This window comes from Sphingomonas taxi (assembly GCF_000764535.1).
GTDB lineage: Bacteria > Pseudomonadota > Alphaproteobacteria > Sphingomonadales > Sphingomonadaceae > Sphingomonas > Sphingomonas taxi.
Window position 1 is genome coordinate 2592118 of record NZ_CP009571.1, and the last position, 111988, is coordinate 2704105.

114 protein-coding genes, 1 tRNA gene and 1 riboswitch (2 of these 116 running past the window's edge) are annotated in these 111988 nt (G+C 67.9%); of the genes, 50 read left to right on the forward strand and 65 right to left on the reverse strand.

Translation table 11 applies throughout. The features are described 5' to 3' along the window. From rplN to MC45_RS11885, 17 genes are all read right to left on the reverse strand, one after another. Positions 1-329: the 5' portion of a 50S ribosomal protein L14 gene (gene rplN, locus MC45_RS11805; RefSeq protein ID WP_037534160.1), read on the reverse strand. 40 nt of this gene lie to the left of the window's left edge; the window shows 329 of its 369 coding nt (coding positions 1-329); the start codon lies at positions 327-329; its stop codon lies off the left edge, out of view. A gap of 162 nt (positions 330-491) precedes the next feature. Next, positions 492-764: a 30S ribosomal protein S17 gene (rpsQ, locus tag MC45_RS11810; RefSeq protein ID WP_037534161.1), complete on the reverse strand. Its 273-nt coding sequence runs from the start codon at positions 762-764 to the stop codon at positions 492-494. 10 nt (positions 765-774) lie between these two features. Continuing rightward, entirely contained in the window at positions 775-978 is a 204-nt protein-coding gene (gene rpmC, locus MC45_RS11815; protein ID WP_038663387.1) for a 50S ribosomal protein L29, read from the reverse strand. Positions 979-980: 2 nt separating this feature from the next. Beyond that, on the reverse strand, positions 981-1415 hold the full coding sequence (gene rplP, locus MC45_RS11820; RefSeq protein ID WP_037534163.1) for a 50S ribosomal protein L16: 435 nt from the start codon (positions 1413-1415) through the stop codon (positions 981-983). A 13-nt stretch (positions 1416-1428) separates the two neighbouring features. Then, entirely contained in the window at positions 1429-2136 is a 708-nt protein-coding gene (gene rpsC / locus MC45_RS11825) for a 30S ribosomal protein S3 (RefSeq protein ID WP_037534164.1), read from the reverse strand. Further along, positions 2136-2513: a 50S ribosomal protein L22 gene (gene rplV, locus MC45_RS11830; RefSeq protein ID WP_038663392.1), complete on the reverse strand. Its 378-nt coding sequence runs from the start codon at positions 2511-2513 to the stop codon at positions 2136-2138. Before rplV ends, rpsC begins: the two co-directional genes overlap by 1 nt. Next, on the reverse strand, positions 2513-2788 hold the full coding sequence (gene rpsS, locus MC45_RS11835; protein WP_017979490.1) for a 30S ribosomal protein S19: 276 nt from the start codon (positions 2786-2788) through the stop codon (positions 2513-2515). The genes rplV and rpsS overlap by 1 nt, the downstream gene beginning before the upstream one ends. A 2-nt stretch (positions 2789-2790) precedes the next feature. Continuing rightward, complete coding sequence (rplB, locus tag MC45_RS11840; protein WP_037534170.1) at positions 2791-3630, reverse strand: 50S ribosomal protein L2; 840 nt, start codon at positions 3628-3630, stop codon at positions 2791-2793. A 5-nt stretch (positions 3631-3635) separates the two neighbouring features. Then, positions 3636-3947 carry a 50S ribosomal protein L23 gene (locus MC45_RS11845; protein ID WP_038663397.1) on the reverse strand — a complete coding sequence of 104 codons (312 nt, stop codon included), beginning with the start codon at positions 3945-3947 and terminating at the stop codon, positions 3636-3638. Beyond that, complete coding sequence (gene rplD, locus MC45_RS11850) at positions 3940-4566, reverse strand: 50S ribosomal protein L4 (RefSeq protein WP_038663400.1); 627 nt, start codon at positions 4564-4566, stop codon at positions 3940-3942. The genes MC45_RS11845 and rplD overlap by 8 nt, the downstream gene beginning before the upstream one ends. Before the next feature lie 2 nt (positions 4567-4568). Next, complete coding sequence (gene rplC, locus MC45_RS11855) at positions 4569-5318, reverse strand: 50S ribosomal protein L3 (protein ID WP_038663403.1); 750 nt, start codon at positions 5316-5318, stop codon at positions 4569-4571. 287 nt (positions 5319-5605) lie between these two features. Continuing rightward, positions 5606-5914 (reverse strand): 30S ribosomal protein S10, encoded by a 309-nt coding sequence (rpsJ, locus tag MC45_RS11860; RefSeq protein WP_007406109.1) that lies wholly within the window; start codon positions 5912-5914, stop codon positions 5606-5608. Positions 5915-6185: 271 nt separating this feature from the next. After that, positions 6186-7379: an elongation factor Tu gene (gene tuf, locus MC45_RS11865; RefSeq protein WP_038663408.1), complete on the reverse strand. Its 1194-nt coding sequence runs from the start codon at positions 7377-7379 to the stop codon at positions 6186-6188. Between the two features lie 179 nt (positions 7380-7558). Next, on the reverse strand, positions 7559-9655 hold the full coding sequence (fusA, locus tag MC45_RS11870) for an elongation factor G (RefSeq protein ID WP_038663410.1): 2097 nt from the start codon (positions 9653-9655) through the stop codon (positions 7559-7561). An 84-nt stretch (positions 9656-9739) separates the two neighbouring features. After that, positions 9740-10210: a 30S ribosomal protein S7 gene (gene rpsG, locus MC45_RS11875; protein ID WP_037534182.1), complete on the reverse strand. Its 471-nt coding sequence runs from the start codon at positions 10208-10210 to the stop codon at positions 9740-9742. 57 nt (positions 10211-10267) lie between these two features. Further along, positions 10268-10639, reverse strand: a complete 372-nt coding sequence (gene rpsL / locus MC45_RS11880) for a 30S ribosomal protein S12 (RefSeq protein WP_010185487.1) — start codon at positions 10637-10639, stop codon at positions 10268-10270. Between the two features lie 219 nt (positions 10640-10858). Continuing rightward, a complete protein-coding gene (locus MC45_RS11885; protein WP_245640716.1) occupies positions 10859-11878 on the reverse strand; it encodes an alpha/beta fold hydrolase in 1020 nt (339 codons plus the stop codon). A 130-nt stretch (positions 11879-12008) separates the two neighbouring features. Between MC45_RS11885 and MC45_RS11890 the strand changes: the two genes are divergently transcribed. From MC45_RS11890 to nusG, 4 genes are all read left to right on the forward strand, one after another. Further along, positions 12009-12084 (forward strand) — tRNA-Trp (locus MC45_RS11890). Between the two features lie 98 nt (positions 12085-12182). Then, complete coding sequence (locus MC45_RS19325; protein ID WP_137898699.1) at positions 12183-12326, forward strand: LPXTG cell wall anchor domain-containing protein; 144 nt, start codon at positions 12183-12185, stop codon at positions 12324-12326. Positions 12327-12517: 191 nt separating this feature from the next. After that, positions 12518-12715, forward strand: a complete 198-nt coding sequence (secE, locus tag MC45_RS11895) for a preprotein translocase subunit SecE (RefSeq protein WP_017979500.1) — start codon at positions 12518-12520, stop codon at positions 12713-12715. Positions 12716-12725: 10 nt separating this feature from the next. Next, complete coding sequence (gene nusG / locus MC45_RS11900) at positions 12726-13262, forward strand: transcription termination/antitermination protein NusG (protein WP_037534189.1); 537 nt, start codon at positions 12726-12728, stop codon at positions 13260-13262. A gap of 64 nt (positions 13263-13326) precedes the next feature. Here the strand turns inward: nusG and MC45_RS11905 are convergent, their stop codons facing one another. Continuing rightward, on the reverse strand, positions 13327-14394 hold the full coding sequence (locus MC45_RS11905; RefSeq protein WP_038663415.1) for a threonine aldolase family protein: 1068 nt from the start codon (positions 14392-14394) through the stop codon (positions 13327-13329). Positions 14395-14444: 50 nt separating this feature from the next. Then, positions 14445-14554: riboswitch (SAM-I-IV-variant riboswitch) on the reverse strand. 138 nt (positions 14555-14692) lie between these two features. On the opposite strand from MC45_RS11905, the gene MC45_RS11910 reads away from it, so the two are divergent. Then, positions 14693-16657 (forward strand): glycoside hydrolase family 84 protein, encoded by a 1965-nt coding sequence (locus MC45_RS11910; protein ID WP_038663418.1) that lies wholly within the window; start codon positions 14693-14695, stop codon positions 16655-16657. A 60-nt stretch (positions 16658-16717) separates the two neighbouring features. Next, on the forward strand, positions 16718-17035 hold the full coding sequence (locus MC45_RS11915; RefSeq protein WP_156143829.1) for a hypothetical protein: 318 nt from the start codon (positions 16718-16720) through the stop codon (positions 17033-17035). Here the strand turns inward: MC45_RS11915 and MC45_RS11920 are convergent. The 10 genes from MC45_RS11920 to glmU form a co-directional block, all read right to left on the reverse strand. Continuing rightward, positions 17032-18288 (reverse strand): histidine-type phosphatase, encoded by a 1257-nt coding sequence (locus MC45_RS11920; protein ID WP_038663421.1) that lies wholly within the window; start codon positions 18286-18288, stop codon positions 17032-17034. The two genes, MC45_RS11915 and MC45_RS11920, sit on opposite strands and share 4 nt — an antisense overlap. Positions 18289-18361: 73 nt before the next feature. After that, complete coding sequence (locus MC45_RS11925) at positions 18362-20944, reverse strand: TonB-dependent receptor (RefSeq protein ID WP_081974425.1); 2583 nt, start codon at positions 20942-20944, stop codon at positions 18362-18364. 167 nt (positions 20945-21111) lie between these two features. Then, entirely contained in the window at positions 21112-22989 is a 1878-nt protein-coding gene (locus tag MC45_RS11930) for an ATP-binding protein (RefSeq protein ID WP_038663423.1), read from the reverse strand. Beyond that, positions 22989-24899, reverse strand: a complete 1911-nt coding sequence (locus MC45_RS11935; RefSeq protein ID WP_052075641.1) for a putative bifunctional diguanylate cyclase/phosphodiesterase — start codon at positions 24897-24899, stop codon at positions 22989-22991. The genes MC45_RS11930 and MC45_RS11935 overlap by 1 nt, the downstream gene beginning before the upstream one ends. Positions 24900-24947: 48 nt before the next feature. Further along, positions 24948-25862 (reverse strand): ROK family protein, encoded by a 915-nt coding sequence (locus tag MC45_RS11940; RefSeq protein WP_081974426.1) that lies wholly within the window; start codon positions 25860-25862, stop codon positions 24948-24950. A 44-nt stretch (positions 25863-25906) separates the two neighbouring features. After that, the gene (locus MC45_RS11945; protein WP_342667027.1) at positions 25907-27118 is read right to left on the reverse strand and encodes an FAD-dependent oxidoreductase; all 1212 of its coding nucleotides are present in this window, start codon (positions 27116-27118) and stop codon (positions 25907-25909) included. Next, positions 27100-28923, reverse strand: a complete 1824-nt coding sequence (glmS, locus tag MC45_RS11950) for a glutamine--fructose-6-phosphate transaminase (isomerizing) (RefSeq protein WP_038663427.1) — start codon at positions 28921-28923, stop codon at positions 27100-27102. The genes MC45_RS11945 and glmS overlap by 19 nt, the downstream gene beginning before the upstream one ends. Positions 28924-28938: 15 nt before the next feature. Then, on the reverse strand, positions 28939-29316 hold the full coding sequence (locus tag MC45_RS11955; protein WP_038663430.1) for a PIN domain-containing protein: 378 nt from the start codon (positions 29314-29316) through the stop codon (positions 28939-28941). Then, positions 29313-29690, reverse strand: a complete 378-nt coding sequence (locus MC45_RS11960; protein WP_038663433.1) for a ribbon-helix-helix protein, CopG family — start codon at positions 29688-29690, stop codon at positions 29313-29315. Before MC45_RS11960 ends, MC45_RS11955 begins: the two co-directional genes overlap by 4 nt. 25 nt (positions 29691-29715) lie before the next feature. Further along, the gene (gene glmU / locus MC45_RS11965) at positions 29716-31068 is read right to left on the reverse strand and encodes a bifunctional UDP-N-acetylglucosamine diphosphorylase/glucosamine-1-phosphate N-acetyltransferase GlmU (protein WP_038663436.1); all 1353 of its coding nucleotides are present in this window, start codon (positions 31066-31068) and stop codon (positions 29716-29718) included. A gap of 61 nt (positions 31069-31129) precedes the next feature. On the opposite strand from glmU, the gene MC45_RS11970 reads away from it, so the two are divergent. After that, on the forward strand, positions 31130-31831 hold the full coding sequence (locus tag MC45_RS11970; protein ID WP_038663439.1) for an HAD-IA family hydrolase: 702 nt from the start codon (positions 31130-31132) through the stop codon (positions 31829-31831). A gap of 6 nt (positions 31832-31837) precedes the next feature. Here MC45_RS11970 and MC45_RS11975 read toward each other — a convergent pair whose 3' ends face one another. Genes MC45_RS11975 through MC45_RS11990 form a run of 4 tightly spaced genes read right to left on the reverse strand, consistent with a single transcriptional unit; the run spans position 31838 to position 34371 of the window. Next, the gene (locus MC45_RS11975) at positions 31838-32827 is read right to left on the reverse strand and encodes a nucleotidyltransferase domain-containing protein (RefSeq protein WP_038663443.1); all 990 of its coding nucleotides are present in this window, start codon (positions 32825-32827) and stop codon (positions 31838-31840) included. Further along, positions 32812-33666, reverse strand: a complete 855-nt coding sequence (locus MC45_RS11980) for an HprK-related kinase A (RefSeq protein WP_038663445.1) — start codon at positions 33664-33666, stop codon at positions 32812-32814. Before MC45_RS11980 ends, MC45_RS11975 begins: the two co-directional genes overlap by 16 nt. Continuing rightward, positions 33663-33929 carry an HPr-rel-A system PqqD family peptide chaperone gene (locus MC45_RS11985; RefSeq protein WP_038663447.1) on the reverse strand — a complete coding sequence of 89 codons (267 nt, stop codon included), beginning with the start codon at positions 33927-33929 and terminating at the stop codon, positions 33663-33665. The genes MC45_RS11980 and MC45_RS11985 overlap by 4 nt, the downstream gene beginning before the upstream one ends. A 4-nt stretch (positions 33930-33933) precedes the next feature. Next, complete coding sequence (locus MC45_RS11990) at positions 33934-34371, reverse strand: hypothetical protein (RefSeq protein ID WP_038663450.1); 438 nt, start codon at positions 34369-34371, stop codon at positions 33934-33936. A 507-nt stretch (positions 34372-34878) separates the two neighbouring features. Between MC45_RS11990 and MC45_RS11995 the strand changes: the two genes are divergently transcribed. From MC45_RS11995 to MC45_RS12035, 9 genes are all read left to right on the forward strand, one after another. After that, entirely contained in the window at positions 34879-36105 is a 1227-nt protein-coding gene (locus MC45_RS11995) for a sensor histidine kinase (protein WP_038663453.1), read from the forward strand. A gap of 51 nt (positions 36106-36156) precedes the next feature. Next, positions 36157-37227 carry a substrate-binding domain-containing protein gene (locus tag MC45_RS12000; protein WP_038663456.1) on the forward strand — a complete coding sequence of 357 codons (1071 nt, stop codon included), beginning with the start codon at positions 36157-36159 and terminating at the stop codon, positions 37225-37227. Between the two features lie 238 nt (positions 37228-37465). Then, positions 37466-38842, forward strand: a complete 1377-nt coding sequence (gene pstC / locus MC45_RS12005; RefSeq protein ID WP_038663459.1) for a phosphate ABC transporter permease subunit PstC — start codon at positions 37466-37468, stop codon at positions 38840-38842. Beyond that, positions 38835-40091 carry a phosphate ABC transporter permease PstA gene (gene pstA, locus MC45_RS12010; protein WP_052075642.1) on the forward strand — a complete coding sequence of 419 codons (1257 nt, stop codon included), beginning with the start codon at positions 38835-38837 and terminating at the stop codon, positions 40089-40091. Before pstC ends, pstA begins: the two co-directional genes overlap by 8 nt. Next, complete coding sequence (pstB, locus tag MC45_RS12015; protein ID WP_425424003.1) at positions 40073-40846, forward strand: phosphate ABC transporter ATP-binding protein PstB; 774 nt, start codon at positions 40073-40075, stop codon at positions 40844-40846. Before pstA ends, pstB begins: the two co-directional genes overlap by 19 nt. Positions 40847-40856: 10 nt before the next feature. Beyond that, complete coding sequence (gene phoU, locus MC45_RS12020; protein WP_038663466.1) at positions 40857-41567, forward strand: phosphate signaling complex protein PhoU; 711 nt, start codon at positions 40857-40859, stop codon at positions 41565-41567. Beyond that, a complete protein-coding gene (phoB, locus tag MC45_RS12025; protein WP_038663469.1) occupies positions 41567-42259 on the forward strand; it encodes a phosphate regulon transcriptional regulator PhoB in 693 nt (230 codons plus the stop codon). Before phoU ends, phoB begins: the two co-directional genes overlap by 1 nt. Before the next feature lie 347 nt (positions 42260-42606). After that, positions 42607-43035, forward strand: a complete 429-nt coding sequence (locus tag MC45_RS12030; RefSeq protein WP_038663472.1) for a hypothetical protein — start codon at positions 42607-42609, stop codon at positions 43033-43035. A gap of 88 nt (positions 43036-43123) precedes the next feature. Next, a complete protein-coding gene (locus MC45_RS12035; RefSeq protein WP_038663475.1) occupies positions 43124-44026 on the forward strand; it encodes an SDR family NAD(P)-dependent oxidoreductase in 903 nt (300 codons plus the stop codon). 90 nt (positions 44027-44116) lie between these two features. Here the strand turns inward: MC45_RS12035 and MC45_RS12040 are convergent, their stop codons facing one another. Then, the gene (locus MC45_RS12040; RefSeq protein WP_038663478.1) at positions 44117-44455 is read right to left on the reverse strand and encodes a DUF2794 domain-containing protein; all 339 of its coding nucleotides are present in this window, start codon (positions 44453-44455) and stop codon (positions 44117-44119) included. Next, positions 44455-45147, reverse strand: a complete 693-nt coding sequence (gene epsC, locus MC45_RS12045; protein WP_038663481.1) for a serine O-acetyltransferase EpsC — start codon at positions 45145-45147, stop codon at positions 44455-44457. Before epsC ends, MC45_RS12040 begins: the two co-directional genes overlap by 1 nt. A gap of 183 nt (positions 45148-45330) precedes the next feature. Here epsC and MC45_RS12050 point away from each other — a divergent pair, with 183 nt between their 5' ends. The 5 genes from MC45_RS12050 to MC45_RS12070 all read left to right on the forward strand — a co-directional run bounded on the left by MC45_RS12050 (position 45331) and on the right by MC45_RS12070 (position 50230). Continuing rightward, complete coding sequence (locus tag MC45_RS12050; RefSeq protein WP_038663484.1) at positions 45331-46104, forward strand: sulfite exporter TauE/SafE family protein; 774 nt, start codon at positions 45331-45333, stop codon at positions 46102-46104. Positions 46105-46256: 152 nt separating this feature from the next. Continuing rightward, positions 46257-46820, forward strand: a complete 564-nt coding sequence (ahpC, locus tag MC45_RS12055) for an alkyl hydroperoxide reductase subunit C (RefSeq protein ID WP_038667238.1) — start codon at positions 46257-46259, stop codon at positions 46818-46820. A gap of 105 nt (positions 46821-46925) precedes the next feature. Next, the gene (gene ahpF, locus MC45_RS12060; RefSeq protein ID WP_038663486.1) at positions 46926-48512 is read left to right on the forward strand and encodes an alkyl hydroperoxide reductase subunit F; all 1587 of its coding nucleotides are present in this window, start codon (positions 46926-46928) and stop codon (positions 48510-48512) included. A 185-nt stretch (positions 48513-48697) separates the two neighbouring features. Further along, a complete protein-coding gene (locus tag MC45_RS12065; protein WP_038663489.1) occupies positions 48698-49600 on the forward strand; it encodes a hydrogen peroxide-inducible genes activator in 903 nt (300 codons plus the stop codon). Positions 49601-49615: 15 nt separating this feature from the next. Further along, entirely contained in the window at positions 49616-50230 is a 615-nt protein-coding gene (locus MC45_RS12070; RefSeq protein WP_052075643.1) for a fasciclin domain-containing protein, read from the forward strand. A gap of 120 nt (positions 50231-50350) precedes the next feature. Here MC45_RS12070 and MC45_RS12075 read toward each other — a convergent pair whose 3' ends face one another. Genes MC45_RS12075 through pgsA form a run of 3 tightly spaced genes read right to left on the reverse strand, consistent with a single transcriptional unit; the run spans position 50351 to position 51630 of the window. Continuing rightward, a complete protein-coding gene (locus MC45_RS12075) occupies positions 50351-50806 on the reverse strand; it encodes a molybdenum cofactor biosynthesis protein MoaE (RefSeq protein WP_038663492.1) in 456 nt (151 codons plus the stop codon). Continuing rightward, positions 50803-51060 (reverse strand): molybdopterin converting factor subunit 1, encoded by a 258-nt coding sequence (moaD, locus tag MC45_RS12080; protein ID WP_038663495.1) that lies wholly within the window; start codon positions 51058-51060, stop codon positions 50803-50805. The genes MC45_RS12075 and moaD overlap by 4 nt, the downstream gene beginning before the upstream one ends. 3 nt (positions 51061-51063) lie before the next feature. Beyond that, a complete protein-coding gene (gene pgsA / locus MC45_RS12085; RefSeq protein WP_038663498.1) occupies positions 51064-51630 on the reverse strand; it encodes a CDP-diacylglycerol--glycerol-3-phosphate 3-phosphatidyltransferase in 567 nt (188 codons plus the stop codon). Positions 51631-51982: 352 nt separating this feature from the next. Here pgsA and MC45_RS12090 point away from each other — a divergent pair, with 352 nt between their 5' ends. Continuing rightward, the gene (locus tag MC45_RS12090) at positions 51983-53272 is read left to right on the forward strand and encodes an MFS transporter (protein WP_038663501.1); all 1290 of its coding nucleotides are present in this window, start codon (positions 51983-51985) and stop codon (positions 53270-53272) included. 7 nt (positions 53273-53279) lie between these two features. On the opposite strand, the gene MC45_RS19580 is transcribed toward MC45_RS12090, so the two are convergent. After that, on the reverse strand, positions 53280-53447 hold the full coding sequence (locus MC45_RS19580; protein WP_169742550.1) for a hypothetical protein: 168 nt from the start codon (positions 53445-53447) through the stop codon (positions 53280-53282). 99 nt (positions 53448-53546) lie between these two features. Between MC45_RS19580 and MC45_RS12095 the strand changes: the two genes are divergently transcribed. Beyond that, positions 53547-54020, forward strand: a complete 474-nt coding sequence (locus tag MC45_RS12095) for a GreA/GreB family elongation factor (protein ID WP_038663504.1) — start codon at positions 53547-53549, stop codon at positions 54018-54020. A 208-nt stretch (positions 54021-54228) separates the two neighbouring features. Then, positions 54229-54396 (forward strand): hypothetical protein, encoded by a 168-nt coding sequence (locus MC45_RS19330; RefSeq protein WP_156143830.1) that lies wholly within the window; start codon positions 54229-54231, stop codon positions 54394-54396. A gap of 25 nt (positions 54397-54421) precedes the next feature. Here MC45_RS19330 and MC45_RS12100 read toward each other — a convergent pair whose 3' ends face one another. Next, complete coding sequence (locus tag MC45_RS12100) at positions 54422-55768, reverse strand: sensor histidine kinase (RefSeq protein ID WP_052075644.1); 1347 nt, start codon at positions 55766-55768, stop codon at positions 54422-54424. Further along, positions 55765-56499 (reverse strand): response regulator, encoded by a 735-nt coding sequence (locus MC45_RS12105; RefSeq protein ID WP_052075645.1) that lies wholly within the window; start codon positions 56497-56499, stop codon positions 55765-55767. Before MC45_RS12105 ends, MC45_RS12100 begins: the two co-directional genes overlap by 4 nt. Positions 56500-56621: 122 nt before the next feature. Between MC45_RS12105 and MC45_RS19335 the strand changes: the two genes are divergently transcribed. After that, a complete protein-coding gene (locus tag MC45_RS19335) occupies positions 56622-57362 on the forward strand; it encodes an EF-hand domain-containing protein (RefSeq protein WP_052075646.1) in 741 nt (246 codons plus the stop codon). Positions 57363-57568: 206 nt separating this feature from the next. Here the strand turns inward: MC45_RS19335 and MC45_RS12115 are convergent, their stop codons facing one another. Further along, the gene (locus tag MC45_RS12115; protein ID WP_038663507.1) at positions 57569-58897 is read right to left on the reverse strand and encodes an MFS transporter; all 1329 of its coding nucleotides are present in this window, start codon (positions 58895-58897) and stop codon (positions 57569-57571) included. Between the two features lie 216 nt (positions 58898-59113). Here MC45_RS12115 and cyoA point away from each other — a divergent pair, with 216 nt between their 5' ends. From cyoA to MC45_RS12140, 5 genes are read left to right on the forward strand one after another with little or no spacing between them, the layout of a single operon-like run. Beyond that, positions 59114-60247: a ubiquinol oxidase subunit II gene (gene cyoA / locus MC45_RS12120; RefSeq protein ID WP_038663509.1), complete on the forward strand. Its 1134-nt coding sequence runs from the start codon at positions 59114-59116 to the stop codon at positions 60245-60247. A 10-nt stretch (positions 60248-60257) separates the two neighbouring features. Next, the gene (gene cyoB, locus MC45_RS12125) at positions 60258-62270 is read left to right on the forward strand and encodes a cytochrome o ubiquinol oxidase subunit I (protein WP_137899090.1); all 2013 of its coding nucleotides are present in this window, start codon (positions 60258-60260) and stop codon (positions 62268-62270) included. 5 nt (positions 62271-62275) lie between these two features. Further along, complete coding sequence (cyoC, locus tag MC45_RS12130; RefSeq protein ID WP_038663515.1) at positions 62276-62905, forward strand: cytochrome o ubiquinol oxidase subunit III; 630 nt, start codon at positions 62276-62278, stop codon at positions 62903-62905. Continuing rightward, a complete protein-coding gene (gene cyoD, locus MC45_RS12135) occupies positions 62902-63294 on the forward strand; it encodes a cytochrome o ubiquinol oxidase subunit IV (RefSeq protein ID WP_038663518.1) in 393 nt (130 codons plus the stop codon). The genes cyoC and cyoD overlap by 4 nt, the downstream gene beginning before the upstream one ends. Positions 63295-63332: 38 nt before the next feature. Further along, positions 63333-63977, forward strand: coding sequence for an SURF1 family protein (locus tag MC45_RS12140; protein ID WP_038663521.1), 645 nt, complete (start codon positions 63333-63335; stop codon positions 63975-63977). Between the two features lie 6 nt (positions 63978-63983). Here MC45_RS12140 and MC45_RS18945 read toward each other — a convergent pair whose 3' ends face one another. The 3 genes from MC45_RS18945 to MC45_RS12150 all read right to left on the reverse strand — a co-directional run bounded on the left by MC45_RS18945 (position 63984) and on the right by MC45_RS12150 (position 65997). Further along, entirely contained in the window at positions 63984-64160 is a 177-nt protein-coding gene (locus MC45_RS18945; protein WP_081974428.1) for a DUF4169 family protein, read from the reverse strand. A 166-nt stretch (positions 64161-64326) separates the two neighbouring features. Then, a complete protein-coding gene (locus tag MC45_RS12145; RefSeq protein WP_038663523.1) occupies positions 64327-64872 on the reverse strand; it encodes a 3'-5' exonuclease in 546 nt (181 codons plus the stop codon). 36 nt (positions 64873-64908) lie between these two features. Further along, a complete protein-coding gene (locus MC45_RS12150; protein WP_245640717.1) occupies positions 64909-65997 on the reverse strand; it encodes a GNAT family N-acetyltransferase in 1089 nt (362 codons plus the stop codon). A gap of 95 nt (positions 65998-66092) precedes the next feature. On the opposite strand from MC45_RS12150, the gene MC45_RS12155 reads away from it, so the two are divergent. Both MC45_RS12155 and MC45_RS12160 read left to right on the forward strand, forming a co-directional pair. Next, positions 66093-66545 carry a DUF2721 domain-containing protein gene (locus tag MC45_RS12155; RefSeq protein WP_038663526.1) on the forward strand — a complete coding sequence of 151 codons (453 nt, stop codon included), beginning with the start codon at positions 66093-66095 and terminating at the stop codon, positions 66543-66545. Further along, positions 66542-66949 carry a DUF4345 domain-containing protein gene (locus tag MC45_RS12160; protein WP_038663529.1) on the forward strand — a complete coding sequence of 136 codons (408 nt, stop codon included), beginning with the start codon at positions 66542-66544 and terminating at the stop codon, positions 66947-66949. The genes MC45_RS12155 and MC45_RS12160 overlap by 4 nt, the downstream gene beginning before the upstream one ends. A 15-nt stretch (positions 66950-66964) precedes the next feature. Here MC45_RS12160 and argB read toward each other — a convergent pair whose 3' ends face one another. Together argB and MC45_RS12170 are read right to left on the reverse strand one after the other, a co-directional pair. Further along, positions 66965-67864 carry an acetylglutamate kinase gene (gene argB, locus MC45_RS12165; RefSeq protein WP_038663532.1) on the reverse strand — a complete coding sequence of 300 codons (900 nt, stop codon included), beginning with the start codon at positions 67862-67864 and terminating at the stop codon, positions 66965-66967. 259 nt (positions 67865-68123) lie between these two features. Further along, positions 68124-69686: an amidase gene (locus MC45_RS12170; RefSeq protein WP_425423970.1), complete on the reverse strand. Its 1563-nt coding sequence runs from the start codon at positions 69684-69686 to the stop codon at positions 68124-68126. A 129-nt stretch (positions 69687-69815) separates the two neighbouring features. Here MC45_RS12170 and MC45_RS12175 point away from each other — a divergent pair, with 129 nt between their 5' ends. After that, positions 69816-71054 (forward strand): MBL fold metallo-hydrolase, encoded by a 1239-nt coding sequence (locus MC45_RS12175; RefSeq protein WP_038663539.1) that lies wholly within the window; start codon positions 69816-69818, stop codon positions 71052-71054. A gap of 79 nt (positions 71055-71133) precedes the next feature. Here MC45_RS12175 and MC45_RS12180 read toward each other — a convergent pair whose 3' ends face one another. Further along, the gene (locus MC45_RS12180) at positions 71134-71955 is read right to left on the reverse strand and encodes a ferredoxin--NADP reductase (protein ID WP_038663541.1); all 822 of its coding nucleotides are present in this window, start codon (positions 71953-71955) and stop codon (positions 71134-71136) included. A 136-nt stretch (positions 71956-72091) separates the two neighbouring features. On the opposite strand from MC45_RS12180, the gene uvrB reads away from it, so the two are divergent. From uvrB to MC45_RS12195, 3 genes are all read left to right on the forward strand, one after another. Further along, positions 72092-74290: an excinuclease ABC subunit UvrB gene (gene uvrB / locus MC45_RS12185; RefSeq protein WP_038663545.1), complete on the forward strand. Its 2199-nt coding sequence runs from the start codon at positions 72092-72094 to the stop codon at positions 74288-74290. Positions 74291-74355: 65 nt separating this feature from the next. After that, a complete protein-coding gene (locus MC45_RS12190) occupies positions 74356-74640 on the forward strand; it encodes a type II toxin-antitoxin system RelE/ParE family toxin (RefSeq protein WP_038663548.1) in 285 nt (94 codons plus the stop codon). Then, positions 74612-74932: a HigA family addiction module antitoxin gene (locus MC45_RS12195; RefSeq protein ID WP_038663550.1), complete on the forward strand. Its 321-nt coding sequence runs from the start codon at positions 74612-74614 to the stop codon at positions 74930-74932. The genes MC45_RS12190 and MC45_RS12195 overlap by 29 nt, the downstream gene beginning before the upstream one ends. Here the strand turns inward: MC45_RS12195 and MC45_RS12200 are convergent. Next, positions 74929-75309 (reverse strand): PRC-barrel domain-containing protein, encoded by a 381-nt coding sequence (locus MC45_RS12200; RefSeq protein ID WP_038663553.1) that lies wholly within the window; start codon positions 75307-75309, stop codon positions 74929-74931. The genes MC45_RS12195 and MC45_RS12200 overlap by 4 nt on opposite strands. A gap of 101 nt (positions 75310-75410) precedes the next feature. On the opposite strand from MC45_RS12200, the gene MC45_RS12205 reads away from it, so the two are divergent. The 3 genes from MC45_RS12205 (at position 75411) to MC45_RS12215 (ending at position 77591) form a co-directional block, all read left to right on the forward strand. Further along, the gene (locus MC45_RS12205; RefSeq protein WP_038663556.1) at positions 75411-75935 is read left to right on the forward strand and encodes a hypothetical protein; all 525 of its coding nucleotides are present in this window, start codon (positions 75411-75413) and stop codon (positions 75933-75935) included. A gap of 456 nt (positions 75936-76391) precedes the next feature. Beyond that, positions 76392-76988, forward strand: a complete 597-nt coding sequence (locus MC45_RS12210; RefSeq protein ID WP_038663559.1) for a hypothetical protein — start codon at positions 76392-76394, stop codon at positions 76986-76988. Positions 76989-77042: 54 nt separating this feature from the next. Then, positions 77043-77591, forward strand: a complete 549-nt coding sequence (locus tag MC45_RS12215; RefSeq protein WP_052075647.1) for a GNAT family N-acetyltransferase — start codon at positions 77043-77045, stop codon at positions 77589-77591. Here the strand turns inward: MC45_RS12215 and MC45_RS12220 are convergent. After that, positions 77566-78015, reverse strand: a complete 450-nt coding sequence (locus tag MC45_RS12220; protein ID WP_038663562.1) for a DUF2501 domain-containing protein — start codon at positions 78013-78015, stop codon at positions 77566-77568. The two genes, MC45_RS12215 and MC45_RS12220, sit on opposite strands and share 26 nt — an antisense overlap. Positions 78016-78121: 106 nt before the next feature. Continuing rightward, on the reverse strand, positions 78122-79642 hold the full coding sequence (locus MC45_RS12225; RefSeq protein ID WP_038663565.1) for a fumarate hydratase: 1521 nt from the start codon (positions 79640-79642) through the stop codon (positions 78122-78124). A 971-nt stretch (positions 79643-80613) separates the two neighbouring features. Between MC45_RS12225 and MC45_RS12230 the strand changes: the two genes are divergently transcribed. The 3 genes from MC45_RS12230 (at position 80614) to MC45_RS12240 (ending at position 86480) form a co-directional block, all read left to right on the forward strand. Beyond that, positions 80614-83265 carry an EAL domain-containing protein gene (locus MC45_RS12230; RefSeq protein WP_156143831.1) on the forward strand — a complete coding sequence of 884 codons (2652 nt, stop codon included), beginning with the start codon at positions 80614-80616 and terminating at the stop codon, positions 83263-83265. A 705-nt stretch (positions 83266-83970) separates the two neighbouring features. After that, positions 83971-85917, forward strand: coding sequence for a ribonucleoside-diphosphate reductase subunit alpha (locus tag MC45_RS12235; protein ID WP_038663568.1), 1947 nt, complete (start codon positions 83971-83973; stop codon positions 85915-85917). Positions 85918-86060: 143 nt separating this feature from the next. Next, positions 86061-86480 (forward strand): endonuclease domain-containing protein, encoded by a 420-nt coding sequence (locus MC45_RS12240; RefSeq protein ID WP_038663572.1) that lies wholly within the window; start codon positions 86061-86063, stop codon positions 86478-86480. 74 nt (positions 86481-86554) lie between these two features. On the opposite strand, the gene MC45_RS12245 is transcribed toward MC45_RS12240, so the two are convergent. Continuing rightward, on the reverse strand, positions 86555-86806 hold the full coding sequence (locus tag MC45_RS12245) for a DUF2171 domain-containing protein (protein WP_037531986.1): 252 nt from the start codon (positions 86804-86806) through the stop codon (positions 86555-86557). 86 nt (positions 86807-86892) lie between these two features. Here MC45_RS12245 and MC45_RS12250 point away from each other — a divergent pair, with 86 nt between their 5' ends. The 4 genes from MC45_RS12250 (at position 86893) to MC45_RS12260 (ending at position 89482) form a co-directional block, all read left to right on the forward strand. Continuing rightward, complete coding sequence (locus MC45_RS12250; protein ID WP_038663575.1) at positions 86893-87093, forward strand: hypothetical protein; 201 nt, start codon at positions 86893-86895, stop codon at positions 87091-87093. A gap of 49 nt (positions 87094-87142) precedes the next feature. Continuing rightward, the gene (locus MC45_RS12255) at positions 87143-88201 is read left to right on the forward strand and encodes a ribonucleotide-diphosphate reductase subunit beta (RefSeq protein WP_038663577.1); all 1059 of its coding nucleotides are present in this window, start codon (positions 87143-87145) and stop codon (positions 88199-88201) included. A gap of 17 nt (positions 88202-88218) precedes the next feature. Beyond that, complete coding sequence (locus tag MC45_RS19340) at positions 88219-89184, forward strand: BstA C-terminal domain-containing protein (RefSeq protein ID WP_156143832.1); 966 nt, start codon at positions 88219-88221, stop codon at positions 89182-89184. A 103-nt stretch (positions 89185-89287) separates the two neighbouring features. Continuing rightward, on the forward strand, positions 89288-89482 hold the full coding sequence (locus MC45_RS12260) for a hypothetical protein (protein WP_038667262.1): 195 nt from the start codon (positions 89288-89290) through the stop codon (positions 89480-89482). Between the two features lie 297 nt (positions 89483-89779). Here the strand turns inward: MC45_RS12260 and MC45_RS12265 are convergent, their stop codons facing one another. The 5 genes from MC45_RS12265 to MC45_RS12285 form a co-directional block, all read right to left on the reverse strand. After that, positions 89780-90115: an HNH endonuclease family protein gene (locus MC45_RS12265; RefSeq protein ID WP_038663580.1), complete on the reverse strand. Its 336-nt coding sequence runs from the start codon at positions 90113-90115 to the stop codon at positions 89780-89782. 105 nt (positions 90116-90220) lie between these two features. Further along, positions 90221-90874, reverse strand: coding sequence for an outer membrane protein (locus tag MC45_RS12270; RefSeq protein WP_038663583.1), 654 nt, complete (start codon positions 90872-90874; stop codon positions 90221-90223). A gap of 255 nt (positions 90875-91129) precedes the next feature. Beyond that, complete coding sequence (locus MC45_RS12275) at positions 91130-91360, reverse strand: hypothetical protein (RefSeq protein ID WP_038663586.1); 231 nt, start codon at positions 91358-91360, stop codon at positions 91130-91132. Between the two features lie 87 nt (positions 91361-91447). Next, a complete protein-coding gene (locus tag MC45_RS12280; protein WP_038663589.1) occupies positions 91448-91795 on the reverse strand; it encodes a hypothetical protein in 348 nt (115 codons plus the stop codon). 60 nt (positions 91796-91855) lie between these two features. After that, complete coding sequence (locus MC45_RS12285) at positions 91856-93136, reverse strand: multidrug effflux MFS transporter (RefSeq protein WP_038663591.1); 1281 nt, start codon at positions 93134-93136, stop codon at positions 91856-91858. 103 nt (positions 93137-93239) lie between these two features. Here MC45_RS12285 and MC45_RS12290 point away from each other — a divergent pair, with 103 nt between their 5' ends. Next, complete coding sequence (locus tag MC45_RS12290) at positions 93240-93725, forward strand: hypothetical protein (protein WP_038663593.1); 486 nt, start codon at positions 93240-93242, stop codon at positions 93723-93725. Positions 93726-93961: 236 nt separating this feature from the next. Here the strand turns inward: MC45_RS12290 and MC45_RS12295 are convergent, their stop codons facing one another. Together MC45_RS12295 and MC45_RS12300 are read right to left on the reverse strand one after the other, a co-directional pair. After that, complete coding sequence (locus MC45_RS12295; RefSeq protein ID WP_038663596.1) at positions 93962-94417, reverse strand: peroxiredoxin; 456 nt, start codon at positions 94415-94417, stop codon at positions 93962-93964. After that, entirely contained in the window at positions 94410-97079 is a 2670-nt protein-coding gene (locus MC45_RS12300) for a bifunctional [glutamine synthetase] adenylyltransferase/[glutamine synthetase]-adenylyl-L-tyrosine phosphorylase (protein WP_038663599.1), read from the reverse strand. The genes MC45_RS12295 and MC45_RS12300 overlap by 8 nt, the downstream gene beginning before the upstream one ends. Before the next feature lie 11 nt (positions 97080-97090). Here MC45_RS12300 and MC45_RS19585 point away from each other — a divergent pair, with 11 nt between their 5' ends. Further along, entirely contained in the window at positions 97091-97300 is a 210-nt protein-coding gene (locus MC45_RS19585; protein WP_169742501.1) for a hypothetical protein, read from the forward strand. Here MC45_RS19585 and MC45_RS12305 read toward each other — a convergent pair. From MC45_RS12305 to MC45_RS12330, 6 genes are all read right to left on the reverse strand, one after another. Continuing rightward, positions 97290-98534 carry a S1 family peptidase gene (locus MC45_RS12305; RefSeq protein ID WP_245640718.1) on the reverse strand — a complete coding sequence of 415 codons (1245 nt, stop codon included), beginning with the start codon at positions 98532-98534 and terminating at the stop codon, positions 97290-97292. The two genes, MC45_RS19585 and MC45_RS12305, sit on opposite strands and share 11 nt — an antisense overlap. A gap of 85 nt (positions 98535-98619) precedes the next feature. Next, positions 98620-100443, reverse strand: coding sequence for a glycoside hydrolase family 15 protein (locus MC45_RS12310; protein WP_038663602.1), 1824 nt, complete (start codon positions 100441-100443; stop codon positions 98620-98622). After that, a complete protein-coding gene (locus MC45_RS12315; protein ID WP_038663604.1) occupies positions 100436-101236 on the reverse strand; it encodes a glucose 1-dehydrogenase in 801 nt (266 codons plus the stop codon). Before MC45_RS12315 ends, MC45_RS12310 begins: the two co-directional genes overlap by 8 nt. A gap of 61 nt (positions 101237-101297) precedes the next feature. Next, complete coding sequence (locus tag MC45_RS12320; RefSeq protein WP_081974430.1) at positions 101298-103460, reverse strand: WD40/YVTN/BNR-like repeat-containing protein; 2163 nt, start codon at positions 103458-103460, stop codon at positions 101298-101300. A gap of 113 nt (positions 103461-103573) precedes the next feature. Continuing rightward, positions 103574-105154 carry a GH39 family glycosyl hydrolase gene (locus MC45_RS12325; RefSeq protein ID WP_038663607.1) on the reverse strand — a complete coding sequence of 527 codons (1581 nt, stop codon included), beginning with the start codon at positions 105152-105154 and terminating at the stop codon, positions 103574-103576. A gap of 66 nt (positions 105155-105220) precedes the next feature. Then, complete coding sequence (locus tag MC45_RS12330; RefSeq protein WP_169742551.1) at positions 105221-108247, reverse strand: TonB-dependent receptor; 3027 nt, start codon at positions 108245-108247, stop codon at positions 105221-105223. A gap of 323 nt (positions 108248-108570) precedes the next feature. On the opposite strand from MC45_RS12330, the gene MC45_RS12335 reads away from it, so the two are divergent. Together MC45_RS12335 and MC45_RS12340 are read left to right on the forward strand one after the other, a co-directional pair. Then, positions 108571-110727 (forward strand): TonB-dependent siderophore receptor, encoded by a 2157-nt coding sequence (locus tag MC45_RS12335; protein ID WP_052075648.1) that lies wholly within the window; start codon positions 108571-108573, stop codon positions 110725-110727. 77 nt (positions 110728-110804) lie between these two features. Continuing rightward, a complete protein-coding gene (locus MC45_RS12340) occupies positions 110805-111011 on the forward strand; it encodes a hypothetical protein (RefSeq protein ID WP_038663613.1) in 207 nt (68 codons plus the stop codon). 17 nt (positions 111012-111028) lie between these two features. On the opposite strand, the gene nhaA is transcribed toward MC45_RS12340, so the two are convergent. Next, positions 111029-111988: the 3' portion of a Na+/H+ antiporter NhaA gene (gene nhaA, locus MC45_RS12345; protein ID WP_038663616.1), read on the reverse strand. The gene runs 204 nt beyond the window's last position; the window shows 960 of its 1164 coding nt (coding positions 205-1164); its start codon lies beyond the right edge, outside the window; the stop codon is at positions 111029-111031.

Below are 111988 nucleotides of genomic sequence, written 5' to 3' on the forward strand. Positions count from 1 at the left end.
TTCTTGCCACGCAGCTCGCGCACGACCGGGCCGAAGATACGGGTGCCGATCGGCTCCTCGTTCTTGTTGACCAGGACGGCGGCGTTGCCGTCGAAGCGGATGGTCGAGCCATCGGCACGGTGGATGTCCTTGGCGGTGCGGACGATGACCGCGCGATGCACGTCACCCTTCTTCACCTTGCCGCGGGGCTGTGCTTCCTTGATGCTGACGACGATGATGTCGCCGACGGTGGCGGTACGACGCTTCGAGCCGCCCAGCACCTTGATGCACTGCACCCGCTTCGCGCCACTGTTGTCAGCGACGTCGAGATTGGATTGCATCTGGATCATCGATCCATTTCCTTCTCGTCTATGGGGTGGATACCGACCCAACCCCGCCTAAAATAACGACCCCGGCGCAGCGGACTGCACCGGGGGAGCGGCCCTGTACCCACTCCGCTGGCAGGACGCAAGCCCTGCCCTGTTCATCCGCCGGCCGAAGCCGGCGGTGAGTTATGCGTCGACGTCGACCCGCTCGGGCGTCGCATGGGTGTTGACCCGATCGACGACCTTCCAGGTCTTCAGCTTGGAGATCGGTGCGGTCTCTTCGATCCGCACGGTTTCACCCTGCTTGTACTCGTTCGCCTCGTCATGGGCGTGGTACTTCTTCGAGCGACGGATGATCTTGCCGTAGAGCGGGTGCTTGACCTTGCGCTCCACGTTCACGACCACCGTCTTGTCGCCCTTGTCGGACACGATCAGTCCGGTCAGCACGCGCTTCGGCATCTGATGTTCCTTACTTGGCAGCCGCGGCGCTGGTGCGCTGCGCCTGGAGGGTCTTGATCCGCGCGATGTCGCGACGGACTTCCTTGACGCGGCTCGGCTTCTCGAGCTGGTTCGTCGCCGCCTGGAAGCGGAGGTTGAACTGCTCGCGCTTCAGCTGGCCGAGGCTCTCGGACAGCTGATCGTCGCTCTGGCTAAGAAAATCGGACTTGGCCATTATCACTCGCCTCCGAGGTGGCTGGTGTCACCCAGGCGGGCGACGACCTTGACTTTGATCGGGAGCTTCATCGCGGCACGCTCGAACGCCTCAGCGGCGATCTTGCCTTCGACGCCGTCGAGCTCGAACAGGATCCGGCCCGGCTTGACGCGGGCGGCCCAGAATTCGGGCGAACCCTTGCCCGAGCCCATGCGGACTTCGGCCGGCTTCGACGAGACGGGGACGTCCGGGAAGATGCGGATCCACAAACGCCCCTGGCGCTTGATGTGACGCGTGATCGCGCGGCGGGCCGCCTCGATCTGGCGTGCGGTGATCCGGTCCGGCTCCATCGCCTTCAGGCCGTACGACCCGAAGTTGAGGCTGGTGCCACCCTTGGCGTCGCCATGGATGCGGCCCTTGAAGGCCTTGCGGAATTTGGTGCGCTTTGGCTGCAACATGTCGTGTCAGTCCTTAACGACGGTCGTCGCGGGCCGGGCGGACGCCGGAGGTCTGAGCCTCCATCATCAGCCGGTCCTGCGCCATCGGGTCATGGCCGAGGATCTCGCCCTTGAAGACCCAGACCTTCACGCCGCACACGCCGTAGGACGTATGGGCCTGGGCCTCGGCATAATCGATGTTCGCGCGCAGCGTGTGCAGCGGAACCCGACCTTCGCGATAGCTCTCCGACCGTGCGATCTCGGCGCCGCCGAGACGGCCGCCGCAAGCGACGCGGATGCCGTCGGCACCCAGGCGCATCGCCGACTGCACCGCACGCTTCATGGCGCGGCGGAAGGCGATACGACGCTCGAGCTGGTCGGCGATACCCTGTGCGACGAGCTTGGCGTCGATCTCCGGCTTGCGGATCTCGACGATGTTCAGCGACACGTCGGACTTGGTCATCGCGCCGATCGTCTTGCGCAGCTTCTCGATGTCCGAGCCCTTCTTGCCGATGATCACACCGGGACGGGCAGCGAAGATCGAGATGCGGCACAGCTTGGCCGGACGCTCGATGACGACCTTGGAGATGGCGGCCTGCGGCAGCGTCTTCATGATGAAGGCGCGGATCTTAAGATCCTCCAGCAGCAGCTGGCCATAATCATGGCCTTCGGCGAACCAGCGGCTGTCCCAGGTCCGGTTGATCTGGAGCCGCATGCCGATGGGGTTGCTCTTGTGACCCATTATGCTTCTTCCTGCTCGCGCACGACGATGCGCAGACGGCTGAACGGCTTCAGGATGCGGGTGGACTTGCCACGGCCGCGGGTCGCGAAGCGCTTCATGGTGATCGACTTGCCGACCGAGGCCTCGGCGACGACGAGCGCGTCGACGTCGAGGTTGTGGTTGTTCTCGGCGTTGGCGATGGCCGAGGCCAGCACCTTGCGCGCGTCGATCGCCATCGCCTTGGTCGAGAACTGAAGGATGCTCATCGCATCGCCGACCGGCTTGTTGCGGATCAGCGCCGCGACCAGGTTCAGCTTCTGCGCCGAACCACGGATCTGCGTCGCGACGGCAAGCGCTTCCTTCTCGCCGACCTTGCGGGGGGATACAGGCTTGCTCATCAGCGCTTGCCCTTCTTGTCAGCGGCGTGACCCGGGAAGTAGCGCGTCGGCGCGAACTCACCCAGCTTCATGCCGACCATGTCTTCATTGACCGACACCGGCACGAACTTGCGGCCGTTGTAGACGTTGAACGTGAGGCCGACGAACGACGGCAGGATGGTGGAACGACGCGACCAGGTCTTGATCGGCGCGCGGCCACCGGCATCCTGCGCGGTTTCCGCCTTCTTCAGAAGGCTCAGTTCGACGAACGGGCCCTTCCAGACTGAACGAGCCATGGTTAGCCCTTCCTCTTAGTCGAATGACGCGACCGGATGATCATCTTGTCGGTCGACTTATTGTGACGGGTGCGAGCACCCTTGGTCGGCTTGCCCCAGGGCGTAACCGGATGACGGCCGCCCGAGGTCCGGCCTTCGCCACCGCCGTGCGGATGGTCGACCGGGTTCTTGGCGACGCCGCGGGTCAGCGGACGCTTGCCCATCCAGCGAGAACGCCCGGCCTTGCCGAGGTTCTGGTTCTGGTTGTCCGGGTTCGACACCGCACCGACCGTCGCCATGCACTCGCCACGGATGTAGCGCTGCTCGCCCGAGTTGAGGCGGACGATGACCATGCCGCGGTCACGACCGACGACCTGCACGTAGGTGCCGGCCGAACGGGCGATCTGACCACCCTTGCCCGGCTTCATCTCCACGTTGTGGACGATGGTGCCGACGGGCACCTGGCCCAGCTCCATGGCGTTGCCCGGCTTGGTGTCGGTCTTCTTGGCCGCGAGGACCTTGTCGCCCGGCGCCAGCCGCTGCGGCGCGATGATGTAGGCCAGCTCTTCGTCGGCATACTTCACCAGCGCGATGAACGCGGTGCGGTTGGGGTCATATTCCAGACGCTCGACCGTGCCCTCGACGTCCCACTTGCGACGCTTGAAGTCGACGTAGCGATACTTTTGCTTGTGACCGCCGGCGATGCCGCGCGACGTCACATGACCCTTGTTGTTGCGACCACCGGTCTTGCGCTTGCCTTCGGTAAGCGCCTTGACCGGCTTGCCCTTGTAGAGCGCGGATTTGTCGACGAGGATCAGGCCGCGGCGGGCCGGGCTCGTCGGGTTGTAATGCTTGAGTGCCATGACCCTTAGATCCCCGTCGTCACGTCGATGGACTGGCCGTCCTTCAGGGTGACAATGGCCTTCTTCATGTCCGAGCGCTGGTAAGGAGCGCCCTTCCACTTCTTGGTCTTGCCCTTCTGGACGATCGTGTTCACGCCGGTCACGGTGACGTCGAAGAGAGCCTCGACGGCAGCCTTGATCTCGGGCTTGGTCGCGTCGTTCGCGACCTTGAACACGACGGCGTTATGCTCGGAGAGCAAGGTCGCCTTTTCGGTGATGTGCGGCGCGACGATCACGTCATAGTGACGGTTGTCGACGGCCTTCTGCTGCTTAGCCATTGAAGCGAGCCTCCAGCTTCTCGACCGCCGCGCGGGTCAGCACCAGCGTGTCAGCCTTCAGGATGTCATAGACGTTGGCACCGGCGGACGGCAGCACGTTGATGCCGTGCAGGTTGCCCGCGGCGAGCGCGAAGCTCGTCTCGACGGCGTCGCCGTCGATGACCAGCGCCGACTTGCCGAAGCCGAGCTTGGCGAGATCGCCGACCAGCGTCTTGGTCTTGTTGTTCTCGACCGCGATGCTGTCCATGACGATCAGCGAGCCGGCCTTGGCGTGGCTCGAGAGGGCCATCTTCAGACCGAGGGCGCGAATCTTTTTGTTCAGACCGGGGTTGAAGTCACGGACGCGGGCGCCGTGAGCCTTACCACCGCCGATGAAGACGGGAGCGCGGCGATCGCCGTGACGGGCGGTACCGCCGCCCTTCTGGCGACCGAACTTCTTGCCGGTGCGCGCGACGTCCGCACGCTCGCGGGTGCCACGAGCCGTCTCGCGACGCTTCTCGAGCTGCCAGGTGACCACGCGGTGCAGGATGTCGGCGCGCGGATCGAGGCCGAAGACCTCGTCGTTGAGCTCGACGTCCGCCGCAGCGGTGCCGGCGAAGGATTGAACCTTGACCTTCACGTTCAGCCCTCCTGGCCGTCGGTAGCTTCCGGCGCGCTCGTCTCTGCGGGCGTGTCGGCTGCGGTGTTGCTGTTGGCAGCCTGCTTCAGGCTGGCGGGATAGGGAGCCTCGGCATGCGCCTTGACCTTGACCGCGTCCTTCACGAACAGCCAGCCGCCCTTCGAACCGGGCACCGAGCCCTTGACGAAGATGAGGCCGCGCTCGGCGTCGGTACCGACGATCTCGAGGTTCTGCTGCGTGCGGTTGCGGTCGCCCATGTGGCCGGCCATCTTCTTGTTCTTGAAGACCTTGCCCGGATCCTGGCGCTGACCGGTCGAACCGAGCGAACGGTGCGAGACCGAAACGCCGTGCGTCGCGCGCAGACCCTTGAAGTTCCAGCGCTTCATGCCGCCGGCGAAGCCCTTACCCTGGGTACGACCCTGGATATCGACCAGCTGACCGGCGACGAAATGCTCGGCCGAGATTTCCGCACCGACGTCGAGGAGATTGTCCTCGCTGACGCGGAATTCGGCGACGACCGCCTTGGGCTCGACCTCGGCCTTGCCGAAGTGGCCGCGCTGCGGCTTGGCGACATTCTTGGCTTTTGCGACGCCAGCACCGAGCTGAACGGCAGTGTAGCCATCACGATCTTGTTCGCGACGGGCAATGACCTGGAGGCCTTCGAGCTGCAGGACGGTGACCGGCACGTGGCGGCCATCATCCTGGAACAGGCGGGTCATACCCATTTTCTTCGCGATCACGCCAGTGCGCATGATCCATTACTCCATTACAGAGGCACGCCCGGGACCATTCCCGTACGTGCGTGCGGCACCTCGCTAAAGGTGCCATCCAGCCCGATTGTATGTACGTCGCCCCGTCCCGGGCTGGTCGCCCCCGTTGCCGGGAACATGACGGGAGACGCTGGCCCGGCAACCGAAGCGGCCGGCGGTATCTCGTGTCTGTCAGGTACTCCGCCGTGGCGAAGGTCCCGAACCGCTGCTCCGCCTGGGCGGAAAACAGCAAACCCGCGGGACTCACGTCGACCGCGGGATGCGGGCCATTACGCCAGCTTGATCTCGACGTCAACGCCTGCGGCGAGGTCGAGCTTCATCAGCGCGTCCACGGTCTGCGGGGTCGGCTGCACGATGTCGAGCATGCGCTTGTAGGTGCGGACCTCGAACTGCTCGCGCGACTTCTTGTCGATGTGCGGGCCGCGGTTGACGGTGAACTTCTCGATGCGGGTCGGCAGCGGAATCGGACCGCGGATGAGCGCGCCGGTGCGGCGCGCGGTGTCGGCGATGTCGCCGGTCGCCTGGTCGAGCACACGATGATCGAACGCCTTGAGGCGAATGCGGATATTGCTGTCCATGATCCCTACCGATGCGAAGGAGCACGACCCCGGCCGTCTCCACCGCCGGTTGGCGGAGGACTCGTGCCGCTGGTGCTGGACCGGCGGGATGAGATCGGCTGCCCGTTATGACGGATGCAGCGCGACGACGAGAAAGAGCCGTAACTCAGTAAAACTTGGAGGAGCGCCCTTAAAGGAGCCCTCATTAAATAGCAACAGCCCGACACTCCTTTTTGGGAGTGCCGGGCCGCTGTTTTTCGATCGGGCCGGCGCCGTGACGCCGGTCCGGATCTTACTTGGCGATTTCGCTCACGACGCCCGCGCCGACGGTACGACCGCCCTCACGGATGGTGAAGCGCTGGCCGACGTCCATGGCGATCGGCGCGATCAGCTTGATGCCGAGCGAAATGTTGTCGCCGGGCATGACCATCTCGGTGCCCTCGGGCAGCTCGACGGTGCCGGTCACGTCCGTCGTGCGGAAGTAGAACTGCGGACGATAGTTGGCGAAGAACGGCGTGTGACGGCCACCCTCTTCCTTCGACAGCACGTACACTTCCGACTGGAAGTCGGTGTGCGGCTTGATCGAGCCGGGCTTGCAGAGCACCTGGCCACGCTCGACTTCGTCGCGCGCAACACCGCGGATCAGCGCACCGACGTTGTCGCCCGCCTGGCCCTGGTCGAGCAGCTTGCGGAACATCTCGACGCCGGTGACGGTGGTCTTGCGGACGGTCGGGTGGATACCGACGATCTCGACTTCCTCACCGACCTTGACGATGCCGGTCTCGACGCGGCCCGTGACGACCGTACCGCGACCCGAGATCGAGAACACGTCCTCGATCGGCATCATGAACGGCTTGTCGAGCGGACGCTCCGGCTGCGGGATGTACTCGTCGACCTGCTTCATCAGCTCGAGCACGGCGTCCTTGCCGAACGTGTCGTTCGAACCCGACAGCGCGCAGGTCGCCGAACCCTTGATGATGGGGATATCGTCGCCCGGGAATTCGTACGAGCTGAGCAGCTCGCGGATTTCCAGCTCGACCAGCTCGAGGATTTCCTCGTCGTCGACCAGATCGACCTTGTTCATGAACACGACCATCGCCGGCACGCCGACCTGACGGGCGAGCAGGATGTGCTCGCGGGTCTGCGGCATCGGGCCGTCGGTGGCCGACACGACCAGGATCGCGCCGTCCATCTGCGCGGCGCCAGTGATCATGTTCTTCACATAGTCGGCGTGGCCCGGGCAATCGACGTGCGCATAGTGGCGGTTCGGCGTCTCATACTCGACGTGCGCGGTCGAGATGGTGATGCCGCGCTCGCGCTCTTCCGGCGCCTTGTCGATGTTCGCGAAGTCGACGGCGGTGCCGCCGGTCGTCTCTGCCAGCACCTTGGTGATCGCGGCGGTCAGCGACGTCTTGCCATGGTCGACGTGGCCGATGGTACCGATGTTGAGATGCGGCTTGTTCCGCTCGAATTTTGCCTTAGCCATTTTCCTACCTTCTGATTCGAATTCGGTGCCGCCGGGGCCACGCGAACGCGGCCCTTTAGCGGTAGATGATTGGTAACGCCAGCCCCTGCCCGCAGCCTAAGTCCGGCGACCGCCGGCATCAGGCGCGGGTGGCAGGCCTTTCGGCATCCCGGGGCCAGGTCACCCTGGCCCCGTGCGCCTTAGGCCATCTTCGCCTTGATCTCGTCGGCGACGTTGGTCGGAACCTCGTCGTAGTGCGAGAACTGCATGCTGTACTGCGCGCGGCCCTGAGTGAACGAGCGGAGCTGGTTCACGTAGCCGAACATGTTGGCCAGCGGCACCATCGCCTCGACCGTCTGCGCGTTGCCGCGGCTGTCGGTGCCCTGGATCTGGCCACGACGGCTGTTCATGTCGCCGATGACGTCGCCGAGATAATCCTCGGGGGTGACGACCTCGACCTTCATGATCGGCTCGAGCAACTTGATGCCGGCCTTCTGGGCCGCTTCGCGCATCGCGCCACGCGCGCAGATCTCGAACGCCAGCGCCGACGAGTCGACGTCATGGTAGGCGCCGTCGTACAGATGGACCTCGAAGTCGATGATCGGGAAGCCGATCAGCGAACCCGTCTCGGCGGTCTCGCGCATGCCCTTCTCGACGGAGGGGATATACTCCTTCGGGATGTTGCCGCCCTTGACCTCGTCGAAGAACTGGAAGCCCGAGCCACGCTCGCCGGGGACGACCGTCAGCTTGACGCGACCGAACTGACCCGAACCACCCGACTGCTTCTTGTGGGTGTAGTCGATGTCGACCTTCTTCGCGAGATATTCGCGATAGGCCACCTGCGGCGCGCCGACGTTGGCCTCGACCTTGAACTCGCGCTTCATGCGGTCGACGAGGATCTCGAGGTGGAGCTCGCCCATCCCCTTGATGATCGTCTGGCCCGATTCGGCGTCCGACGAGACGCGGAACGACGGGTCCTCGCGCGCGAGACGATTGAGCGCGACGCCCATCTTCTCCTGGTCGGCCTTGGTCTTCGGCTCCACCGACAGCTCGATCACGGGCTCGGGGAATTCCATCCGCTCAAGGATGATCGGGGCGTTGATCGCGCAGAGCGTGTCACCGGTCGTGGTATCCTTGAGACCCGCCAGCGCGACGATGTCGCCGGCATAGGCCACCTGGATGTCCTCGCGGTCGTTCGCATGCATCAGCAGCATGCGGCCGACCTTTTCCTTCTTGTCCTTGACCGAGTTGGTCACCTGCGACGCCGCCTCGAGCTTGCCCGAATAGATGCGCGCAAAGGTCAGCGTGCCGACGAACGGATCGTTCATGATCTTGAACGCCAGCGCCGAGAACGGCGCGGTGTCGTCCGACGGACGCTCGTCCGGCGTCTCGCCGTCGAGCTTCACGCCCTTGATCGCCGGAACGTCGAGCGGCGACGGCAGATAGTCGACGACCGCATCGAGCAGCGGCTGCACGCCCTTGTTCTTGAACGCCGAGCCGCAGACGACCGGCACGAATGCCATGCCGAGCGTGCCCTTGCGGATCAGCATCTTGAGGTCGGCGACCGACGGCTCGTTGCCCTCGAGATACGCCTCCATCAGCGCATCGTCCTGCTCGACCGCCATCTCGATCAGCTCGCTGCGATACTTGGCGGCCTTCTCGGCCATGTCCGCAGGGATGTCCTGATATTCGAACTTCGCGCCCAGGCTCTCTTCGAGCCAGATGATCGCGCGGTTGTTCACGAGGTCGACGAGGCCCTTGAAGCCGCCTTCCATGCCGATCGGCAGGTACAGGACGGCCGGACGCGCACCGAGACGCTCGATGATCGAATCGACGCAGAAATAGAAATCGGCACCGGTGCGGTCGAGCTTGTTGACGAAGCACATGCGCGGCACGCCGTACTTGTCGGCCTGACGCCACACGGTCTCGGACTGCGGCTCGACGCCGGCGACGCCGTCGAAGCAGGCGACCGCACCGTCGAGCACGCGCAGCGAACGCTCGACCTCGATCGTGAAGTCGACGTGGCCCGGGGTATCGATGATGTTGATGCGGTGTTCCGCACCCTTGCCCTCGTCAGCCGACCAGAAGCACGTGGTCGCGGCGGACGTGATCGTGATCCCGCGCTCCTGCTCCTGCTCCATCCAGTCCATCGTCGCGGTGCCTTCGTGCACTTCGCCGATCTTGTAGGACTTGCCGGTGTAATAGAGGATGCGCTCGGTCGTGGTCGTCTTGCCGGCGTCGATGTGCGCCATGATGCCGATGTTGCGATAGCGATCGAGCGGATGGCTGCGGGCCATGATCGTGGTTTCCTTAGAGATGTGGGGAGCGCAGCTTCCGCCGGCTCCCCACGATATAGGTTAGAAGGTCGAGGCTTCCAAGCCTTACCAGCGGTAGTGGCTGAAGGCGCGGTTGGCTTCGGCCATACGGTGCGTGTCTTCGCGCTTCTTCACCGCGTTGCCGCGGTTGTTGGCGGCATCCATCAGCTCGCCCGACAGGCGCGCCGACATGGTGTTCTCGCTGCGCGCACGGGCGGCGGCGATCAGCCAGCGGATGGCCAGCGCCTGGGCGCGCTCCGGACGGACCTCGACGGGGACCTGATAGGTCGCACCGCCGACGCGGCGCGAACGCACCTCGATGCCCGGCTTGATGTTGTTGAGCGCGTCGTGGAACACGCCGATCGGCTCGCGCTTGGCGCGGCTTTCGACGGTTTCGAGCGCACCGTAGACGATCAGTTCCGCGACGGACTTCTTGCCGTCGAGCATGACCGAATTCATGAACTTCGAGAGAACCTCATCCCCGAACTTGGGATCAGGCAGGATGACCCGCTTTTCGGGACGACGACGACGTGCCATTTCAAAAACCTTTCTAACTTCAGCCTGGTGGATGATCCCCCAGAGGGGACATCCGGCTTACTTCGGACGCTTGGCGCCGTACTTGGAGCGGGACTGACGGCGATCCTTGACGCCCTGCGTATCGAGCACGCCGCGCAGGACGTGGTAGCGGACGCCGGGAAGATCGCGCACACGGCCGCCGCGGATCAGGACCACCGAGTGCTCCTGAAGGTTGTGGCCTTCGCCCGGAATGTAGCTGATGACTTCGCGGCTGTTGGTCAGGCGGACCTTGGCCACCTTGCGCAGCGCCGAGTTCGGCTTCTTCGGGGTCGTCGTGTAGACGCGGGTGCAGACGCCGCGCTTCTGCGGGTTCTGCTCCATCGCAGGGACCTTCGACTTGGCCTTCTGCGGGTCGCGGCCCTTGCGGACCAGCTGGTTGATCGTCGGCATGAAGCCTTCACCTCGTATGTGGGTTACTTTGCTGGAGCCTTCACAGCACTTCGGAATACAAAAAGGGACGGATGGCGGCGCATGCACCACCCCGGCCCCACAACTTTGCATCCAGCAATGTTCAAGCATGTCCGACGGATCGCTCCGACGGACGGGGCGGGCCTATACGCAGAGTCGCGCCGCGGGTCAACGGGGGCGCCCGTCCCCCGAGCGGGCGGACTAGCGCCGCGCGGCGAGCGTCGCCAGCAACACCTTTTCGAATCGCGCCGGATCCTCGACCTGCGGGGAATGGCCGAGCCCGTCGAGCGGGACGAGCGTCGCATTGGGCATCTGCGTCACCGCTTTCTTGGCGACGATCGGGATCGCCTCGAGGAACTGGCGCAGGTTGGGCGGCGTCTGCGCCCGGCCGAAGGCGGTCCGGTCGAGCGTGCCGATGAGCAGCGTCGTCGGCGGCTTCAGACGGTACAGCTCGTGCGCGACCGGCTGCGTCTTGATCATCTCGCTGGTCTTGGCCTGGGCGAGCGCCACCGCGTCGCGCCCCGCCCCCTGATACATGCCCGCCAGCATCCACACCCAGCGATCATAGGCCGGCTTCCAGGTGCCGTGATAGTAATTCTGCTGCTGATAGGCCTTGATCGACGCATAGCTCGCCTTGCGCTCGCCCGCCCACAGCGTGTCGACGTCGACGTACGGCAGCCCCTCCTCCGACCGGTCCTTGAGGCCGAGCGGATTGACCAGCACCAGCCGCTCGACCGCCTCCGGATACAGGATGGCGAAGCGCATCGCGAGCATGCCGCCGAAGGAATGACCGACGATCGCCGCACGGCCGATGCCGCGCGCCTCCATCAGCCGGCGGGTGAAGGACGCCAGCATCTCGAAACTATATTGGGCGGCGCGCGGCTTGGCCGATTTGCAGAAGCCGATCTGGTCGGGAACGAGGACGCGATAGCCGGCATTGGCGAGCGCCCGCGCGCTGCTTTCCCACGTCGCGCCGCAGAAGTTCTTGCCGTGCAGCAGCACCACGCTGCGGCCGTTCGGCCGCGCCGGGGCGATGTCCATGAAGGCCATCGTCGCGGGCTGACCGACGATGTCGAAGGTCATCGTCTGCACCGGCCAGGGATAAGTGAAGCGTTCGAGATTGGGGCCAAGCTCGGGCACCGCGACCGGATCTGCGGCGATTCCGACCGCAGGCAGACATGCGAGCGCCAGTGCCGCGCCCGTCGCCATGATCTTCGCCAACCGTCGTCTCCCGTACCAGTTTCGTTACTGCCCCATAATGAGATCGCTACCGGCCGTCACCCGTGCGATGACGATCGCACAGGACCGTCTTGCCCTTTTTTTCGCAAGGCGGTAGAGGCCGCGGCGCTGCAGGAGTGTAGCTCAGTTGGTAGAGCATCGGTCTCCAAAACCGAGGGCCCACGGTTCGAGTCCGTGCACTCCTGCCAGTCCCGCCCGCGACGCGCCGGCCGGACCTTGACCGAACGCAATGAATTTTTTGTCATATTGGCGGTGACGCCGACATTCGGCCTGCTATAAAGCGGGCATGGATGAGGCTACTCGATTTACGCTGGTTTATGCCATTATCGGCGTGTTGCTGCTGATCGGCATACCGACGCTGATCGTATATTTGCGCAAGCGCAAGCGCGAGAAGCTGCGCCGGCGCGGGATCAAGACCTACGGTCATTGAGTTGCGCCGCGGGCGCGCCGGCGCGGCGCCTCCCGGCGGACTTGCCTTTACCGGCCCGCGCGGCTATCTGCGCAGGCCATCCGAAAGCTGAGGACGGGCCACGCCGGTTCCCCACATGAGGGAAGCGGCAGCGGCCTTATGTCTTCAGCGACACGGATTTTCGTGATTCCAGCGGGTTTTGAGAAAAAACAGTGGCGAAGACGACCCCCATCGAATTCATCCGTCAGGTGCAGGCCGAGACCAAGAAGGTCGTCTGGCCGACCCGGCGCGAGACGATCATGACGGGCGTGATGGTGGTCATCATGACCACGATCCTCGCGCTGTTCTTCCTGGGCGTCGACACGTTCTTCAACGCGGTCGTCCAGGCGCTGCTCAAGCTCGCGAAGTAAGGGTTTTCCAATGGCGCGCTGGTACATCATTCACGCCTATTCGGGCTTCGAGGGCAAGGTCCGCGACGCGATCATGGCCGAAGCGACGCGGCTCGGCCTCGAGCAGCTCGTCGAGCAGATCGAGGTGCCGACCGAGACGGTGACCGAGGCCCGCCGCGGCAAGAAGATCGCGGTCGAGCGCAAGTTCATGCCCGGCTACGTCCTCGCCAAGCTCAACATGAACGACGACGTCTACCACCTCGTCAAGAACACGCCCAAGGTGACCGGCTTCCTCGGCAGCATGGGCAAGCCGCAGGCGATCAGCGAGGCCGAGGCCGCGCGCATGCTCAACAGCAAGGAAGAGGCCGCCGCGGCGCCGAAGACCAAGGTCAAGGTCGATTACGAGATCGGCGACGCGGTCAAGGTGCTCGAAGGGCCGTTCGCGAGCTTCAACGGCATCGTCGAGGAACTCGATTTCGACAAGTCGAAGGTCAAGGTGTCGGTGTCGATCTTCGGTCGCGCCACCCCGGTCGAACTCGACTTCGAACAGGTTGAACGCTCGAAGTAATCGCGACCAGTGTCGCGGTACGAAGGGCCGGAGCGGCGACGCTCCGGCCCTTGTCGTATCCGGCTCAGGCAGCCGCGCAGGCGAAAGCGTCCGCGCCCGCATCCCCCGCGACGGCGCGCAGGTCGGCGATCAGGGCGTCGACGCGCGCCGGATCGGCATCCCAGGCGAACATGAACCGCGCGCCGCCGCCGATGAAGGTGTAGAAGCGCCACCCCCGCGCGCGCAGGCCGTCGAGCACCGTGTCGGGCGCGGTGAGGAAAACGGCATTCGCTTCGACCGGGAACATCAGGTCGACGCCGGGCAAATCGGCAACCGCCGCCGCGAGCCGGTCGGCGCAGGCGTTGCCGTGTTCGGCGTTGCTCAGCCAGGCGCCGCTTTCCAGCAGGCCGACCCAGGGCGCCGACAGGAAGCGCATCTTCGAGGCGAGCTGCCCCGCCTGTTTGCAGCGATAGTCGAAATCCTGCGCGAGCGCGGGATCGAAGAACAGCACCGCCTCGCCGACCGCCATGCCGTTCTTGGTGCCGCCGAAGCACAATACGTCGACGCCGGCGCGCCAGGTGATGTCCGCCGGGCGGCATCCCAAGGTCGCGCAGGCATGCGCGAAGCGGGCGCCGTCCATGTGCAGCCGCAGGCCGAGTTCGCGGCACACCGCCGACAGCGCCTGCACCTCGGCAACGGTATAGACCTGCCCCGTCTCGGTCGGCTGGGTGATCGTCACAACGCGCGGCTTGGGGAAATGGATATCGGCGCGCCCCGTGGCGAGCTTGCGGATCGCCTGCGGATCGAGCTTGCCGCTCTCGGTCGGCGCGACGAGCAGTTTCGAGCCGTTCGAGAAGAATTCAGGCGCGCCGCATTCGTCGGTTTCGACATGCGCCTGCGCCGAGCAGATCACGCTGTGATAGGATTGGCAGAGCGAGGCGAGCGCGAGCGAATTGGCGGCGGTGCCGTTGAAGGCGAAGAACACCTCGCATTCGGTCTCGAACAGGTCGCGGAAGGCGTCGGAGGCGCGCTGCGTCCAGTCGTCGTCGCCGTAGGCGCTGGCCGAGCCGCGATTCGCACGGTCCATCGCCTGCCACGCCTCGGGGCAGATTCCGGCATAATTGTCGCTGGCGAATTGCTGGGCGTCGGTCACGTCGCTGTCCTTGTTCCGGTTCGATGCACCAGAGACGAAGCGACGTGTGGCGTGATCCCGTTGGTTGCCGGTCCGGCCACATCCCTCCATCTGCATGGAGGCACCACCTTGCTCGGGAGCAGGTTGGTGTCGGGCGTCGTCCCGACTCTTGATGCTGCCGCCCCCTTAGCGGCCATGACGTATACGATCAAGAGGGTGACGAAGCGTGTCTCGACTGGGCCGGTATGGCGTCCGGCTTGCCGCGGGTGAGACATCTGCCTAAGCCTGCGTAATACCAATTGGATACCGGAGGCACAGGATGACGCGGCGCAAGGGCGGAATCGGCGTATATACGGCAGTGGCGACCACGCTGGCGGGGTTCGCCGCCGCGGCGGGCGCGGCCGAACCGGCGACGCTGCCGGCGATCTTCCCCGCGCCCGCGTCGACCACGCTCGGCGATGGCGCGGTGACGCTCGGTGATTCGGTGGTGCTGGTGGTCGCACCCGGGACGCAGAGCGAGACGGTCGCGCTGGTCCGCGGCATCCTGACTGCCGCCGGGGTGACGACGATCGCCAGCGCGCGCGCGGTGCCGAAGACGCTCGACCGGACCTATGTCGTGCTCGGCACCGGCGACGCCGGCGTGATCCGCGACGCGCTCGCGCGCAGCGGCACGACGCTCGACGGCCATGCCGAAGGCTATACGATCGCCAGTCTCGCTCGCGATAAGGGCAGCCTGATCGCGCTCGCCGGCCAGGACGCCGACGGCCTGTTCCACGCCGCCCAGACCTTCCGCCAGCTCGCGCGGCGGCAGACGCTGCCCGCGCTGGTGATCCGGGATCATCCGGCGATGCCGATCCGCGGCACGATCGAGGGCTTCTACGGCGCGCCGTGGACGATGGCGGACCGCACCAAGCATCTCGCCTTCCTCGCCAGCGTCAAGGCGAACACCTATGTCTACAGCCCCAAGGACGATCCGTTCGCGCGGGCGCGCTGGCGTGAGCCCTATCCCGCCGCGACGCTGAACGAGCTCGGTACGCTGGCGGCGACGGCGCGGCACAACCACGTCGATTTCGTCTATGCGATCTCGCCCGGCCCCACCGTCTGCTTCTCCGATCCCGCCGACGCCAGGGCGCTGGAGCGCAAGTTCGACGCATTGCGTGCGATCGGCATCGACAGTTTTTACGTCGCGCTCGACGACATCGAATATACCAAGTGGAATTGCGAACGCGACACCGCCGCCTTCGGGCCCTCCGGCGCGCAGGCGGCGGGCGTCGCCCAGTCGCAATTGCTCAACACGGTGCAGAAGGACCTGACCGCCAAGGACCCCAAGGCGCGGCCGCTGATCATGGTGCCGACCGAATATTACGACGCCAAGGAAACGCCGTACAAGGCGGCGCTGCGCCAGCACCTCGATCCGCGCATCGTCGTGCAATGGACCGGCACCGACGTGGTGCCGCCCGCGATCTCGATCCCCGACGCCAAGGCGGCGACCAAGGCGTTCGGCCGCAAGACGCTGCTGTGGGACAATTATCCGGTCAACGATTACGCCCAGACCACCGGCCGCCTGCTGCTCGCGCCCTATGACCGGCGCGAGGCGGGGCTGTCCGGCGAGCTGACCGGCATCCTGTCCAACCCGATGAACCAGGAGGCGCCGAGTCGCGTCGCGGTGACCGGCGTCGCCGCCTTTGCGTGGAACGATCGGGACTACGACCCGACGCTGACCTGGCATGCCGCGGCGCGTGAACTGGCCGGCGGCGACGCGCAGGCGACCGCCGCGCTGCTGCTGTTCTTCGACACGCAGCATATGGCGCCGACCTTCGGCAGCCAGCCGTGGCAGCCGCAGGCGCCGCAGCTCAAGGCGCTGCTCGACGACGTGCGCGAGACGCTGGCCGAGGGCGACGCGGCGGCGCGGCAGGCGGCGATCGCCGAACTCGCGCAGCGCGCCGATGCACTGGCGGGGGCGTCGGACATCATCCGCTCGGGCACGGTCGATCCCGCCTTCGCCGCGCAGGCGCGGCCGTGGCTCGACGCCTTGCAGCGCTGGGGCCGCGCGTTGCAGCTGACCGCCGCGGGGCTCGATGCGGCGAATCGCGGCAGCGGCGCCGCGATGCGCTATTTCGCCGATGCCAAGCGGCTGGCGGCCGAGGCGGCAGCGATCCCGTCGATCCCCGGCGCGACCCGGTTCGACGGCCCGATCAAGATTGCCGACGGCGTGCTCGACCGGTTCGTCGCGGACGCGCCGGCGCTGATCGCGACGCCGTCGCCGAACGCCGCCGCCGACTGACCTGTTCGCCGCCCCGGATCGTGCTATCGTAACGGTCCGGGAGCGAACATGGAGGCTGACATGGCTGTGCTATGGTCCCTGTTGCTTGCGGGCTCGGCGATGCCGGCGGTGCCCGCGCGATTCACCGCATTGCCCGCGGGCGAGCGGTTGCAGCGGCTCGACGATTTCCGCGATTCGCTGCCCGCCGGCGCGCGGCGACGACTCGACCGCGCCTTGCCGCGATCGGCGGGCGGCGGCATCGCGCGCTGCGACCATATCGACCGCAGTCGCGCGTCCTGCGAATCGGCGGCCTATCTGCCGGCGCTGCGCACGACCGGTCTGCTGCCGCGCTTCCTGGCGACGCTGCGAAAGCCGGGCGACAGGGCGTCCGGGCGCTAGCGCAGCAACGCCGCGCGGAACTCAGCGAGCGTGCACAGGCCGGCGACGCCACGCGCCTTGCAGCCGGGGATCGGCAGCACCGCGACATAGGGCGCCGCAAGCGGTGCGGCGCTGCGGATCTGATCGAGCGTCTGCGATCGGAAGAGTGCGCGCACGTATCGGTCCCCGGCGACATCGCGCAGCCGTTCGAAGATGATCGCGCCGCCCGGCGACGGATCGTCGGCGGCGAGGCCCGGGACGCGCCAATGCAGGTCGAGCAGCCCGCCGAGGCTGGCGATATTGGTGTCGTGGCCGGAGATCATCGTCACCGCCGCGGCCCCGTCGTCGCCAAGCGAATCGGCGATCAGCGGCGCGAGCAGCGCGAGATTGGCCCTGGCGACGTAGCGCGGACGCGCAAGCAGCCGGAATTCTGCGCTGTGCAGCTCGGACAGCCGGCCGATGTCGGCCGGCGTGGCGCGGCCCCAGCCGACGTCGGTCATGGCTTTGCCGTCGGCATATTCGAGCAGGAGAATTTGGGCCGCGGTCGAGGCGCGATCGAGCGCACCGGTAAGCTTGGGGCGCTTGCCGGGTCGTGCGGGGGCGAGGCCGGTCGGCGTGGCGGCGATGCCGCACCCGGGCGTGGGCTTGCCGCAGAGGATGACGTCGAGCCGCGTCAAGAGCGGGGCGAGGCGGCGTTCCTCGGCGGCGATTCCGGCAGGGCCGGCAGGGCCGGCAGGGCCGGCAGGGCCGGCAGGGCCGGCGGGGCCGGCGGGACCGGCGGCGGCGAGCACCGCGGCCCGCGCCTCCTCCGCATCGAAGGGCACTGTGCCTTCGTCGATCGGTGAGAACAGCGGGTCGGCGACGTCCTGTGGCTTGTGCTCGGGCGCCGACGGACAACCGGGAGCCAGTTCGGCGGCGTAGGTGCGTGCGGTCTCGATCGTCCGTTGGTCGCTGTCGGCGACGATGCGGAGGCGCGCGCAGCCACGGCGCGGCAGCAGACCGGCGGCGGTCCAGGTGGTGCGGTCGTAGCGGGCGATTTGGACCAGCGCGGCGCGGCCGTGCGGCGTGAGATAGCCGGGTGCGACCGGCCATTGCGGCCATGCGTCGCGCGCACTGCGCGCGGGCAGTGGCGGCGACTTGGTCGGCGGGCGGACGCCGTGGCGCATCAGCAGCACGACGCGGTCGAGCGTAAGGCCCGCCGGAGCGGCAGGCTCGCGTGCCGCGACGGGAGTGGCCATACCGGCGACCAGCGTGGCGATGAGCAGGCGTTTCATGTCTTGTCCTCTCCTGAGGCGGCGATCGCCACCCGTCGGGTGCTGCACCTGTCGCAGCACCTTCCCTCGTCGCCTAGAAGTGCAGCTGGGCGCCCCAGCGGAAGCTGTAGCCATAGCGTTCGCGCTCGACCAATTGCGGCTTCGATCCGATATAGCGACGCCACGCCGCATCGGTGAGGTTGAGCGCCTGACCGAAGAAGGTGAGCTGCGGCGTCACTTCATAGCTGAGGTTGACGTCGAGCTGGCCGTTGCTGTCGGTATATTGGTCGGTCGCCGCACTGGTGCCGATCGTATCGAGGTAGGGCGAGCGATAGGAGTAAGCGGCGCGAATCGCGACGCCGTATTTCTCGTAGAAGACCTGTGCGGTGCCGACGTCGCGCGACTGGAGGAACAACGGCAGGTCGCCGGTGCGCGGCGGCTGGCCGGGAACGGTGCCGCTGCCATGACCGGTGATATGCGCGTAATTGACCGCGAAGCCGAAGCCGTCGAGCGCACCCGGCAGGAAGGTGAAGCGGACCTGCGCGTTCGCCTCGATGCCCTGCACCTCGGCCTTGTCGAGATTGAGCGGCTGGACGACGTTGACGCCGGTCAACGCCTGGCCGGCATAGGTGCCCGACTGGCTGATCCGCGTGCCCGTGTAGATCGGATCGTCGATATGTTTGTAGAAATAGCCGACCGACAGAAGCCCCTGCCCCGGCAAATAATATTCGACCGCGCCGTCGAGATTGACCGCCTTGTAGGGCTTGAGGTCGGGATTGCCGAGCGTGACCGTCGTCGGCGAGGTGGTCGTGTCGACCGCGACATAGGGCGACAGATCGGGGTAGTTCGGGCGGCCGATCGCGGTGGTCGCGGCACCGCGGACGATCAGGCCGTTCGCCACCTCCCATTTGGCGTTGAGGCCCGGAAAGACGTCGGTGTAGCTCTTGCGGCCGAAGGCGTTGTAATCGGCGTTCAGCGCCGAGGCGGCGGTGATGAGCTTGCCCTTGGTCCGGTCGCGGGTGTTCTCGACGCGGACGCCGGGCACCAGTGTCAGCGTGCCGAGATGGAGCGTGGCCATCGCATAGCCCGCCGCGATGCTCTCGCGCACGTCATAGTCGTTGGCGAGACTGTTGGTGCGGCTCGACCCGACGTTGACCGCGATCGTGCCGGGATTGGCGGCGAGGAACGCCTGCGCACGATCGTAGCCGACCCGCACCGGAAAGGGATAGGCACCGTCGTAGAAGCTGGTGTCGCCGAGATAGGAGACGTTGGCGAGCGTGAAGCTGCGGCCGGTGGTGAGACCGTAATTGAGCACGTCGCGCGCATTGGTCTTGTGGCGGTCGAGATATTTCGCACCGATTTTGATGCTGCTGTCGCTGCCGAGGCTCAGCGGCACGGTGAGGTCGGCGCGCCCCTGCCACAAGGTTTCCACCGCATTGCGCGTCTCGTAATTGACGCTGTTGAAGCCATAGGCGCTCTGGTTGGCGTTGGGCTGCACCGTCGGCGTGAAGACATAGGGCGTGTCGGACACGTCGTAATTGACGGTCAGCGCGCTGCCGCCGGTCCGGAAATTATATTCGGAACGCAGCGGGTCGCGCTTCTGCGCGCGGGTCCAGCCGCCGGCGAGATCGAGCGTCGCGTCGCCACCGAACGCGAAGCTGCCGCCGCCCTGCACCGACTTGGTGTTGTCCGTCTCCTGCCGGCGGCGGACGCGGACGCTGCCGCGACCGCGGAAGGTGCCGGTGGTCGCGGTCTGATTGGTGAAGGCAGACTGGTTGTCGATGATGAACTGGTCGCGCGTCTCATTGTCGTCGAACCGCGACAAGGTGCCGCGCAGGAACAGCTTGACCGCATCGCTCGGCCGCCAGTCGAGATTGAGGACGACGCCCTTGCGGGTGCGGGTCAGATTGTAATCGCGCAGCCCCTGCTGGTCCGGCAGGCCGGCGACCCATTTGGTCGAGCCCTGAAAGTTCTCCGACTCGATCGGCCGCTTCGAATAATTGACCGAGAGCACCGCGCCGAACTGGCCGTCCGGGCCGAACAGGCCGCCGACCTGCGCGTCGCCCTCCCACGGATGGCCGCCGTTGAGGTGATAGGCGCCATATTGGATGCGCGCATCGGCGAAGAGCGGCTTGTTGCGGTCGAACGCGGTCAGCGTGCGGATGTTGACCTCACCACCGATCGCATTGGCATCCTGGTCCGCAGTCAGCGACTTGGTGACGACGATCGAGTTGATCAGCGCCGAGGGGATGTCGTCGAGCTTGACCTGACGGCCGTCGGGCTCGGGCGCCGGCAACGTCAGGCCGTTGAGCACGACGTTGACGAGATTGGGGTTGATGCCGCGGATGATGACATAGCGGCCCTCGCCCTGATCGTTGGCGACCGACAGTCCGGGCAGGCGGCGCACCGCCTCGGCGACGTTCTGGTCGGGCAGTTTGCCGACATCGTTGGCGTAGAGCGCTTCGACGAAATTGTCGGCGCGGCGCTTGGTCTCGATCGCCTTCTTCTCGCCCTGCGCGGTGCCGACGACGAGGATATCGGCATCGGTCTGCACGCCGGCCTGCGCCGCTTCCTGCGCGGTCGCGGTGTCGTGCGCCGCATCGCTGCTCTGCGCCGCCGCCGGCACCGCGAACAGGCCGAGCGCGGACACGCCCGCCATCAGTGCAACAGTCTTCATCACCACATCCCCCACGCGCTCCCGGGGAGCGCCCAAGCGGGCGGGCTAGGCAGGCCGAATGACAGAATGGCGGCATTTGCATAACCGTTCTGTTACGTTGCCGGTCTGCAACAGCACGTGTCCGAACAACCGCCATCCGTTTGGAATTCAGACCGGGAACCTTGGACTCATGCCGCGCCATCCGACGTCGCGGCGCGGAGCGTCAGGATGGCGACCGCGCCCATGCCCCGGCCCTCGCTCTCCAGCCGCAGCGTGCCGCCCATCGCGGTCATCGAATTGGCGCACCAGTGCAGGCCGAGGCCACCGGATTTGTGTTCGCGGGTCGAGAAGCCGCGCTGGAATACGGTCGCACCGGTGGCGGCATCGAAGCCTTCGCCGTCGTCGCGGATGTGGACGGTCACCACGTCGCCCGATTGGTGGATCGACACGCCGATGCTGCCGCTGTCGCTGCCGGTGGCGGCGACCGCCTCGGCGGCATTGCCGAGCAGGTTGCCGATCACCTGGCTGAGGATGACGCGATTGGCGCGCACGTAATACGACCCGGCGGGAAAGCTGAACGCGATCGAGGCGGCATCGGCATAGCGCGCGATCGCGGCGTTGCGCGCGACGATGTCGCTGAGGTCGCAGCGTTCGAGATGCGGGCGGTCGTGCGCCTGCTGCTGCTGCTGGCCGATGATCTCAAGCACGTGCGCCATCGCCTCGCGGCCGACGCGCAGCTCGCCGCGCATCGTCTCGCGCCCGGCGACCTCGGCCGCGAAGGCAGCGGTGACGAAGGTCGCGAGCCGCGCGCGGCGTTCGGGCGGAAGCGCCTCCAGCGCGAGTTCGGCGAGCGCGCGCTCGACGGTGGCGCGATCGATCGGCGGCGGCTGGGCGATGCCCTGGGTCAGGATGGTGCTGATCGGGGTGAGCGCGTTGCGGACGTTGTGCATCACCGCCACCGCGCTCTCGCTGCGACCGAGCGCGAAGCTCTGCACCTCGATCTGCTCGCGCAGGTCCTTGAGCTGCGCGAGCATCGCGTTGAGGCTGCGGCCGAGCGAGCCGAATTCGTCGCGGCGGCGATCGCCCTCGAACAAGGCGATCGATCCGGAGGCGCGGACGCGCTGCATGTGGCGCTCGACGCGCTGCAACGGCGCCAGCACCAGCCGGGCGATCACCCGGCGCAGCACGAGAAGCACGATCAGCAGCAGCAAGGTCGAACCGGCGACCGCCAACAGCAGCATGCGCCGGCCGAGCAGGGTCGCGTCGCGGGTGACGTCGAAGCGCGCGGTGGCGATCGCGCGGCCATCGGGCGCACGGATCGGCACGGCGATCGTCATCCGCCCGCGGGCCGATGCGACATGGCCGCTGGCATCCGCGGCGGGACCGATCCGGGCGTCGAGCCGCAACAAATCGGAGAGCTGGCGCGCGGTCAGCACGCGCGCCATCAGCACATAGCCACGCGGATCGCCGCTGCCGTCGGACCGGCGCACCCGCGCGACGCCGATCGCGGCGATGTCGGGGCCGACGCGCGCGTAGAAATGCGCCGACGCGCCTTTGCCGAGGATGCGGGCGAGATCCGCATCGGCGGCGACCTGCGCCAACGCCGCCTGCAGCGCGCGGTGCGTCGCCCCCGAGGACGCATCGCGCCAGCGCGCGACGCGGACGCCGCCGTCAGCCGAGACATAGGCGATGCCCTGCACCCCGAGATCGCGCAGCGCACGTCGCGAGACGCCGTCGCGCTCGAATGCGGCGGCCGCGGGCGACGCCGGCGGCGGCGTCGCCATATAATCGTAGCCCTGCGTCCAATCGCCATAGTCCCGGACCGCGGTTTCGACCTTGGCGGCATAATCGGCGAGCGCCGCACGGGTTCGGTCGACGTGCCCCTGTACGGCCTTGGCCTCCAAAGCGTCGAAGCTCGGCGTGATGATCCCGGCGAGCAGCACGGTGATGCCGAGCGCACCGATGACGCCGACCAAGGTGAGGATGAGCACCAATTTGGCGCCGAGCGACATCGCCCGCCCCGGTCGCGCGCGCCAGGACCACGCCGCGAGCGCGGGAAGGCGCATCAGCCGTTGGTTCCGGTATCCGCCCGGTCGCCTGGCGTACCGCCGATCACCCGCCGCTCGGCAAGCGCGATCGCATGGTCGGCGGCGACCGGCGGCGAGAAGAAGAAGCCCTGCAGGTGGCTGGTGCCGGCGAGACGCAGCGCCTGCACCTGTGCCGGCGTCTCGACGCCCTCGGCGATCACCTCCAGCCCCAGCGCCCGGCCGAGATGGATGATCGAATGGACGATCGCCGCGCTCTCGCGCTCGCGCCCCATGCCGTCGATGAAGCTGCGATCGATCTTGAGGCTATCGAGCGCGAATTTGCGGATGTTGTAGAGCGAGGAATAGCCGGTGCCGAAATCGTCGAGCGCGATGCGGAAGCCCATCTGGCGGAGGCGATAGAGCGTCTCGGCGGCGCGCTCGGCATCGTCGAAGATCGCGGTTTCGGTGATCTCGATCTGGACGCGGCCGGGCAGCACGCCGGCCCGCTGGACGCTCTCCATGACATGGCCGACGAAATTGTGGCGGCGGAACTGGCGCGGCGAGAAATTAACCGAGACATATTGGCCGGGGAAGCGCTGCACCGTCTTCAGCGCCTCGTCGAGAATCCAGTCGCCGAGATCGTGGATGACGTTCGATTCCTCGGCGATCGGGATGAAGATCGCCGGGCTGATCGGCCCATATTCCTCGGTGTTCCAGCGTACCAGCGCCTCGAAGCCGATCACCTCGAGGTCGCCGCGGCCGACGATCGGCTGATAGACGAGGCTGAGTTCGCCGCGACCGATCGCGGCGGCGAGCCCCTGTTCCACACGGCGGCGGAACCGGATGCCCTCGTCCATGCTCTCGTCGAACAGGCGGGTGACGCTGCGGCCGGCGCGCTTGGCGTCGTTGAGCGCGAGGTCGGCGCGGCGCAGCGCGTCGATCGGGTCGCAGCCGCTGCCCTCGACGACGACGACCCCGGCGGAGGCGCCGCTCTGCACCGAATTGCCGAACACCTGATGCGTGCCCGCGCAGGCGGCGACGATGCGGTCGCACGCCATCACCGCGGCGTCCTCGCCGGCGGCGTCGAACAGCACGCCGAATTCGTCGCCGCCGAGCCGCGCGACGACCGCGCCTGCGGGCGCATGCGCCTGGAGGATGGCATAGACGTCGCGGATCAGCGCGTCGCCGGCGAGATGGCCGAGCGTATCGTTGACGATCTTGAACCGGTCGAGATCGAACATCGCGGTCGCGAACAGGCCGGGGCGGCGGGCGCGATCGCCGAGCGCACGCAGGAAGGCAAGCCGGTTGGGCGCATCGGTGAGCGAATCGTGCGTCGCCATGTGCAGCGCGCGGCTCTCGTTGGCGGCGAGTTCGGCGGCCTGTTCCTCGAGCTGGACGATCTGCTGCGCGAGCTGCACACGCGCTGCGGCGAGTTCGCGGTCCACCTCCCAGCGGCGGGCCAGCGCGGTCGCGGTCTGGATGATCTCGGCGACTTCGAAGGGCTTGGCGATGTAGAAGATCTTGTCGACGGGACCGGCGACCTTGCTGATCTCGATCGGCGAGAAGTCCGAAAAGCCGGTGACGATGCACAGGTTGATCTCGGGATCGATCGCGCGGATGCGGCGCGCGGTCTCGCGTCCGTCGATGCCGGGGGGCATGCGGATGTCGATGAAGGCGACGGCATATGGCGTGCCGGCAGCCTGCGCCGCCTCGACCGCGGCGACCGCCTCATGCCCCTGATGGCAGAGGGTAAGGTCGAACGGCTCGGCTTCGTCGGGATCGTGCGCGGCATCGGCACCGAACAGATCCACCGCCATCACGCCGAGCGCATCCTCTTCCGCCCCGCGCTGGCGGACGAAGCTGCGGACGTAACTGTCGTGCATCGCCGGCTCGTCGTCGACGACGAGCAGGCGCCGGGGTGACAGGCGTTCGGGTGCAGCGGCAGTCATCGACACGAACTTCCCTCTCCTCATTGGCAGAGAGGTAAGCAAATACGGTTAAAGGGCCGTGAACGACTTCAATTGCTGTTCGAGTGCCTGACCGCCGAGCACGATCGCGCCGAGTGGCCCCGCATTGCCGCCGAGCGCCGGCGGGACGACGAACGAAGGCTCGGCGATTTCGGGCAGAGCGATATAGCCGGCGAGGCTCTTGACCATCGCGGCGCGGATGCGCGGGAAGAGATGGTCGTTGCCGACCATCACGCCGCCGCCCATGACGATCCGCCGCGGCACGCCGGTGAGCACCAGCGTATGGCAGAGCTGCGCGAGGACATGGGCGACCGGCTCCCAGACGGGATCGTCGGCGGCGATGTCCTCGCCCTTCTTGCCGGCACGCGCGCCGATCGCGGGGCCGGCGGCGAGCCCCTCCAGACACCCGCCGTGGAACGGGCAGATGCCGATCCAGTCGTCGCCGGTCAGCCGGTCGGGGCGGATATGGCCCAATTCGCTGTGGGTGAGGCCGTCGACCGGCACGCCGCCGGCGATCAGACCGACGCCGATGCCGGTGCCGACCGTCACATAGGCGACATCGCGCAGCCCTTCGGCGGCGCCCCAGCGCGCCTCGGCCAGCGCGGCGCCGACGACATCGGTATGGAAACCGGTCGGCACCTCGTAGCGCGCGGCGAGCCGCTTGGCGACGTCGGTGCCTGCCCAATGCGGCTTGGGGGTCGAGGTGACATGGCCGTAATCGGCAGCATGCCGGTCGATCGAGATCGGCCCGAAGCTGGCGATGCCGAGCGCGTCGAACTTGCCCCAGCCGTCGAGGACATGCTCGATCCCCGCCAGCGTCTCCTCGGGCCGGGTGGTCGGCAATTGGACGCGATCCTCGATCGCATCCGGCCCGCGCGCCAGCAGGCAGACGATCTTGGTCCCACCCAATTCGATACCGGCTACCAGAGGGGGGACGCTGACCACGATCGTTTCTCCTTAGGATGCGCGCGTTAGCCGAGAACGGCGGGTTAGGCGAGAGTCAGCGCAAGCGGCGCAAGGGGCCGTCCGATCAGCCCGCTGACCATCGCCGCCTGAATGCGATCCGCCGGCCAGCGACCCGATAATGGCCCGACCAGCCGGTCGCGCACGAACGGCAGGATGCGGCTGTCGGACTGGTAGACCGGGGTGAACAGCGCGGTCAGCGACTGGTAAAGGCGGACATGGCGCCGACGCATCGCCACCGCCGCCGCCAGTCCCGTGCCGACATCCGCCGTGCGCAGCCCGATGGCAAGTGCATGCGCATCGAGCAGCGCCATATTGGCGCCCTGACCCAATTGCGGGCTCGCCGAATGCCAGGCGTCGCCGATGTGGATCAACGCCGTTTCCGCCGGCCGCGGGAGGGTGCGGTGCGCATATCGGGCGAAGGTGAGCTGCGCGGGATCATCGATCTGGTCGAGAAGTGGGGTCGTCGCAGGCCATAATTCCCGCACGCCCTCCTTCCACGCCTCCAGCCCGGCCGCCCGCCACTCCGCGACCCGGTCGGCGCGGATCGACCAGAAAAATGCGGCTTGCTCCTGCTCGGCACCGGGCGGGCGACCGATCGGCAGGACGCCCGCCATCGTGCTGGCGCGACGATACCGCTGTTCGAGTGCATCGGGCGCGAACCCCTCGACCCGGCGAAGACTCGCCCAGAGCGCGCCATAACGGAGCGCGCGGCCACACGGCGGCGCGAGCGGCGTCCGCGTGCCGAGTGCGTCGACGATCAGGTCGAACCTCTCCGAGCTGCGGCCATCGGCAAAGGTCAGACGGCGGCGATCGCCGCTTACGAGTTCGCTGCCGACGATCCTGCGTCCGGTTTCGAGCGGGATGCCGGCCGCGAACACCGCCTCGTGCAGGATAGCGAACAGCGTCGCACGATGCACGCCGAAGCCACACAGACCCGGCTGCGCGAGGGTATCATAGCCGACGTCGAGCACGACGCGACCGTTAGCCGTGCCGAACAAGCGCTCGATCCGTGCACTCCGGGCGATCAGTGCATCGGCAAGTCCGAGGCCGCGCAGGACAGCGAGACCGGTCGGCTGGATCATCAGACCCGATCCGATCGGCACCGGCGCATTGAAGCGTTCGAACACGGTGACGCGATGGCCATCGCGCGCGAGCAGCAGCGCCGCGGCAAGCCCCGCCGGTCCGCAGCCGGCGACCGCGATGTCGCGGGGCGCGGCTATTCCACCGTCACCGATTTGGCGAGGTTGCGCGGCTGGTCGACGTCCGTCCCCTTCGCCACCGCGACGTGATAGGCGAGTAACTGCACCGGCACCGCATAGACGAGCGGGGCGATCAGCGGATGCACCTTCGGCATCGTGATGGTCGCGACGCAATTCTCGCCCGCTGCCTGGATACCGTCGTAGTCGCTGATCAGGACGACCTTGCCGCCGCGCGCCTGCACCTCCTGCATGTTGCTCACCGTCTTGTCGAACAGCGGGCCGGAGGGGGCGATGACGATGACGGGGACGTTCTCGTCGATCAGCGCGATCGGGCCGTGCTTCATCTCGCCGGCGGCATAGCCTTCGGCGTGAATGTAGCTGATCTCCTTGAGCTTGAGCGCCCCCTCCAGCGCCAGCGGATAATCGGTGCCACGGCCGAGATAGAGGACGTCGCGCGCGCCGGCGACGACGCCCGCCATCGCCTGGATCGCCTCGTCATAGGCGAGCGCGCCGTTGAGCGCGGCCGGCGCCTCTGCGAGATGGCGGACGATGTCGCGCTCCTCGCCGGGCTTGAGCTTGCCCTTGGCGCGGGCAAGATTCGCAGCGAGCGCGGCGAGCACCGCGAGCTGGCAGGTGAACGCCTTGGTGCTGGCGACGCCGATCTCCGGCCCGGCATGCGTCGGCAGCAGCAGGTCGGCCTCGCGCGCCATGCTGCTGGTCGGCACGTTGACGACGACCGCGATCGTCTGCGCCTCGGACCGCGCGTGGCGCAGCGCGGCGAGCGTATCGGCGGTCTCGCCCGACTGGCTGATGAAGAGCGCGAGCCCGCCCGGCTCCATCACCGGCGCGCGGTAGCGGAATTCGGACGCGACATCGAGGTCGACGGGAACGCGGGCGAATTGCTCGAACCAATATTTGGCGACCATGCCGGCATAGAAACTGGTGCCGCAGGCGACGATGGTGACGCGCTTGATGCTCGACAGGTCGAATTCGGGGATCGGCAGCGTGACGCGCTCCTCCATCCGCTGGAGGTACGAGCGCAGCGTCTGGGCGACGACGATCGGCTGCTCGTAGATCTCCTTCAGCATATAGTGGCGGTGATTGCCCTTGCTGATCAGCTCGCCGGTGACGCCGGAAATGGTGATCGCACGCTCGACCGGATGATTGTCGCGGTCGTAAACCTGTGCGCCGTCCGCGGTGCAGACGACCCAGTCGCCCTCGTCGAGATAGGCGATGCGCTGGGTCAGCGGCGCGAGCGCGAGCGCGTCGGAGCCGAGATAGGTCTCGCCGTCGCCATGACCGACGACGAGCGGCGAGCCGAGCCGCGCGCCGATCAGCAATTCGGGATGCTTGCGGAACAGGATGGCGAGCGCGAAGGCGCCGTGCAGGCGCGGCAGCACCTCGCGCACCGCGCCGACCGGGTCGATTCCCGCCTCGACCTTCTCGCTGATGAGGTGCGCGACGACCTCGGTATCCGTCTCGCTGGTGAAGACGCGGCCGCGCGCGATCAGTTCGTCGCGGAGCGGCTTGAAGTTTTCGATGATACCGTTGTGGACGACCGCGACCTCCTCGGTCGCATGCGGGTGCGCATTGTTGGTGGTCGGGCCGCCATGCGTCGCCCAGCGGGTGTGCGCGATGCCGGTGGTGCCGGGCAGCGGATGCGCGGCAAGCTCGCGCGCGAGGTTGACGAGCTTGCCCGAGGCGCGCCGGCGCTCGATCCCGCCGTCATGATCGGTGGCGATGCCGGCCGAGTCATAGCCGCGATATTCGAGCCGCTTGAGCCCGTCGAGCAGGCGATCCGCGACGTCTTCCGCGCCGACGATTCCAACAATTCCACACATGATCGGGGTCTGCCTTCAGAGGAGGTAGGGAACACGGATCCCCGGCATGGTCGCCGGGAAATCCTTGATGTTACGGGTGACGAGGATGCGGCCATGCCGCGTCGCGCTCGCCAGGATGATGGCATCGGGCGATTTCAGCCGACGGCGTTCGCGACGCAGCGCGGCGGCACGCAAGGCGATGTCCGCATCGATCTCGTCCACCTTGAATCCGCCAAGAAACGCCTGCGCGTTTTCCACGTCTCGCGACGCGCCCTTCGACAAGACCTCGACCCAGACCATCCGGCTCACCCATGCGCCACCTTGATCGAGCGCACGCCGGATCTCGTCGCGCGCCGGACCGAAGCCCGCCAGCGCATCGATGACGATGTTCGAATCGAACGCGTGGCTGGTCATGCGGGGTCGGGATAGATGGGGTCGGGATATTTGCCGGCCACCATGTCGAGATAGATCTGGCGCTGGCGGTCGTCTTCCGCGTCGAACAGATCGGGAAACTCGGCTTTGACCTCTTCATAGTCGTCGTCCCACGGACGGGTCCAGCTCGCTCGCTCGCGGCGCTGCCATTCGACCGCATCGCCGATATCGGTGCGATCCTTCCACAGGCCGAAGCCCCGATCGAGCCAATCGCGATCGTCCTCCGACTGCGCCTGCGACCGGAACGTGGCGACGGCCTCGCGCAGCATCGACGCGCGCGACCGGCCGAGCTTCGCCGCACGCTCGTCGAGCCAGCGCAGGTCATCGGGCGGAAGGTCGGCCAGGACTCGCGTCATGGCCGAATGATATCACACGCCGATATCACTGGCCAGCCTTGCGCGCCTTCATCATCTCGCGGAAGCGCGTCGCCCAGCCGGGCTTGGCGACCTGCGGCGGGCGGACCAGCGCCAGCGCGCCGGCCTCGACGTCCTGCGTCAGCACCGATCCCGCCGCGACGATCGCGCCGTCGCCGACCGACACCGGCGCGACCAGCGCCGAGTTGGAGCCGATGAACGCACCCGCGCCGATCTGCGTCCTGTATTTGAAGAAGCCGTCGTAATTGCAGGTGATCGTGCCCGCACCGATGTTCGCCGCCGCACCGATCTCGGCATCGCCGATATAGGAGAGATGATTGACCTTGGCGCCCTCGCCGAGCACCGCCTTCTTGATCTCGACGAAATTGCCGACCTTCGATTTGACGCCGAGCGTCGCGCCGGGACGCAGCCGGGCGTACGGCCCCACCTCCGCCTTCGCGCCGATCGTCGCGCCCTCGATATGGCTGAACGCGTGGATGACGACGCCGTCGGCGACGGTGACGCCGGGGCCGAAGACGACGTTCGGCTCGACCACCACGTCGCGGCCGACGACGGTATCGTGACTGAACCAGACCGTCTCGGGCGCGATCAGCGTCGCGCCGTCGGCCATCGCCTGCGCGCGCCGCGCCGTCTGCCAGCCCGCCTCGACCGCCGCCAGTTCGCCGCGGCTGTTGATGCCGGCGACCTCGTACTCGCCCGTCTCGATACACACCGCGCGGCCGCCGCCGGCGATCGCCAGCGTCACCACGTCGGGAAGGTAATATTCGCCCGCCGCATTGTCGTTGCCGACCGATTCGAGCAGCCGCCACAGGTCGCGCGTGCGCACCGCGGTGACGCCCGAATTGCACAATTCGACCGCGCGCTCGGCGGGGCTGGCGTCCTTATATTCCACCATCTTGCGGATCGTGCCGTCGCTCGCCGCGATGATCCGGCCATAGGCACGCGCATCGGCGGGGCGGAAGCCGAGCACCGCGACGGTCGGCGCATCGGGCGCCTCGAGCCGCGCCGCGAGCCGGGCGACGGTGTCGCTGCCGAGCAGCGGCGTGTCGCCGAAACAGACGATCGCGATGCCGTCGAAACCGGCGAGCGCGGCCTTGGCCTGCAGGGCGGCATGCGCGGTGCCGAGCTGCTCGCGCTGCCACGCGATCTCGACCCCGGTCGCCGCCACCGCCGATTCGACCTGCTCGCCCGATGCCCCGACCACGACGACGCGGCGCGTCGCGCCGGCGCGGTTGAGGCTGTCGATCAGGTGGAGCAGCATCGGCCGCCCGGCGATGGGATGCAGCACCTTGTGCAGATCGGACTTCATCCGCGTGCCCTTGCCCGCGGCGAGGATGATGACGGCGAGAGATGTGGTCATGCCGTCCGACTGCCACGGAAGGCTTGCCAATTCCATACCGACACGCCACCGGCGCACGGATATGACGTCGAATTCACCGCCCCGCCCGTCGCCCGACGCTCCGTTCGACATCGTCGGCTTCGACCTCGACGGGACGCTGCTCGACACCAGCGGCGATCTCGCCGCGGCGGTCAACCATGCGCTCGCCTCGGTCGGGCGGGCGCCGCTCGGCGTCGCGCAGGTAAAGCCGATGATCGGCGGCGGCGCGCGTCGCATGCTGGCGCAGGGGATGGCGGCGACCGGCGGCTGCGACGAGGCGACGCTCGACGTGCTGCATCGGCGCCTGCTCGACCATTACGAGGCGCATATCGCCGATCTGACGCAGCCCTATCCCGGGGTGCTCGACGCGCTCGATACGCTCGCCGCGCAGGGCGCACGGCTGGCGGTGGTGACCAACAAGCTGGAGGGGCTGGCCCGCAAGCTGCTCGGCGCGCTCGATCTCACCGGCCGCTTCGCGTGCATCATCGGCGGCGACACGATGGGACCGGGCAACGCCAAGCCCAGCCCGAAGCCGATCTACGAGATGCTGGCGCGCTGCGGCGGCGGCACAGCGGCGTTCGTCGGCGATTCGATCTTCGACATCGAGGCGGGCAAGGCGGCGGACCTGCCGACGATCGCCTGTTCGTTCGGCTTCCTGATGCAGCCGGTGGCCGAGCTCGGCGCGGATGCGGTGATCGATGGCTATGACGAATTGATCCCGACGCTGGAGCGGCTGGCGCGGTAAGGCGATTCAGCCCCACCGCCACTTCGCCCAGAGGTGCCGCGCCAGCATCGCCGGCGGCATGCGCAGCCAGTGCGAGCGGACGTAGAAGGCGAGCCGCGTCGCCGGGCGGATCGGCCGCCCCCAATCGTCGCGCGCCAGCAGCCGGCGCAGGTAGAGCGCATCGCCCCGCGCGAGCGTGCGATAGGCCGGGTCGACCGGCGTCGCGAACAACCGGTGCGTCAGCCGCAGCGCTCTCGCCACCTCGCGCGACAGGCCGTGCTCCGCCGCCCGCACGCGTGCGCCCTCGCTGCCGTGATCGTCGATCAGGCAGTGGATGTCCCACAGGTTGCGCAGCCCCCCCGCGAGGTCGCCGTCGGCGAACAGATGCGCGGCGGCATGGACCAGCATGTCGTCGGGCGACAGCACGGCAAGGCCGGTGCCGAGCGGCTGCGCCTGGGCCAGCAGCGCCGCCGCATCGGGCGTGATCCGCGCGGTGAGCGGCAGGATGGTATGATGCACGTCGATCATCCGGTCGCGGTCGCGATGGATCAGCGGCGGCAGCTCGTGCATCCAGCGGCGATAATAAGCGTCGTCATAGGGATCGGGCTTGACCCATTCCCACCCCGCCGCGAGCAGCGCCGCCTCGACCGCGTCGAGCGACCCGCGCGGCACGAGGATGTCGAGGTCGCCGATCGAGCGGCCGCGCCCGGCGAGCAACCCGGCGGCGACGAACGCCGTCCCCTTGAGCAGCACCACCGCACAGCCCAGCGGCGCGAGCGCGCGCCGCGCCATCTCCGCCTCCCACAAGGCGGCGCGGCGGCCATTCTCGGCGGCGGCGCGCGCATCGGCGAGCAGCAGCGCGACATCCTCGGGCAGCGGCAGGCCATCGAGCCGATAGGCGAGCGTGCCGAGCAATTGCTCCGCGCGCGCCGTCGTGACGAGGCCGATCCAGTCGGTGTCGAGCGCCAGCGACTGCGGGTCGGCGAGCGCGCGCGCGAGGATCAGAGCGTCCGCCACACCGCCTCCACCTGCGCGATCGCCGCGGCGCCGTCGGGATAGTCGATCGCATGCGCCGGCGTCGTGCGCACCAATCGGGTCAATGCATCGAATCCCGCCTGGCCGAGCGCGACGTAATTGGTCGACGCCTGAGTCAGCCGGACGAAGGATTCGGACGGCAGCACGCCGCGCGTCTCCGCCGCGAAGCCGTGCCGCGGGTAGAGCAGCATCGCGGGCGCGGCGGGCTCGTCCATCGCACCGACCGCGAGCGCGTCGGGCACCATATGGCGGATGTCGCCCTTGGGCGTGCCGGTGAGCAGGGGGCCGAGCTTGGCGTCGGGCCGCGCGGCGATGGCGGCGGCGATCGCCGCATTCTTGAGGCTGATGAGGCGGGGAAACGGGTGGACGAGCCCGGTCTCGGGATCGATCAGCGCGAATTCGTCGCTCATGAACCGCCAGCCGCGCGCCGCCAGCAGCGTCGCCAGCGTCGACTTGCCCGCCCCCGATTCGCCGGTGAGCAGCAGCGCCTGACCGTCGCGCTCGACGCAGGCGGCATGAAGCAGCAGATAGCGGCGCCCGCCCAGCGCCAGTTGCAGGTTCATCGCCATTTCGGCGGCGAGCAACCCCTGCGCGAGCGGCAGCGGTGCCGCCTCGGGCAGCATATAGTCGCCGGCGATGCGGATCGACGGCCGCAGCCAGCGCCGCCACCAATGCGTCGCCTCCAGCCGCACGGTGAAATCAGGCAAATTGGGCGAGGGATAATAACGGTAGAGCTCGCGCAACGCATCGATGGGCGCGCGCCAGTCGCTGCCGACGCGAAAGCCGATCGGCCCGATCCGCACGGTGAAGACGTGCCTCATAGCGCCTCGACCAGCCCCGCCGCGACCAGTTCGTCGAGCCGGGCCGCGAGCGCGTCGCGGCTGGCGTCGCCGAGGTCGTAGCGCTCGCCGAGGCGGACCAGCAGCGTCTCGAGGTCGAGCGTCGTGTCGGCGAGCAGCGCGAGGATCTCGGGCGCGGGGCTGACCAGCAGATGGGTGATCCCGGACGGGCGATGGAAGACGGCGGTGAAGGCGTCGAGTTCGGCGGTCAGCAGCGCCGCGTCGGCCGGGGCGCGATAGCGCAAGGCGTCAGCCGCGCGGCATCTGCAACGAGGCGAAGCAGGTGAAGCCTCCCTGCCCGCGCTGCAGCCTGCGGATATAGCTCACATAGGCGCGGTTGCTCTCGTAGGTCGTGCCGGGCAGTTGCGCGCCGGCGAGCGCGCGCTTGACCTCTTCGCCCTTGAACGGGCGCGAGGCGGGGGGAAACGCGCCCTTGGTACCGGGGGCGACGACGTTGCCGGCCGGATCGATGAAGCGGCCCGCCCGCCCCAGATCGGGCACCGGGATCTCGCAGGTCATCACCGAACCCGCGGTCTGCGCGAGCGCCGGCCGGATCGACATCACGGCGCCGGCGGTCACCGCGCCGAGCATCAGCACGCGGCGCCGGCTGGCGACGGCGGCATCGTCCGGCTCCGCCGGTCCCGCCTGCGCTGGATTGTAGCCGTCGACCGGCGTCTCGTCACTCATGGCACCCCTGCTACCGCCACTGCCTTTCACATTCGCTAACCACTGGCAAGCGCAGGAAATGTGCGGTGGTGGGACGGAGGGGAAATTCCGGTGTGAAGCTCGGGGTCGATGAAGTCGCCGGGCTCCCGTCCATCACGGTTTCGCCGCGCCACCTCCCCTTGGTGGGGGCTATGGCAGACGGGCGCAAATCTGGTTCCTTCGTGTTCCCAACCCACCCCGTCACCCCGGACGTGTTCCGGGGTCCACTCTGCGGCGGGGAGTAAGGCTTGAGCCTTCCTGCCGTTCCCTCGCGGCCCGGTGGACCCCGGAACACGTCCGGGGTGACGGAGCTGATGAGGAAACCGATCGATCCTCATGAATCGCAGCCATATGCGATTGCCCTGCCTGGCGGGGACCGCTCCGCGTCAACCGAGTAGTGGAGGGGGCGGGAGCCCGGCCGCTCGATCGCGAGGCTCGGAAGCGACATCCCCCCTCCCCGCCGCGGCCAAGCTCGGCTAGCCACGCGTCATGGCTTCCCGATTCGTCCACCGGCTCAGCGGCGCGCTGGGAATCGCCTTCGGCACCGGCGCGGGCGTGTTCCTCGTCGACGGGCGGCCGGACGGCGCCGCGATCGCCTTCGTCGGCGCGGTGGCGGCATCGCTGGCAGCGATGGGCCGCGGCGACCAGGGTATCGCCGCGGCGCGCCATGCCGGGCCGGACGCCAACGTGCTGCTCGGCGAGGTGCTCGACGTCATCGCCGAGCCGGTGCTGCTGGTCCGCGGCGGCGTCGTCACCTGTGCCAACACCACCGCGCGCGCGTTGCTCGGCCGCCATATCGTCGGCGAGGACGTGCGCGTCGCGATCCGCCACCCCGCCGCCGCCGACCGGCTGAGTTCCAGCGCGCCGCTGCCCGGCCGCCCGGTCGAGCTGGTCGGCCTCGGCAGCCCCGACCAGCGCTGGGAGATGCGCACCGGCGAAACCGCCGACGGCGCGCGCATCGTCCATCTGATCGATCAATCGGGCAATTATGCCGCCGAGAAGATGCGCGTCGACTTCGTCGCCAACGCCAGCCACGAATTGCGCACGCCGCTCGCCTCGATCCTCGGCTTCATCGAGACGCTCAACGAGGAGGCGGGCGAGGACCCGGGGTTGCGACGCCGCTTCCTCGACGTGATGTTCGCCGAGGCTCGGCGGATGCAGCGGCTGGTCGAGGATCTCATCTCGCTCTCCCGGATCGAGGCGGAGAAATACCGGCTGCCCGGCGAGCGACTGTCGCTGAGCGAATTGCTCGAGGACGTCGCCGCCGAGATCGCCGCCGCGCACAGTCCGCGCGCGCAGGACGTCGCCGTGACCATCGACCCGGATCTGCCCGAGGTGGTCGGCGACGAGGCGCAATTGTCGCAACTGCTGCACAATCTGATCGGCAATGCGATGAAATACGGCCGGGCGGGCACGCCGGTGACGGTGGCGCTGGGGCTCGACCCGTCGAACCTGCTGCGCTTCACCGTCACCGACGAGGGCGAGGGCATCGCGCCGCAGCATATCCCGCGGCTGACCGAGCGTTTCTATCGCGTCGACCCCGGCCGCAGCCGCAGCGTCGGCGGCACCGGGCTGGGCCTCGCGATCGTCAAGCATATCGTCGAGCGGCATCGTGGCCGGCTCGACATCGTCAGCCGGGTCGGCGTCGGCACCAGCGTCACCGTCGCCTTGCCGCCGGCGGATGCACTGGCCGAAGCCGGTGTCATCAAAGGGTAACGTAACCGTCACACAGGCGGGGCGTGGCGGCGTCGAGTCGCTCGCGGGGACATGATGCGCGTTCGAACTCCTGGCCTGCTGCTGACGTGGGCGCTCTGCCTCGCCGGCTGCCAGGATCAGGCGAACGGCGGCGGCGGCGGTGCGCGCGATCAGATCACCGCGGTGGGATCGTCGACCGTCTATCCCTTCACGACGCTCGTCGCCGAGACCTTCGTCGCCAACCAGCCCGACGCCAAGGCGCCGGTGATCGAATCGACCGGCACCGGCGCGGGGATGCGGCTGTTCTGCGCCGGGCTCGGCGCGGCGCATCCCGACATCGAAGATGCCTCGCGGCGGATGAAGCGCAGCGAATATGCCGGCTGTCAGGCGAACGGCGTCGGGCCGATCATGGAGGTGCAGATCGGCATCGATGGCATCGCCTTCGCCGAGGCGCGCCGACCCGCGGGGAACGGGCCGGGCATGAGGCTGACCCCCGCCGATCTCTATCGTGCGCTCGCCGCGACGCCGGGCGGCGTGCGCAACGCCGCGCGGCTGTGGCGCGACGTCAATCCGGCGCTGCCGGCGACGCCGATCCAGGTCTATGGCCCGCCCGCGACCAGCGGCACCCGCGACGCGCTCGCCGAGCTGATCCTGACCCGCGGCTGCGAGGCGATCGATCCGCGCGCCCGCACGCTCGCCCGCACCGATCCGGAGGCGCACAAGATGCTGTGCACGCGGGTGCGCGAGGATGGGGTCTATGTCGATGCCGGCGAGAACGACAATCTGATCGTCCAGAAACTGTCGGCCAATCCCGACGCGATCGGCGTGTTCGGCTACAGCTATCTCGAGCAGAATGCCGGCACGGTGGACGGCGTCGCGATCGACGGGGTCACGCCGAGCTATGCGACGATCGCGGCCGGCGCCTATCCGGGATCGCGGCCCTTGTACCTCTACGTCAAGATCGCGCATCTCAAGGCGATCCCGGGGCTCAAGGCGTTCCTGCAAAGCTATACCCGCGCCTGGGGACCGGAGGGGCCGCTCGTCCGCCGCGGCCTGATCGCCGCGCCCCCGGCGGTGCGCGCGCGGGCGGCGGCGGTCGTCGCGCACGAGACGCCACTCGATCCCGCGGATCTGCCGTCGTGATGCCGGTCACGCTTTTCCCACCGATGCCGTCACCCCGGACCCGTTCCGTTGTCCACGCCGCAGCAAGGAACGCCGTGCAAGCGCAGTGCTCCTGCGAAAGCAGGAGCCCAGGGCCAAGCAAACCAACGCCTGACGCCTGGAACCCCTGGGCTCCTGCTTTCGCAGGAGCACTGGGGGAGTTTTGCAAGTTCCGCGATCACGTCCGGGGTGACGGGATGAATATGGCGGGGTTCGCGGCATGAGCGCGCTTGCCGTCGCCATCGTCGTGTTCGGGCTCGCGCTGATCGGCTGGCTTGCCGCGCGGATGCGCGCGGCGACGTTCCGCACACCGGGACGCGCGCGCTTCACCGCTTTGCCCGTCCATTACGGCTATTTCGTCGGCATCTGCGCGCTGGTGCCGCCGCTCGTCTTCCTCGCGACGTGGAGCCTGACCGCACCCGCGCTGGTCACCGACGCGGTGCTCGCCACCCCCGCCGCCGCGGCGCTGCCGCCGCCCGGCTTCGAGCGCGCATCGATCCTGTCGGAAGCGCGCGAGCTCGGCGCCGGGCGCAGCTACGGCGCCTTCCACGACCTGTCGGCGAAGCTCGCCCCCGCCTATGCCGCCGCGCAGCATCGCTACGACTGGATCGCCACCGCGATCGCGCTGCTGCTCGCCTTCGCCGGCGGCGGCCTCGCCTTCACGCGGGTGCGTCCCGATTTCGCCGCGCGCACGCAGGTCGAGCGCGTCGTCATGCTGCTGCTGCTCGCCGCGTCGCTGATCGCGATCCTCACCACGATCGGCATCGTCGCGTCGTTGCTCTACGAATCGGCGCGCTTCTTCCGCATCGTGCCGATCGGCGAGTTCCTGTTCGGCACGCACTGGAGCCCGCAGGTGATCGACGCGCGCGATCCCGGCGCCAGTCTCGGCGCGGTGCCGCTGTTCTGGGGCACCTTCTTCATCGGTGCGGTGATCGCGATGGCGGTCGCCATCCCGTTCGGGCTGATGAGCGCGATCTACCTCACCCAATATGCGCACGCCCGCACGCGCGCCTGGCTGAAGCCGGTGCTCGAGATGCTCGCCGGCGTGCCGACCGTCGTCTACGGCTATTTCGCCGCGCTCACCGTCGCGCCGGCGGTGCGCGAACTGGGCGTCGCGCTCGGCGTCGCCAACGCCTCGTCGGAAAGCGCGCTGGCGGCGGGCGCGGTGATGGGGATCATGATCATCCCCTTCGTCTCGTCGATGGCGGACGATTCGATCGCCGCCGTCCCCGCGTCGATGCGCGACGGCAGCCTCGCGATGGGCGCGACCCAGTCCGAGACGATCCGCCGCGTGATCCTGCCCGCCGCGCTGCCCGGCGTCGTCGGCGGCATCCTGCTCGCGGTCTCCCGCGCGATCGGCGAGACGATGATCGTCGTCATGGCGGCGAGCGGCGTCGCGACGCTCACCGCCAATCCCTTCGCCAGCACGACGACCGTCACCAAGCAGATCGTCGACCTGCTCACCGGCGAGGCGGAGTTCGACAGCGCCAAGACGCTTGCCGCCTTCGCGCTCGGCCTCACCCTGTTCGTCATCACGCTGGCGCTCAACATCGTCGCGCTGACCGTCGTCAAACGCTATCGGGAAGCCTATGAGTAAGTCGCGCCTGCCCACCGACTGGAAGGCGGCGTCGGTGCAGCGGCGCACGCGGCGGCGCTATGCCGCCGAGCGGCGCTTCCGGCTGATGGGGCTCGCCGCCGTGTGGCTGTCGGCGGGGTTCCTTGCCTTCCTGCTCGTCAGCATGGTGTCGGAGGGGCTGAGCGGCTTCCGCCAGGCGCGCGTCACGTTGCCGATCGATCTCGCCGCGGCGAAACTGGCGGTGACGCCGCAGCAGGTGCGCGGCCGCGGCGCCGATCTCGCGCTCGCCGGCGCCGGGCTGGAGGGCGCGGTCGACCGCGCCGCGACGCAGGCGTTCGGACCGGGCGGCGCCGATCTGATCTCCGACGGCGCCTGGCTGGTGGTGCGCGACGCGATCGAGGCCGATCCGGCGCTGCTGCGCCGCCGCACCACGATCGCGGTGCCGGTGGCGAGCGCGATCGACGTCGCCGCCAAGCACGACGGCACCCCCGCCGCCGAGGCGATCGTGACGCGGCTCAAGGCGCGCGGGGTCCTGACGATGGGCTGGAGCGCCGGCTTCCTCACCGCCGCCGATGCGACCGACCCGACCCGCGTCGGCATCTGGGGCGCGCTCAAGGGCTCGCTGCTGACGATGGCGGTGACGATCGCGCTCGCCTTCCCGATCGGCGTGCTCGCCGCGCTGTATCTCGAGGAATATGCGCCGCGGAACCGCTGGACCGACCTGATCGAGGTGTCGATCAACAATCTCGCCGCGGTGCCGTCGATCATCTTCGGCCTGCTCGGCCTCGCGGTGTTCCTCGGCACCTTCCACCTGCCGCGCTCGGCGCCGCTGGTCGGCGGACTGACGCTCGCGCTGATGACGATGCCGGTGATCGTCATCACCGGCCGCAACGCGATCAAGGCGGTGCCGCCGTCGATCCGCGACGCCGCGCTCGCGGTCGGCGCCTCGCCGGTACAGGTGGTGTTCGACCATGTCCTCCCCCTCGCGCTGCCCGGCATCCTCACCGGCACGATCATCGGCATGGCGCGCGCGCTCGGCGAGACCGCGCCGCTGCTGATGATCGGCATGCGCGCGTTTATCGCCGCGCCGCCGTCGCGGCTTACCGATCCCGCCACCGTGCTGCCGGTGCAGATCTTCCTGTGGTCCGACGATATCGACCGCGGCTTCGTCGAGAAGACCTCGGCGGCGATCATCGTGCTGCTCGTCGTGCTGCTCGCGATGAACGGGCTCGCCATCTACCTCCGCAACCGATTCGAGACCCGCTGGTGACCCCGAAGATTTCCGCCCGTGACGTCAGCGTCTTCTATGGCGCCAAACAGGCGATCGACCATGTCTCGATCGACGTCGACCAGGACAATGTCCTCGCCTTCATCGGTCCCTCGGGCTGCGGCAAGTCGACCTTCCTGCGCACGCTCAACCGGATGAACGACACCGTCGCCGCGGCGCGGGTCAGCGGCGAGATCCTGCTTGACGGCGAGGACATCTACGCCAGCGGCATGGACGTCGTGCAGTTGCGCGCACGCGTCGGCATGGTGTTCCAGAAGCCCAACCCCTTCCCCAAGTCGATCTACGAGAATGTCGCCTACGGGCCGCGCATCCACGGCCTCGCCACCGCGCGCGCCGATCTCGACGCGTTGGTCGAGCAGTCGCTGCGCCGCGCCGGCCTGTGGGACGAGGTCAAGGATCGCCTGTCGGACAGCGGCACCGCGCTGTCGGGTGGCCAGCAGCAGCGCCTGTGCATCGCGCGCGCGATCGCGGTCGATCCCGAAGTGATCCTGATGGACGAACCGTGCAGCGCGCTCGACCCGATCGCCACCGCCAAGATCGAGGAGCTGATCCACGAGCTGAAGGGCCGCTATGCGATCGTGATCGTCACGCACAACATGCAGCAGGCGGCGCGCGTCTCGCAGCAGACCGCCTTCTTCCACCTCGGCCAGCTCGTCGAGTTCGGCGCGACCAGCGACATCTTCACCAACCCGCGGGAAGAGCGCACCCGCGATTACATCACCGGCCGCTACGGCTGAGGGGACGGACATGCCATTGGACCATACCGTCAAGGCGTTCGACGCCGATATCGGCCAGCTGCGGGGGATGATCTCGCAGATGGGCGGCCTCGCCGAGGATGCGATCGCGCAAGCGATGCAGGCGCTCGCCCGCCCCGACCCCGCGCTCGCCGCGCGGGTGCGCGCCGACGACAAGGCGATCGACGCGATCGAGGCGGAGGTCGAACGGCTCGCGGTGCGGATCATCGCGCTGCGCGCGCCGATGGCGGTCGACCTGCGCGAGGTCGTCGCCGCGCTCAAGATCGCCGCGGTGGTCGAGCGGATCGGCGATTATGCCAAGAACATCGCCAAGCGCGTGCCGATGATCGCCAATGCCAATGACGGCAGCGATCACCGTATCGAACCGATCTCGCTGCTGCCGTCGATGGCGCGGATGGCGAGCGACATGGTGCGCCAGGCGCTCGACGCCTTCGCCGCGCGCGACCCCGAGGCGGCGCGGCGCGTCGTCGAGAGCGATGCCGCGCTCGACGATTTCTACGACAGCATTTTCCGCACCCTCGTCACCTACATGGTCGAGAATCCGCGCACGATCAGCCAGGTCGCGCACCTGCTGTTCGTCGCCAAGAACCTGGAGAGGATCGGCGACCACGCGACCAACGTCGCCGAAATGGTCTATTTCGCCGCAACCGGCACCCAGATGGCCGACCGCGACCGCGGCGGCCCGGACAAGGACATACGCTGATGGCCCGCGCCTCCATGCTGCTGGTCGAGGACGATGCCGCCCTCGCCGAACTGCTGATCTATCATTTCAAGCGCGAGGATTTCGACGTCGCGCACACCCCGGACGGCGAGGAGGCGCTGTTGCTCGCCAAGGAGAAGGCGCCCGACATCGTCCTGCTTGACTGGATGGTCGAGGGATTGAGCGGCATCGAGGTGTGCCGCCGCCTGCGCCGGATGACCGAGACGCAGAACGTGCCGATCATCATGCTGACGGCGCGCGGCGAGGAGGAGGACCGCATCCGCGGGCTCGAGACCGGCGCCGACGATTACGTCACCAAGCCCTTCTCGCCACGCGAGCTGGTCGCGCGGGTGAGCGCGGTGCTGCGCCGCGTCCGGCCCGCGCTCGCCGGCGAGGCGCTGACCTATGACGACATCGAGATGGACACGGTCGGCCACAAGGTCCGCCGCTCGGGCGAGGTCGTGCCGTTGGGGCCGACCGAATTCCGCCTGCTCAAGCATTTCCTCGAACATCCCGGCTGGGTGTTCAGCCGCGAGCGGCTGCTCGACGCGGTCTGGGGCCACGACAGCGACATCGAGAGTCGCACCGTCGACGTCCATATTCGCCGCCTGCGCAAGGCGATCAACATCGGCAACCGCCCGGACCTGATCCGCACCGTCCGATCGGCAGGCTATTCGCTCGATTCGGGCACCTGAGGCGGCGGGAGCGGCGTCGGGACGTAAGGACTTATGCCGTAGCGGTCGGTTAGGCTCGATCGGCTTCCTCACCGATACGTCACCCCGGACTCGTTCCGGGGTCCACTCTGCGGCGAGGAGGTCGGCTGGGATGGGAGCGCGCGCCCGCGGCGCGGTGGACCCCGGAACAAGTCCGGGGTGACGAAGCACGCCGGGAAAGTGACTCGCCTGCGCGAGCGATCTTCTCCTCCATAGCCCGCGTTGCCCGAAATAGAATCGCACGCGAAACGATGGAGAAAAGTCCGCATTGGGACGTTGGGCGCAGGCGTTGACGAAATGACGCATGAGATTCGATAGGAGATCCCGCGATGAAGCTCATTCTGCTGGCCGCCACGGCCCTGATTGCTGCCCCCGTCCTGGCGCAGACCACCCCGGCGCCGACCGACGCCCAGACGACCACGCCGGCTGATCCCGCCGCCGCCCCGGCCGATCCGGCCGCGGCCCCCGCCGACCCTGCAGCCGCGCCGGCGCCCGCCGATCCCGCTGCTGCGCCCGTGCCCACCCCGCAGGCGAGCACGCCCGCGCCGGCTTCGACCGGCGGCGCGACCCCGGCCGGCGGCTATGCCCCGAGCGGCTCGGCGATCAGCGGCGGTACGCCCGGTGCCAGCCTGCCGCCGGTGTTCCGCCCCGCGCCGAGCCCCGATCAGGCTTTCCCGGCACCCGCGCCGCTGGCCAAATATCCGGTCTGCAAGAAGGGCCAGTACGATCAGTGCATCCAGCGCGGCGGCAAGAAGTAAGCCGGTGCCGCAGCCGGGATGACCGGTTGCCAGATGCCACTTAACGTTTAGGGAAAGGCGCTCCATCATTGCGAGGAGCGCCTTTTTCATGTCCCCCATCCGCTTCGACGGCCGCGTGGCCATCGTCACCGGCGCCGGCGGCGGCCTCGGTCGTCATTATGCGCTCGAACTCGCCCGGCGCGGCGCGCGCGTGGTGGTCAACGACCTCGGCGGGGCGCGGGACGGCACCGGTCATAGCGACGCCGCGCTCGCGGTGGTGGACGAGATCCGCGCCGCCGGCGGCGAGGCGATGTCCAACGGCGGCAACGTCGCCGAATACGAACAGATGGCCGATATGGTAGCACAGGCGAAGGCCGCCTGGGGCGGCGTCCATATCCTCATCAACAACGCCGGCGTGCTGCGCGACAAGACCTTCGCCAAGATGGACCCGGCGGATTTCGAGTTCGTCGTCCGCGTCCATCTGCTCGGCTCCGCCTTCGCCACGAAGGCCTGCTGGGAGACGTTCCGCGAGCAGACCTACGGCCGCGTGCTGATGACCTCGTCGTCGAGCGGCCTGTTCGGCAATTTCGGCCAGGCGAATTACGGCGCGGCGAAGCTCGGCCTCGCCGGCCTGACCAGGACGCTGGCGATCGAGGGCGCGAAGCACGACATCCGCGTCAACACGCTCGCGCCCACCGCCGGCACGCGGATGACCGAAGACCTGTTCCCCGCCGCCGCCTTCCACGCCTTCGCCCCCGAAAAGGTCGCGCCGGGCGCGCTCTACCTGGTCAGCGAGGATGCGCCGACCAACGTCATCCTCGGCGCCGGCGCGGGCGCGTTCCAGGCCTCGTACGTGACGCTGACCCGCGGCGCGCTGCTCACCGGCGACGATCTGTCCCCTGAAGGCGTCGCCGCGCATTGGGCGGCGATCACCGACCGCACTGGCGAGACCGTACCCAAGACCGGTGCCGAACAGGCGATGACGATCGGCGCCCTGCTGCAGGGCGGATGAGGGCTAGGCGGGACCGACATCCAGCGTCTTGGAGAAATAGGACCGGATGTCAGCTCGCCCTGACCGCCTGACGCGGCAGGACGCCGGGCGTCATTCCACCAGCTTCATCAGCCGGCGCTCGACGGGCGCCAGCACCGGCCCCAGTTCGTGGCCGCGCTTGAGCACCACGCCCTGTTCGCCGATCAGCGCCCACATGCCCTGCTTGCCGCGCAGGGCCGGGCGTTTCTCGATGCGGAACTCGGGGCGCTCGGCGGCCCGGCGGAAGGCGGCGAAGACCGCGGCGTCCTTGCCGAGCTCCAGCGCATAATCCTTCCAATGGCCCGCCGCGACCATCCGGCCGTAGAGATCGAGGATGCGGTTGAGTTCGAGGCGTTCGAAGCCGACTTGCGACGGCTTGCCGGCGTGCGGAAACGGCGTGACGATACCCATCAGGCGCGATCACGCTCCGCTTCGGGCATTTGTTCCCCCAGCAGCGCATCGAGCCGCTTGCGCATCGATTCCAGCTCGCAGCGCATGATCTCCATTTTCTGCGTCGCCGGATCGAACATCTCGCTGCACGGTGTGCCATAAGGGACGAACCGCGCCGGCGTCGCCGCCGCGCCGCCCTCGACCATCGTCGCGCGCGCGGGAATGCCGACCATCACCGCGCCTTCGGGCACGTCGCGCGTCACCACCGCATTGGCGCCGACGCGCGCGCGCGGGCCGACGAGGATCGGGCCGAGCACCTGCGCCCCCGACCCGATGATCACGCCATCGGCCAGGGTCGGGTGGCGCTTGCCGGCGACGCCGTTGTCGGGACTGGTGCCGCCCAGCGTCACGCATTGGTAGATGGTGACGTCGTCGCCGATCTCCGCGGTCTCGCCGATCACGACGAAACCGTGATCGATGAAGAAGTTGCGGCCGATGCTCGCACCCGGATGGATATCGATCGCGGTCCAGGCGCGGGAGATGTGGTTGACCAGCCGGGCGAGGAAGAACAGCCGCCGCCGGTACAAGGCGTGCGCGATGCGATGCAGCCCGACCGCCCAGACGCCGGGATAGAGAAGGATCTCGGCGCGCGAATGCGGAGCCGGATCGCGCGCCTTGATCGAATCCAGATAGGCGGCCAAGCGTCCGAACATGCGCCAACGTCTCCCGAGCAGATACGCGAATGTAGCCACTCGCCGGGCAAATTGCCATGGCCGGCCCGCGCCGCTTGGGTGCGACAAAGCCCAGCTTTGTTGTAGGATTTGACGCGGCCGTGCACGATGAGGGCGATAGCGGGTAATCTCGAACCCGACATTCTGCCGGAGAGACGATTGCCGATGCCCGACTTCCTCCTCGCCATCGACTGGACCCAGGTGCTGCCGTTCGTCGCGATCGGCTTCGCCGCCCAGGTGGTCGACGGCGCGCTCGGCATGGCATTCGGCGTGATCAACTCGACGCTGCTGGTGACGGTGATGGGCGTGCCGCCCGCGGTCGCCTCCGCCAGCGTCCATGCGGTCGAGACCTTCACCACCGCCGCCTCCGGGATCAGCCACATCGCGCATCGCAACGTCGACTGGAAGCTGTTCCGCCGGCTGGTCATCCCCGGCGTGATCGGCGCGGCGCTCGGCGCGACCCTGCTCAGCAACGTCGATGCCTCGGTCGCCAAGCCGTTCGTGATGGCCTATCTCGCCTGCATCGGCCTCTATCTGCTGTTCCGCGCGGTGAAGGGCCGGATCGAGCCGCGCACGCCCAAGGTGATCGCGCCGCTCGGCCTCGTCGGCGGCTTCCTCGATGCGGCGGGCGGCGGCGGCTGGGGGCCGGTCGTCACCTCCAACCTGCTGATCCAGGGCGCGACCCCGCGCCATACGATCGGCACGGTCAACACCGCCGAATTCTTCCTGACCGCGACCGCCTCGATCACCTTCTTCATCGCGCTCGGCTGGTCGGCGTTCACGCTGCACACGCTCGGCATCCTGATCGGCGGCCTCGTCGCCGCGCCGCTCGGCGGCATCCTCGCCAAGCGCGTGCCGACTCGCGGGCTGATGGCGATGGTCGGCGTGCTGCTGACGCTGACCAGCGCCTGGTCGATCTACGCCGCACTCGCGAAATAAATCTGCCGCAGGCGCAGCACGGCTAAATCCGCACAAACGCGCGGCTTTCGTCCTGTGATCGCCCCATTCGATCACAGGGTGCGAACAGATTGATTTTGCACTGCGGCATGAGCACCTATATCCGGTCCACGTCATTCAACCGGAGACCCGACATGGCCCTCATCGGCAGCAAACTGAAGCCGTTCACCACCCAGGCCTATAAGGAAGGCAAGTTCGTCAGCGTCAGCGACAGCGACGTGCTCGGCAAGTGGGCGGTCTTCTTCTTCTACCCGGCCGATTTCACCTTCGTCTGCCCGACCGAGCTGGAGGACCTCGCCGACGTCTATCCGACGCTGCAGAAGATGGGCGTCGAGGTGTACAGCGTGTCGACCGATACGCACTTCAGCCACAAGGCGTGGCACGACAGCTCGCCGGCGATCGGCAAGATCAACTATTTCATGCTGGGCGACCAGAACCACAGCATCAGCACCAATTTCGAGATCCTGCGCGAAGGCCAGGGCCTCGCCGATCGCGGCACCTTCGTGGTCGATCCCGAGGGCGTCATTCAGCTGATCGAAGTGACCTCGGAAGGCGTCGGCCGCAACGCCGCCGAACTGCTGCGCAAGATCAAGGCCGCGCAGTATATCGCTGCGCACCCGGGCGAAGTCTGCCCGGCGAAGTGGGAAGAGGGTGAGGAAACGCTCGCCCCCAGCCTCGACCTCGTCGGCAAGATCTAAGCGAATCCCTGCCTCTCCCCGTGGCAGGTGATCGCGGCCCGGGGTGGTTCCCTCCGCCCCGGGCCGCTTGTTTTTGAAGACGCCAATTTTTTTCGGAGTGCCCCCATGCTCGACGCCAATCTGACGCAGCAGCTGAAGGCCTATCTGGTCAACATCCGCGAGCCCATCGAACTGGTCGCCAGCCTGGGCGACGACGCCAAGTCGCAGCAGATGCGCGAGCTGATCGACGAGATCGCCGCACTGTCCGACAAGATCACCACCGCGACCGGCGACGATGCGCGCCGCCCCAGCTTCATGATCCGCCGCACCGGCACCGATATCGGCGTGCGCTTCGCCGGCCTGCCGATGGGGCATGAATTCACCTCGCTGGTGCTGGCGCTGCTCCAGGTCGGCGGTCATCCGTCGAAGGCGGCGCAGGACCTGCTCGACCAAGTCCGCGGCCTCGACGGCGACTATCGGTTCGAGACCTATTTCTCGCTGTCCTGCGCCAATTGCCCCGACGTGGTGCAGGCGCTCAACCTGATGGCGGTCCTTAATCCGCGCGTGACGCACACCGCGATCGACGGCGCGCTGTTCCAGGACGAGGTCGCCAGCCGCAAGGTGATGGCGGTGCCGACGGTCTTCCTCAACGGCGAGGTGTTCGGCCAGGGCCGGATGGAGCTGGAGCAGATCGTCGCCAAGCTCGACACCGGCGCCTCGGCGCGGGCCGCGGCGTCGATCGCCGCCAAGGATGCGTTCGACGTGCTCGTCGTCGGCGGCGGCCCCGCCGGTGCCGCGGCGGCGATCTACACCGCGCGCAAGGGCATCCGCACCGGCATCCTCGCCGAGCGGTTCGGCGGTCAGGTCGCCGACACGATGGCGATCGAGAATCTCGTCTCGGTGCCGCATACCGAGGGGCCGAAGCTGGTCGCCGATCTCGAACGCCACGTCCGCGAATATGACGTCGACATCATGAACCTCCAGCGCGCCGAAAAGCTGATCCCGGCGCCCGAGGGCGGCCTGCACGAACTGGTGCTGGAAAATGGCGCATCGCTCAAGGCGCGCACCGTCATCCTGTCGACCGGCGCGCGCTGGCGGCAGATGAACGTGCCGGGCGAGGACGCCTATAAGAACAAGGGTGTCGCTTATTGCCCGCATTGCGACGGCCCGCTGTTCAAGGGCAAGCGCGTCGCGGTGATCGGCGGCGGCAACTCGGGCGTCGAGGCGGCGATCGACCTCGCCGGGCTGGTCGCGCACGTCACGCTGATCGAATATGACACCGACCTGCGCGCCGATGCCGTGCTCCAGCGCAAGCTCGCCAGCCTGACCAACGTCACGATCATCACCTCGGCGCTGACCACCGAAGTGCATGGCGACGGCGACAAGGTAACCGCGCTCTCCTATCGCGATCGCACCCACGGCACGATGCACCGCGTCGAGCTGGAGGGGATCTTCGTGCAGATCGGACTGGTGCCGAACACCGAGTGGCTGGCGGGATCGATCGCCCTGTCTCCGCGTGGCGAGATCGAGGTCGACGACCGCGGCCACACGTCGCAGCCGGGCATCTTCGCCGCGGGCGATGCGACCACCGTGCCGTTCAAGCAGATCGTGATCGCGATGGGTGCCGGCTCCACCGCCGCGCTGGCGGCGTTCGACCACCTCATCCGCCTCCCCGCGGAAGAAACGCACGACTGGGAAGAAGCGGCGGAATAAGTCGCCAAATTCCTCCCCGGAACGGGGAGGTGGCACGGCGCAGCCGTGACGGAGGGGGGCTTCCACACGCGTCACGGTCGCGGAAGCCCCCCTCCACCATTCGCTTCGCGAACGGTCCCCCTCCCCGTGCCGGGGAGGACTTAGGGGGTAGCGCCTCCCGCCCTGCCCCCCTATCTGCCGACCCCATGGCAGCGACCTACCTCCCGACGCTGAAGCAGCTGCAATATCTCGTTGCGCTGAAGGACGCGGGCCATTTCGGCCGTGCCGCCGACGCCTGTTTCGTCACCCAGTCCACCCTCTCCGCCGGCCTGCGCGAGCTCGAGACGCTGATCGGCGTGACGCTGGTCGAGCGCACCCGCCGCGTCGTCCGCTTCACGCCTTTGGGCGACCGGATCGCCGACAAGGCGCGGCGCGTGCTGCGCGAGGCGGAGGAATTGGGCGATATCGCCCGCGCCGCCGGCCGGCCGCTGTCGGGCGAGATGCGGATGAGCGTCATCCCGACGATCGCGCCGTTCATGCTGCCGCACATCCTGCCGCGGCTGCGCCGCGACTATCCCGATCTCAAGCTGTTCCTGCGCGAGGAGCCCTCGGGCGCCGCCTGCGAGGGACTGCACAACGGCCGCACCGATTGCGTGCTGCTCGCTTTGCCCTTCGCCTGCGGCGACGTCGCCTCGCATCCGCTGTTCGACGACCGCCTGTTCGTCGCCTATCAGCCGCAGGACATGCCGAGCGATCCGCCGACGATCCCGGCGTCGCTGATCGACGAGACGCGGCTGCTCCTCCTCGAGGACGGTCATTGCCTCAAGGATCATGCGCTGTCGGCGTGCAACCGCCCGGAATTGCGCGCCGAGGCGACGATGCTTGGCACCTCGCTGCATACGATCGTGCAGATGGTCGACAACGGCCTCGGCATGACGATGCTGCCCGAGATGGCGCTGAAGGCCGGCATCCTCGACCATACCGATATCGTCGCGCGGCCGCTCGACGCCGACAATGCGGTGCGGCGGATCGCGCTGGTCTGGCGCCGCGCCTCGCCACGCGAAAAGGACTTCCAGTTGCTCGCCGAGGCGCTCGCCGAAGCGCGGTAATCCACAGGAGCCGATGTGATCCGATCCCAGACCCACGCGCGGCGTATCGCCGCGCTGCTTCTCGCCGCCGGCCTCGCCGGTTGCGTGCCGCCCGCGGCCGCGCCGGTCAGCGCGCCGCCGCCGCCGCCGGCCGCCGCCGCACCGGTGGCGGTCGACCCGTCGCACATCGAGTCCGACGCGATGATCGCCACCTCGATCGCGGCGACGCCGGGGCTGAACACGCTGGCGGCGGAGCTTCGCACCGCCGAACTCGACGCGTTGCTCGCCGGCAACGGCCCCTATACCCTGTTCGCGCCCACCGACACGGCGTTCACCCGGCTCGCGCCGGGGATCGCCGGCGATCTGCTCGCCCCCGAGAACCGCGCGGCGCTGGTCGCGTTGCTGCGCTATCATATCGTGCCGGGGACGATGACCACCGAACAGCTCACCCAGCGCATCCGGGCGGGCGGCGGCCGCACGGTGCTGACGACGCTCGGCGGCCAGCCGATCACCGCGACGCTGACCGGCGACGTCATCACGCTGACCAGCGTGACCGGGAACCGCAGCTACGTGGAGGCGGCCGACGTCGCGCAGGCGAACGGCGTGATCCACGTGGTCAACGGCGTGCTGGTACCGAATTTGCCGCAATAAGGGACCAGCGCCCCTACTAACTCCGTTCGTGCTGAGCTTGTCGAAGCACCTTGAGACTCACTGCCCTTCGACAGGCTCAGGGCAAACGGCAAAGATGGGACGTGAGCAAGTCGGATCGACCTACCCCTCCCACCGCTTCGCCGCCTCCGCATCCGTCTCGCGCGCCTCGACCCAGCGCGATTCCCCCCCACGCGTCTCGCGCTTCCAGAACGGCGCATCGGTCTTGAGCCGGTCGATCAGATAGGCGCACGCCTCCAGCGCCGCGGCGCGATGCGCGGACGAGGCCGCGACGAAGACGATCCGCGTCCCCGGCGTCATCGGCCCGACGCGGTGGACGATCGTCGCCCCGCCCAGCGCCCAGCGCTCCACCGCCCCGGCGGCGACCCGGAACAGCGCCGCCTCGGTGGCGCCGGGATAATGTTCCAGCTCCAGCGTTCCCACGCCCCCCGCTTCGTCCGCGTCGGCGCGGACCAGCCCGGTGAAGGTCGCGACCGCGCCGGTCCCGGCCGCCGCCTCGGCGAGCGCCATCTCCGCGGCGATATCGATCGCCTCGGGCGTGACGACGATGCGGATCATCCGCCCGTCACCGGCGGGAACAGCGCCACCTCGCGCGCGCCGAGGATCGTCGCGTCCATCGTCACGAACGCCTGATCCACCGCCGCACGCAGCCGCCCGCGATCGGCCAGCGCCTCGGCGCTGACCTCGTCGCGCGCCGCCAGCCAGTCGACCAGCGCCGCCACCGTCGTCACCGCGGCGGGCGCCTCGACCATTTCCTGCGACCGGCCCATGCGCTCGCGCACCCAGGCGAAATAGAGCATCTCGAGTCGCATCGTTCAGTCCATATGCTTCAGGCCGACGCGCAGATAATCCCAGCCCGTCACCAGCGTCAGCGCCGCCGCCGCCCACAGGCAGCCGAGCCCGGTCACCTTGATCCACGCCTGCGCCGGCAGCGCCCCGGCGAGGATCAGCGCGCCGAACGCGACGAGCTGCAGCGTCGTCTTCCACTTGGCGAGCTTCGACACCGGCAGCGACACCTGCAGGCCGGCGAGGAATTCGCGCAGCCCCGACACCGCGATCTCGCGCAGCAGGATGATCAGCGCGGCGATCAGGTGGACGCCGGTGATGAGCGCGCTGTCGTCGTGCCGCGTGCCGACGAGCATCAGGATCACCGCGGCGACCATGATCTTGTCGGCGATCGGATCGAGGAACACGCCGAGCTTCGACACCGCCCCCTGCGCGCGGGCGAGATAGCCGTCGAAATAATCGGTGATCCCCATCAGGCAGTAGAGCGCGAAGGCGATCCCGAACCCCGCCTCCCACCGCGGCCACCACAGGAAGGCGACGAGCAACGGCACCGCGACGATCCGCGACAGCGTCAGGAGGTTGGGCAAGGTCAGCATCGCCGTCTTCCTACTCCGCCGGGGGAGCGGGCGGAACCCCAAGCTTCCTCTCCCTGCAAGCGAGGCGAGGCTATCGCATTGGCGCGTCGGTGTGCCCCGGTCGTGTCCCACCCCCACGCCGTCACCCCGGCCCTGCGCCGGGGTCCCGCTTCTTGGACGGCGCGGAAAAGCGGGATGCCGGATCGAGTCCGGCATGACGGAAGATACTGGTGCCGCTGCAACACCCCGACCGGTCATATGCAGCGGCGCCGGCGAGGGAGGGGCGATGCCGCCCGCACCTTCCCCGTTGGCGCGCCCTGCGCAAACGGCTATGCCCGTCACAATACCGCCACGATCAAAGGCCGTTACTCGCATGCTGAATGCCATGGGGTTGCTGAAGCAGCGCCGCTTCCTGCCCCTCTTCACCACCCAGTTCCTCGGCGCCTTCAACGACAATCTGTTCAAGACGTCGATGGTGCTGTTCGCGACCTATGCGATCTTCAACGATCCGCACATGGAGACGAACTTCAACGCGCTGGCGACGGGTATCGCGATCCTGCCCTTCTTCCTGTTCTCGGCGCTCGCCGGACAATTGGCGGACAGCCACGACAAGGCGCGGATCATCCGCATCGTCAAGACCGCCGAGATCGGCATTATGCTGCTCGGCGCCGCCGGGCTGATGGTCGCGCGCGCCGGCCTGCCGACGCTCGGCGTTGCGCTGATGCTCGGCGCGGTGTTGTTCCTCGGCGTCCATTCGACCTTCTTCGGGCCGATCAAATACGCGATCCTGCCGCAGCATCTCAAAGCGCAGGACGTGCTCGGCGGCACCGGGCTGGTCGAGGCGGGGACCTATCTCGCGATCCTGCTCGGCACGATCGTCGCCGGCTACGTCCCGATCGAGGGCGCGGCGATCCTCGTCCTCGTCGTTGCGGCGATCGGCTGGTTCGCCGCGCGCCAGATTCCGCCGGCGCCGCGCGAGGGACCGCGACTCAAGCTCAACTACAATCCGTTCACCGCCTCGTGGCGGCTGATCCGCACGACAATGCACATCCCGCGGCTGTTCCTCGCGATCTGCGCGATCAGCTTCTTCTGGACGATCGGTGCGGTGCTCATCATCATCTTCCCGCCGCTGGTGAAGAACGTGCTCACCGCCGACAAGATGGTGGCGAGCGGCGCGATCGCGGTCTTCTCGGTCGGCGTCGCGATCGGTTCGGTGGTCATCAATACGATGCTGAAGGGGCGGATCAGCGCGCGCTACTCGCCGCTGTCGGTGATCGCGATGGGCGGCTTCGTCGTCGTCTTCTCGGTCCTGTGCCGCACCTGGATCCCGGCGGCGCCGGGCCAATATTACGACTGGACGCAATTCGTCGCCCAGCCGCGCGCCATCCCGATCATGCTGAGCCTGCTGGCGATCGCCACCACCGGCGGCATGTTCGTCGTGCCGCTCTACGCCTTCCTCACCACCACGGTGGAGAAGGACCAGACCGCGCGCACCGTCGCGGCGAACAACGTCGTCAATTCGGGCGCGATGACCTTGGGGTCGATCGCAGCGATCGGCATCAACATCGCCGGCGTCCAGCCGGTCGACATGCTGTTCCTCGTCGCCGCGATGTGCCTGATCTCGGCCTGGATCGCGCAGCGGCTGCATCGCGCCTGCGACTGAGTCGGCGCTAAAACAGGAACGTATAGAAGCAGGTGAAGAAGGCGGCGAAGCTGAGCAGGAACAGCTTCCAGTCCGCGTCGTCGCTTTTCCTCACGTCGGGCAGCACCGGCGGCGGCAGCGTCCGCCGGAACGGGTGACGGGCCGATTCATTGGTGAGGACGAGGCGTCTGGTCATGATGAGGATGTTAACGCCTCGTTTACGATATCGACCAGCGCGAAAGGTGGTTAAACCTGACCTGTCCACGGATGGGACGTTAACGATGAGGACCGCGTCATGAGTGTCGCCTTCCGCCGCGAGAGCGACGAGGAGCATCTGGAGCCCAAGTTCGAGCTGCCCATCCCGAGTGCACCCAATCTCGTCACCGCCGCGGGCAAGCGGCTGATCGAGGAGCGGATCGCCACGCTGGAGGCGGCGATCGCCGCCGCCGATGCGCCGGCGGTCGACGCGCTGCGCCGGGATCTGCGCTATTGGCAGACGCGCCGCACCACCGCGGTGCCCACCGCCGCGCCGGCGGACGGCAGCGCCGGCTTCGGCACGCGGGTGACGATCCGCCTCGCGGGCAAGACCCGGACGATCGCGATCGTCGGCGACGACGAGGCCGACCCGCCTGCCGACCGGCTCGCCTATGGCGCCCCGCTGGCGCATGCGCTGATCGGCGCCGAGCCCGACGACGTGCTCGCCTTCAATGGTCGCGACGCGGCGATCGAGGTGCTCGCGGTCGAAGCGATCGATCCGCGGGAGGACTAGCCGGGCTACGGGACCGGGGGGATCCCGTAGCGCGACCGTCGGGCACCGGGGAGCGCCCGGACGTCGATGGGTCGAGTGTGGGAGAGAACGCCACCGACGCGCGCATCGCTAGCCACGCCATATTGCCGCGATATTTCCGCTTTGGACCGGTCGAGACATCCGCAGGCAATGCGCCGGCATGATGACACCCGGCGAAGGAGCCCAGCCCATGCCGGCATCGCCGATGATCGCCACCTGCCTTGCGACCCGCCACCGGCCCGGCCGCAAACAGAGCGAAATCGGCGGCGTCCGTCGCGCGCGCTGCGTCTGCTGCGGCATGCAGTTGATGCGCACCGCGATCAGCCGCCGCTGGATCATTGCCGACCAACTGGGCTGACGGCGCGGGCGGCAGAGACCTGCCCCTACACCGGCAACGTCACCCGCGCGATCGCGCCGCCGTCGGGATGGTTGGCGATCGTCGCATCGCCGCCGTGCGCGCGCGCGACGCCGCGCACGCTGCTCAGCCCCAGCCCGATCCCGCCGGTATCGCGGTTGCGCGACCGCTCGCCGCGGAAGAAGGGCTCGAACAGGCGATGCAGATCCTCGGGCGCGATGCCGGGACCATGGTCGCGCACCTCGATCAGCGCATGGCCGTCGATCCGGCTCAGCATCACCTCGGCATCGCCGCCATATTTGAGCGCATTGCCGACGAGGTTGGCGATCAGCGACTTCAGCCCCGCCGCATCGCCCTCGATCACCAGCGGCTCGCCGTCGTGGAGCGTCACCGGCTCGCCGCGATCCTCCAGTTCGTCGGTGACGCTCTCGACCAGCGAGCGCAGGTCGAGCCGGCGCCGCTCGCCGATCTGGTTGCCGTCGCGGAAGAAGCCGAGCGCCGCCTGGATCATCGCCTGCATGTCGCGGATGTCCGCCTCGCTGGCGCTGCGCAGCGGCTCGGGCGCGCGCTCCAGCCGCAGGCCCAGCCGCATCAGCGGCGTGCGCAGGTCGTGCGCGATCGCCGCGATCATCATCGTGCGATCCTCGACATAGCGATTGAGCCGCGCCTGCATGCGGTTGAACGCCGCCGCCGCGTCGGCGATCTCCGCCGGCCCGCCGAGCGGCAACGGTGCCGCGCGCGGATCGCGGCCGAGCCGCTCCGCCGCCGCGCCGAAGGCGGCGATCGGCTTGGTCAGCCGCCGCGCCAGCAGCCAGGCGAAGGGCGCGATCGCGACCAGCGCCGCCAGCAGCCACAGGAACGCCCGCCACCGCCAGCTTTCGAAGCCGGTGCGCGCCGCCCGCGCGATCCGCCAGCTGCCGTCGGGCTGATGCACCGAGACGGTGAAGCGCCCGAACAGGATCTGATTGCGCGCATCGGGCGAGCGCGCCCGTTCGGGATAGCCCTCGCGTCGCGGCATCGGCCCGAAGACGATCGGCGGCGGCCCGCCGAAATGGACGTGGACGAGGTCGAGCGGCAGTTCGAGCTGTGCCGCCATCAGCCGCCGGATCCGCGCACCGCGCGCATCGTAAGGCGCGGGGTTGCTCGCCTCGCGCGTCACCAGCACCTCGCCGGTCGCGTCGCGGCCGGTGCGCAGCGCGGTGGCGACCTGCGGCACCGAGAAGATGCGCGGCGTCGGCGGGGTGATGAACACGACCAGCGCGACGTTGAGCGCCTGCACCGTCGCGACGCTCAGCAGCATCACGAGGAAGACGCGCCAGAACAGCGACTTGGCGACCCAGCCGATCCCCAGTCGGGACGCCGGCCGCCAGCTCATGTCCGCGCCACCGCCGGCACGAACAGATAGCCTTCGTTGCGGATGGTACGGATGATGTCGTCGCCGCCGCTGCGCAGCTTGCGCCGCAGCCGGCTGATCTGCACGTCGATCGCGCGATCGAACGCCTCGCTGTTGGGACCGCGCGCCGCCTCGAGCAGCAACTCGCGCGACAGCACCCGCCGCGGCCGCTCGGCGAAGACGCGCAGCAGCGCGAACTCACCATCGGTCAGCCCGACCAGCACGCCCTGCGTGTCGAACAATTCATGCGCCATCAGGTCCATCGTCCAGCCGTCGAAGCTCAGCCGCGACCGGTCGGCGGGCTCGGCCTGCTGCCGGCTGCGCAGCGCGGCGCGAACGGTGGCGATCACCTCGCGCGCGCTGCACGGCTTGGTCAGGTAATGGCTCGCACCGATCTCCAGCCCGACGATGCGGTCGCGTTCCTCGCCCAAGGCGCTCAGCATGATGACCGCCGGGCCCCCGTCGCGGGTGATGCGGCGGCAGGCGGAGATGCCGTCCTCGCCCGGCATCATCACGTCGAGCAGCACCGCGTCGATCCGGTCGCGCTCCAGCACCGCGTCCATCTCGCGGGTGTTGGCGGCGGCCTGCACGCGATAGCCGCGCGCGCCGAGGCTCTGGGTCAGCAGGGTACGGATCTCGCGATCGTCGTCGACCACCAGGATCGCCGCCGGTTCGTCCCCCGATGCCCCTGCATTGTGCTGTTGGCTCATCATCGCCCTCTCTTGGCGCCGAATTGTTTCCGCCGGATAACCGCATGATATCGGGTTGCGCCGGTCGTGGACATCCAACTGCAACATTGGGCTGGTTCACAGTGTCGTTCACCCGGGGAACCGCCATGAATCGCACCATTGTCATCGCCCTGCTCGCCTGCACCGCCGTGCCGGTCGCCGCCCAACAGCCGCCCGCCCACGGCAACCGCCGCACCTTCATCAGTCCGATGGGCCAGCCGTTCCACGGCGACGATGCCGCGCCCGATCCCGAACGCGCCTGGTTCGACGCGGCCGACGCCAACAAGGACGGCGCGATCACCCGCGCCGAGTTCCAGGCCGACGCCAGTCGCTTCTTCGCGACGCTCGACCGCAAGCACGACGGCGAGATCGATCCCGACGACATCGATTATTACGAAAGCACGATCGCGCCGGAGGTCCGCTCGGGCAGCGGCGGGTCGGGGGTGATCGCGAGCAGTTCCGATTCGGACGGCGGCGGCAAGGCGCCTGCCTATGACGCCGGCAAGCTCGGCGCGGCGCGCTTCAGCTATTTCCAGCTCCCCGAGCCGGTCACTGCGGCGGACCGCAACTTCAACCGCGGCGTCGACGCGCGCGAATTCGCCGACGCCGCCGACAAGCGCTTCGCCTCGCTCGACAAGAACCACGACGGCAAATTGAGCTGGGACGAACTGCCCCACGTCACCGGCCGCGCCGCGGCGATGAGTCGCGGCGGCGGGCGTGGCGGCGGTGGTGGCGGCCATCACGGCGGCGGCGGCCGCCGCGGTGGCGGCATGGGCGGCGCGGGTGGTGGCTTCGGCGGCGCAGGCACCGGCCCCGGCGGCGACATGACCGGCCTCGGCCGGGACTAATTCCTCCCTCGCTTTAGCTGGGGAGGGGGACCGCCCGGCATAGCCGGGTGGTGGAGGGGGCGTCTCCACATACGGCAAGCCCACCGTATCCTCCCCCTCCGTCAGGCCTTCGGCCTGCCACCTCCCCCTGGCGGGGGAGGAGTTTGGACGGCGTTGCTTCCTCGCAAAACAGGAGGACAGCGCTGGAGGTCACCCCCGCCGCCGGATCAATCCAGCCGCCGCGCCAGCTCCTTGTTGAGCCCCAGCGCCACCAGCGTCGCGAACGCGCCCGACAGCAGGTACCCGCCCGCCGCCAGCAGCCCGAACTGGCTCGCCAGCACCAGCGCGGCGAGCGGCGCGAAGCCCGCGCCGAACAGCCACGCGAGGTCCGACGTCAGCGCCGCACCGGTATAGCGCGCCCGCTTGGGGAAATTGTTGGTCACCGCGCCCGACGACTGGCCGAACGACAGGCCGAGCAGCACGAAGCCGCCGATCATGAACGCCAGCTCGCCCGCATCGCCCCCGGCGAGCAGCTGCGGCGCGAAGCCGCTGAACACCGCGATCGCCGCCGCGGTATAGCCGAGCACCGAACGCCGCCCGATCCGGTCGGCGAGCAGGCCCGAAATCACCACCGCGCCGAGCCCGAAGAAGGCGCCGATGATCTCGATCCCCAGGAAGCGCGCGATATCCTCGTTGGTGTAGAGCGCGATCCACGACAGCGGGAACACCGTCACCATATGGAACAGCGCGAAGCTGGCGAGCGGCGCGAACGCGCCGATGACGATGTTGCGCCACTGCGCCTTGACCGTCGCGGTGACGCGCGAGGGGGTAAGCTCGCGCGTCTCGAACAGCCGGCTGTATTCCGGCGTCACGACGATGCGCAGCCGCGCGAACAGCGCCACCACGTTGAGCGCGAAGGCGACGAAGAACGGATAGCGCCAGCCCCACGACAGGAAGTCGATGCCCTCCATGTTGGCGAGCAGGAAGGCGAACAAGGCGCTCGCCACGATCAGCCCGAGCGGCGCACCGAGCTGCGGCACCATCGCATACCAGCCACGCTTCTCCGGCGGCGCGTTGAGCGCGAGCAGCGAGGCGAGACCGTCCCAGGCACCACCGAGCGCGAGGCCCTGGCCGATGCGAAAGGCGGCGAGCAGGATCGCCGACCACACGCCGACCTCGGCATAGCCGGGCAGGAAGGCGAGCGACACGGTCGAGGTGCCGAGCAGGAACAGCGCGATCGTCAGCTTGGTGCCGCGGCCGTGTTCGCGATCGACCCACATGAAGATCTGCGTGCCGATCGGGCGGGCGATGAACGCCAGCGGGAACAGCGCGAACGAATAGAGCGTGCCGGTCAGCCGGTCGACGTACGGGAAGACCAGCGCCGGAAAGACGATGACCGAGGCGATCGCATAGCAGAAGAAGTCGAAGAATTCCGACGTGCGCCCGATGATGACGCCGATCGCGATCTCACCCGGGTGGACCTCATGGTCCCCCTGCGTGTTGACGGCACGTGCATCGCGTTCGAGCGATCCGGAATGGGCGGAAGCCACTGACATGTATCGCAGTCCTGTCGTCTCGCAGCCCGAGGGCCGTCAGTCATCAACGCGCCGCACCCGGTTTCGGACGCAGCGCCAACATGACCCCTTACCGCAGCCGGCGGCGCACGGGGATAGGACAAAATGTCCTATTTTGCGGTGCAGCACACAGGCGTACCGGACCTGACGATGCGAACCTTCCCGTTCTCCCCCCTCCCGCCCCGTCGTGCACGCGCCATGCGCACTGCCGTCGCACTCCTTGCGCCTGCCCTGCTGGGCGGGTGCGACTGGGTGGTGATGAACCCGTCCGGCGACGTCGCGCGCCAGCAGGCCAATCTGATCCTGTGGTCGACCGGCCTGATGCTGCTGATCATCGTCCCGGTGATCGCGCTGACCATCCTGTTCGCGTGGAAATACCGCCACACGAACGAAGAGGCGGATTACGAGCCGCATTGGGACCATTCGACCGGGCTGGAGCTGATCATCTGGTCGGCGCCGCTGATGATCGTCATCGCGCTCGGCGCGCTGACCTGGATCAGCACCCATGCGCTCGACCCCTATCGCCCGCTGGCACGGCTGGAGCCGGGCAAGGTGCTGGCCAAGACCGACAAGCCGCTGGAGATCCAGGTGGTGTCGCTCGACTGGAAGTGGCTGTTCATCTACCCCGAACAGGGCGTGGCGACGGTCAACGAGCTGGTCCTGCCGATGAACCGCCAGGTCCGCTTCCGCATCACCTCGTCGTCGGTGATGAACACCTTCTACGTCCCCGCGATGGCCGGCATGATCTATTCGATGCCGGGCATGGAGACGCGGCTGCACGCCGTGCTCAACAAGCCGGGCCGGTTCGAGGGCCTGTCCGCCAACTATAGCGGCGCCGGCTTCTCCGACATGCACTTCACCGTCGACAGCGTCGACGACGCCGGCTTTGCCAAATGGGCCTCGGAGGCGCGCAGCGCGCCGGCGAAGCTCGACATGGCGACCTATATCCAGCTCGAAAAGCCGAGCGAGAAGGTGCCGGCGATCCGCTACGCCGCGTTCCAGCCGCAATTGTTCGACCGCATCCTCGGCATGTGCACCAAGCCGGGCGAGACCTGCATGCAGGCGACGATGATGAAGGACGGCGCCAGGGACCCGCATCGCGACAGCGGACACGGCGACCCGGTCAACGACAGCGGCCATATGCGTGGCAGCGAATCGAAGGGCGCCTTGCAGAAGGAGCCCGAGGAGAAGGGCAGCAGCCCGCACCGTAACGCCCCCCGTCCCGCCCCGCCCGGCAGCAACAAACCCGGCAACGAAGACAATCGCTCGATGACCTCCGCCGCCCCGCTGCCCGCCATGCTGACCGGCCTCACCGCCGCCGCCCGTTCGTAGGACCGACCTGATGTCCGATGCTTTGCTCAAGACGATTTTCGGGCGCCTGACGCTCGAGAGTTTCCCGATCCACGAACCGATCCTGATCGGCACCTTCGCGGTCGTCGCGATGGGTGGCGCCGCGCTGATCGCCGCACTGACCTATTTCAAGGTCTGGGGCTATCTGTGGAAGGAATGGTTCACCTCGGTCGACCACAAGAAGATCGGGATCATGTACATGATCCTCGGTATCGTCATGCTGCTGCGTGGCTTCTCCGACGCGATCATGATGCGCGCGCAGCAGGCGATGGCGTTCGGCCCCAACGAGGGCTTCCTGCCCGCGCACCATTACGACCAGGTGTTCACCGCGCACGGCGTCATCATGATCTTCTTCGTGGCGATGCCTTTCGTCACCGGGTTGATGAACTATGTCGTCCCGCTCCAGATTGGCGCGCGTGACGTCTCCTTCCCGTTCCTCAACAATTTCAGCTTCTGGATGACCGCCGCGGGTGCCGCGATCGTCATGGCCAGCCTGTTCGTCGGCGAGTTCGCCCGCACCGGCTGGCTGGCGATGGCGCCGCTGTCGGGGCTCGATTACTCGCCCGATGTCGGCGTCGACTATTACATCTGGTCGCTGCAGATCGCCGGCGTCGGAACCTTGCTGTCGGGCGTCAACCTGCTCGCGACGATCGTCAAGATGCGTGCGCCGGGCATGAGCCTGATGAAGATGCCGATCTTCACCTGGTCGGCGCTCGCCACCAACGTGCTGATCGTCGCCGCTTTCCCGGTGCTGACCGCGGTGCTCGCGATGCTCAGCCTCGACCGCTACGTCGGCACGCACTTCTTCACCAACACCATGGGCGGCAACCCCATGATGTACGTCAACATGATCTGGATCTGGGGCCACCCGGAGGTCTACATCCTGATCCTGCCGGCGTTCGGCGTGTTCAGCGAGGTCACCTCGACCTTCTGCGGCAAGCGCCTCTTCGGCTATACGTCGATGGTCTACGCGCTGCTGGTCATCACCATCCTCGCCTATCTCGTCTGGCTGCACCACTTCTTCACCATGGGGTCGGGCGCGAGCGTCAATTCGTTCTTCGGCATCACCACGATGATCATCTCGATCCCGACCGGGGCCAAGATCTTCAACTGGCTGTTCACGATGTACAAGGGCCGGATCCGCTTCGAACTGCCGATGATGTGGACGATCGCGTTCATGATCACCTTCGTCATCGGCGGCATGACCGGCGTATTGCTCGCCGTACCGCCCGCCGATTTCGTGCTGCACAACTCGCTGTTCCTGATCGCGCACTTCCACAACGTGATCATCGGCGGCGTGCTGTTCGGTATGTTCGCCGGGATCAACTATTGGTTCCCGAAGGCGTTCGGCTTCAAGCTCGACAAGAAGTGGGGCACGATCAGCTTCTGGTTCTGGGTCATCGGCTTCTATGTCGCGTTCATGCCGCTCTACGTACTCGGCCTGATGGGCGTGACGCGTCGCCTGCGCCACTTCGAGGACCCGTCGCTGCAGATCTGGTTCATCATCGCCGCGATCGGCGCCGCGATGATCGCGGTCGGCATCGCCGCCTTCCTGATCCAGTTCTACGTCAGCTTCCGCAACCGCGAGGCGCTGCGCGACTTCACCGGTGATCCGTGGAATGGCCGCAGCCTCGAATGGGCAACCTCGTCGCCGCCGCCGGCGTACAATTTCGCCTTCACGCCCGTCGTCCGCGATCTCGACGCCTGGTACGACATGAAGTCGAACGGCGCCGAACGGCCGATCACCGGCTTCCGCGACATCCACATGCCGCGCAACACCGGCGCCGGCATCATCCTGGCCGGCCTGTCGATGGTCGTCGGCCTGGCGATGATCTGGTACATCTGGTGGCTCGCCGCGCTGGCGTTCGTCGGATTGCTGGCGGTCGCGATCGGCCACACCTTCAACTATGACCGCGATTTCTACATCACCGCTGCCGAAGTCACCGCCGCCGAGGACGATCATACCCGGCAGCTGACCACGCACGCAGCGGTCGCGGGGGCCTGAGGACCATGAGCGAAGCAACCATTCCCCCGGGCACACAGGCCCCGGTCTTCTACGAGACCGACGAACATCATCACGACGCCGGCGGCAGCACGATGCTGGGCTTCTGGCTGTACCTGATGAGCGACTGCCTGATCTTCGCCATGCTGTTCGCGGCCTATGGCGTCTACGGCGGCAGCTATGCCGGCGGCCCGCAGCCGCACGAGATCTTCGAGCTGCCACTGGTGGCGCTCAACACCTCGATGCTGCTGCTGTCGTCGATCACCTACGGCTTCGCCATGCTGGCGATGAACGACGGCAAGGTCCGCGCCGTGCAGGGCTGGCTGGCGATCACCGGCCTGTTCGGCCTCGCCTTCCTCTGCATCGAGCTCTACGAATTCTCGACGCTGATCCACGAAGGCGCCGGGCCGCAGCGCAGCGCCTTCCTGTCGTCCTTCTTCACCCTCGTCGGCACGCACGGGCTGCACGTCACCTTCGGCATCATCTGGCTGGTGACGCTGATGGTGCAGGTCGGCCGCAAGGGCCTGATCGCCGCCAACCAGCGTCGTCTGCAATGCCTGTCGCTGTTCTGGCACTTCCTCGACGTGATCTGGATCGGCGTCTTCACCTTCGTCTATTTGCTGGGAGTGCTGCGATGAGCGCGGACACGCATCACGGTCACGACGCGCACGATAACGCGCACGGCCACGGTCATTCGTCCGAAGGCGCGCACGGCAGCCGCAAGGATTATCTGATCGGCTTCATCCTGTCGGTGATCCTCACCGCCATTCCGTTCGGGCTGGTGATGAGCGGCGTCATCGCCGACGCGCGGATCACCGCGGGTATCGTCATGGTGTTCGCGCTGGTGCAGATCGTCGTCCACATGATCTATTTCCTGCACATGAACTCCAAGTCGGAGAATGGCTGGACGTTGATGGCGCTGATCTTCACGATCATCGTCCTGACGATCTGTCTCGCCGGCTCGCTCTGGGTCATGTATCATATGAACACGAACATGATGCCCAGCATGGACGCGGGCGCGATGTGAGCACCACCGCGTCCCGCCGGAGATGGGCGACCGGCGTCATGCTGGTCGTCATCGCGCTGCTGATCGGCCTCGGCATCTGGCAGCTCGAACGGCGGACGTGGAAGCTCGCGCTGATCGCGCATACCGAGCGCCAGCTCGCCAGCCCGCCGGTTCCGGCGCCGGGGCCGGCGGACTGGCCCGTCCTCGGCACCGGCGACGCCTATCGACCGGTCGTCGCGACCGGTCACTACCGGACCGGCGCCGACACCTATGTGCAGGCCGTGACCGAACTCGGCGGCGGCTTCTGGGTACTCACCCCTTTCGACACCGACCGCGGTTTCGCGCTGCTGATCAACCGCGGTTTCGTCCCCGGCGAGCAGCGCAGCCGCGTCGCCCCCTCCCCCGCGCCGCAGACGGTGCGCGGCCTGCTCCGCCTCACCGAGCCGGGCGGCGGCTTCCTCCGCAGCAACGACCCCGCCGCCGACCGCTGGTATTCGCGCGACGTCGCCGGAATCGCCGCGGCCAAGCACCTCGGCCGGGTGGCCCCCTATTTCATCGATGCCAGTGAACCGAAGAGCGGCTGGCCGCGTGGCGGCCTTACCGTCGTCCGCTTCCACAACAGTCATCTGGTCTATGCGCTGACCTGGTTCGGGCTGGCGGCACTGGTCGCGCTGATGGCGTGGCGGGTCCGCCGCCCGCGCTGACCCGCGTCAGTCGTCCAGCTTCGCGCCGTCGACGATCCGCTCCGCGCGTTCGCGCTCGGCTACGTCGGCGGCACGCTCGGCTTTCGTGCGGCCGAATTTGGCGCGATTGGCTTCGGCGGTCCGCGTCGCGGCAGCACGATCGCGCGCCTTGCGCGCCAGACGCAGGTTGATGATCTCGGCCATGGGGAGCCTCATATCAGTCCTCCCCCGCCAGGGGGAGGTGGCACGGCGAAGCCGGGACGTAGGGGGAGGTAAGGGTGGGAGCTTTGTAATGAAGCTCCCTCCCTTACCTGCCCCTCCACCATTCGACTGACGCCGAACGGTCCCCCTCCCCCTTGCGGGGGAGGACTTACTCGGCCGCCCGCGCTTCCGCCGCGCGCTTCACCACGCACCAGTGCTTCCATTCGTCGCGCGCATCCGCCAGCGCGCGATGCGCCGGCACGTCGCGGTCGCGCACCTCGGCGAGCGTCACCACCTCCGCCACCGCACGCCCGAGCAGCTCCGCCGGCACGACGTCGCGCAGGATCGCCGTCGCCGTATCGCGCTGCGCGTCCTCGGTATCGCGCAACCGCAGCGCGTGGCGCGGCAGCTTCGCCGCACGCAGCAGCGCGCTCAGCCATTTGCCGTCCCACGACGGCGCGCTCGCGAACAGGTCGTGCCCGGTCAGCGTCTCGATCATCCGCCGCGCGACGACGTCGTGCGGAGTCCCCTCTGCCTCCAGCCGCGCGCGCGGGATGTGGTGGATCGCCTCGGCCGCCGCGTCCCAGTCGGTCCATTGCGCCGCCGGCCGGATCAGATGGCTTTCCTCGCGCCCGTCCTCGAACACCCAGGCGACCTCGATCGGATAGCTCAGCTTGGCGAGCGACGAGGCTTCGAAATCGAGGAATACGAGCATGATCCGCCAACGCCTAAGCAGGCCGAAGGGGTGCGTCTAGCCGCCCTGCCCCGATCGCCGCCAAGCGCCGCGCGCCAATCGCCCGACCAGCGCCGGCAGTCTGGGCCGCAGCAGCAACCAGTCGCGGATCGCCGGCCCCTTGTCGGCGCCGATCACCTGTTTGTAGCCGCTGTCGCCCGCACCCCAATCGACGCGGGTGACGCCCCGCCCCAGCGCCTCGACGAGATTGCGGTAATAGAGCAACTTGCCCGGCGAATGTTTCGCGTAAGCGGGGTCGTAGCTGTTCGCGATCGCATATTTGAGGTCGCCCGCATCGATGTCGAACGAGAAAGCTGCGGGCGTGCCGTCGATCGTCAGCAACGCCGCGCGCAACATGCCGGCGATCACCGGATCCGCCGAGGCCGCACGCCAGAAGGCACCGTGGCCGGTGGTGGTGAACTTCGCGTCGGAGCCATCGGTGCGCGCCGCGATCCAGCTTACCGCCTCGATCTGCGCGAGTGCGTCGAACGCCGCCGGCCAGTCCGCGCCGCTGACGAAGCGCCAGTCCGTCACGCCGTGGCTGGCGAGATGCTTCTCATGGAAGCGGTTCTTGCGCAGCGTCGAGCCGCGCGGCCATCCCTCCGTCTGCAACGCCGCCATGTCGAGCAGCCAGCTGTCGGCGACGAACCGGTCGAGCACCGCCCAGCCGCTCGCCCGCGCCGCCGCGATCAGCGGTGCCGCCGCCGCATCGCCGTCATAGACCGGGCCGATCCGCAAGCCGTTGACCGCGCCCGCCAGCGTCGCCAGCGCCGCGCGCAGCGTCGCCTCGCTTGCCCCGGCGGCGAGCGGAAAGCTGCGGAACGGCCAATAGCTGCCCGGCACCGCCGCCAATCTTGCCCAGCCCGGCCCGACACCGACGAACGGCAGCGCGCAGGTCGGCACGCCGTCCTCCTCGACCAGCAACGTCCGCGCCCGCCCGCCATAAGCGGCCAGCGCCGCGGCGAACCAGCCGTAGCGCAGGAAGCCGTGGCTCGCCGCGGCGCGCGCGGCGACGTCGTCGAGTGCCGCGGACAGCCCATCGCCGATCGTGGCGCGCGCCACCGGCGGCAGCCGCTGGAATTCGGCAAGGAGCATCGCTTCGGTCACCCCGGCGCATCTAACCGCCACGCCTTACCAATCGGTGCAGATTGCGGCGAGCCGTGCACCCTTTCGCCTCGCGCGGCGCGCCCTATGATGGGGCCATGCCAGTGTTCTTCCAGGTTTCGACGATCGCGCAGACGATCCAGCTGTCGCTCGCGCCGGTGTTCATGCTGGCGGCGATCGGCCAGATCCTCAACGTCCTCGCCGGGCGGCTCGCCCGCGTCATCGACCGCGCCCGTATCCTCGAAGAGCGCGTGCTCGGTCTGGAAACCGGCGCCGATCGTGTCCGCGACATCTGGGAATTGAAGCTGCTCGACGAGCGCATGTCGATCATCAACGCCGCGCTGTTCCTCGCGGTGTCGAGCGCGGTGATGGCCTGCGTCGTCATCGCGCTGCTGTTCATCGCCAATATCGCCAAATTCCACATCGGCACGTGGATCGCGCTCGCCTTCATCGTCGCGGTGGCGCTGCTGATCTGCTGCCTCACCGCCTTCATGTGGGAGGTGCGCGTGTCGCTGCGCGCGATCCACGTCCGCAAGGAGATCCTGTCGTGAGCCTCGCCGCCGAACGGCGTCTGTTGCAGGCGGTGGTGGCGCTCGCCTGCCTCGTGCCGCTGTCGGTCGGCGGGCAGAGCGTGCTGCACGGTCCCGGCTTCCTCGGCCATCCGCCGGTGATCCCGACCGACCTCGACAGCCATTTCCGCTATATCTCGGGCATCTTCCTCGGCGTCGGCATCGCCTTCGCCAGCTGCGTGCCGCGGATCGAGGCGACCGGGCCGCGTTTCCGCCTGCTCGGCGCGCTCGTCGTCGCGGGCGGCCTGTCGCGCGTCGTGTCGCTGGTCGCGGTCGGCGCGCCGTCGCCGGGCCATCTGTTCGGCTTCGCGATGGAATTGGGTGCGGTGCCGCTGCTGATGCTCTGGCAGGCGGCGTTCGCGCACCGCTGGCGGGCGGCGCACTGAGCCGCCCGGTCGGGCTCAGGCGTGGACGAGCGTCCCCGCGCCTTCCGACGTGAATATCTCGAGCAGCATCGCATGCGGCACGCGGCCGTCGAGGATCACCGCGGCATCCACCCCCGCTTCGACCGCGGCGACGCAGGTCTCGACCTTGGGGATCATCCCGCCCGAGATCGTGCCGTCCGCCTTGAGCGCCGCGATCCGCGCCGGATCGAGATCGGTCAGCAGCGTCTTCTGCTTGTCGAGCACCCCCGCGACGTCGGTAAGCAGGAAGAAGCGCGCCGCGCCGAGCGCCCCGGCGATCGCCCCCGCCATCGTATCGGCGTTGATATTGTAGGTCTGGCCATCGGCGCCCATCGCGATCGGCGCGATCACCGGGATGATGCCGCTCGCCGACAGCGTATCGATGATCGTCCGGTCGACCGCCACCGGCTCGCCGACGAAGCCGAGGTCGACGTGACGCTCGATCCCCTGCAACGTGTCCGGCGTCTCGCGCCCGACCTTCTGCGCGGTGACGAGATTGGCGTCCTTGCCCGAAATGCCGACCGCGCGGCCGCCGGCCTGGCCGATCCAGGCGACGATTTCCTTGTTGATCGACCCGGCGAGCACCATCTCCGCGATCCGCGCCGTCTCGGCATCGGTGACGCGCAGCCCGTCGACGAAGCGCGATTCGACACCGAGCCGCTTGAGCATCGCGCCGATCTGCGGCCCGCCGCCATGGACGACGACCGGGTTGATGCCGACCGCCTTGAGCAGCACGACATCCTCGGCAAAGTCCCGCGCCAGTTCGGGATCACCCATCGCATGGCCGCCGTATTTGACCACGAAGGTCTTGCCCGCATAGCGCTGCAGATAGGGCAGCGCGTCGGTCAGCGTCTCGGCCTTGGCGAGCAGCGCGGCGGTGGCGATGGAGTCGGTCATGCGCGCGCCTTTAGCCGCGGATCGCCCGGCTTCAAAGCCTCTGTGGCAAGTGCTTCGATGCGGGGGATATTGAGCAGGCCAATGATGGATCGTGCAAGCCTCGCCCTCTCCACACCCACTCCGTCACCCCGGACTTGTTCCGGGGTCCACCGGGCCGCAAGCGCGCGCTCAAGCCTCAAGCCCGTCTCCTCGCCGCAAAGTGGACCCCGGAACAAGTCCGGGGTGACGGGTGATGGAACCCCACGAACCGTCGTCGCCCCTACCGCCGCCCGTCCAGCCCCTCGCCGACGTCCGCCTGCGGCACATAAAGCGGCGCCACCCGCGCCTTGGCCCGCTGTTCATAGGCATAGCCCGCGCCGAGCACCGTCGCCTCGCCGCCCTTGGTGGCGATAAACGACAGTCCGACCGGCAACCCCTTGGCGAGCCCCATCGGCACGGTGAGGTTGGGATAACCCGCGATCGCCGGCAGTTCCGACGACGACGGCCCGCCATATTGATCGCCGTACACCGGATCGCTCAGCCACGCCTGCGCATAAGTCGGCTCGACCAGCAATGTCGCGCCCGCGCGGCGCAGCATGCCGTCGATCGCCTCGCTCGCCAGCCTGAGCGATTTCGCCCGCGCCGCCTTGTACGCCGGATCGCCCAGCCCCTTGGTCTGCGCCGCCGCCTCGAACGTCTCCTGCTGGAAGAAGGGCATCTCCTCGGCGGCATGCGCGCGGTTGAACGCGATGAGCTGGTCGAGCGTGCGCGCCGTCACCGCCGGCGGGGTGGTCGCCAGATAGGCGTCGAGATCGGCCTTCAGCTCGGTCTTGAGCACGGTGAATTCGGCGTCGCCGACGCCATCGAGCTTGGGCGGATCGACCGGCACCAGCACCGCGCCCGCCGCCTTGAGCACCGCGAGCGCGGCATCGAATGTCGCCGTCACCTCGACCGACAGTCCCTCCGGCCGCACCACGGCGACGCGCACCCCCGACAGCGCGCTCACCGACAGGCCGGCGGCATAATCGCGCGTCACCGCGCCGGCGGTCGCCGGATCGGCGGGATCGGCCGCGACCATCGCCGAGAACAGGATTGCCGCGTCCCGCACGCTGCGCGCCATCGGCCCCGGCGTATCCTGCGAATGGCTGATCGGCACGACATGCGTGCGGCTAACCAGCCCGATCGACGGCTTCAGCCCGACCAGCCCGTTGATCGACGACGGACAGACCACCGACCCGTCGGTCTCCGTCCCCACCGCCGCCGCGGCGAAGCTCGCCGCCACCGCCGCGCCCGATCCCGACGACGAGCCGCACGCGGTCCGGTCGAGCGCATAGGGGTTGCGCACCAGCCCGCCGGCCGCGCTCCACCCGCTCATCGCATGGCTGGAGCGGATATTGGCCCATTCGCTCAGGTTCGTCTTGCCGAGGATCACCGCGCCCGCCGCGCGCAGCGCCGCTACCACCGGCGCGTCGCGGCGCGTGACATTGTCCCTGAGCGCGAGGCTGCCCGCGGTCGTCGCCATCGGGTCGGCGGTCTCGATATTGTCCTTGATGAGCACCGGCATGCCGTGCAGCGGGCCACGGACGCGCCCCGCTTTGCGCTCGGCGTCGAGCGCCTTCGCCTGCGCCAGCGCGTCCGGGTTGACCGCGATCACGCTGCGCAGCGTCGGCCCCTTGCGATCCATCGCCGCGATCCGGTCGAGATAGGCGCGCGTCACCTCGACGCTCGATGCCTTGCCCGCGGTCATCAGCGCCTGCACCTGTTCGAGCGACACCTCTTCGACCCGCGGCGTTTTCGCCATCGCGGTCGAGGCCGACGCGGCGAGCAGAACGGCAAGAAACATCCGACGCATGGAACCCCCTGTGCTTTTCGAGCGATGCTAGGGCCGTAGCGGCGACGCGCAAGCGTTCCGCCGTACGGATATCCGCCGTTCCACCTCCACCCCTCCGCCATCTTGATCGGGATCAGGACGATGACAGCGCGCATAACGAGAATTGCCGCCGCGATCCTGGTGCTGCTGATCGTCGTCACCGGCCTCGCGGTGACGATCGTGCCGCGCTTCCTCGATCGGCTCTATTACGAAGGCCCGGCAACCGATCACTACGACGGCGCGCGCTTCTTCAATCCCGACAACGATCGCGACACGCAGGGCCTGCCCGGCGGCGGCAGCCGCGGCGGCTTTCTGTGGCGCCAGCTCACCGGCCGCGATGGCCGCCCGGTCTGGCCGGCGGGGGTCCCGGTGGCGCCATCGAAGCCCGCCGCGCGCGTCGACGGCGAGCGGATGGTGGTGACGTGGATCGGCCACGCCACCGTGCTGATCCAGACGCAGGGCCTCAATATCCTCACCGACCCGGTCTATGCCGAGCGCGCCGGCCCGCTCGGCTTCGGCCCCGCGCGCGTCGCCGCACCCGGCGTGCGGTTCGGGGATTTGCCGAAGATCGACCTCGTCCTGCTCAGCCACAATCACTACGACCATCTCGACAAGGCGACGCTGCAACGGCTGTGGCGACGCGACACGCCGGCGATAATCACCAGCCTCGGCAACGACAGCGTCGTCGGCCAGACCGGCGCGAAGGCGCTCGGGCTCGACTGGGGCGGTAGCGCGACGCTGACCGCCGCCGGGCTGAAGGACACCAGCCGCGACATCCGCTGCGATCCCGACAGCTGGTGTCCCGGCGATCGCGCGCAGGTGTTCGTGACGCGCAACCATCATTGGGGCAGCCGCTGGTTCACCGACCGCAACCGCGCGCTCTGGTCGAGCTTCGTCGTCCGCCTGCCGAGCGGCGGCAATCTGTTCTTCGCGGGCGACACCGGCTTCGGCGACGGTTTGTGGCCAGCCGAGGCGGCGGCCTATGGCCCGATCCGCTTCGCGATGATCCCGATCGGCGCCTTCCGCTTCCAGCCGGGGCAGATGTCCTCGGGCAGCCATGTCGGCCCCGCGGAGGCGGCGCTGATCCACCAGCGGCTCGGCGCGGCGCGGTCGCTGGCGATCCACTGGGGGACGTTCCGCCTGTCCTACGAAGGCTATGACACGCCGCCGAAGATGCTCGCCGCGGCGATGCGCTGCACCGGCGGCAGCGGCTTCACCGCGGAACGGCTCGGCGTGCCGTTCGAGGTGGCGCCCTACGCGACGCCGGCAGCGGGCAAGCCGATGACCCCGCCCGAGATGATGCGCTGCCTCGACACGCCGGAGATGAAGGCGCTGCCCTGACCATAATTGTCATCCCCGCGCAGGCGGGGATGACAGGTTTCCATTTTGCTCGCGTCCCAAACCTAGAAGGGAACTGGCATCAATCCACGAACGCGCGCTCGATCACATACGTCCCGGCCTTGGCGTTCGAGCCTTCCTCGAACCCCAGCCCGTCGAGCATCGCCGCGGTCTCGCGGATCATCGCCATCGACCCGCACAGCATGATCCGGTCGGTCTCGGGGTTGAGGCGTTTCGCCCCCTGCACCGGGTCGCCGAACAGCGCCGCGCTCTCGATCAGGTCGCCGATCCGCCCCGTGGTGCGGAACGGCTCGCGCGTCACCGTCGGGACATAGTGGAATTGCGTCGCCGCCTCGTCCGACACCAAAGGATCCTCGGCGAGCCGCGCCTGCAATTCGTCGTGATAGGCGAGGTCGCTGACCTGCCGCACCGAATGGACCAGGATCACCTGATCGAACATGCTGTACACGTCCGGATCGCGCGCGAGGCTGAGGAACGGCGCGAGGCCGGTGCCGGTCGAGAAGAAGAACAGCCGCTTGCCGCCGACCAGCGCATCGGTGACGAGCGTACCGGTCGGCTTCTTGCCCATATACACTTCGTCGCCCGGCTCGATCAGCTGGAGCTTCGAGGTCAGCGGTCCGTCCTCGACCTTGATCGACAGGAATTCCAGTTCCTCGGCATAATGCGGGCTGGCGATCGAATAGGCGCGCATGATCGGCTTCGCGCCCTCGCCGTCGCCGGGCAGGCCGATCATCACGAACTCGCCCGAGCGGAAGCGGAAGCTCGCCGGCCGCTCGACCGCGAAGCTGAACAGCCGGTCGTTCCAGTGGCGCACCCACAATACCTTGACGTTCGCGAACGCCTTGGTCTCGGGCAGGGTCTTGGGGGAACGGAGATCGGTCATGCGCGACGGGCTTCGGGTTGTTTGCGAAGGGATCGCATTATGAACCCCGCGCCGCCGGGTCAACCAAAGCAAAGCTTGGCCATGCCCCTGCCGGTCATTGCCGAGCCCTGGCGGCTACCCCATATCCGTTCCCGATATGGCCATCCAGATCCGCACCAGCCTCGCCGAGCCGGAAACCGGCGAAAGCTTCGTTCCGCATCGCCCCGCACGTCCCGACAAGGTCGAGGGCGGCCGGCCGTTCAAGCTGGTCAGCGAATATAGCCCGAGCGGCGACCAGCCGACCGCGATCGCCGAGCTGACCGCGACCGCGCGCGCCGGCGAGAAGGATCAGGTGCTGCTCGGCGTCACCGGCTCGGGCAAGACCTTCACCATGGCCAAGGTGATCGAGGAATTGCAGCGCCCGGCGTTGATCCTCGCTCCCAACAAGATCCTCGCAGCGCAGCTCTACGGCGAGTTCAAGAGCTTCTTCCCCGAGAACGCCGTCGAATATTTCGTCAGTTACTATGATTACTACCAGCCCGAGGCATACGTGCCGCGCTCGGACACCTATATCGAGAAGGAATCGTCGACCAACGAGTCGATCGACCGGATGCGCCATTCGGCGACGCGCTCGCTGCTTGAACGCGACGATTGCATCATCGTCGCCTCGGTGTCGTGCCTTTACGGTATCGGCTCGGTCGAAACCTATTCGGCGATGATCTTCGACCTCAAGAAGGGCGCGACCGTCGACCAGCGCGAGATCGTCCGCAAGCTCGTCGCGCTGCAATACAAGCGCAATGACGCCGCTTTCGCGCGCGGCAATTTCCGCGTGAAGGGCGACACGCTCGAGATCTTCCCGTCGCATTACGAGGACAGCGCCTGGCGCATCTCCTTCTTCGGCGACGATATCGAGGAGATCACCGAATTCGATCCGCTCACCGGCAAGAAGGTGGCGAGCCTCAACAGCGTACGCGTCTACGCCAACAGCCATTACGTCACGCCCGGCCCGACGCTCAAACAGGCGGGCGACGCGATCAAGCACGAACTCGCCGAGCGGCTCAAGGAACTCGTCGCCGAAGGCAAGTTGCTCGAAGCGCAGCGGCTGGAGCAGCGCACCAATTTCGACCTCGAAATGATCGCCGCGACGGGCAGTTGCGCGGGAATCGAGAATTACAGCCGCTTCCTCACCGGCCGCCTCCCCGGCGAGCCACCGCCCACCTTATTCGAATATCTGCCGGAAAACGCCGTCCTGTTCGTCGACGAGAGCCACCAGACGGTGCCGCAGATCGGCGCGATGGCGCGCGGCGATCACCGCCGCAAGATCACGCTCGCCGAATATGGCTTCCGCCTGCCGTCGTGCATCGACAACCGGCCGCTGCGCTTCAACGAATGGGACGCGATGCGTCCGCAGACGGTCAGCGTCTCGGCCACGCCGGGCAATTGGGAGATGGAGCAGACCGGCGGCGTCTTCGCCGAACAGGTCATCCGCCCCACCGGCCTCATCGACCCGCCCGTCGAGATCAAGCCGGTCGAGGAACAGGTGCAGGACCTGATCCAGGAATGCCACAAGACCACCGCCGCCGGCTATCGCACGCTGGTGACGACGCTGACCAAGCGCATGTCCGAGGATCTGACCGAATATATGCATGAGGCGGGGATCAAGGTCCGCTACATGCATTCGGACGTCGAGACGCTGGAGCGTATCGAACTCATCCGCGACCTCCGCCTCGGCGTCTACGACGTGTTGATCGGCATCAACCTGTTGCGCGAGGGATTGGACATCCCCGAATGCGGGCTGGTCGCGATCCTCGACGCCGACAAGGAGGGCTTCCTGCGCTCCGAGACGTCGCTGATCCAGACGATCGGTCGCGCCGCGCGCAACGTCGACGGCCGCGTCATCCTCTATGCCGACCGCATCACCGGCTCGATGGAGCGGGCGATGAATGAGACCGCGCGCCGCCGCGAGAAGCAGGAGGAATATAACCGCGAACACGGCATCACGCCGACGACGATCAAGCGCAACATCGGCGACATTATCGCGCATGTGTCGCAGGGCGACCAGGTCACGATTCCGATCGACGAGGACCGGCCGCACATGGTCGGCCACAATCTGCGCGCCTATATCGAGGATCTCGAAAAGCGGATGCGCAAGGCGGCGAGCGACCTCGAATTCGAGGAAGCCGGCCGGCTGCGCGACGAGATCCGCCAGTTGGAGAACGAGGAACTCGGCCTGCCCGTCGACGAGCAGAAGGCGCCGATCATGGGCCGCTCGAACGAGGGCAAACCCGGCACCCGCAAGACGCGCTATGGCAAGGAACAGAAGATGCGGATGGGCGGCCGGCGCGGCGGGCGGTAAGCGCCGTCCGACGGCGGTAACATTGGTCAGGCAACGAACTACGGATCGGGTGGAAGGATGGCCCCATGATCCGCAGCTTTGCCGATACTGAGACGGAACGCATCTGGAACCGCGACCGCAGCCGCAAGCTGCCGCCGGATATCCAGCGTCCTGCGCTTCGCAAGCTGCGACAGCTCAACCGCATCGTCAGCCCGCACGACCTGCTCATCCCGCCGGGCAATCGATTCGAGGAGTTGAAGGGCGCCCGTAAGGGAACATATAGTATTCGCATCAACGCCCAGTGGAGGATCACCTTCCGCTGGGAGGACGGGAGCGCGATCGATGTCCGCATCGAGGATTATCATCGATGATAGCGAGCGACTGCCGAACATCCATCCGGGCGAAATCCTCCGTGAGGATTTCCTGATCGGCAGCGAGATATCCGCTGCCGAGGTCGCCACGGGCGCGGGAATCGCCCGTGAGAAGCTCGACGCGCTGTTGAACGAACGCGCGCCGGTCGATGCCGAGTCCGCGCTTCGACTGGCTCGTTACTTCGGCATGAGCGAGACGTTTTTTCTCGGTTTGCAGAACGACTATGATCTCGAAGAGGCCCGGTCGGTTTACCGGGCCGATCTCGATCATATCGTCCCCCGCGCCGCTTAGCCCGTCGTCAGGTTTGCCGCGCTCACCCCGTAATAGCTCGCGACGCGATCAGCATAGGCCTGGTCGAACACCGGCGCGTTGTTCGACCAGCTCGGCCCGCCCTCGAGCAGGCGGCGGTCGATCGTCACCACGTAGAGGTCGCGCACCGGATCGAACTGGAGCAGCTCGAAAGGCAGCGGATAGAAGCTCTTGCCCATGCCAAGGAAGCCGCCGAGGCTGAGCACCGCATGCGTCGACCGGCCCGTGCCCTTGTGCACCATCAGCGCATAGACCGACCCGACCTGATCGCCGTCACGGCTCTCCACCTTCAGCGTGTGGGCGACGTTCGCTTGGACGAGCAATTGCGTAGCGGTGGTAGACTGGCTGTCGGTCGACATCGGATGCTCCTGGTTGTTGACGGGTGAACCGCCCGTTGCCCGCGCCGGTTCCACGCGCACGCCGCTTGAGGCATCGCCGCCCTTCCCGCATAAGCCGCCCGATGCGCATCCTTTCCGCCACCGCCCTGCTGCTCGCCGCGAGCGCCTGCGTGCCCCAGCCGGTGGCACCGCCCGCCCCCGCGCCCAAGCCGGTGGTGGCGCTGCCCGCGCCGCCGGTCACCGCCGCGCCGCGCGGTGCCGACTGGCGCGACTGGCCGCTGACCCCGGGCGACTGGACCTGGCAGCGCGACACGCGCGGCAGCATCGCGCGCTTCGCCCCCGCCGGCGGCCCCGCACGCCTCGCGCTGCGCTGCGACCGCGACCGGCGCCAGATCATCCTGTCGGTCGACGGCAGCGCCGCGACCACCCTCACCATACGCACCACCAGCATCGCGCGCGCGCTGCCGGTCCAGCCGAACGGCGGCAATCCGCCGTCGTTCGCCGCGACGCTGGCGGCCAATGACGGCCTGCTCGATGCGATGGGGTTCAGTCGCGGCCGTTTCGTGATCGAGCGGCCGGGCGCGTCGACGCTGGTCGTACCGGCCTGGGCGGAGATCGAGCGGGTGACCGAGGACTGCCGCGGCTGACGCGGCGGCGAGGGTCGGAATCGTCGCGTAAAATCCCCTGCATTACAAGACTTGTTTCCACCGCGGCGCATGTGCACATTGCGGGTGTGGCCGGGTCCGGTCACATGGCTATCAACAAGCGAAAGGAGGTGATCCGATGTCTCATGGTTCAGCAGTGAGTTCGGTTCGGTTCGTTCGGGGGACCGGCTTCTGACGTCCGTTTGAATCGTGTCGGGGGGTATCCTCCCCCAATCAACGGCACGACGAGGATGAACGAGGTCCCATGGTTTCCCGGGCTGGAGCTCTCCGGCCGCTGACCATGTTTGGAGGGTGTCGGGCTGCCGGGAGGCGCACGGCACCCTCTTCTCACATCTGGGGCAAGGCGCATTGGCCCAACGTGCCGTGACCGCACTTCCGCTTTGACTCGCCGGCGTCCGAAGATAGGTTCCTTCCGGACAGATGATCGGGAGGGACGGGATGTCGCCTGGAGTTCGCATCGGAATCGTCGCGCTCGCCGTCGCGCTGATTGCGCTGCTCGGCTGGCGGATCGATAGCCGCCATCCGGTCGTGCCCTCCCGTCCGGACACGACGCCCGTTCGCATTATCCCCGCCAATCCGATGCCGCCGTCCACGACGACGGCACCGACCGCCCCGCCGGCTTCGCCCACGCCGCAGCCGATCGCCGCCGCCTCATCGTCACCGCAAGATGACCTAGTCGCCGCCAACCTTCCGCCGCCGGAAAGCGACCCGCGGGAACTGCACGCCCGGTTTCAGGCCGAAGCACGCGACGCGAGCTGGGCAGGACGCCGGGAAACCGAATTGCGCCGCGCCTTCGCCGATATCCCGAACATCGGCAGCGACCCGCTCACCGTCCGCTGCGCTACGACGGTCTGCGAAGTCTCCGGCACCTATCCGCCCGGCCTGCCGCCCGACGCGGACCGCGGGGTGATGAGCGGCCTGCAAGGCCCGCAGCTATCGGATCACGCCCGAGCCCTTGGGCTCGACCAGGCCGCATCCTCGTTCAGCTCGGTGCGCGACCGGCCGAGCTTCCTGATCTTCTTCCGCCGCCGATAACGCCGTTCGCGCGCCGATCGACCGCATCGGCGCGCGTGGCTCTATAACGGGATCATGGCTGCAACGATCATCCGCCCCTATGCCGCGCCGGACAGGGACAGGATCCCGGCGCTGATCCTGCCGATCCAGCAGGTCGAGTTCGGGATGCCCATCACCGCGGGCGATCAGCCGGATCTGCTGGCGATCGACACTTACTATCAGACCGGCGCCGGCGGGTTCTGGGTGGCGGAGCGCGACGACGAGATCGTCGGCACGATCGGCCTCAAGGACATCGCCAAACGCAACGGCGCGCTGCGCAAGTTGTTCGTCGCCGCGCATGCCCGCGGTCGCGAGCTTGGCGTCGCCGTCGGGCTGCTCGATGCGCTGGTACAGCATGCCCGGCAAAACGGGATGCAGAACGTCTTTCTCGGTACCGCGCGGGACTTCCACAGCGCGCACCGTTTCTACAAGAAGAACGGCTTTCGGGAGATATCGCGCATGGGCCTGCCGGTGAATTTCCCGGTGATGATGGTGGACCGCAAGTTCTTCCAGCTCGCAATCCCGCAGTCGCCGACGACCACCGGCGGCCGCAGCCGGGTCAAAGGAACGCCTTTGCCCGGTTGAGCACCAGATTGCACACCTGGTTCTTCACCTGCCCGCGCAGCCCGTCGAGCGACAGCGCCTGCCCGCCCGGCGCCTGTACCTGCCCCGCCTGGCCCGCCGCATAGCCCGGCTGGCTCTGCACGTCCTTCTGTCCGGTCAGCCGTCCGAGCACACCCGCCGCGCCCGACGCGCCGCCACCGGTGCCGAGCAACCGGTTCTTGACGCAATAGCCGAGCAGCCCGGCGGCATTGCCCGCGCCGATCGACCCGATCCGCGGCAGCGCCCCGGCCCCGCCGCCGCCGCCGAGCAGGCTCTGCGCCTGCCCCAGCCACCCCCCGGCCTGCGACGTACCGGTGGCACCCCCGGTCTGCGGTGCCGGATCGGCGGTCTGCGCGCTCGCCAGCGTCGGCGCGAGGATCAGCGCGGCGGCAAGGATCGTCTTCATGGCAGGGCTCCCATCGTCATGATGGCCAACCAACCACCCGCCGCGGGCGCCGTTCCACCGCCGCCCGCGGCGATGGCTCGGCCCGTCCCGCTACTGCCGCCTCCGCTCACGCCGGCGTCAGCAGCCCCTCGCGTGCGATCTTCTCGCGCCACACCAGAGGCGCGAGCTGATGGACGTTCTGCCCCGCGCTGTCGACCGCGACGGTGACCGGGAAGTCGCTGACCTCGAATTCGTAGATCGCCTCCATGCCGAGATCCTCGAAGCCGACCACCTTCGACCCCTTGATCGCCCGCGCGACGAGATACGCCGCACCGCCGACCGCCATCAGATAGGCGCTCTTCGCCTCGGCGATCGCCTCGGTCGCCGCCGGGCCGCGCTCGGCCTTGCCGACCATCGCGAGCAGCCCCTGGTCGAGCATCATGCGGGTGAATTTGTCCATCCGCGTCGCCGTCGTCGGCCCCGCCGGCCCGACGACCTCCTCGCCGACCGGATCGACCGGCCCGACATAATAGATCACGCGCCCGCGGAAATCGACCGGCAGCGGCTCGCCCTTGGCCAGCATGTCGGCGATACGCTTGTGCGCGGCGTCGCGCCCGGTCATCATCTTGCCGTTGAGCAGCAGCCGGTCGCCATGCTTCCACTGCGCCACCACCTCGGGCGTCAGCGCGTCGAGATCGACGCGGATCGCGGCGCTGTCCGGCTGCCAGTCGACCTGCGGCCAGTCGCTGAGCTTCGGCGCCTCGAGATAGGACGGGCCGCTGCCGTCGAGCGTGAAATGCGCGTGGCGCGTCGCGGCGCAATTGGGGATCATCGCCACCGGCTTGGACGCGGCATGCGTCGGCCAGTCGAGGATCTTGACGTCGAGGATCGTCGACAGACCGCCCAGCCCCTGCGCACCGATGCCAAGCGCATTGACCTTGTCCATCAGTTCGATGCGCAGCGCCTCGATATCGTTCTTCGGGCCGCGTGCCTTGAGCTGCCCCATGTCGATCGCACCCATCAGCGATTGCTTGGCGAGCAGCATCGCCTTTTCGGCGGTGCCGCCGATGCCGATGCCCAGCATCCCCGGCGGGCACCAGCCCGCGCCCATTTGCGGGATCATCTCCAGCACCCAGTCGACGATGCTGTCGCTCGGGTTCATCATCTTGAACTTGGACTTGTTCTCCGACCCGCCGCCCTTGGCGGCGACGTCGACCGACACGCGCGACCCCGGCACCATCTCGACGTGCAGCACCGACGGCGTGTTGTCGCGCGTGTTGCGCCGGGTGAACGCCGGATCGGCGAGGATCGAGGCGCGCAGCTTGTTCTCGGGGTGCAGGTACGCCCGCCGCACGCCCTCGTCGATCACCTCCTGCAACGACAGGTCGCTGTCGAGCCGGCAATCCTGCCCCCATTTGACGAAGACGGTGACGATGCCGGTATCCTGGCAGATCGGCCGATGCCCTTCGGCGCACATCCGGCTGTTGGTCAGGATCTGCGCGATCGCGTCCTTCGCCGCCGGGCTCCGCTCGGCCTGATAGGCCTCGCCGAGCGCGCGGATGTAATCCATCGGATGATAGTAACTGATGAATTGCAGCGCATCGGCGACGCTGTCGATCAGGTCGGTGGCGCGGATGGTCGTGGTCACGGGGCGGGCTCCTTCGCGCCCGCCTTAAAGCCCGGAAGGATGGCCGCCAAGGCACGTTTCGGACCGGAGCCGGTGTCGTCCCCGCCACTTGCCGGGCGTTCTGCGAAGCCCCGCGATGCCGCCCCCCTCCAGTGTTCCCGCGAAAGCGGGAACCCAGAGTCACGCAAAACAACGTCTCATGGCGTTCATGGCCCTGGGCTCCCGCCTGCGCGGGAGCACTGCACATGCCCGACACACCCCGGCGGAGGCGGGAAGCCGCGAAACCCCGCGATGTCGCCCCCGCCAGTGTTCCCCGCGAAGGCGGGAACCCAGAGCCAAGCAAAACAACGTCTCTTGGCGTACGTGACCCTGGGCTCCCGCCTGCGCGGGAGCACTGCACATGCCCGACGCGCCCCCGCGGAGGCGGGAGGTCCGCGAGACCCCGCCATGTCGCCCCCCGCCAGTGTTCCCGCGAAAGCAGGAACCCAGAGCCAAGCAAAGCAACGTCTCGTGGCGTACGCGACCTTGGACTCCCGCCTGCGCGGGAGCACTGCACATGCCCGACGCACCCCGGCGGAGGCGGGAGGTTCGCGAACACCCCGCGATGTCGCCCCCTCAGTGTTCCCGCGAAGGCGGGAACCCAGGGCCAAGCAAAACAACTTCTCGTAGCGTACACGACCCTGGGCTCCCGCCTGCGCGGGAGCACTGCACATGCGACGCACCCCGGCGGAGGCGGGAGGTCTGCGAACACCCCGCGATGTCGCCCCCTCCAGTGTTCCCGCGAAGGCGGGAACCCAGGGCCAAGCAAAACAACTTCTCGTAGCGTACGTGACCCTGGGCTCCCGCCTGCGCGGGAGCACTGCACATGCCTGACGCACCCGAAAACCCGCGCGCCCACTCCTTTGCCCGAAGGTGACGAACGCCGGCACCGCGACCCAAAAACCCCCGTGATCGCAAAGCTTTCTCAACCATCACACGTTATTTTACGCGTCATGCCCCTGCCCTCCCCCACGCCCGATCAGATCCCCGCCGTCCCGGTGCTGCGCCTGCTCGGTCTCGGCGGCGAACAGAGCGACCATGAGGCGCAGATGCACGCCGGCCATCTCGCGCACGTCCGCACGATCTGGCCGTTCGCGCTCGCCGCACAGGGAATCGCCAGCGCGGTGCTGATCGGCGCGGCGCTGGGCGACGTCGCCACCAACGGCGCGCCGGTCGGCATCGTCGTCGCCATCGCGGCGCTGCTGCTGCCCTCGCTCGCCGCCTATGCGCTGCTCGCCGCGTCGCGGCCGCGCAGCTGGCCGCCGCACGTCCGCACCCGCGGTCTGGTGGCGAGCGCCACCGTCGCCGCCGCCGCCCTGCTCTGGCTGCTCTGGGCGTCGACGCGGCTGCCGATCAGCCCGGTCCAGCTCGGCTGCTTCGTCGGCCTCGCCGGCGCGATCGGCATGACCAGCATCGCCCTCCACCCGGTCCGCGCCGCGACGCTCGGCTTCGGCGCCGGGCTGGTGCTGATGCTCGCGCTCCTGTCCGACAGCGTGCTGCCGGCGCTGGTCGCGCTCGCCTTCCTCGTCTGCCTCGGCGTCGCCACCGCGCGGCTCGCCCGGCTCGACGGCCTCGCGGTGCAGCGCCGCGTCTCCGCCGCGCGCGAAGGCAACCTCGCGGTCAAGATGATCGCCGAATTCGAAGGCCATGGCACCGGCTGGTTCTGGGAGGCCGACCGCCAGGGCCGCATCACCTATCTCTCCGCCAAGGTCGCCGCGGCGCTCGCCCCGCCCTATCGCGATCCCGGCGGCTGCCTGCTCACCGACGTGTTCCGGATGGACAGCGCCTCGCCGGGCACCGAACGCACCCTCGCCTTCCACATCTCGTCGCGCACCTCGTTCGCCGATTATACCGTCTGCGCGACCGGCAGCACCGACGGCACCGAGCCCGATCGCTGGTGGTCGATCTCGGGCCGGCCGGTGATCGACGATCTCGGCCGCTTCCAGGGCTTCATCGGCTCGGGCAGCGACCTCACCGAGAAGCGCAAGTCCGATGCCGAGATCACCCGCCTTGCGCTGTTCGACGGCCTCACCGGCCTCGCCAACCGCCAGCGCATGCGCCAGAGCCTCGAAAAGACGCTGCAACCGCAGGGCGGCGTGCTGCGCCCCGCCTCGCTGTTCCTGATGGACCTCGACCGGTTCAAGGCGGTCAACGACACGCTCGGCCATCAGGCCGGCGATGCCTTGCTCAAGCAGGTCGCGCAACGGCTCGAACGCGTCGTCGGCGCGGTCGGGCTGGTCGGCCGGCTGGGCGGCGACGAATTCAAGGTGCTGCTGCCCGCGATCGACCATCGCGATACGTTGACGACGCTCGCCCGGGAACTGATCGCCGCGCTGTCACAGCCCTATTTCATCGCCGGCGCGACGGTGACGATCGGCTGTTCGATCGGCATCGCCATCGCCCCCCAGCACGGCGACAATGCCGAGGAGCTGGTCCGCAACGCCGATCTCGCGCTCTATGCCGCCAAGGCCGACGGCCGCGGCGTCCACCGCTTCTTCTCCGAGGAGATGCTGTCGGGCGCGAAGAGCCGCAAGGCGCTGGAGGACGACATGCGCGCCGCGCTGGCGGAGGGCGGCTTCCACCTCCATTATCAACCCGTGGTCTCGACCGCGACCGAGGAAATCACCGGCTATGAGGCGCTGCTGCGCTGGCAGCATCCGGTGCGCGGCCGCATCTCGCCCGCCGACTTCATCCCGGTGGCGGAGGAATGCGGACTGATCGAGGCGCTCGGCGAATGGGTGCTGCGCACCGCCTGCGACGCCGCCGCGCGCTGGCCGCGCGCGGTACGCGTCGCGGTCAACGTCTCGCCGATCCAGTTCGCCAACCCCGCCTTCCCGGCGATCGTCACCTCGGCGCTGGCGCGCAGCGGCCTGCCCGCGTCACGGCTTGAGCTGGAGATCACCGAGGGCGTGTTCCTCGACGAATCTGGCGCGACCGATGCGATGTTCCGCTCGCTGAAGGCGCTCGGCGTCCGCCTCGCGCTCGACGATTTCGGCACCGGCTATTCCAGCCTCGGCTATCTGCGCACCGCGCCGTTCGACAAGATCAAGATCGACCAGAGCTTCGTCCGCGGCGCGGCACAGCCGGGCAACCGCAATGCGGCGATCATCCGCGCCATCGTCACGCTCGCCGATACGCTCGCCATGGAGACGACCGCCGAAGGCGTCGAGATCCAGGACGAGATCGAGCTCGTCCGCACCCTGGGCTGCAGCCATATCCAGGGCTTCGTCTACGGCGCCGGCATCGCCGATGCGGAGGTGATCGTGCAGCTCGGCGGCGCGGTGCAGGCCGCGCCGGTCGGCCACAAGGTGAGCCGCGCGCCGCGCACCAAGATGCTGCGCTCGGCGCGGCTCGCGATCGGCCGCACGCAGGGCGACGTGCGCATCCGCAACATCTCCGCGAGCGGCGCGATGATCGACGGCGTCGCGATCGACGACGAGGCGGTCGGGCTCGACGTACTGATCGAACTGGTCGAGGACCAGATGTTCGCCGCCCGCGTCGCCTGGGCGCAGGACGGCAAGGCAGGGCTGCATTTCGCCGAGAATTTCAACCTCGACCGGCTCCAGCAGGCACAGCCCGGCCGCGTCGCCCGCCGCGCGACCTAGTCCCCATCGAGCCTCATCGGCGTAACGTAATTCCTCCCCCTGGCGGGCAGGGCTATCTCATATGACTAGCTGATAAGGCTCGATTGGTTTCCTCACGAGATTCGTCACCCCGGACTCGTTCGGGGTCCACCGGGCCGCAAGAGGACGGTACAGAACCAAGCCTTTCTCCTCGCCGCGGGGTGGACCCCGGAACAAGTCCGGGGTGACGGGGTGGGTTTGCACACGACGGACTCACAGAAATCTTCATATGCGATAGCCCTGCCCTAGCGGGGGAGGAATTAGACTGAATGTCGGTCCCACCTTAGTCCCGCCCTACCCGCTAGGCGCGTGATTCATGTCCGGATTCGCCGCGACTAAAAATTTTCGTTCCCGCATCGTTCCCTTGCGCTTTCCGTAACCCGCGGAAGTCCGCGCGTCGTGCGGCATCGTCCGCTGCCGGGGTGCACCGGCGGGGCGGAACCGGCCTCGCTCCGCCGCATTACCCCCTTGCCTGCCGCGTCGGTTTGCCACAACTTGTGGGGGTTGAGTTCGGGGGCGGACCCAATTGCTGGTAGAGAACACCGTCGATCCCCATATCGGGCATCGGCACCGGGCAAGCCGCGTAGTCGCGATGTGCTCATTTTGTTCTCTTCCTCGGGCCGCCTTGGTGGTAGCATGAGAATGCACCGCCGATTCGAACACTTAGAGAACGAAGGATCGGTTTCGATGGATTTCAGGGACACGCAGGGTGAAGCAATGACCAGCGACACGATCGAAGCACCGGCCGGCGAAGCCACCACCGATGCGGCACGCGCCACCACCGCCTCCCCCGCAACCGAGGCGGTCGGCACCGGCAGCAAGGCGGTCCGCGCCCGCCCCTATCCGGTCGAGGTCGACCATAGCCGCGACGCGCTGCTCACCGACTTCGGCAAGGAGACGCTGAACGACCGCTATCTGCTGCCGGGCGAGAGCTATCAGGACCTCTTCGTCCGCGTCGCCTCGGCCTATGCCGACGATGCCGCGCATGCACAGCGCCTGTACGATTATATCTCGAAGCTGTGGTTCATGCCGGCGACGCCGGTGCTGTCGAACGGCGGCACCGGGCGCGGCCTGCCGATCAGCTGCTATCTCAATTCGGTCCCCGACAGCCTCAACGGCATCGTCGACACGTGGAACGAGAACGTCTGGCTGGCCAGCCGCGGCGGCGGCATCGGCACCTATTGGGGCAACGTCCGCGGCATCGGCGAGCCGGTCGGCCTCAACGGCAAGACCAGCGGCATCATCCCCTTCGTCCGCGTGATGGACAGCCTGACGCTCGCGATCTCGCAGGGTTCGCTGCGCCGCGGCTCGGCCGCCTGCTATCTCGACATCAGCCATCCGGAGATCGAGGAATTCCTCGAGATCCGCAAACCCTCGGGCGATTTCAACCGCAAGGCGCTCAACCTGCACCACGGCGTGCTGCTCACCGATGCCTTCATGGAGGCGGTGCGCAACGGCGAGGAATGGCATCTCCGCAGTCCGAAGGATCAGACGATCCGCCAGACGGTGGATGCACGATCGCTGTTCCAGAAGCTGGTCGAGACCCGCCTGCAGACCGGCGAACCGTACATCGTCTTTGCCGACCACGTGAATTCCAACATGCCCAAGCATCATCGCGAGCTGGGCCTCAAGGTGTCGACCTCGAACCTGTGCAGCGAGATCACGCTGCCGACCGGCGTCGACCATCTCGGCAACGACCGCACCGCGGTCTGCTGCCTGTCGAGCCTCAACCTCGAGACATGGGACCAGTGGAAGGACGAGAAGGGCTTCATCGAGGACGTGATGCGCTTCCTCGACAACGTCCTGCAGGATTATATCGACCGCCACGAGCCGGGCATGGAGCGCGCCGCCTATAGCGCGGGCCGCGAACGTTCGGTCGGGCTCGGCGTGATGGGCTTCCACTCCTTCCTCCAGGCGCGCGGCCTGCCGTTCGAGGGGGCGATGGCCAAGTCGTGGAACCTGCGGATGTTCAAGCACATCAAGGGCCAGGCGGACGAAGCCTCGATGCAGCTCGCGATCGAGCGCGGCCCCTGCCCCGACGCCGCCGACACCGGCGCGATGGAGCGGTTCAGCTGCAAGATGGCGATCGCGCCGACCGCGTCGATCAGCATCATCTGCGGCGGCACCAGCGCGTGCATCGAGCCGATCCCGGCCAACATCTACACGCACAAGACGCTGTCGGGCAGCTTCTCGGTCAAGAACCCCTATCTCGAAAAGCTGCTCAACGAGAAATCGAAGAACAGCGACGCGGTGTGGAACTCGATCCTCGAACATGGCGGTTCGGTCCAGCATCTCGACTTCCTCTCGGTGGAGGAGAAGGACTGCTACAAGACCAGCTTCGAGATCGACCAGCGCTGGCTGCTCGAACTCGCCGGGGACCGCACGCCCTATATCGACCAGGCGCAGTCGCTGAACCTGTTCATCCCCGCCGACGTCGAGAAGTGGGATCTGTTGATGCTCCACTTCCGCGCCTGGGAGCTCGGCATCAAGTCGCTCTATTACCTGCGCTCCAAGTCGGTGCAGCGCGCCGGGTTCGCCGGATCGGGCGGGGTCGAGGCGGACAATACGATCGCCGCACCCAAGTTCGAGATCGGCGAGACGACCGACTATGACGAATGTCTGGCGTGCCAGTGAGCGCATAGGTCGCCCTCACCCTCCCACCCGACTGCGTCGGGCGGGCCCCTCCCTCTCCCGGAGGGAGAGGGTGAGGTGGCCACCATTCCTTCTCCCATCGGGAGAGGGAGGGAGCCGCGCAGCGGCGGAAGGGTGAGGGTGAGATGCGTCTCTACAAAAACCAGCCTTCCGGTACGGTCGAGCACGCCCGGCAACTCCGTCGTGCCGCATCGGAACCCGAGCGTCGTCTGCTGTATGGATTACGTGCGGCATTCCCGACGCTGAAGTGGCGCCATCAGACACCCATCGGGCCTTACCGAGCCGACATCCTCTGCTTCTCCGAACGCCTCGTCATCGAGGTCGACGGCGACACCCACGCCGCCACGCCGGAAGCCGACGCCATCCGCACCCGCTTCATCCAACGCCAAGGCTTTTCCGTGATCCGCTTCGCCAACCCTGACGTGATGACGAACCTCGACGGCGTTCTGGCGCGCATTTCCTTCTCCCTCCGGGAGAAGGAGGGAGCGCCGGAGGCGCGGAAGGATGAGGGTGACCACGCACAGAAAAAGGGCGGCACCGCATGACCGGCACCGCCCTCACCCTTCCGCCGCCTGACGGCGGCTCCTTCCCTCTCCCGCTGGGAGAGGGAAAGTGCGGATCACTCCGCCTCTTCGAACATGTCCACCGCATTGGCGGCGGTGGCCGACAGCCGCACCGTATCGCCCTCGATCTCGGCGACGAGGCCGGCGGGCAGGTAATGATGCTTGCCGCCCTGCCCGTCCTCGGTGCTCGGCGAATCGTTCTTGGTGAGCTTGATGCGCTCGCCCTCGACGTGGTCGACGGTGCCGACGTGGACGCCGTCGGCGCCGATGACGGTCATATGCTCTTTGATGTTGCTGTGATCGTGCATGACAAAGCTCCTGCAAGGGGTTCGGCGGTCCAACGACCCGCCCCGCAATTGGATGCATCGCGCGTCCCTGCCCGAGCCGAGCCCTGATGCCGCTGCAGAGCCTCGTCATGTTCGCGGTCGCCGCGGTGTTCGGCCTCGGCGGCGCGTGGATGCTGTTCGAGCTGCGCCGCCCGCAGGGGCCGGCGCGCGTCTACGTCTACCGCATGGCCGGCATCATGGCCGTCTCCCTCGCCATCGTCCTCGCCTTTTCGGCGCATGCGATGTGGCAATGGAGCGGCCAGCCCTAACCTCTTTCGCCCGATATCCTATTTACGAAGATCCCACGGAGTAGTCCCCATGTCCCTCCTCGAAGCCCGCAAGCAGTACAAGCCGTTCGAATACCCCTGGGCGTTCGAATTCTGGAAGCGTCAGCAGCAGCTCCACTGGCTCCCCGAAGAGGTGCCGCTGGGCGAGGATTGCCGCGACTGGGCGCAGAAGCTGACCGATCACGAACGCAACCTGCTCACCCAGATCTTCCGCTTCTTCACCCAGGCCGACGTCGAGGTGCAGGATTGCTACCACGAGAAATACGGCCGCGTGTTCAAGCCGACCGAGGTCAAGATGATGCTGACCGCGTTCAGCAACATGGAGACGGTGCATATCGCCGCCTACAGCCATCTGCTCGACACGATCGGCATGCCCGAGAGCGAATATGGCGCCTTCCTCGAATATGCCGAGATGAAGGAAAAGCATGACTATATGCAGAATTTCGGCGTCGAGAACGACGAGGACATCGCCCGCACGCTCGCCATGTTCGGCGGCTTCACCGAGGGCGTGCAGCTCTTCGCCAGCTTCGCGATGCTGATGAACTTCCCGCGCTTCAACAAGATGAAGGGCATGGGCCAGATCGTCACCTGGTCGATCCGCGACGAGAGCCTGCATTGCGAGGGCATCATCAAGATGTTCCACACCTTCTGCCACGAGCGCCAGTGCCTGACCAAGGCGGTGAAGGACGATATCGCCGACGTCTGCCAGACGACGATCCGGCTCGAGGACAATTTCATCGACCTCGCGTTCGAGATGGGCCCGGTCAACGGCATGACGCCCAAGGAGATCAAGAAGTACATCCGCTACATCGCGGACTGGCGGATGGGGCAGCTCGGCCTCAAGCCGATCTACATGATCGACGAACACCCGCTGCCGTGGCTGGCGCCGATGCTGAACGGCGTCGAGCACGCCAATTTCTTCGAACAGCGCGCGACCGAATATTCGAAGGCCGCGACCAAGGGCCAGTGGAACGACGTCTGGGATTCGTTCGACAAGCGCCAGAAGGCCAAGATCGGCCGCCCGGCGAACGAGGATGCGGGCGAGGCCAGCGGGGATATGTTCTCGCAGGCTGGGGTTGCGGCGGAGTAACGGAAGGGGGAACGGCAATGGTTTCGGTATTTAGACTTCCGGCAAGTTTGCAGACCGATAATGATCAGCAGGGTTGGCTAGATCTAAGCGACCTCGACGGAGTGCGCATTGATCCGTTCGGAATGGGAGTGCTCAACGATGGCACCCCATTCCTTACGCAGCGTGGATTAGCTGCGCTCTGTGGTGTGAAAAATGCTCATATCGGCACCATCAGTAGTCAGTGGTCGGAACCTTTACCGAAACCAAGAATCAACAAAATCCGGGATATTTTGGCAAGAGATGGACATGAGCTTCCCACCGCTCACGTTCAGGTGCGCGCAAACAATAGAGTAATTTACGCTTATCGTGAGGAAATATCCCTCGCGGTGATTGAATATTATGCCTTCGATGCGGGCCAATTTTGCCAACCTGAGGCACGAGACAACTTTCGGGTTCTAGCCAAAAAAGGCTTTCGAGATGCTATATACGAGAGCGTTGGATATACGCCCGAACAAGGGCTTACCGAGAAGTGGCGAGCATTTCACGATAGAATTTCACTCGTATATCATAGCGCGCCAGACGGTTTCTTCAGCATATTTAAGGAAAGTGCCGAAGTTACTGTAACTCTTGGACAAAGCGGTATTTACTCAAGTGAAAATATCGTACCAGACATAAGCATAGGAAAATGTTGGGGCCAGTTCTGGAGGGATCACGATTTGGAAAAGATCTATGGCCATCGCTTAGAGTATAAGCATTATTATCCCGATTATTTTCCTCAGTCTGTCTCCAACCCTCAAACCCCTTGGTGCTACCCTGAGTCATCTCTCGGAGAGTTTAAACGATGGCTCCGTGAAGACTACATCAGGGGTGGGAAATTCCGAAACTATCTTGGTGGTCAGTTACAGAAAAAGCAGATTGATGCACCTGCCGCGCAACAGGCATTAGCGGCATACAAACTTCCGCCCTTGTTAACTAAGGCTGCCAATCCGGCGGATCATATCTAATGGGCACTCATTCCTCGCGATCTCCCACGAACGTCAACCCCGTCCATCGCGCTTAACCCTGTTGGGCAACCCAGCGGCAACGCCCCGCCGCTATGTCACGCTGATGCTCCCCACCCCGCGCATCTTCCGCAGCCGCTGGGCGGCGCTGCTCTGGGCCGGGGGGATCGTCTGGGCGGCGGTCGATTATGCCGGCTCGGCCTCGAACAGCGCCGACGGCAATGCCGCGATCACCGACGCGTCGGGCGAGGTCACCAATGCCGCAGACCTCGCCACCGTCGCCAACCTCATCGGCGAGTGAGTCGCGCGCGCCGCCGCGCCACAATAGGATCGCGATCCCCCGGCCTCCGTCCGTAACGCCGCCAAGCCATTGAACGCACGCCGATCCGCCCGCCGCGTCGATCCGCGCTGTCCTACACGCATCGCCGCCGGCTAGGCTTCCGTCCTCGCCGCTCGTCAACAACGGGCGACGCGACGCTCTTTGCCATGGGTTCAGAAATCGAAACGATGGAAGGCAATCGTTTCCATTAAGGTGTCCATCTTGTCCATGTTCAGCGTCCAACCGCCTGAACGGACACGATATGCCCGTCCAACAGCCTCAGCGGCTGCGGCGGGTCGGCGCGTGGAAGTCGGCGGGCTTGTCGGCCACCCAGGCGACGAAGCGCGCGATCCCCGGATGCGCGGCGAGCGTCACCGGATCGGCATAGGTCCGCGCCAGCTCGGCATTGGGGATCAGCGCATGGACGGTGCGGTGACAGATCGGATGGACCGCGGCGGTGACGCGCCCGCCTTCGGATTTGGGGACGAGGTGATGCCATTCCACCTTCACGCCCAGCGCCCGCCCGCAGATCGGGCAGGGCGGCGGCGGCGCCTCGCGCGCGGCGCGTGCCTCGGCCTCCGCCAGCCCCGCCCTGCGCTTCACCCGTCCGACCATGATGCCGATATAGGCAGCGGCCGAGCGGCAACCACCGGCGCCACAACGAAAAAGGGCGGGCCTGCCGTAGCAGACCCGCCCCGTTCGAACCGTTCTGACGAACGATTAGAAGTGTGCGACCACACCCGCCATCGGGCGGAAGCTGTGCGCGTCGTCGAAGGTCGAAACCTCCATACGCAGGCGCAGACCCGAATTGCCGGTCAGGCCGCCGAGGCCGATGTCCTTCGGGCCGACTTCGGCGCCGATGCCATAGACGGTCGCGTGATAGTCGCGGTTCAGGTCGCCGGCGACGCCCGGAGCGAACTTGTCGAAGTTGTTCCAGCGGTAGCCGACCTTGCCGTAGAACAGGCCGCTGTCGCCGGCGCGGAAGCCGAAGCGGCCGTACGCGCCATACTGCCAGTCGATGTCACCCGACACGCCCTTGGCGACCGCACCCTCGGCGCCGACGAACACCGGGCCGAGCGGCACGTTGAAGCCGACGATGCCTTCGACCAGCGCGCCGTCGAGGTTATAGCCCTTGGGCTGCGCGGGGATGCCGGCAACGGCCTGGCGGTCGAACTGCTCCCAGCCGCCCATCACGGCGACATACGGCTCGATGCCGAAAGCGCGCGTGCCGTCCGGAGCCTTGGGCGCGGTGTCGACCTGCGCGTCGGTGGCGACGGTGGTGTCGGTCGTGCCGGTGGTCGACATGTCCTGCGCGAAGGCGGGGACGGCGAAGGACGCTGCCGCAACGGCGGCCGCGAGGGCGAGCTTACGCATATGAATGTACCTTGTGTTGCCTCAACTCGGGCGACGACACCGCAGCGTCGTGCAACCCAGGTCCGTCCAAACTGCGATTTTGGACCTTTGTTGCACCGCGACGGCACTTTTGCCCGGAACGTCCGCCGCTGTGGCTTTCGCGCCACACTTCCTGTCACCCGGATGAACGAACCCACGGCAATCCGTGCGTCCGCGTCCGCACGAGGTCGACGGGGGCTCGCGCCGATCATATCGCCGGTGCGAAGGCGGGCGCGATCAGGGCGCGCGCGGGGCCAGCTTGCGCAGCGACGCGCTCGGCAGCGACGACGGCCGTGCCGCGGTCCGCACGGCGCGATGGCCACTGCCGGCGGCGTAATTGGCGATGTCGGATTGCGCCCGCGATGCCGCCGCCTCGACGTTGACGGTGGTGTCCGTCGATTGGCTCGCCGGGCGCGAGCAGGCGGCCAGACTCATCGCCCCCACCAGGGGCAGCAGCAGGATACGCATAACGGGTCCGATTACACAGGGGCAGCGCAAACGCCGCCCCGTCGGCATCGTTCCCCGGCACGAGCCGGGGAACGATGCCGGCCCGGATCAGGGGCGCAGCGCCACGGCGTCGGCGTCGTCCAGATCGTCGTCCTCGTCCGACGTCGTGCCGGCATCAAAATCGTCCTGGGCGTCGTCCTCGTCGATATCCGCCTCGTCCATGTCGACGGTCGGGTCGCTCTCGCCGACCTCTTCCGAATCCATGTCGAGCTCGTCGATCGGCTCGTCTTCCTCGTCGTCGTCGCCGAGGTCGGGGTTGAGGTCGGTCAGCACCAGCCCGTCGCTGGGGCCGTTGCGCGTCGCCTCCAGGATCTCGGCGCGCTGGCTCTCGTCATAGCCCTCTTCGTCATAGCCGTCGTCGCCCGAGCCATGGCCCGTGACCTGATGTCCACCCATCGAAACCTCCTCGTGTTACCCGGTGCGAACGGCGGGGAGGCGGCGGCGGTTCCGCGGTCGTCAGGCGGCGCGGAACAACCGGCCGCGTTCGGTGACCGCCACGACGCCCAGCGCGACGACGCCGCAGATCAGGAAGCCGGCGGCGAGCGGCGCGGTGCTGCCGTCGAACGCCTGGCCGATGACAACGCCGATCACCGCGCCGAAGGTGACGCTGGTGAAGCCCTGGACGCTGGAGGCGGTGCCGGCGATCCCGCCCATATTCTCCATCGCCATCGACGAGAAATTGGAGGTGGCGAGCCCGAAACAGCCCATCGTCAGCGCCTGGAGGATGACGAAGCCGACCAAGGTCTCATAGCCGGCGAGCGCGACGGCGAGGTGGATCGCGCTCAGCACGACAAGCCCGATCACCGCGCTGTGGCTGATCAGCCGCGTGCCGAGCCGCATCACCAGCCGCGCGTTGGTCAGATTGGCGCCCGCCATCAGCGCCGCGGTGACGGCGAACATCACCGCGAGCAGCTGTGGGTGCTTGAACGTATCGAACATGATCTGCTGGACGGAATTGAGATAGCCGTAGTGCGCGCCCATCAGCGAGGTCGAGGCGAGCGTATAGCCGAGCGACCAGCGATCACTCAGCGTCTGCTTCCAGCCGCCGGCGACGCGCCGCACCGACAGCGGCTGCTGCGCATCGGCGTGGAGCGTCTCGGGCATGCGTACGAAGAACCACGTCCAGATCACCAGGCTCAGCCCGGCGACGACCCAGAAGATACCGCGCCAATTGGCGAACAGCAGCACCGTCTGGCCAAAGGCGGGGGCAAGCACGGGGACGATCATGAACACCATGAAGGCGATCGACATCACCCGCGCCATCGGCCGACCGTGGTAGCAGTCCCGGACCATCGCGACGGTGGCGACGCGGGTCGCGGCGACCATCGCCCCGCCGAACACCCGCGCGGCGAGCAGCAGCACGAAGCTCGCCGACACCGCGCAGGCGATGTTGGCGATGACATAGCCGCCGATCGCCCACAGCAGCACCGTCCGCCGCCCGAAACGGTCGGCGAGCGGCCCGTGCGCGAGTTGCGCGATGCCGAAGCCGAGCACGAAGGCGGTGACGATGAACTGGCGCTGGTTCTCGGTGGCGATACCCAGCGACCGGCCGATCGCCGGCAGCGCAGGCAGCATCGAATCGATGCCGAGCGCGGCGAGCGACATCAGCGCCGCGACGAGGGCGACGAACTCGACGAAGCCGATCGGCGCGCCCGCCGGCTCGCCGGCGACATGAGGGGCAGGAGCAGGGGCAGCGCCGTCGAGCGCCGGCGCGGAAGTGGGGATGGAACGGGTCACGATGCCGCCTCCCCTACCCGCAAGCGGCGGCCATCGGAACCCTGCTTGATCGCCGCGGCGCGACGCCCTACGTGTATTGCCCGATCAACACACGAGGGCTGCCATGACCCGCCTGCTGCTTTGTACCGCCCTGCTCGCGATGCCGCTCGCCGCCTGCGACCGTTCGGGCGAGGGCACGTCGGTGTCGATCAACGCCGACGGCGGCAACGTCCTCGGCGCGGTCGACGCCAAATCGGGTCAGGTCAAGATCGCCGTCCCCGGCTTCTCGGGCCAGATCAAGCTGCCCAGGATCCAGCTCGACGCCGACAATTTCGACCTCAACGGCGTCCACCTCTATCCCGGCTCGACGATCGACAAACTCGACGTCGCCGGCAAGGACGAGGCGGGCAGCCTGCGCGTCCGCTTCACCAGCCCCGCCCCCGCCGATCAGGTCCGCGGCTGGTTCCAGGACCGGCTCGGCAAGGCCGGCTTCACGCTCAAGCAGAACGGCGCCGGCCTCACCGGCACCACCGACGACCACCAGCCCTTCCGCCTCGACCTCGCCGACGACGCCGGCAAGGCGAAGGGCACGATCACGGTGGGCAGCTGACGCTTTATTCAATCCATCGCACGGGGATCGGGAGCGCTGAACAGGTCGAACCCTCTGTAAAAGCCACCACCACCGATAAATCAACGCAGTGCTCCTGCGAAAGCAGGAGCCCAGAGCCAAGCAAAACAACGCTCCATGGCGTTCGGGACTCCTGGGCTCCTGCTTTCGCAGGAGCACATGGCGAATTTCGCAGAAGTCTCGGTGACGATCGTGTTCCAACAGCGTTCCGGTCCGGCCTACGCCCCCCGCGCCGCCGCCAGTACCGCCGCGGCATGGCCCGGCACCTTCACCTTGCGCCACGCCTGCGCCAACCGGCCGTCGGCACCGAACAGGAAGGTCGCCCGCTCGATCCCCATATAGGTCTTGCCGTACATCTGCTTCTCGCCCCACACGCCGAACGCGTCGCAGGCGCTGCCGTCCTCGTCGCTCGCCAGACCGACGGTGAGATCATATTTGGCGATGAACTTGCCGTGCTTGCCGGGCGGGTCCTTGCTGATCCCGAGCACGCTCACGCCGGCCGCGGCGAAGTCTGCCGACAGTGCCGAAAAGTCTTGCGCCTCCCGCGTACACCCCGACGTATCGTCCTTGGGATAGAAATAGATCACCGCCGGCAGCGGCAGTTCGGCCAGCCGGATCGGCGAGCCGTCAGGGGCAATCACCGTCACCGCCGGGATGGTCGCGCCGTCATCCATCTGCATCTCCTGTCGTACCCGTCCATGCTGCCGCGACCTCCTGCCGCGTCGCATCGAAGGCGGCAAGCACCGCCGCCCAATCCGCCAACCGCAGCGCCCGCGCGATCAGCTCGCGCGTCGCCGGCGGCGGCGTGGCGGCGTCGGGCGCCACGAGCCGCAGCACGACGAGCAGGCGGGTCAGCAGATCGTTCGCCGCCGCCAGCCCCGCCGGCAGCAGCCCCGCGGCCACCAAAGCCTCGATCGCCGACCCGAGATGCGGGTCGAGCCCGGTGCGATGCCGCAGTTGCGTCAGATGGACGGTGAATTCCAGATCGACCAGCCCGCCCGGCAGCAGCTTGGCGTCGAGCGGCCCGGTCGGCGGCTTGTGCCGCGCCATCTCGGCGCGCATCGCCACCGCCTCGCCGGCAAGGTCGCGCGCCGGTCGCACGCCGGCGAGCACCTCGGCGACCACCGCCGCCGCCGCCGCCCGCCCCGCCGCCGACCCGAACACCGGCCGCGCGCGGGTCAGCGCCATATGCTCCCAGGTCCACGCCTCCTCGCGCTGGTAACGCGCGAACGAGTCGAGTGAGACCACCAGCGGCCCCTGCGTTCCCGACGGCCGCAGCCGCGTGTCGACCGGGTAGAGCGGCCCAGCCGCGGTCGGCACCGACAGCGCCGCGGTCACCCGCTGTGCCAGCCGATTGTAGTAGAGCGTCGCGCCGAGCGGCTTCGCGCCATCCGACTCCGCACTGAAATCGCCGGTGAACAGATAGACGAGGTCGAGGTCGCTGGCATGCGTCAGCGCGCCGCCGCCGAGCCGCCCGAAGGCGAGGATCAGCAATTCGCTGCCCGGCACCCGGCCATGCGCCTGTGCGAATTCGGCGACGGTCGCCTCGGCGAGCACCGCGATCGCCGCCTCGGCGAGCCGCGCATAGCCCGTCGCCGCATCGAGCGGATCGGCCGCCCCCGCCACCACCTGCGATCCCAGCGCGAAGCGTTTCTCGCCGACGATACGCCGGACATGGTCGAGCAGCGCCTGATAGTCTCGCCCCTCGCCGCGCGTCATCTCGGCGGCGAGCGTCGTCACCTCGCCGAGCGGCTCGAACGCGCCGGGATCGATCAGCCAGTCGATCAGCTCGGGTCGCGTCGACAGCGCCTCGGCGAGCGGCGCGGCGTGGCTGAGGATCGTCGCGAGCAGGCTCGCCAGGCCAGGCCGCGCTTCGAGCAACCGCAGGATGTTGATCGCGCTCGCCAGCCGTTCGAGCAACACGTCGAGCCGCAATAACGCCGCCGCCGGGTCGGGGGCGCCGGCGAGCGCGGGCATCAGCACCGGCAACACCGCTTCCAGCGCCGCGCGCGCCGCCGGGCTGCGCAGTGCCGGATAACGCCCGGCGCGCCAGCCGGCGATCCGCGCCGCCGCCGCCTCGCCATCGGGGAAGCCCGCCTCGTGCAGCCGCTCGGCGAGCGCCTGCGGGTCGTGCGGAAAGCCGGTCTCGCGCCCATCGTCGAGCGCGTCGTAGATGCGCCCCGCCTGCTCCACCGGGCCGCGCAGCAGGTCGATCAGCGCGCCGCCGTCGGCCAGTGCGTGCAACCGCGCCACCCGATCGAGCGCCTCGCCGGTCGGCAACGTGTGCGTCTGGCGATCGTCGATCATCTGGACGCGATGCTCGATCGTCCGCAGCAAGCTATAGGAGCCGGTCAGCGCCGCAGCTTGGTCCGCGCCGATCCACCCCGCCTCGGCGAGCCGGGCGAGCGCGTCGCGCGTCGCCGGCGCGCGCAACGCCGGGTCGCGGCCACCGTGGATGAGCTGGTGGATCTGCGCGAAGAACTCCGCCTCGCGGATGCCGCCGCGCCCGCGCTTGAGGTCGTAGCCGGGGCCGAACGCCTGCCCGCTCGCATAATGATCGCGGATGCGCCGCGACAGGTCGCGAATCTCGCCGATCGCGCCGAAATCGAGCCCGCGCCGCCAGACGAACGGCCGGATCGCGTCGAGAAAGTACCGGCCGAGTTCGAGATCGCCCGCCGCCGCGCGCGACCGGATGAACGCCGCGCGCTCCCAGGTCAGCGCCTGCGATTCGTAATAGCCGATCGCCCCGTCGACCGGCAGCGCGATCGGCGTCGCCTCGGGCGAGGGCCGCAGCCGCAGGTCGACGCGCAGCACATAGCCGTCGCCGTCGCGCGCCTGGAGCAATTCGACGACGCGCTTGGCGATCCGCACCGCCGCCTCTTCCGGCTCCTCGCGCGCCCGGTGCGGCAGCGTGCGCGGATCGAAGATCAGGATCGGATCGATGTCCGACGAATAATTGAGCTCGCGGCTGCCCTGCTTGCCGAGCGCGATCACCGCGAAGCCGCGCGGCTCGGCACCGGGGGTCCGCTCCTCGATCGCCGCGCGGATCGCGCGGTCAAGCGCGCGGTCGGCGAAGTCGCTCAGCGCCTGCGTCACCGCGGTGAGATCCATCACCCCGGCGAGGTCGCCGATCGCGACGGTCAGCGCCAGCGCCCGCCGGTCGAGCCGCAATTGCCGCGCCACCGCCATGTCGGGCGTCGCCGTCGTATAGTCCAGCTCGAACCGCCCCGCGGCGAGCCGCGCCGCCAGCGCCGGCTCGCGATCGAGCAACAGCGACAGGAAGGGCGCATGCGCGCGTGCGCGGTCGATTGCATCGGTGACGGCTGGCATCGGCATATCCTTTACGGGTGTCGCAACGTTTCCGTCGAACGATCGTTCTGACCGTCATGAACACCGCCATGCATACATCGCGAAAGGACCGCAGCGGCGACTACGTCGTCCGCCTTCCGCGGCCGGCGGACCCGCTGGGCCATGCGCTGCGCGGCGTGTTTGGCGAAACGCCGATGCCCGACGACATGCGCGCATTGCTCGAACGCCTCGAGCGCGTCACCCACTGATCGCGGGCGGGACGGTCGGTCCCACCGTCAAGAGACGCCAGCCCGTCGGCAGATAGTCCGTCGACATATAGAAATAGAAGGCGCAGCTGCCATCCGGCCGATAGCTGCCGCCCTTGAGGATGCCATAGGCGGTATCGCCGAGGAACACCGGGCTGCCGCTGTCGCCGCTCTTGCACACCGGCCCCGCCACCGTCGTCCAGGTCGGCAGGCAGGCACCGCCGCACAGGTCGCCGGCGGGGGCGAAGTCGGTCAGCTCGACCTGCGAGCAGCTGTATCCGGTCCGCTCGCCGCGATGGCAAACGATGTCGCCCGCGCGCATCCCCGCCCGCCCGCGCGCGCCGGTGACCGGCCGGCTGATCGTCTTGGCGGTATCGGCGAAGAACAGCGGCGCCAGCGGCGCAGCGCTGCTGTTGATCTGTACGTCCTGATACCCCCAGCCCCATTGCCCGACGAACGGCAGCGCCTGCTCGTGCCCGTCGGCATCGCGCCCGCTGAGCTCGTCCGGGCAATGCGCCGCGGTGGCGAGCCCGGTACGCAAGCCATCGGTGACGACGAAACCGGCGGTGCAGAGATAGCGATGCGTATCGCCCGGCACCTGTCCGACGACGCGCGCGCCGCCCTGGATGCCCCCCATGTCGAGCGCCGGCTGATCGACGACGCGCAGCCGCACCGGCACATGCGTCAGCGCCGCGAGCCGCTCGGCGAGCGGCGCCGCGCCCTCGCGCGCCACGTCGCGGCCCGAGACGACCGCAACCAGCTCGCCGCTACGCTGGTCGATGCCGAGCCCCGGCGGCGCGATCAGGCTGGCACGGATCGTCGCCTGATAGGCAGTGATCGCCTGCACCAGCCCGGTATGGCTGACCGCCGCGCCGGTGCGGAAGGTCACGCGCACCGGCATGCCGTCGAGATCGACGATCTGTTCGGCGACGGGGGCGTCGCCGGTCAGCGTCACGACGATCCCGAAGCCGGGGCGATGCTCGACCGCGATTCCCGTCAACCGATCGGCGAACCGATCGGCGATCGAATCGGTAACCGGCACGCTCGCCTCCTGCAAGCGAAGGTGGCGGATCGCCTCCTCGACCGTCACGCCGAGCCGCTCGGCCACCGCCGCCGCATCCTGCGCCCGCGCCGCCTCGGGCGACTGCACCGCCGCGGCGACGACGACCGGCGGCGGCGTGACGAGCACCTGCGCCGCCGCGGGACCGCCCGCCCCCAGCATCCACGCCCACAGCAAGACCCGCCGATATCGCCCCACAGCATCCTTGTAAGGCGACAAACTGGCGCGTCGATGAACGATCAGGAGCAGAGGACGCAAAACCTCACGGCTGCCAGTTCGGCCGATAACCCGGATCGAGGCGGCGATCGGTGAAATAGGCGGCGCTGATGAAGGCGAGGTGGGTGAGCGCCTGCGGGAAATTGCCGATCGGCTCGCCGCGCAGGTCGAGCTCTTCCGAGAACAGGCCGAGCGGGTTGGCGTAGGCGATGCCCTTGGCGAGGATCATCTGCGCCTCGTCGAGCCGGCCGGCGCGTGCGAGGCATTCGGCGTACCAGAAGGTGCAGGTGGTGAACGCGCCTTCCGTCCCCTCCAGCCCGTCGGCGTTGCGGTAGCGGTAGACGAGGCCGTCGTCGCGCAGATGCGTACCGATCGCGTCGAGCGTCTTGAGCCACACCGGATCGGTCGAGGAGACGAACCGCACCAGCGGCATCATCAGCAACGCCGCGTCGAGTTCGGTGCCGCCGCGGTCCTGGACGAAATAGCCGTGTTCCGGATGGCGGAAATTGCTCCAGATATCCTCGACGATGGCGTCGCGCGCCTCGCTCCACGCGACCAGCGGCGCGGGCAGCGAGCGCTTCTTGGCGAGCCGGATCGCGCGGTCGAGCGCCACCCAGCACATCAGCCGCGAATGGAGGAAGTGGCGCGGTGCCGAGCGCATCTCCCAGATGCCGGCATCGGGCTGGTCCCAATTGGCGATGACATAGTCGATGACGCCGCGAACGTGCTGCCAGCCGGCGTGATCGATCGCCGCGCCGTATTTGTTCGAGAGATAGACGCTGTCCATCAGCTCGCCGAAGATATCGAGCTGGCTCTGCGCGTGGGCGCCGTTGCCGATCCGCACCGGGCGGCTGTCGGCATAGCCGGCGAGATGCGGCAGCTCCTCCTCGTCCGCCGCCTCCGACCCGTCGATCGCATACATGATGCGGATCGGATGCGCGCGGTCGGCGGCCATTACCCGCTCGCCCGCCCAGCGGCGGAAATGCTCGGCTTCGTCGATGAAGCCCAGTCGCATGAAGGCGTAGACGGTGAACGAGGCGTCGCGGATCCAGGTCGCGCGATATTCCCAGTTGCGCCCCGCCCCCACCGCCTCGGGCAGCGAGAAGGTCGCCGCCGCCGCGATCGAACCGTGGCGGTTCGAGGTGAGCAGCTTGAGCGCCAGCGCCGAGCGCATCATCTCCTCGCGCCAGCGGCCGCGATAGCTCGTGCGCGACAGCCAGCCGCGCCAGGCGGTCGTCGTCGCGGCGATCTCGGCGGCGACGGTCGCATCGTCGGGACGCTCCAAAGCCTCCTCGCCGAACACGAACCACGCGCTCTCGCCCTCGCCGAGGGTGAAGCCTGCCTCCGCCACGCCCTCGCCGCAGATCAGCGGCACCGAGGCATGCAGGCGCAGCGTCAGGTCTCGTCCGACGAAGCACACGCCGCCGTCCGCCGCCACCACCTGCGGCACCTCGCGCGCATAATCGAACCGCGGGCGGCAGCGCGCCGCGAAGGCGACCGTGCCGCGCGTCACCGTGACGCGGCGGATCAGGCAGCGCGCGCGATGCTCGGGATGCACGCGCGCGTCCGGATGCGGCATCAGGTCGACGATCTCGACGCTGCCGCTCGTCGCCATCCAGCGCGTCGTCAGCACGTTGGTATCGGGCACGTAGATCTGGATCACCCGGGCGGCGTCGAGCGCCGGCCGGATCTCGAAGGCGCCGCCACGCTCGGCATCGAGCAGTTCGGCGAAGACGCTGGGGCTGTCGAGCGACGGCCAGCACAGATAGTCGATCGTCCCGTCCGCGGCGACCAGGGCCGCGGTCTCCATGTCGCCGATGATGCCGTGATCGCCGATGCGCCGGTGTGGCCCGACCCGCGCTTCATCCATTGTCGCGGAATTCGGGATAGAGCGACATGCCGCCATCGACGAACACGGTGGTGCCGGTGACGTAATCCGCCGCGTCCGAGGCGAGCCACACCGCGGCGCGCGCGACGTCCTCGGGCTCGCCGATCCGGCCATAGGGGATCAGCTTCAGCAATTTGGTCAGCGCCGCCTCCGTCTCCCACGCCTCCTTGTTGATCGGCGTGCGGATCGCGCCGGGCGCGATCGCGTTGACGCGGATGCCGTCGGCCGCGACCTCCTGCGCCAGCGTGCGCGTCAGCATCCGCACCCCGCCCTTCGCCGCGGCGTAATTGACGTGGCCGGCCCAGGGGATCAGCTCGTGCACCGAGCTCATCGCGATGATCGTGCCGGCGCTGCGCGCGGGCCGGCCGTCCCGCGGCTGGGCGCGGAAGCGCCGGACCGCCTCGCGCGCGCAGAGGAACTGGCCGGTCAGGTTGATGTCGATGACGGTGTTCCAATCGGCGAGCGTCAGGTCGGCGACCGGTGCGTCCTTCTGCACGCCCGAATTGGAGACGAGCACGTCGACCCGCCCGAACGCCGCCACCGCGGCGTCGAACAGGCGGGTGACGTCCGGCTCCTGCGATACGTCGGCCTGCACCGCGATCGCCTTGCCGCCGGCCCCGGTGATCCGCTGCGCCAGCGTTTCGGCGCTCTCCTCGTCGGAGCGATAGTTGACGACGACCGCGGCGCCGGCGTCGGCGAGCCCCGCCGCGACGGCATGGCCGATTCCGGAGCTGGCGCCGGTAACGATGGCAGTATGACCTGCAAGGACGGACAAGGACGCATCTCCAATGACTTCACGTCGCACCTGAACGGTCGAGCGCGTCAGGGGATGCGTGTCAGTCGATCGGGTCGCCGTAGAACAGCCCGCGTCCGTCGGTCCCGACATAGACGCGGCCGGCACGGCGCGGGTCGCCGGCGACGACGCGATAGCGCCCGCCCCAACGATGCGTCGCGTCGTCGATCCGCCGCCATGACGCACCGCGGTCGGTCGACCGCCAGATGCCGCGCACGTCATCGCGGCTGCCGATCGCGAACACCGCATCCTTGCCTAGCCCGTACAGCTCGATCGCCAGTCCGCCGCTCGCCGGAACGAACGACACGCCGGCGTCCTCGCTGCAGAACAGCGCGGCGCCGACCTGCAACCACAGCCGCCCCGCCGCGTCGGGCGCGGCGACGAGCGCGCTTTGCGATTCACGGTTGCGCGCCTGCGCCGCGGTGAGGTCGCGCGGCAGGCCGCGCCCCGCCACCGGCGCGAAGCTCGCGCCGGCGTCGCGCGACACCAGCAACCGGCCACCCGTCGCGTCGACCGCGTAGAAGACCGCCGGATCGACCTTGTCGGACACCGCCCGCGTCCGCGGCGGCAGGCCGCGCACCGGCGACCACGTCCGGCCGCGATCGCGCGTCACCTGCGGCACGCGTGCGGCGACGACTATCGTCGCGCCGTCCGCGGAGACGGTGATCGGCGTCTCGCCGTTGAGATCGTCGCGCGCCGGCGGGTTGCCCTGCGGCGGCAGGCGCAGCGGCGTCCAGTGGCGGCCGCCATCCTCCGACCGGGCGAGGCTCGCGTCGCGGGGACGGTCGAGATACAGGCTGCCGCTGCGTACGATCACGGCCGGTGCCTTGCCGGCATAATCGAGCATGTTGGTGTTGGAGAGATACGGGTTGGCGAAGGTCGGCTGCGGCGAACGGTCGAGATCGTCGTGGACGAAGCCGGCGAGATCGCCGAACCCCGACACGACCGGCGCGCCGCCGGTCGGCGAGATCATCGTGATCACCGCGGTCTGTTCGATCCCGCGCACCCACGGCGCCCAATCCACCGTATTGCGCGTCGGCAGGCGCTGCGCCGCATAGACGGTCGCGCCGGTGGTATAGGCGATATGGCCGGCATCGAACGGGTCGATCGCCAGGCCCGAGATCCAATGGCCGAAATCGGCGCCCTTGCCCTCGTGCAGCAGGAACGGCGTCGCCGACACGTCGCGGCGGCTGCGCGCGCCGACATCGTCCCAATGCAGACCGTCGTCGCGGCTCAGCCACAGCGAATCGCCGGCGCGATAGCGATCGATCGTCGACACCGCGACGGTGCCCGGCGCCGACCGCGCCACCGCGACGCCGAGAAACCCGCCCTCGGCCCCTGCCGCACGCCACGCCGGCGGCGTGACGTCGCGGCCATGGCCTCGCGCGTCGTAGCGCCAGACCGCGCCGGTCTTGACGTCGCTCGGACCGATGCCGCTGGCGAAGCCGACCCACAGCACGCCCCGAGCATCGACCACGCCCTTGGCCGCGAACAGCGCCGGTCCCGCCACCGCGGTCCAATGCACGCCGCCATCGTCGGAACGATACAGCGCCGGCCCGCCCGGATCGGCGATCCCCGCCCAGATACGCTGCGACGCGCCCGCCTTGCCGCTGGTCGGGTCGATCGCGACGAAGGATACGCCGCCGTGGCTGGTGCGGCGCTCGGGCCGGCCGAGCCCCTTGTGCGGAAAGCCCGCGACCGGCGTCCAGCTCTGCCCCGCATCGTGGCTCTGCCACAGGCCGTCGTGGCGCGATCCGAAGAACAGCCGGCGATGATCGTTGGGATCGACCGCCAGCCGCTCGCCGAGGCCCCGCCCCGGCTCGTTGCCGCCCATGGCGAACGGCACCGGCACCACCCGCCACGTCCGCCCGCGGTCGCCCGAGCGCAGGATCGCCGCGGGGGCGCCGGCATTCATCCCCGCCGCCATATAGACGACGTCCGCGTCGACGGGATCGGCCGCGATGCTCTCGATCCCCATATAGCTGGAAACGGCATTGCCATCCTGCAGCGGCACCCAGCGCGCCGCCGCCGCGTCCCAGCGATAGCCGCCGCCCATGTCGGTGCGCAGATAGGCGAGCCCGCGCTCGACCGGGCTGAACACGATATTGGGCGCATACCCCCCCGCCCCGACGGTGACGTTGGTCCAGCGATACGGCACCGCCTGTTGCGCGGGTGATGCCGCGGGCGTGGCGAGCACCGCCAGCATCACGAGCAGCGTTCGCCAAGACCCCCGCCGTTTGCCCTGAGCCTGTCGAAGGGCCTGAGTCTCACCGTGCTTCGACACGCTCGGCACGAACGGAGCGGATTGGCGCAACCCGCTCAATTCCTCGACACCACCGGTTCCAGCGTCGCCAGCACCACGTCGTTGCTGCGCATCGGCAGCCGCAGCGTATAGCCGCCGTCACGACCGACCTGAACGACGCGTGCGATCTCCGGCCTGTCGGTGGTCAGCGCCTGCAATTCGGCGATCTGCGCCGGCGTCAGCGTCTTGGGCGAGCCCATCGCCAGATAGCGCGAATGCGCGTCGTTCTTCTGATAGCCGGTCCGGCGCACCGTCACCCGATAGCGCCCCGGCGCGAGATGCGTCAGCCGCAAGTCCGCCGCCGCCGCCGGCGTCGCGGGCAGCATTTTGGTGAAGAACGGGCGGTTGCTCAGCGTCTGCTTGGGCTGCTGCCAGTTCCACACCAGGACGTTGGTCCGCCCGCCCTCGCTCGTCGCCAGTGCCTGCGCGTCGGCGAGCGCGATCTCCGGCCCGCGCAGCGCGTGGAGATATTTGTACGCGAACCACGCCGGCTTGCGGATACCCTCGCGGTTCATCAGCCCGAAGCCGCCGTGGAACGGCGTCGGCGGCGGCCCGGCTTCCTCGAACAGGTCGCTATAGGTCCAGTAGCTCATCCCTTGCGCGATCCCGCGCGTGGCCAGCAATTTGTTCAGGATATAGGGCGCGCTGACATAGGAATCGTGCACCGGATCGCGCGGATTGTAGCTCGCGCTCCATTCGGTGAAGAACAGCGGCAGGCCGGGAAACTTCGACGCCGCGATCTCCGCGCGGACGCGGCGGACGTCGCCGACGATCGCATCGGGATTGGTCGACAGGCGATTGTCGTCCTCGCCGCGCTCGTCGAGGAAGCCGCCGTCGACGCCATAGGTATGCGTCGACACGAAATCGATCGGCACCTTGCGCGCCGCGGCATAGTCGAGCAGCTCGGGCACCCACGCCGCCCCCGCGGTTGCCGGCCCGCCGACGCGCAGGGCCGGGTCGATCGCCTTGATCGTCCGCGCGCTCGATTCGTACAGGCTGAGATAGGCCGCCTTGTCGCCCTTCTCCCAGAAGCCGGCGAGATTGGGCTCGTTCCACACCTCGAAATACCAGCTGCGCACCTCCTCGGCGCCGTAGCGCTGGCGCAGGTGGCGGACATAGGCGTCGATCAGCCTGGCCCAGCCCTCCGCCTGCGGATGCGACGTATTGCCCTTCCAGTAGAAGATCGTCTGGTTCGAGGTCTTGAGCGCGTCCGGCGTGAAGCCAAGCTCGACGAACGGCTTGATCTTGCGCGCGAGCAAGGCGTCGTAGAGCTGGTCGATCTTCGTCCAGTCGTAGACGACCTTGCCGTCGCGCACCTTCACCGTGCCGAGCGCATCGGTGAACACGTCGTGGAAGCGTACGTAGCGGAAGCCCAGTTCGCGCACCGCGGTATCGAGCTGCGCGAGGCTGTCCGGCCGGATCAGCGTGCCCGCGAAGTCCGATCCCACCGACAGGTCGAAGGCGCGATCGATCGGCGCGGCCGCACGCGCGACATCGACGTTGATCACCCGTACCGGCTCGGACGCAGGCGCCGCGGACGCTGCCGCGGCCAGACAGAGCAGCGCACCGGCGCCGAAACGGAACGGGAGCGGAGTCATGGCGGTCCTTCGGATCGGAGATGGCAGACGCCCCGCCCGCCGGTCGGCGAGCGGGGCGCTGGGTTACTAGAAAGCGAGGCTGATCCCGGTCGAGATGCGGCGATCGCTCTGGAACCAGCTGCGGCCGTACAGCTTGCCGCCCGGATAGCCGCCCATCAGCGTGCGCTGCGTCGCACCGAGGATATTGGTGAACTGGACACCGAAGGAGAAATTGTCGGTGACCTTGAACCGCGCCCCGCCGTCGACCGTGCCATAGGCATCGCCATAGACCGGCAGCGCGATCTGGATCGCCTGCCCGGTCGGTCCCGGTGTGGCGTAATAGGTATAGGTCGGGTTGGTACCGTTGCTGTTGGTCGTCTGCAGGTAGCGCGAGCGCCACGAATAAGCGACGCGGAACGACACCGCCTGCTTCTCGTAGAGCAGCGTGACGTTGGCATTGTGCTTCGACAGGCCGATCAGCGGCGCATCGTTGCGGGTGACGCCGTTGATGTCGCGATACAGATCGCCCGGGTTCTTGCTGTCGATGAACGTATAGTTCGCCTCGAAGCCGAGACCCGACAGCACGCCCGGCAGCATGTCGAGGAACGCACGCCCGCCGACCTCGACGCCCTTCACCGTCGCCGCCTTGGTGGCGTTGATGTAATCGGTCGCCGCCGCATTGACGTTCTCGCTGGTGCCGTCGGTGAAGACCACGGTCACCTGCCGCTGGGTCAGCGAATAGATCGGCAGATCGGTCAGTCGCTTGTAGAACGGCGCGAGGTGGAAGGCGGTGCCCGGCCGCGCATAATATTCGAGCGAAATGTCGAAGTTGTTCGACATCGTCGGCTTCAGCAACGGATTGCCCGTATCCGCGGTGAAGTTGGTGAAGAAGTTGGGCAGACTGCTGCCGCCGTTGACGTTGCCGGGATTGCTCGTCGTCGCGACGCCGATGCTGCCCGACGCACGCAGCGCGTTGAACGTCGGCAGATCCATGGTGATATTGTAACCGCCGCGGATCTTGATCTTCTCGTTCGGCGCATAGTCGACGTTGATCGACGGCAACCAGCGGGTGAACTCCGCCTTGCCGCCACGGGCAAGGAACGTCTGCCCCAGCGTCTGCGTCTGGCCGTTGCGGATGAAGGTATTGGCGTTCTGCTGGATGTAGCCGCTACCCTCGTTCTGGATATTGACGACGCGGACGCCGACGTTGCCCGAGATGCCGCCCTCAGGCCGGCCGAAGCGCGCCAGCGCATAGGCCGCCTTGGTGATCGTCTTGTTGTCGACCTGGTCGCCCGGCAGCACGAAACCGACCGGACGGATGCCCGACGCACCGCCGTAGCCGCTGCCGGCAGGGAGCGGACCCGCGACCGAGCAGTCGAACTGCGCGGCGGCGGGACAGAAGCCCGCCGGCGGCGATGCCACCAGCCCGGTGCGGTTGGCGACATAGCGCTTCGCCAGATCCTCGCTTGCGAACATCAGATTGCCCGGCAGCACCGTTTCGCCGCGGAAAAAGTCCTTGAACGCGTGATAGGTCGTGTCACCCGGTGCCGCATTGGCATAGGTCAGCTGCGGGTCGCCGTTCCAGCCGCGGCCCAGCGCGCTCCAATTGTAGCCGTTGCCGAGGTCGCGCTCGGTCCGCTCCGCCGCGCGCGCGCCGACCTTGATCGCCTTCAGGAAGCTGTCGTCGAACGAATATTCGGCGTCGAGATTGGCCGAGTCGAGCCGGCCCTTGTTGCGCTCGTTATGCGGCATCGACGCCGACCAGAAATAGCTTGCCGGATTGGCGAAGCCCGCCTGCGCGGCGGCGGTCGTGGTGATCTGCGGCAGGTCGCCGGTCAGGTCCATGCCGAAACCGGTGCCGAAGCTGACGTCGCGGAAGATGTCCAGCCGGTCGTAGATCTGACGTGAGTCAACGCGCTGCAACGCGCCCTTCAGCGACAGGTGGCTGTCGGTCGGGGCATAGTTGAACGCCAGCGAATAGTCGCGGGTGCGCGTGTTGCTGTCGACGAAGCCCTTGTTGCCAGAACTGGTGATGTTGCTGGCGCTGGGGAGGAACGTATTATTGTCGCGGTTGAATAGCGAGCTGGTCTTGGTCAGTACGCCGTTGCTGTCGAAGCTGCTGCTCGCGGGATCGACCGCCAGCGTCTGCGAGCTGACCTGCGCGCCGTAGTCGCTCGACTGGCTCTTGTAGCGCGACTGGAAGAAGGTGCCGCTGAACGTCAGATCGTCGGTCGGCGCCCACTGCACCGCGCCGTAGATGCCGTAGCGGCGATACTGGAACGCCTCGTCGCCGTAGGTGAAACCGCCGGGAACGTAATAGTCCTTGCCGCTGATGTTCGTCTTGAAATACGGCTCGGTGCGGATGAACTGCGACAGCGAGCTGAACTGGCTGTACGCCACGTCGGCGAGCACGCCGATCTTGCCGATCGGCGTGTCGAACGTCTTGGTCGCGAGCACCGAGGCGACCGGATCGGCCTTCTGCGCCATGTCGCCCATGCCGAGTTCGCCGGTCGCGGCCATGTGGAACTTGCCGTTGAAGTCGAACGGCATCTTGGTGCGCAGGTCGATCTGCCCGCCGGTGCCGCCCTCGATCAGATCGGCCGTGGACGCCTTGTAGACGTCGACCGCGGCCATCAGCTCGGGGGTGACGTCGCTCCACAGGATCGCGCGACCGTTGTTGGCGCTGAAGATCTCGCGGCCGTTGAGGCGCGAGGCGACGCCGGTCAGGCCGCGCACCTGCACGCCCGAGCCTTGCACCGAGAAGTGATCGGGATCGCCGAGCGCCGCGAAGCGCACGATCGATACGCCGGAGACGCGCTGCAACACTTCCGTGATGCTATTGTCTGGCAATTTGCCGGCCTCGTCGGCGACCACCGAGTCGATGATCGTCTCGCTGCGGCGCTTGCGCTCGTCGGCGGCCTGGAGCGCGGCACGACGACCGGTGACGACGATCTCGTCGCCCGACGGCTGGTCCGCGGGTACCTGATCGGCGGTGGTCGCGGTGCTGGTGAGGTCGCCCGCGGTGGTCGCCGCCTGGCCCGTCGCCTGTGGGATCGCACTCGTATCCGCCTGCGCCAGCCCTTCGGCGAACGCTGGCGATGCGAGCGCAATCATGCCGAGCGCAAGGCTCGAGACACCCGCACGCAGCGCAGCGTTAAAAGCCGGACGCTTGGCGTCCGTGGTCACGATCCTGGTCATCCCCATCCTCTCCGGCGCCCCACCCGGCGCAAAACTGAATCTCACGCTTTATGGTAGCGCTAGCATTTTCATTAGTGGATTTCGATCTTAGCGGCAATGTCAGACTTAGAACCGTCACGAAATGGGCCCGTTATGTGACTATGATGTAACACCTTTCATTCGCCCAACCCGGCTATTGCTATTCACTTGCAACAGCAGCGCTGGCCGCTAAGAGGCTGGCAACGATCAGGGAGTAGAGAATGACGGCGTTCATCGCGTTGATGGCGGCAAGCGTGGTAGCGGCACCGGTGAGCGATACGGGCGCTGCCGATCCGCAGCGCAGCAGCGACGACATCATCGTCACCGGCCAGCGCAGCGAAGGCAGCGACGATTACGGCGTCAAGGCCCAGCGTACCGCGACCCGCCTGCCGCTAAGCCAGCGCGAGACGCCGCAATCGGTCAGCGTCGTCACCCGCGCGCAGATCGAGGATTTCCAGCTCAACGACGTCAACGCGTTGCTCGCGACCGTCCCTGGCGTCAACGTCTTCGCCGGCGAGACCGACCGCGTCTATTATTCGGCGCGCGGCTTCGACATCCAGACCTTCCAGATCGACGGGATCGGCCAGCCCTTTTCGTTCGGCATCCAGACCGGGTCGATCGACACCGCGATGTACGACCGGGTCGAGGTGGTGCGCGGCGCGCCGGGGCTGCTGTCGCCGACCGGCAACCCTTCGGCGGTGATCAACTTCATCCGCAAGCGCCCGTATCATGAGCTCAAGGTCTCGGCGAGCGCGCAATATGGCTCGTTCGACAGCAAGCGGATCGACGGCGACGTCAGCGTACCCCTCACCGCCGACGGCAGCATCCGCGCGCGTGCGGTCGGCGCGCTGCTCGACACCGACAGCTATATCGACCGTTACAGCCTGCGCCGCTGGACCGGCTATGGCATCGTCGAGGCCGATCTAGGCGCCAACACCGTGATCAGCGCCGGTTACGGCCATCAGGACCATCAGAGCCGCGGCGCGATGTGGGGCGCGATCCCGCTCTATTATACCGATGGCTCGCGCATCGATTTCGCGCGCTCCGCCAATTATGCGCCACGCTGGTCGGGCTGGAACGTCATCGACCGCCAGATCTTCGGCGACCTCACGCATGATTTCGGCAACGGCTGGACCGGCAAGCTGTCGGTGCTGCGCAAGGCGACCAGCGAGAACGACACGCTCTTCTACGTCTATGGCAATCCGGTTCGCGGTGCGCCGGGCGGCATCGACCGGAGCAACCCCGCCGAGGTCAAGGGCATCCAGAGCTACCCCGGCGCCTTCAAGGGCGAGGCGCGCAACCTGACGCTCGACGCCTATATCGGTGGCCCGGTATCGGTCGGCGGCCGGCAGCACGACGTCATGGTCGGGGTGATGCGCGGGGCCGAACGCTATCGGCAATATTCAAGCTATGATTACAGCCAGGTCGGCTTGTTCCTGCCGCTCGACACCTTCTTCGACGGCAATTTCCCGAAGACGACCTTCCCCACGCCCTACGACCTCAGTCTCGACCAGCATACGCAGCGCGAGACGGTCTATGGCCTCGTCCGCCTCAACCTCGCCGATCCGTTCAAGGTGATGCTGGGCGGTAATTACACGCATGCGACCAGCCAGGGCGTATCCTATCTGGTGCCCACCAATTTCGATGACCGGCGCTTCCTGCCGTTCGTCGGCGCGACCTACGACCTGACGCCGACGATCAGCGCCTATGCGAGCTATGCGACGATCTTCAATCCGCAGACCGAGTTCGACGCACAGAACCGGCTGCTCGCACCGATCACCGGCGACAATCTCGAAGCGGGGCTGAAGGGCGCGTGGTTCGGCGGCCGCTTCAACGCCAGCGCCGCGATCTTCCAGGCGCGTCAGAACAACACCGCAGAGGCCGCCGGCTTCGACACCGCGCTCGGCCGCACCATCTACCGCGGCGTCGACGCCAAGTCGCAGGGCATCGAGGTCGAGGTCGGCGGCCAGCCCGCCGCGGGCGTACAGGTGACCGGCGGCTTCACCGTGATGCGCGTGCGCGGCGAGAATGACGAACCGGTCCGCACCTTCGTGCCGCGCAACACCGGCCGCCTCAACCTGTCCTACACGCCGCAGGGCCTGAAGGCGCTCAAGCTCGGCGCGTCGGTACAATATCAGGGGCGCTTCTATTTCGAGCCCGGCACGGTGTCGTCGACCACCGGCCAGCCGATCCGCATCACCCAAAGCAACGTCGCGACGGTCGATCTGTTCGGCCGCTACGCGCTCACCGAGAATGTCGCGATCAGCGCCAATCTGCAGAACGTCACCAACGCCAAATATCTCACCGCGCTGACCTTCGACCAGAGCCGCTACGCCGCACCGCGCGCGATCCTCGGCACGATCAGCCTGCGCTATTGAGCGACGGGGCGCAGGCGGACGATGGCACCGCCTGCGCCCCCGGACGTTTTCCCCGGCACAGCCAAAGGAGATGTCCATTGCCCGATGACAATCACGACAAGCCCGTTCTCTACATTCCCGACAGCCCCAATGTCGGTGCCGCCGATCCCGACGGCGACCCTGACGATCCCAAGCGTGCGGCCAAGGATCAGGCGCGCGCCGACGATCTCGCCGCCAAGGTGGCGATCGGCGACGAATTGTCCGGCTATGAGAAGGTCGCCGGCCGCGGCATCGCCCGCGACTGACCGTCTGGCGCGGCGCCTCAGCGCCGCGCTACCCGCAACACGGTATAGCCGGCGATCCCCGACAGCAGCGAACCGATCAGCACGCCGAGCTTCGCCTCGGTCTGCAGCAGCGGCGCGTCGGGAAAGGCGAGCAGCGTGATGAAGATACTCATCGTAAAGCCGATCCCGCACAGCAAGGCGACGCCGAAGAGCTGACCCCGCCCGGCATGCGCGGGCATGTCGGCGAGGCCGAGCCGGATCGCCAGCATCGCGCAGCCGAACACGCCGGCGACCTTGCCGATCACCAGCCCGACCATCACCCCGAGCGTCACCGGCGCCGCCAGCGCCCCCGCGGGCAGGTCGAGCAGCGGCACCGCGGCATTGGCCAGCGCGAAAACCGGCACCACCAGAAACGCCACCGGCCGTTGCAGCGCATGTTCGAGCCGGTGCAGCGGGCTGGGATCATCCGCGTCGGACCGTCCCCGGGTGCGCCGCATCGGGATGGTCAGCGCCAGCACCACCCCCGCCAGCGTCGCATGCACGCCCGAGCGCAGCACGAACAGCCAGAGGATCACACCGATCGCCAGATAAACCGACAGCCGCTGCACCCCGCAGCGGTTGCAGCCGACCAGCAGCGCGACCGCCACCGCCGCGCCGGCGAGGTCGGGCCACGACAGGCCGGCGGTATAGAAGATCGCGATGATCAGCACCGCGCCGAGATCGTCGAGGATCGCCAGCGCCGCCAGGAACACGCGCAGCGACGCCGGCACGCGCGCGCCGAGCAGCGCGATGACGCCCAGGGCGAAGGCGATGTCGGTCGCCGCCGGGATCGCCCAGCCCGACGCGGTCGGTCCGCGATTGACCGCGAGGAACAGCAAGGCGGGCACGATCATCCCGCCTGCCGCGGCAACCCCGGGCAGCATGCGGCGCGGCCAGGTCGACAATTGCCCGTCGACCATCTCGCGCTTGATCTCCAGCCCGACGAGCAGGAAGAAGAC

Excerpts from the sequence above, each read along its gene's own strand:
- argB (WP_038663532.1), bottom strand. The coding sequence starts at position 67,864 with ATGACCGACTCCATCGCCACCGCCGCGCTGCTCGCCAAGGCCGAGACG.
- MC45_RS12320 (WP_081974430.1), bottom strand. The coding sequence starts at position 103,460 with ATGCTGGCGGTGCTCGCCACGCCCGCGGCATCACCCGCGCAACAGGCG.
- MC45_RS12215 (WP_052075647.1), top strand. The coding sequence starts at position 77,043 with ATGGCTGCAACGATCATCCGCCCCTATGCCGCGCCGGACAGGGACAGG.
- pgsA (WP_038663498.1), bottom strand. The coding sequence starts at position 51,630 with ATGCTGACCTTGCCCAACCTCCTGACGCTGTCGCGGATCGTCGCGGTG.
- MC45_RS12265 (WP_038663580.1), bottom strand. The coding sequence starts at position 90,115 with ATGGTCGGACGGGTGAAGCGCAGGGCGGGGCTGGCGGAGGCCGAGGCA.
- phoB (WP_038663469.1), top strand. The coding sequence starts at position 41,567 with ATGGCCCGCGCCTCCATGCTGCTGGTCGAGGACGATGCCGCCCTCGCC.
- MC45_RS18945 (WP_081974428.1), bottom strand. The coding sequence starts at position 64,160 with ATGGCCGAGATCATCAACCTGCGTCTGGCGCGCAAGGCGCGCGATCGT.
- fusA (WP_038663410.1), bottom strand. The coding sequence starts at position 9,655 with ATGGCCCGCAGCCATCCGCTCGATCGCTATCGCAACATCGGCATCATG.
- tuf (WP_038663408.1), bottom strand. The coding sequence starts at position 7,379 with ATGGCTAAGGCAAAATTCGAGCGGAACAAGCCGCATCTCAACATCGGT.
- MC45_RS19330 (WP_156143830.1), top strand. The coding sequence starts at position 54,229 with ATGCCGGCATCGCCGATGATCGCCACCTGCCTTGCGACCCGCCACCGG.
- MC45_RS12335 (WP_052075648.1), top strand. The coding sequence starts at position 108,571 with ATGACGGCGTTCATCGCGTTGATGGCGGCAAGCGTGGTAGCGGCACCG.
- MC45_RS12250 (WP_038663575.1), top strand. The coding sequence starts at position 86,893 with ATGCCGCTGCAGAGCCTCGTCATGTTCGCGGTCGCCGCGGTGTTCGGC.
- MC45_RS12115 (WP_038663507.1), bottom strand. The coding sequence starts at position 58,897 with ATGTCAGTGGCTTCCGCCCATTCCGGATCGCTCGAACGCGATGCACGT.
- MC45_RS19340 (WP_156143832.1), top strand. The coding sequence starts at position 88,219 with ATGGTTTCGGTATTTAGACTTCCGGCAAGTTTGCAGACCGATAATGAT.
- MC45_RS11915 (WP_156143829.1), top strand. The coding sequence starts at position 16,718 with ATGGCTGTGCTATGGTCCCTGTTGCTTGCGGGCTCGGCGATGCCGGCG.
- MC45_RS12230 (WP_156143831.1), top strand. The coding sequence starts at position 80,614 with ATGCCCCTGCCCTCCCCCACGCCCGATCAGATCCCCGCCGTCCCGGTG.
- MC45_RS12175 (WP_038663539.1), top strand. The coding sequence starts at position 69,816 with ATGACAGCGCGCATAACGAGAATTGCCGCCGCGATCCTGGTGCTGCTG.
- MC45_RS12195 (WP_038663550.1), top strand. The coding sequence starts at position 74,612 with ATGTCCGCATCGAGGATTATCATCGATGATAGCGAGCGACTGCCGAAC.
- phoU (WP_038663466.1), top strand. The coding sequence starts at position 40,857 with ATGCCATTGGACCATACCGTCAAGGCGTTCGACGCCGATATCGGCCAG.
- MC45_RS11990 (WP_038663450.1), bottom strand. The coding sequence starts at position 34,371 with ATGAGTGACGAGACGCCGGTCGACGGCTACAATCCAGCGCAGGCGGGA.
- MC45_RS12140 (WP_038663521.1), top strand. The coding sequence starts at position 63,333 with ATGCTGGTCGTCATCGCGCTGCTGATCGGCCTCGGCATCTGGCAGCTC.
- rpsJ (WP_007406109.1), bottom strand. The coding sequence starts at position 5,914 with ATGGACAGCAATATCCGCATTCGCCTCAAGGCGTTCGATCATCGTGTG.
- MC45_RS11970 (WP_038663439.1), top strand. The coding sequence starts at position 31,130 with ATGACGTCGAATTCACCGCCCCGCCCGTCGCCCGACGCTCCGTTCGAC.
- MC45_RS12040 (WP_038663478.1), bottom strand. The coding sequence starts at position 44,455 with ATGGGTATCGTCACGCCGTTTCCGCACGCCGGCAAGCCGTCGCAAGTC.
- rplB (WP_037534170.1), bottom strand. The coding sequence starts at position 3,630 with ATGGCACTCAAGCATTACAACCCGACGAGCCCGGCCCGCCGCGGCCTG.
- MC45_RS11955 (WP_038663430.1), bottom strand. The coding sequence starts at position 29,316 with ATGACCAGCCACGCGTTCGATTCGAACATCGTCATCGATGCGCTGGCG.
- MC45_RS11925 (WP_081974425.1), bottom strand. The coding sequence starts at position 20,944 with ATGAAGACTGTTGCACTGATGGCGGGCGTGTCCGCGCTCGGCCTGTTC.
- MC45_RS12065 (WP_038663489.1), top strand. The coding sequence starts at position 48,698 with ATGGCAGCGACCTACCTCCCGACGCTGAAGCAGCTGCAATATCTCGTT.
- MC45_RS12260 (WP_038667262.1), top strand. The coding sequence starts at position 89,288 with ATGCTCCCCACCCCGCGCATCTTCCGCAGCCGCTGGGCGGCGCTGCTC.
- MC45_RS12310 (WP_038663602.1), bottom strand. The coding sequence starts at position 100,443 with ATGGATGAAGCGCGGGTCGGGCCACACCGGCGCATCGGCGATCACGGC.
- rpsQ (WP_037534161.1), bottom strand. The coding sequence starts at position 764 with ATGCCGAAGCGCGTGCTGACCGGACTGATCGTGTCCGACAAGGGCGAC.
- rpsC (WP_037534164.1), bottom strand. The coding sequence starts at position 2,136 with ATGGGTCACAAGAGCAACCCCATCGGCATGCGGCTCCAGATCAACCGG.
- MC45_RS11980 (WP_038663445.1), bottom strand. The coding sequence starts at position 33,666 with ATGAGGCACGTCTTCACCGTGCGGATCGGGCCGATCGGCTTTCGCGTC.
- MC45_RS11935 (WP_052075641.1), bottom strand. The coding sequence starts at position 24,899 with ATGACTGCCGCTGCACCCGAACGCCTGTCACCCCGGCGCCTGCTCGTC.
- MC45_RS12075 (WP_038663492.1), bottom strand. The coding sequence starts at position 50,806 with ATGATCCGCATCGTCGTCACGCCCGAGGCGATCGATATCGCCGCGGAG.
- MC45_RS11960 (WP_038663433.1), bottom strand. The coding sequence starts at position 29,690 with ATGACGCGAGTCCTGGCCGACCTTCCGCCCGATGACCTGCGCTGGCTC.
- uvrB (WP_038663545.1), top strand. The coding sequence starts at position 72,092 with ATGGCCATCCAGATCCGCACCAGCCTCGCCGAGCCGGAAACCGGCGAA.
- MC45_RS12155 (WP_038663526.1), top strand. The coding sequence starts at position 66,093 with ATGCCAGTGTTCTTCCAGGTTTCGACGATCGCGCAGACGATCCAGCTG.
- ahpC (WP_038667238.1), top strand. The coding sequence starts at position 46,257 with ATGGCCCTCATCGGCAGCAAACTGAAGCCGTTCACCACCCAGGCCTAT.
- MC45_RS19580 (WP_169742550.1), bottom strand. The coding sequence starts at position 53,447 with ATGACCAGACGCCTCGTCCTCACCAATGAATCGGCCCGTCACCCGTTC.
- MC45_RS12330 (WP_169742551.1), bottom strand. The coding sequence starts at position 108,247 with ATGATTGCGCTCGCATCGCCAGCGTTCGCCGAAGGGCTGGCGCAGGCG.
- rplC (WP_038663403.1), bottom strand. The coding sequence starts at position 5,318 with ATGCGCACTGGCGTGATCGCGAAGAAAATGGGTATGACCCGCCTGTTC.
- MC45_RS12000 (WP_038663456.1), top strand. The coding sequence starts at position 36,157 with ATGATGCGCGTTCGAACTCCTGGCCTGCTGCTGACGTGGGCGCTCTGC.
- MC45_RS12030 (WP_038663472.1), top strand. The coding sequence starts at position 42,607 with ATGAAGCTCATTCTGCTGGCCGCCACGGCCCTGATTGCTGCCCCCGTC.
- MC45_RS12100 (WP_052075644.1), bottom strand. The coding sequence starts at position 55,768 with ATGAGCTGGCGGCCGGCGTCCCGACTGGGGATCGGCTGGGTCGCCAAG.
- MC45_RS12050 (WP_038663484.1), top strand. The coding sequence starts at position 45,331 with ATGCCCGACTTCCTCCTCGCCATCGACTGGACCCAGGTGCTGCCGTTC.
- MC45_RS12245 (WP_037531986.1), bottom strand. The coding sequence starts at position 86,806 with ATGCACGATCACAGCAACATCAAAGAGCATATGACCGTCATCGGCGCC.
- MC45_RS12275 (WP_038663586.1), bottom strand. The coding sequence starts at position 91,360 with ATGCGTATCCTGCTGCTGCCCCTGGTGGGGGCGATGAGTCTGGCCGCC.
- rpsS (WP_017979490.1), bottom strand. The coding sequence starts at position 2,788 with ATGGCTCGTTCAGTCTGGAAGGGCCCGTTCGTCGAACTGAGCCTTCTG.
- MC45_RS12300 (WP_038663599.1), bottom strand. The coding sequence starts at position 97,079 with ATGCCGATGCCAGCCGTCACCGATGCAATCGACCGCGCACGCGCGCAT.
- MC45_RS12290 (WP_038663593.1), top strand. The coding sequence starts at position 93,240 with ATGACCCGCCTGCTGCTTTGTACCGCCCTGCTCGCGATGCCGCTCGCC.
- MC45_RS12170 (WP_425423970.1), bottom strand. The coding sequence starts at position 69,686 with ATGTTTCTTGCCGTTCTGCTCGCCGCGTCGGCCTCGACCGCGATGGCG.
- MC45_RS12295 (WP_038663596.1), bottom strand. The coding sequence starts at position 94,417 with ATGGATGACGGCGCGACCATCCCGGCGGTGACGGTGATTGCCCCTGAC.
- cyoA (WP_038663509.1), top strand. The coding sequence starts at position 59,114 with ATGCGCACTGCCGTCGCACTCCTTGCGCCTGCCCTGCTGGGCGGGTGC.
- nusG (WP_037534189.1), top strand. The coding sequence starts at position 12,726 with ATGGCGCGCTGGTACATCATTCACGCCTATTCGGGCTTCGAGGGCAAG.
- glmS (WP_038663427.1), bottom strand. The coding sequence starts at position 28,923 with ATGTGTGGAATTGTTGGAATCGTCGGCGCGGAAGACGTCGCGGATCGC.
- epsC (WP_038663481.1), bottom strand. The coding sequence starts at position 45,147 with ATGTTCGGACGCTTGGCCGCCTATCTGGATTCGATCAAGGCGCGCGAT.
- MC45_RS11995 (WP_038663453.1), top strand. The coding sequence starts at position 34,879 with ATGGCTTCCCGATTCGTCCACCGGCTCAGCGGCGCGCTGGGAATCGCC.
- MC45_RS12255 (WP_038663577.1), top strand. The coding sequence starts at position 87,143 with ATGTCCCTCCTCGAAGCCCGCAAGCAGTACAAGCCGTTCGAATACCCC.
- MC45_RS12200 (WP_038663553.1), bottom strand. The coding sequence starts at position 75,309 with ATGTCGACCGACAGCCAGTCTACCACCGCTACGCAATTGCTCGTCCAA.
- MC45_RS19335 (WP_052075646.1), top strand. The coding sequence starts at position 56,622 with ATGAATCGCACCATTGTCATCGCCCTGCTCGCCTGCACCGCCGTGCCG.
- MC45_RS19325 (WP_137898699.1), top strand. The coding sequence starts at position 12,183 with ATGGATGAGGCTACTCGATTTACGCTGGTTTATGCCATTATCGGCGTG.
- MC45_RS11920 (WP_038663421.1), bottom strand. The coding sequence starts at position 18,288 with ATGAAACGCCTGCTCATCGCCACGCTGGTCGCCGGTATGGCCACTCCC.
- MC45_RS12095 (WP_038663504.1), top strand. The coding sequence starts at position 53,547 with ATGAGTGTCGCCTTCCGCCGCGAGAGCGACGAGGAGCATCTGGAGCCC.
- rpsG (WP_037534182.1), bottom strand. The coding sequence starts at position 10,210 with ATGGCACGTCGTCGTCGTCCCGAAAAGCGGGTCATCCTGCCTGATCCC.
- MC45_RS12210 (WP_038663559.1), top strand. The coding sequence starts at position 76,392 with ATGTCGCCTGGAGTTCGCATCGGAATCGTCGCGCTCGCCGTCGCGCTG.
- MC45_RS12180 (WP_038663541.1), bottom strand. The coding sequence starts at position 71,955 with ATGACCGATCTCCGTTCCCCCAAGACCCTGCCCGAGACCAAGGCGTTC.
- rpsL (WP_010185487.1), bottom strand. The coding sequence starts at position 10,639 with ATGCCGACGATCAACCAGCTGGTCCGCAAGGGCCGCGACCCGCAGAAG.
- MC45_RS12190 (WP_038663548.1), top strand. The coding sequence starts at position 74,356 with ATGATCCGCAGCTTTGCCGATACTGAGACGGAACGCATCTGGAACCGC.
- rplP (WP_037534163.1), bottom strand. The coding sequence starts at position 1,415 with ATGTTGCAGCCAAAGCGCACCAAATTCCGCAAGGCCTTCAAGGGCCGC.
- MC45_RS12105 (WP_052075645.1), bottom strand. The coding sequence starts at position 56,499 with ATGATGAGCCAACAGCACAATGCAGGGGCATCGGGGGACGAACCGGCG.
- MC45_RS11910 (WP_038663418.1), top strand. The coding sequence starts at position 14,693 with ATGACGCGGCGCAAGGGCGGAATCGGCGTATATACGGCAGTGGCGACC.
- MC45_RS12235 (WP_038663568.1), top strand. The coding sequence starts at position 83,971 with ATGGATTTCAGGGACACGCAGGGTGAAGCAATGACCAGCGACACGATC.
- ahpF (WP_038663486.1), top strand. The coding sequence starts at position 46,926 with ATGCTCGACGCCAATCTGACGCAGCAGCTGAAGGCCTATCTGGTCAAC.
- MC45_RS12220 (WP_038663562.1), bottom strand. The coding sequence starts at position 78,015 with ATGAAGACGATCCTTGCCGCCGCGCTGATCCTCGCGCCGACGCTGGCG.
- pstA (WP_052075642.1), top strand. The coding sequence starts at position 38,835 with ATGAGTAAGTCGCGCCTGCCCACCGACTGGAAGGCGGCGTCGGTGCAG.
- rpmC (WP_038663387.1), bottom strand. The coding sequence starts at position 978 with ATGGCCAAGTCCGATTTTCTTAGCCAGAGCGACGATCAGCTGTCCGAG.
- MC45_RS11930 (WP_038663423.1), bottom strand. The coding sequence starts at position 22,989 with ATGCGCCTTCCCGCGCTCGCGGCGTGGTCCTGGCGCGCGCGACCGGGG.
- cyoC (WP_038663515.1), top strand. The coding sequence starts at position 62,276 with ATGAGCGAAGCAACCATTCCCCCGGGCACACAGGCCCCGGTCTTCTAC.
- MC45_RS12280 (WP_038663589.1), bottom strand. The coding sequence starts at position 91,795 with ATGGGTGGACATCAGGTCACGGGCCATGGCTCGGGCGACGACGGCTAT.
- moaD (WP_038663495.1), bottom strand. The coding sequence starts at position 51,060 with ATGCGACTCGAGATGCTCTATTTCGCCTGGGTGCGCGAGCGCATGGGC.
- MC45_RS12205 (WP_038663556.1), top strand. The coding sequence starts at position 75,411 with ATGCGCATCCTTTCCGCCACCGCCCTGCTGCTCGCCGCGAGCGCCTGC.
- cyoD (WP_038663518.1), top strand. The coding sequence starts at position 62,902 with ATGAGCGCGGACACGCATCACGGTCACGACGCGCACGATAACGCGCAC.
- MC45_RS12035 (WP_038663475.1), top strand. The coding sequence starts at position 43,124 with ATGTCCCCCATCCGCTTCGACGGCCGCGTGGCCATCGTCACCGGCGCC.
- rplV (WP_038663392.1), bottom strand. The coding sequence starts at position 2,513 with ATGAGCAAGCCTGTATCCCCCCGCAAGGTCGGCGAGAAGGAAGCGCTT.
- MC45_RS12090 (WP_038663501.1), top strand. The coding sequence starts at position 51,983 with ATGCTGAATGCCATGGGGTTGCTGAAGCAGCGCCGCTTCCTGCCCCTC.
- MC45_RS12145 (WP_038663523.1), bottom strand. The coding sequence starts at position 64,872 with ATGCTCGTATTCCTCGATTTCGAAGCCTCGTCGCTCGCCAAGCTGAGC.
- glmU (WP_038663436.1), bottom strand. The coding sequence starts at position 31,068 with ATGACCACATCTCTCGCCGTCATCATCCTCGCCGCGGGCAAGGGCACG.
- MC45_RS12240 (WP_038663572.1), top strand. The coding sequence starts at position 86,061 with ATGCGTCTCTACAAAAACCAGCCTTCCGGTACGGTCGAGCACGCCCGG.
- MC45_RS11845 (WP_038663397.1), bottom strand. The coding sequence starts at position 3,947 with ATGGCTAAGCAGCAGAAGGCCGTCGACAACCGTCACTATGACGTGATC.
- MC45_RS12325 (WP_038663607.1), bottom strand. The coding sequence starts at position 105,154 with ATGACTCCGCTCCCGTTCCGTTTCGGCGCCGGTGCGCTGCTCTGTCTG.
- cyoB (WP_137899090.1), top strand. The coding sequence starts at position 60,258 with ATGTCCGATGCTTTGCTCAAGACGATTTTCGGGCGCCTGACGCTCGAG.
- pstC (WP_038663459.1), top strand. The coding sequence starts at position 37,466 with ATGAGCGCGCTTGCCGTCGCCATCGTCGTGTTCGGGCTCGCGCTGATC.
- MC45_RS12270 (WP_038663583.1), bottom strand. The coding sequence starts at position 90,874 with ATGCGTAAGCTCGCCCTCGCGGCCGCCGTTGCGGCAGCGTCCTTCGCC.